Here is a 112,943-nt window from a genome sequence, read left to right on the forward strand (position 1 = left end):
GCCGAGCCGGCCGAACCGCCCTTCGCGCAGCCCTCTCCACCCCAAACCGATGTCGAATTGTGGAAGGCCTTCATCGGTCCGAATGCCGACCACTACTTGGCGACTTTCAAGAAGTTCACCGACCCGGCCGGACCTCGCTTCGCTTTGACGTGGCATTGGCCGGCCTTCGTGTTTGAGCCGTTCCTCTGGTTCCTCTACCGTAAGATGTACGTCTACGCTCTGATCTATGCAATCGGTCCGGCGATCGCCTTCTACATCACCCAAGACCTGTCCGCCGACATTGTCTGGCGAGTCATGGCCGGGGCCAGCGCCAACTACATCTATTTCTGGCACATCAAGGAACAACTCGCGAAGATCAAGGGCGAACGAGGGGCCGGCGGCGAATCAAGGCAACAGCTGTTGGGCGAATTGGGCGGAGTCCAACCTTATGTGGTGTGGGTCGGTGTCGGCCTGCTCGTGCTCAAGATCGGCCTGGTGGTCGCCATGTTTAAAGAGGGACCGCCGGACGGGCCAAAGGGTACTCCCGGCAAGTCCCGCCCCGCCGGGATGACGAGTGTATAGCGGCGCCTGAGGCCCGAACGGGCTCCTACAGCACTCGATTCCGCTGCCACGCAATCCACGAGACGAACCAGTCAAAATCCTGCTGGTAGGCGGCGCCGCTCAGGTCCGGCGTGGTTTGCGTCTGCTCCAACTGCGTGTACGTGCGCGGCCAATTCTTCTGCCACCACGACTTGAGTTCGTCGGGGCCGTAAGGCTGGCCGTTAGGATTGGTGATGCCGGCTGCGGCGCACAGCCCGGCCACGAGCGGCCAGTAGCGGTCCTTGCCGAGTCCCAAGCTGCGGAAATGTTCCCGCAGTAGGAACACCACCCAGAGTTCGGCGCTGTTCTTCTTGTTGTGCTTGAAGGGCTGGGTCTGCCGGAGCGGGACGGGATCGAACATCTTGATGACCGACGTGTAATCCGGCCCCCCATAGGTACCAGCAGCTTCCGCAATTCCTTGCAGCATGTTCGCCAACTCGACCTCAACGACCGGCGCGGCAGGGGCAGCCTGATCCGGGACGGCGGCCAAGGGATTCACCGATGTCAGAAGTTCGATCAAGGGTTTGAGTTCGCGGAGACGGCCTGCGGCCGCTTTCAAGATCTGCTCGGATTCCAGCCAGTAGTCGGGATCTCCCTTCGTGAGGCGCTCTCGTCCCGCCGGCGGCAAGACCACGGGGATCCAATACCGCACGAGCACGAACAGCACATACTCGACCTGCCCGCCCACCTGAGTCACGCCGACCAACGCCTGACCAGGCCCCAGCGCCCGCTTGAAGAAGGCCTCCACTCGATCCTCGACCTGCAGGCGACGGCCCATGGCCTGCCACCACTGTTGGAGAGGCAGCCAATCTGAGAGTGGGGCATCGCTCATCGTCGAGAATTCCGCAGGAGCCGAGAAGTCGGCGGCATGGTACTGGCTGCGTCCCTCGATTGCAACCGGTGTGGGCGCCCGGCGGACGACGCCGCCCAGCCTCCGGCTTGACAGGGCGACCGCGAATCCGCATAACCTGTCTCACAGCGTGGCATCCTCTCGGAGAAGGAGACAAGGTCCCATGAGCAAACTGGTGTTGATCCGTCACGGCGAGTCGCAATGGAACCTGGAGAATCGTTTCACCGGCTGGGTGGATGTCCCGCTCTCGCCGAAGGGAATCGAAGAAGCCAAGGCAGCAGGCAAAAAATTGACCGGGTACACCTTCGATCGCGCGTTTTCATCCGTCCTGGCCCGAGCCAACGAAACGCTGCGCCTCATTCTGGAAACGATCGGGCAGACGGCCATTCCGGTGGAAAAGGACAAGGCCTTGAACGAACGCATGTACGGCGAGCTACAGGGCTTGAACAAGGCCGAGACGGCCAAGAAGTACGGTGATGATCAAGTGAAGATCTGGCGGCGCAGCTACGATGTACGCCCTCCGGGAGGTGAAAGCCTACAAGACACGGCGGAGCGGGTCTTGCCGTACTACGAAAGCCGCATCAAGCCCCATGTGCTCAAGGGCGAGACCATCTTGATCGCCGCCCACGGCAACAGCCTGCGGGCTCTCGTGATGCAACTCGACCAGTTGACGAAGGAGCAGGTGCTGGAACTGAACATTCCCACCGGCGCCCCGCTGCTCTACGAACTCGACGACAACGGGAAGGTCCTCTCGCACCGCTATCTCTGACGGATCGGCTGAGACGTCAAAGCAGCTCCGCCCTGCATCAAGCGCATTCACTCAGGAGCGCTTGGTATCTGTCCAGCGGCACTAGGTCGGGCAACAACACGAGCAATTTCGACCGATCCGCTGGTTGGATCAGGCCCTCGTCTTCGAGAAGATCGGAAATGGCCTCCGAAGCGGCAATCGCCCCACCTTCACAATCGCCCACCGGCGCATAGAGGGTTCGGCGTTCTTCCATCTCGGCCAAGTAAGTCTCCCAGGGCACTGCGCCCAAGCCGAATGCGCTCTCCCAGTCGGTCCTGATCAGTTCGAGAACCCGTTGCCACAGCACCTCGCGGTACTGTTTGGGAATGTGGGCATTCACGGCCGCCGAAACCCAGTACAGGGCGAAGGACAGCACCTCACGCGTGATCTGAATGGCTTGATCCTCGCTGCCCTCGATGCCATAGTCACTGAGCATCTCGGTGGTGATCCGTCGTGGGATCAGCTTGTACAGCGCCGCTGCAACCTCAGCCGGGGTCATTGATGATTGAGCCATCCTGTTCCTCCTGCGAAGGACCTAAGATACTCAAAGCCCGCCGGCCCTGACAACTGTGGGCGGGCGAGGCCTTCGAGATCCTTCCCTCCTTGTCCCATGCCATCGCCTATGGTACAGTCCGCCGCCTGCGCGGACTCCGGACCATGACAGCTCGACTCTTCATTCGCCCACTTTTCATCACCCTCACTTGGCTCTGCCTCTGGTGGCCGGTCGCGGTCGACGCCGCCCCTACCCAGTCGGTTGACGGGGGTTCGAACCGTTGGGGCTTTGCGACCGATGTGGGGCTCTGGAGCGGCACGACCAACGACACGACCTTCGCACTCGGATTCGGACTCGACTATTACATGGACCGAAATTTTTCCTTCGGCGGCATGGCCCTCTTCACACCGGTGGGAGACCTGACGCAAATCGGCGTCGCCGGTGTGGCGAAGTACCACCTTCGCCTCGACCACGGGATGAACATCGTCCCATTCGCCGGGATAGGTCTCTTGCACGCGGATCTGAACCGTGGGAGCGGTCCCTCGAAGGTGGATCGAAACGACACCAGCCACTTCATTCCGCTGGGACTGTCGCTGGAGTACCAGGTGGGCCCGAACATCGCCTTTTCCACGACCCTCATGGTGAACCTGCACCACATCACGCTCTCGTCCCCGGTCTCCGACGACAACAGCAGCGTCGCTCTGCTCTTCGGTATTCGTTGGGGGCCGTAACTCAGCGATTGCTCAAGCGGCTTGAGCCGGACGCCAGCGCAAGCCGACTTGCAGCAATTCCTGGATCAAATCCATGTAAGGGAGGTTGGCTTTTTCCGCTGAATCGGCGAAGTCTTCGCCGCAGGCGATGTGAGGGTTGGGGTTGGCTTCGAGCACATAGACCTTGCCGTCGCAGTCCATCCGCATGTCGATCCGCGCATACCCGCTCAGGCCAAGTGCACGATAGACCCGCTTGGCGAGATGCTGGATCTCTTCCACGCGTTCGATCGGGAGCTGTCGGGCCTCGCAAGAGCGGATCCCATACTTCTCCTGATACTTACGGCTCCATTTTACCCGCTGCGTCGCAATGCGCCTGGCTTCGTCCGGCATCTTGTCCATCACCAATTCCCAAATGGGAAAGACCTGCAGGTGGGCATTGCCCATGACGCCGACATACAATTCCCGACCTTCGATGTAGCGTTCGACCAACGCGCCCGTACCGACGTGAGCATGAATGAAGGCGACGCGCTCGCGCAGCTTATCGTCGTCCTCCACGATCGAAGCCTGAGAGATTCCCAGCGACGCCTCCTCCGTCACCGACTTCACGATCAACGGAAAGGTCAAGGACTTCGGCCGCCGCACCATCCGATGCCGCGGCACCACCATAAATTCGGGATACGGAATCCGATGGTAAGACATGACCTGCTTTGCCAAGGCTTTGTCTCTGGCCAACATGAGACCTCGCGGATTGCAGCCGGTGTACGGGATGTGCATCAACTCCAGATAAGACACGACGTTCTGATCGTAGACCGCGACGCCGTCGAATTCCTCCAATAGATTGAAAGCAATGTGCGGCCTCCACCCCTCGACCGCCGCGCGGATGACCTCGAGATCACTCTTCACACCCAACGCCCGCACGTCGTGCCCAAGCGTATGGAGCGCGGACAGCACATCGTACTCCGTCTTCCAGTCCGCATTGTCCGGAACTGGGCCGGTCAACCGCTCCGGCGGCACCAAGTCCTGATGCATCAACACGAGAATACGCAGTCGCCTCATAAGGCGACCTTATGCCGGCCATGATGCAGATAGTTCATCGTCTGCACCGTGAGGAGAATCGCGAAGTCGAGTTTGGTCTGTTCTTTCTGGAGCGTCAGATGCAACTTCAGCGCGCGTGACCGTTCGATCATGCCGGAGAGAACTTGATCGATGATATATTGATACTCGCCCGTCCAGCCGGCCACCTTGCGGCACAGTTCCTTCCGAGCGCGACGCAGGAATCCGGCCGCCACAGGATTCCCCCCATAGGCCGGAGCATCGGAGAATAACTTCCGCAGATCGCTGTCATACGATGCCGTCTGGCCGAACCCATAATGCGCACGCTTCTCGTCATAATGGTCTCGGAGCGTCTTATAGAGCCGAGGGAGCGGATCGACCTGCTGTCGCTCCGTCACCAGGGGCTTTTCACCCACCAGCTCCCCCATCAATCGATCCATAAATTCGAGCTTCCTCATCGCCGGCCATCCGCGATAGCGCTCGCGCCAATCGGAGTCCGGATCCAGCCATACGGCGAAGGTTTCGGCGAAATCCTCATCGGGGTGACTTTGGGCGTACCACACCTCTAGATGACGGACAAAACTTCGGCTGTAGGGGCGCGGGGTGTAGTACTCGGGATAGGGGTCCGACGAACGGCCGAACAGGCGTTGACGTCGACGGCGGCGACGCAATAGGTAGGCGTTCTCGATGGCATGGCCGGTCTCATGCCGCAGAATCCGCATGCACCACTCTTTCGTGCCGCCCTCCACCTCCAACACCTGATTCGCTTCCAGTCGTGTCAGTCGGGGGTGCGCCAGATAAAACGGAACGGCGATCCCCGGCACACCATCCGGGCTGAACCATTCGTCCGAGAGCCAGACATGGGGGCGGAAGCAAAGGCCTCGCAAATTCAGCTCGCGGTACAGCTGTGCGATCGGCGCCTCATAGAAACTGCCGTCCAGGTCGAGACGTAGATCACAGAAGCGCAGGTCAAGCAGCTGTTCGTCGCTCCATAAACTCCAGGCCGGGCGGACGTTTTTCCGCCGCCGCGCTTTCCTCATATGCTCATGTCGTCTAGGCTGCCGCATCATCTATTCGCCAAAAAGTCTCGTCAGGCGTCGATTTGCTCTTCTCCCACTATAGCATCCTGTGGAAAACCCGCCGGTCCGATCACTCCCCCATCCCATTCCACCTATTCCTTGGGCTACAATGCCGACCATGTCGCAACACACCCTTGGTCCCATCACCACCGATCGAACATCCCCCGACTCCGCCGCCGAGCGCGAAAAACTCGAAACGCGCCTCTGCCGATTGGTCGGACAGGCCATCGCCGATTACCGCATGATTGAAGAGGGCGACAAGATCATGGTGTGTCTTTCTGGGGGCAAGGACAGTTATGGCCTCCTGGAGATCCTGCTGTCGTTGCGCAGTCGAGCGCCGATCCATTTCGACCTCATCGCAGTGAACCTCGATCAGAAACAACCGGGCTTCCCCGCCCATGTGCTCCCGGAATACCTGGCGCGTCGCAGCGTCCCCTTTCACATCGAAGAGCGCGACACCTACTCCGTCGTCAAACGTCTCATCCCCGAAGGGCAAACGACCTGTTCGCTCTGCTCACGCCTGCGTCGAGGACATTTGTATCGGCTGGCCGCCGAGTTGGGGGCTACCAAACTCGCGCTGGGACACCATCGCGACGACATCCTCGAAACATTGCTGCTCAATCTCTTGTTTACGGGGAAGATGAAGGCCATGCCGCCCAAGTTGCGATCCAAAGACGGACGCCACTTGGTGATCCGGCCCTTAGCCTATGTGAAGGAAGTCGACTTGGCCCGCTATGCTGCGCTCATGGAGTTTCCCATCATTCCCTGCGACCTCTGCGGCTCGCAGGAAGATCTGAAGCGCAAGCAGGTCAAGGCGCTGCTCCAAGACTGGAACGAACGGTATCCTGGCTCAAACGACAGTATGTTCGCCGCCCTATCCAATATAGCCCCTTCATTGTTGTTGGATCGACGGCTGTTCGATTTCGCCGGCCTTCGGAGCGAGAGAGACCAAACCATGGTCGAGGAGTCCGAATCGGACGACGACTTGTCATAACCCCCGATTACGGGGAGACAGGCACGTCGGTCTTGCCGAAGACGGTCGGAGCGGAAAGTAGACGTCAGGCGCGCTGACGCTGGTGTGTTCGACGGCCGCAACGCATGCAGCGATAGGGGAAATAGCCGATCAGGAAGAAGAGGAAATCGAGAATCCCCTGACGACGAGAACGTTTTGTATACCCGGAGCACTTGCCACAAAACAACATGACGCAGGCTCACCCTTCTCGTTCTGCAGGATATATGTAGAACCGGCTGTTCGGAATAGAGGAGGTTATCCTACGCAACTCTCGCAGGCGGTTGCAAGCCTGGTTGGCTCGATCTCGATGTGGCGCGTAATAGACGGGGCGTTGTCCTCGTCGACACGTCGCATCCCGTCGAAAATGGACGGTGTTTGCTCCTTTGACCTTGCCGCGAAACCTTCTTCCTCGTTATGTTCGACGCCGAAGCCGGAAGCGGTAGTGACAGATCGTACATCGGAACGGATAAAACCCGATCAAATGCAGGAAGAAGTCCCGCCACCCATGGCGGGCCACCCGCTTGGCACCGGCTGAACACATCGGGCAATAGACCATGGGACCGTCAACACGCCCCCTTCTCCGCAATCGAGGAGGTCTTCCCCCCCTCTCGCGGGGATGGGAGTGTGCAGGAGTTCCGCGGCGGACGCAAGTCCCTCACGTGGGAAGATGGCCTGCGGCATGAACAACTTCGACCCTCCAACTCGACGAGGCGCCGCCCCCCCCTTCTGGTCCATCGCGCTGGCCGCCGCCGTCATTATCCTCACCCCCATGATCCTGTATTCGGTCGCACCCGAGGGTCCGATTCGTGAGGGTGATACGGTGTTTTCCAACGGCGCCCATAAGGTGCCGCTCTACCAGTCGGATCGGTATCAAGAGGCAGGGTATGCGTCCACTTGCCTGCTGGACCCCAAGGACCCCCTGATCGTGACCCATTCTCCCGAGAACGGCGCCGATGACACCCTCATTGCTCAAGTCCAGGGCAAAAGCACCATCGAATGGCCCTTCTGTCCGCCGCAAGCCGAACTCCTCCTCAAACGCCACCATGTCACCCAACAGCCGAGCCTCCTCCAAGACATGAAGGACGGCCTTCAACGGTTGTTGAGACGCTCCTGACCTAGGAAAAAAATTCCTGCTGCCTCACCCCTTGAGGAAGGACGCACAGTGCTGGCGAAACTTGGCGACCTTGGGGCCCACGACATAAGCGCAGTAGCCTTGGAGGGGATTCCGCACGAAGTATTCCTGGTGATAGGGCTCCGCCTCATACCACTGCGTGGCCGGCACCACTTCGGTGACGATCGGATTCGGATACAGCCCCTCGTCAGTGACGGCGGCGATCACTTCCTTGGCGATCCGCTGTTGCTCGGGCGAATGGTAAAAAATCCCTGATCGGTATTGCGTCCCGATGTCGTTTCCCTGCCGATTCAGCGTGGTGGGATCGTGGATCGCGAAGAAGATCTTCAAGAGGTCGCCAAAACCGACGACCTGCGGATCGAACGTAATGCGAACCGCCTCCGCATGCCCCGTTCGCCCGCTACAGACCTGCTCATAGGTCGGCATCTCCACCTGCCCGCCGATGTATCCCGACTCGACGGATTGCACACCCTTGACCTGGTCGAAGACCGCCTCAAGACACCAGAAACATCCACCCGCCAGCGTCGCGACCTCAGTTGTTGCCTGCTCCATTCCTCACCTCTCTCCCCTCCGGCTACCCCCCACCCCCGCCGACTCACTCAGTCCACCGTTCCACCATTCCCGCCCCTCGCGTGTGAGCAAGGCATCCGCCTCGGATGGTCCCCAGGTTCCGCTGTCGTAATTGGGAAAAGCCGCCTCTTCGGGAAGCGATTTCCAGACATCTAGAATCATCTGCACGACCGCCCAGCCCAACTCGATATTGTCGGCGCGCTGGAACAACGTGGCATCGCCGGCCATGACATCGTGGAGCAGCGTCTCATAGCCGGTCTGGGGAGCGTTCCCGAAATAGTCGGCATACTGGAAATCCATGTCGACGGTCCCGATTTGAACGGCGGGACCCGGGACCTTGGCGTCGAAGCGCAAGGAAATCCCCTCATCCGGCTGAATGCGGATCACCAGGACGTTGGGCGCCAGCCGGTCGACCTTGGTCTTACGAAACAACATGAACGGCGCGCACTTGAACTGCACGACGATCTCCGTCAGACGACGCGTCATCCGCTTGCCCGTCCGCAGATAAAACGGCACGCCGGCCCAGCGCCAATTGTCGATGAATAGTTTCATCGCCACGAAGGTTTCGGTCATCGAGGTCGGCGACACGTGCGGCTCCTCCCGATAGCCCACCACCGACCTCTCGCCCACGGTACCGGGTCCGTATTGGCCGAACACGACAAACCGCAATACATCGAGTGAACTCATGGGCATCACGCCGCGCAGCACCTTGGCCTTCTCGTCCCGCACGGCATCGGCTGCGAAAGAGTTCGGCGGCTCCATCGCCAGAAAACACAGGAGCTGGAGCAGATGATTCGACACCATGTCCCGCAACGCCCCGGCCTGTTCGTAGTAACGCCCTCGATGTTCAATCCCCAAACTTTCGGCCACCGTAATTTGGACATGGTCGATATACCGTCGATTCCACACCGGCTCGAAAATCCCGTTGGCAAAACGGAAGACCAGAATGTTCTGGACGGTCTCTTTGCCGAGATAGTGGTCGATGCGATAGATCTGGCGTTCCTGCAACACCCGTTGCAGGTCGTGATTCAACTCACGGGCCGACTGCAGATCATGGCCGAAGGGTTTCTCGATCACCACACGGCGCCAAGTTCCGTTGCGTTCGACCGTGAGGCCGTATTCTCCCAGGTGCGTGACGATTCGACAGAACAAGGCAGGAATGGTCGCCAAATAGAACACGTAGTTGCCGCGGGTGTCGTGCGCGGTATCGACTTCCTGCAACCGCTCGTTCAGTCGACGGTACACGGCCCCCTCCTGAAAATCGCCCGCCACGTAATGGAGTCGCTTCAGCAGGGCACGCCACACCGTGCGGTCAACGGGGTGGGGCATGTAGTCATCGATAACCCGGTCGAGCTTGTCTCGCAATTCGTCCGCCGTCATTTCCGGACGATCCAGACCCACCACGGCAAACCCTTCAGGGAGAAACTGACCGGCCATGAGGTTATAAAGGGCCGGGATCAACTTGCGCTTCGCGAGGTCCCCGTCGATCCCGAAGATGACCATGACGCAGGGCGTGGGTGCAGGGGGCTGGTCTGCAGTCGTTTGAGCTGCCATCCCGAACTCCTTTCGTCGGACTGGGTCATCCTGCCTGATCGCTTATGGAACCGCAACCTCACCCGCCGCGTACGGCGATTTACGCATTTGGTTAGGCCGGCCGCCCACCCCATGATACTGATGAACCATGGGCGTACCATACAAACGCTTCTCACGAATCATCGACGACCGGAACATTTCGCAACCGGCACTGAGAATGCCTGCACGATTCCGGGCCGCTGCAATCGGATGGTGGATGGGGGTCATCGCTTGCGTCTTGTTGGCAACCGTTCCGGGGCAGATCGAATGGGTCGAGGGTGCTGCGCCGCGCCTGGCGCCACGCGACATCCACATCGAGATGCCGTCCGATAGTCTGTTCGGCTCACTTCCGAGCAACCGACGGCTCACCCTGTCCGTCTCCGTTCCGCAACAGCCCTCGCCCCACGGAGAACCCGACGTGGCCATTTTTCAAAGTCCCGCCGCGGCTCCGTTTATCGCACCCCTAGAGATCGACCCAGATCGGCATCGTCAGGTAGCCACCGTAGATCTCGGTCATTTGTCCTCGACGCTTGGAGACCCACCCAAAGCGACGCCGCTAGAAATCGTGATCGCCCGCCGACAGGGGCTCCATTGGGAGGAACTCGTCCGCCGCCGAGTAGTCGTCACCATCGCCATCCCCGGTTACACCGATCGCAGTACGGCCGCTGCCGTGAGAAACCTCTCAGCGCACCTGTCCGACGCCTCCCGGCAAGCCTCCGACCACCACGAAGTGGCGCTGCTGGACGGCCCCCTGGAAGAACAGGATCTCCTGGGGTCGAGAAGACCCTTTTCGGAGGATGGTTATTGGAAAATGCTGCAAGGCTTGATTCGGCAACGGGTCCAGCGGGACACCCCTGTCCGGTCTGGGAATGTACCCGGCAAGATGCCGAGCATCGGGTTCCGCCTCTATGCGAACGGTGAAGCGCAGTTGATCGAAGTCGAGCGCAGCTCAGGAGACCACAACCTGGATCAAGCCACCCTCCTGGCCGTCGTGAACGCCCATCCGTTTCCCCCCTTCCCGCCCGGCAGTCGGACCTCGCACGTCGACGTCCATGTGGACCTTGCCTCGTCCTTTCCCTAGCCCCAGACTTCGGCCACAATCCCGGCTCTAGTTGTTTTGAGCGCGTTTGAGCCAGTCGATGAAACGCTGGAGCCGGGCATGCTCCTGGGCATGGACATGGACGAAAGCCAGACCAAATCCGGCACTGTCCTTCCAACGCACTTCGGCCACCTCGACGGTGCAGGGCTCATGGGGGGCCGGAAGCTCGACCTGGAGAGCAACACAGGCCTTGACGGGAACCGAGTCATCGCTGCGGACGTGGCAGCCCTCGCTGGACAGGCTGGTGACAACTCCTTGCCCGACGATGGCCTGGCCTGAAAAGGTGAGCGGCACGTTGATTTCATACCGCGGACTATCGCGTCGTTCCATAGTTACCTTCTTAGATCCTGAGCATGCAGGGGGACCGTCATGCCGGTGCATGGATACGCCGTTCCGCGATCGAAATCAATCTGCCTGCCTATGCAGTCGACCAAACAGGCAGAGAACGTCATCTGACCATGCGCGCCGGCGCCAGACTCACATTATCGAGAAAGATACAGTGCCGTATCCTTTTGAATGAGCACAACCCCCTGCCCTGCCTTCTCCTCACGCCCCGCGCCCGCGAGAAACCGGCCCAAACCACCGAATAAGGTTCGCAATTACACTCACCTTACCGAACCAAACCTGGCACGTCCGTTGCTCTACCTCAAGATAGAGTCGCCAACAAGACGGCTCACGGCTAGGCGGCATGAAAGGAGACACCCATGGACCAGGCAGCAGGTTTACTTATTACGCTGGTGGTGTTCACGGCACTGATCGGCCGGTGGGTCACAGAGTTGACGGAGACCACGCGGCAGGACCCTCCTGAATCCTGACGAGGCCTCTGTCGGCCGCCACCAGGCCAAGCACGCACCCACGACGAAAGAGGCGCCATCATGGTCTCCACAGGTCATTGGCAACGGATGCTGGCATTAGCCCTCCTGCCTCTCCCGCTTGCGCTCCCCCTGGTGTTGTGGCTCTCTCGCCGCGAACAGCCGAATGCGTGGGCAGGAAGTGGCTGGGGGCAGGGGGCTGAAGGCTCGCTGGGTTCTCAAGTTTGGAACAGGCCTTGCCGAGAAGACCAGCAGCCCCCAAGAAGTGGGGTATCGGCAGGGAGGCCTCGGCAATGGAAATGGATCTTCGTTCCTCCACACGCGTGGCCGTGACCTATCCCGTGCGCGTCTCGGGCGATTCGACCAGCGGCCGCGGCACCCTCATTAACCTGTCCGTCCCCGGTTGCGCGATCGAAACCGACCTTCCCGTTCGAGCGGGCGACTACCTCCAATTGCAGGTGATGATGCCGGACCAGGCGACGCCCCTCACAGTCGGTCTGGCGAAGGTACGCTGGGCCACGGAACGGAAGGCGGGGGTTGAATTTATTCGCGTACGCCGAGACGATCAAAGCAGGATTCAACGGCTGATCGGACAACTATCGGACACCACCGATGGAGTCAAGCACGGCAGTTGCGACCTGGCCATGGTCTGACCTTTGCCCCCGCAGGAAGATCAATGGCCTTCGTGGGTGGGATTCGCCATCCGCTTGATGATGATTTTCCGCCCCACCGTCATGAGCGTGAAGGACGTGGCAAAGGCGATCGGCACAAAGATAGCGGTCGCAACATTGGCATTCTTCACCCACCCCAATTCGTAGCAGGCCTTCAGGACATAACTTCCCAGCCCCGTCAGGTAGTAGGTGATGACGATCACGGACAGGCTTTCGACCGTGCGTTGCAGAATGGCTTGCGCGCGGGTGGTGGAATCCACGCTGGCGAGCAGTTTCATATTCTGGTCTTGCAGGCCGATATTCTGCTCCTGCAGCCGCAGTTCGATATGGGTGCGCAGAACCGCCACGGTCGCCTCGAAGTCTTTTTCCATCGCATCGATGCGCCGAAGGAGCTGTTGATAGCCCTCCGTCACCCCCGTGATTTTCCAAATCACATATTCTGAGAGCTGCCGAAGCGACGCATAGGGCCGTTCCTTCAGAGAGGCCATGTTGCTGTGCACGATCCGGTCATAGGGCACCGACGCAGAGAGACGGTAGCGCATGGATTCCGCCAATCGACTCACCTGCAGTAGATCCTGAGTCAGCACCGTGAGCCACTTTTGCATGGTCTGGGGCGTGGTACCCCCCAGCTGTTCGATTAACACTGCTCGCTGGTAGAGGTGGCGCTGCTCATAGTCGTGGATTTGATCCACCGCGCGTGAAAACGCCTTCATCGGCAGCATGACCAAGTGGTAATAGTTTTCGATCGCGACGATCGTGTCCACCATCTTGGCCACCTGCTGCCGAAGCGCCGATTCAGAAACGGCGCAGATCAAATACCGCTCTCGATCATGCTCATCGGGCGTAAAACTGGTGACCGCCACGATCTCGTCCCCCAGGATGCGGCTGCCATACACCATGGCGCCGGGCAAACGGGCGGGCAAGTCCTCCACGCTCGGCGGCTCCTGCGGCAGACACAGAATGTCGAGCGCATTGATCCGGAGACCCAGCGGCGACAAGGGCATCGCGTAATCGGGAAAGGTGATCGGGCCGAAGTCGAGTCGGGTCGACGTGTCCTGCACGACATGCCACACCTGATAGCTGTAGTACTCCGTGTGGGCTTCCCATACGACCACCAGCCGGTCACCGTTGGAGGCCGTCTTGAAACCATACCCGAATTTTTCCTCGATGGCGCCTTCCGAAATGTCGAGGGCCTGCAGCAAATGCTGAAATTCTCGGCGGCTATTGGGGCGTTCAACCGGCGGGTTCGCCATGCGATAGGCAACATGGTGAATGTGGGCCGGCACCCCAAGCCACTGCGGGAGGTACTGCTTATTGGACTGATGAATCCGGTTCAGAAAGCCTGGAGGACGACTCTCCTTCCCGGCTGTGCTGACAGAATCGGTCATGCCGTTCGCCCTTCACTGGTCTCCATGCGCCACCACTAGAGTCAGGCCGCCTTTACTCGTCTTCTTCCTCGATATCTTCGATGCCCTCATAGCTGACATCCCCTTCGTGCAGGGACGAGGCCATCTTTTCACAAGCAGACTCGATGATTTCTTCAGCCTCTTCCGGAGAGTCGGCTGAGATCATGAATTTCACGGTAATGCCAAAGCGCTGATTCACAATCGTACTCCTTTATGGACAAGAGGGCGGAACGCTGATCGCATGCTGTGGCTCAGATACCATAAGCTCCCGCACCTTGTCACCATACGGACAAGCCGTGAGGAGTTCAGGAGAGTCTACGAGAGCGATGGATGGATGTTGCGGAGAGATGGGATGGGACGATTCACTGACCGGGTTTGAGGAGCGCCCTTGTCCCCGACCCCGCTCACGGGAGGGGACCGGGGTTCTCGCCTACTTGCGCAAGAGCATGTGGCCACGCCGATTTTGCTGGTGGCAGGCCTCATCATGTTCATTACAGAAGGGACGGTCCTTGCCGTAAGAGACGATCGCTACCTGCTGTGGATTCACCCCAAGATCGACCAGGACATTCTTCGCCGCCTTGGCCCGTTTCTCCCCAAGGACGAGGTTGTAGTCGTGTGTCCCTCGCTCGTCACAGTGGCCGGATATCTTGAGTAGGGCCTTGGGATTATCTTTCAGCCAGTCGGCGTTGTCCGTCAGGGCGCTCATCCCCTCCTCGGGAACCAAGTAGCGGTCATACCCGTAGAACACATCCCTCATGCCGGCTTCCATGGCGGCGGCTTCCTCGCGCAGCAGCTCGGCGCGCCACTTTTCATGGCGATCGACTGGCATCAACATAGTGCCCATAGGGCTGCGGCTCAACCGCTCTTCTCCTGCCACCTGTCCGTTCACGAGCGGGAAGAACCCTCGCAGCCGGCCCCCTTCGTTCTCTGCCATCTCCTCCTGGGAACCCGGGAACGGCTGCCGCCCGCTCCGCCCCTCTTTTCCCATAGCCGACGCCCCCGGATAATCCTGATAATCCTGCGCCGCCCCGACCGGCGAAGAGTCGGAGCTACGATTCGATGCCAGACGATCTTCCGTTCCCGACTGCAGACCACCCATGCTGCTACAGCCGGACGCCGCAACCAACACGACCGCCATTCCGCCCAACATGAGTTGCGATGCACCACGGTACTTCATGAACCTTGCTCCTTCGCGCTGGGGTGTAACCGTTACCGACGTTACAACTATAGCACCGAGGTACTAGAGCCCTACCCCCTACGCTCTGCCGCGTGGGTTCCCCAGCATGCGCCGACAGATCCAGCCCCAAGCCTGTCCAGAAAATGCCTTTACATTTCAATGTTTAGCCAACCAACTGCGCTGGATTAAGAACGGGGAAGAAATGAGACCGGAAGGGAAATGAGAGTGAGGCAGGAACCTGGTGCGCCCGGAGGGACTTGAACCCCCAACCCTCGGATCCGAAGGCGGACAAAGTACCTTAGAGACAGACAGCGATCAAAGAGGACAGTTGGATATGTTCTCTTTATAGATCAACGGTTTTAGCATCAATCCATGAAGAACAGTGACGATTGAGACATACCCGCATTCGTGGCTAAAACCGTGACCGAACCGTGACCAGAACCGTGACCAGAAGTTTTTCTTAAAATGCACCGCGTGTGACATACGCCCCCCGGAGCATGTGGAGAGTGGAATGGACCGCCATTAAAGAAGGGATCAGAAGTTATCCAGTTAGATTGAGACTGCAAAGGGGTAAGCAACCAGAGAGGGAAGAGGCGAAAGGGCAAGAATGTTGCTACATATCTCTCGATCACTCTAAGCTGCTGGCCCAACTATCTCAAGAAGTGTATCGATTTGCCTTCGAGGACGATTCAAAGGAGCTATAACCCGACGTCGAACCTTGAAAGTCCATTTTTTCCCAACAGCAGTTTCTCCCTGAGACAAAATTGAGGTAAATTGCTCAGCCCCCTCTTTTGAAACCGAGCCATATACTGTTTGGCCATCTTCTAATTTGATTTCAAACTTCCTACGGGCCGGAAGGACGCCATCCAAAGTCCCCACCAATAAAATATCCTCCTCTTGTATTTCGGTGGCTTCAGTGCGCCGTCTACCTCTGCTGATTGCTGCCGCATCAAGAGTATAGTCTGCAATGTCCTCAACCACGCGTAGCGTGGCACCATTTGAATCTAGAGTAACGAAAAAGTTTTTCAAGGCGGTCAGGGTCCTTGAATCCAACATATCTGCCGCCTCTTCGAAGTCGAGCTCATTCGGCGATGCTGTTCTTTGTAAAAGTGTAGCGACCTCTTCCACTTGCACCTTAAGCGCAGTATCTGCAATTTCTATCTGGTCAGATAGTTCTTTCAAAACAAATCCAAATGACCCTCGAGCAACCTCCGTAACCATTAAATGGGATGAATTCTTTAAAGGGACAGGCCCCCTTTCGCCTAAAGAGCCCCATTCAGTTTTGGCGAAGGTCTTAGACACCAAGTCCTGAAACTTATCTAGGGCGTCCCCAGCAAAATCAGCTGATATTCCGCGTGAACCAACTACCGGTGACCCACCAAACAACAATGCAACGCTCGCGCCATTTTCAGGAGCACTGTCAATAGCACTAATCTCAGTTTGCAGCGCTAGCTTACGCTTAGCCCATTGGAACTTGCCCACGAAGTCACCTGACTCCGTAGCGGCCTTTAACAACGCACCCACCGCTGACAATTCAGCATATAAGCCATCTAGTTTTATCTTACGTACCATAGGGGCTTAGGCGCTCAAGAGTGCAGCGACATCGGAGTCATCATTGGTTAACGGAATTTCCAGCATTCCTTTCCACACAGAAGAGACTCTTTGGTGCGAGAACAGCCCGAACCAGTACTTCGTTTGATCAATCAAGTATCCGGGCATCCCGAGGGACAAATCAACGAAGTACGCATCACAGTGGAATTTATCTCGGGCTACTTCCGGATCGAATAAATCGGGCCTCGATTCAATCAATCCAACCCACTGGCCCTCATCTTTATATTGCTCAGGACGATAGGAAAAAGTGACGATATCGATGTCAGCGGGTGGACGGCATTGTGTTACTTCGACATTTTCAACAAAGCTACCATCCAACCACTGAAAACCGTTCAAAAACCCAACCTTTCTCAATTCGTCCCTGTACGCTATGAAGCCTGAAAGAATTTTTATCCGTTCAGGAGTTGTACCAAATCTACTTACAACCTCAAGCAATGATACACGGTACGGAGCCATGGCTGCTTGAGCCGCGGGGTTATTCCCGAGAAATGGTGGCAACACCCCTGACTCGTTATGCGACGGAATCACCGAGAACAACTTTCGTCAAGAAGCCTCTTGGACTCCAGATTGATATATGCATTTGTATAGCATGCCTTCCTCATAAGTTGACTATGAGAACGGATTCTATTTATTTGATCTAACTAGCATTCGTGTTGCCCTTACATATTGCCCCAAACATACGCTCACGCTAAAACTCAAGATCCAAGCGATACTTGGGAATCGAATAATGAATTGTTGTATCAGTCGCGGGAGCCCAGTCTAGACGAATCTAACCTGTAAAGGGGACTCTCATACAGGCCAAAACCTCGTCCGAAAATAATCGGAAGTTTTTCTCTTGCCTTCGAACACTTCAGTCGCAAATCTTCGATGCTCTTAGCCGACAATGGCCGGAGCAGCTGTAGAGCGTATTTTTTTCGACTTGCCTCTAAAAGGAACTGGGGCATCTCGTCAGCCAAAAAAACAACAGACCAGGGCAACCAATCAAGTTTCTGGTCGGGACGTTCTTTCTCAAATTCGCTTCTCAGGTAAAGAAACAGATCCGCATCTCTAATGCCCCTAAAAGGACTTACGTCTGCGAGATCCCCTTTAGAATGTCGTTCCCACAATAAATCAGCCTCGACTGAAATTCTGTTCAGACTTAATCGCTCGTTCCTTTCAACGTTTAACAATCGGACAAATTTAGAGAAATAGAGGTAGGACACAGGCCCCTGCGACCCGCCCATAACATTATTGATGTAAATTTCCTCCTGGAGTATTTCAGCAACTAAATCCCACCTTCGCTGTTCGATTAGAAGTGACAGGAAGATTATAAATAATTCATGCCCCATAAAGGCGAAGTAATCAAAATCTGTAGGATAATAGCTCCCTGAAAATCCTCTCGGAGTATCATATTTTTCAAGCAATGCTCCGAAACCTTTGAAGATTGCCAGCGCGGCGCTTTCAGAATTATTTTCTGAAACTACACTTGCAACCTTTGCAAATTCGACGGCGAGGGGAATTGTTTTCGCGATTGACTGAACAAGCAGCTCATCTCTATCACCCTCCATCGAAAAGTCGGGCGCGACTGCCACTAGCTCTCTGTTGAGAGACTGCATGAACTTTTGGACTTGCGTGAGGAGATCACCCCGCCCGCCCAAAATTGCGTCTTGAATTTTGTTCACAGCACTATGGGAACTTGTTGCGTTTTGTTCTAACTCTCCCAATTTGCTGTAAGTGTCGAGTAATCTTTTCAGAAATTCTGCAGCACCTTGGCATTCAACATATTCAAACACGCTACCGGTGAACGCTTCCCGAACTTCAGGTTTCGGCGGCTCCAAGTTTATCCAAAATGTGGGAAAGTGCCCCCGTCTACTTCGCCGAAAACAGTTTATAATCCCGGCATCTCTACCTGCATATCCTAGAATTAATAATCCGTGGTCCGAAATTACTCGCACAAGTTCCTCATCCATGTTGGATGCAAGTAATTCAAGATCAAATGGAGTATTTCGGATCTGGCCCACCCCCAATGTTCCATGAGGTTTATAGACCCTAAAATCTCGACAATGTATTAACGGCTCAGAATGTTCTAAATCCTCCGCGTTCGATATCACTTGGACCCTAAGTCCGGCCCTTTCAATAGCTTGCTCAAGCAATTTATCGAAATTTGTGGTTATAACGCAGCGAATGACGCCAAGCTGTGCGAGCTTAGCCACAAGCTGATGTGCATCACCTGGTCTCTCCGCATGCAAATGTTTTCGCATAAATTCCTGCTGCAAGACAGCTGTAGAAAAGAGTCCACCGATCAATTCTCCATATGACAATTTTGAGTACCGACTGTTTTGGAACCAATCTTCCAAACTCAACGACTCATCTTGGTCGCTTTCGCCAGCCCTTAGAAGTTTGGCCGTAGCCATCATTAAATCCCAGCCCGTAGGCAGCCCAGCATCCTTAGAAATTCCGGCCCCCGCGAAAAGCACATACTTTTTCTCGCCGACGAGCCCCGCTGCCGCTAATTTGACAAGTGGATACATTATGCGTAATTGCCCCTTAAATTTGGATGGTCAGCAACAAACCTTACAGCATTAGCGGCTTCCAATCCTACGTGACTACTAGAGATTGTCAAAGCAATCAGCTTCTAGAATAACATCCCTGATGATGTGTTGGCGGTTAAATACCATGCACCGCATCAACCCGAGCAGCCATGCGATGCTACTTTGACCATATGAATCAAGTGAAGCGGGGGCTGCGCCCCCGATCCCCCCGGCCGTCCGGTCCAGTGGTCCGGAACGGCCGGGCGGCCTCGTTGGGCGGAATCTTCGCGTGACCACTCTCCCCATGTTTTCAGTATCCCTGCTGTCTTCCCTGCGTCTGCAAGCAACGATCCAACAGAGCGGCGGCCAAGCTGACGCATCGCCGCCTTGAATAAGGATGGAGCATCGCTCCCTCTCACCCGTGAGGGATAGTGGACGGGTGACAGGGAGAAATTGATTAGAGCGTGTCACCGTCGCCCCGTGAGTCCCGCACAGTCCACACAGAGCCAGATTTCGCACGTCACATCCTTCTCCGCATAACAGAACCGCACCAACGCTCGTTCGTATTGGCAGAACTCACAGAGTCGTTCCTTCGTATGTTCAGGACAAAGCCAGGCTTTCCGCGCACGATCATACGTGGTCGCTTCCCGTCCGCAACAAGCTGGACCAAAAAGACTTGGCAGCTTCAGATCACATCGATGCCAGATCATGCTCACACCTCCTGATAGACGAGTCCCTTCCCCAACACCAGTTGCAGAATCGTGCCGCTAAACCATATGGCATGGCCCGAGAGCAGATCCTCCCAGGTCTTGATGAAGACGATCCGAGGGATTTCGATCTCACCCCTAATTCGTCGGTAGGCATTCCTGGTAGACCATTGGTGCCGCATTTCTTCCCACAGTCGACTAATGGGAAAGCCAAGAGACCGTTTCCAGGACCAGCACATATTCACGTAGCCGCATTGATCCTGGACGTACTGGCTGATGACGTAGCGGCTCAGCCGGTTTCGGGAACGATGACTAGGCTGATAGGCCTTGATCCAGACGACCGGAGCCCCGTGGAGGGCTTGCCATTGCGACGACAACCATTCCTGAGAGATCCAAAATCGCCGGGCGCGTTCCCCATCCGGCACCCGCCAGGCCCAAAAGATATGGAGGACGCCATGCCCTTCTTCTGTCCGGACCTGGTAATACTCCAACTCCTGAAACCCGAGCTGGCGTTCAATCCTCTGGCGCAGTTGCTTGTGATGGTAGGTCAACTTCTCCGCATCCCCGCCTTCCGCCGTGGACAGGGTGACCCAGAGCACTTGGAACTGATGACATTCCCAGAACCACAGCAGCGACCGCACCCGGTGATAACCGCGTTTCTGCTTTCTGGTCCATTCCCCGGCGACGGGCTCCCGCCGGAACTCCTTCCAGCGGCTCATCGGGCACCTTCCGGCTGGGGAATTACCGGCCTGAGGCCGGCAGCCAGAATCCGTTCCAATTCCTCAATGGGAATCCGCACCGCTCGCACCGACGGCTTCACATAGGCAATCTGCCGCTTCAGGATGTACTTCCTGATTGTGCTTTCCTTGAGCCCTAACCGGTTCGCGGCTTCTCGAATGGTGATCAATTTTGTACTGGGGACCATCGGGCACCTCCTTAAAGAATGGTTCAAAAATGATCACGGCTGATATTGTTGAGCCGTGATTCTTCTTGACACCCATTACCAATGCAGAGGTACACTTGCCAAACACATTCCGGTGAAATCGGCCCTTTCGCACGACACATTTTCCGGTGGTGTTGGGATCAAGAAACTCAGGAGGGGTCGGCGTGAAAAAGGAGCCGAAGGCATGAGCGCACAGGGGCACGCGGAACAGGACTTCCAAGTTGAGTATGAGAAGGCGATGGAGCGGATCCAGACGATGCCGGATGGCGCCGTGGGGTGGGTGCTCCGGTTTTTACAGACCGATCTGGAGGCTTTGACGCCCACGGAATGGACGCTGGTAGCGTTTGAGGTCGCGGCCTTTGTCGATGAGACGGGGGAGCGCTATGGCGGGATGGTGGCCCCGGAGAGTGGCTGGAGCGTGGAGGGCGTGCCTCACGCGAAGAACTATCAGACGATACCCAGTCGCAAAGAAGCCCTGGACATTCAGGCTGCCGTCCTGGAGCACTTGGAGCTCTATTGGCACGAAGGCTACACCGAGTTCACGTTTCCGCAGATGACGCTGGTCGTGGTGTCGCCGGGTGAGGGCTCTGACGAGGCGGGTACGGTCATCGTGAGTGCGAAACGCAAGGCGAAGGAGTTTGAATACCGGTTTGTCCACCTCCTGGCCCACACGGGGGACTACATCCGGCGTTGTCCGGAATGCGCCACGATCTTTTTCGCGATCAGACGCGACCAGCTGTACTGTCAGCCCCGCTGTCAAAACCGCGTCGCGGCGAGAAAGTGGCGCGAGGCTCAGAAGACCGGAGAGCGAAAGGAGAGCCGCCGTGGCAAGAAAAGCGGGAAAGGATAGAGGGATTACCCAGAGGAAGGGCCGCAAAGGCTGGTGGGTACGTCTGTATGACAACGGGCGGGAGCGCTGGCACCGCTGTGATACCAAATCACAGGCCAAGGCATTGTACGGACGGCTGAAGGCCGATATTCGGGAAGGGACCTATTTCCCTGAAAAATTCGCCCCTCGAAAAGACATCACGCTCCGGGCTTGGATCAAACGCTACCTCGAAGGAACTGTGAACCGAAACAAAGCTGGCGAAGTACTCTACGGGCGGCGCTGGTCCCTGCTTATCGGGAGTCGCCTAGTCACCCAGATTACGGTCGATGATCTTCGACGAATTCAAGCCAGAATGCGCGCCAAGATGAAGGTGAATACGAAGGAACCGCAACGGCTCTGGGCGGATGCCACGATCAACAGACATTTTGCCTTCCTTCGCCATGTGCTGATGCTAGCCGTCAAAGATGACAAACTGACCAAGAACCCGGTCTCCAGCCTTAAGTTCTTTCCTGAAGCCAACAGAACGCGGTTCCTGACGAGCGAGGAACTTGACCGACTGAAGGGCGTAATGCCCCCGGATGACTGGAAATTGGTCGCCTTCGCCGTCGAGACCGGGTTGAGACGTGGCGAGCAGTTCTCGCTTCGCTGGAACCAGATTGATCTGGAAAACGAGATCTTGACCCTGCCCATGCCAAAGGGAGGCAAAACCCGGCATGTGCCCTTAAGTGAAGGAGCCAAGACCATTCTGAGGTCATTTGACTCCTTTCTTCGGTCGGCTTGGGTGTTCCCAGGCTTAAAGGATGTTGCCCACCCCATGGACAGCCGGGCTTTCCTTCGGCGTTCCTTTGAACCTGGCCTGAGGCGAGCGGGGATCACCGGTGCCTGTTGGCATTCACTCCGACACACCGCAGCCAGCCGACGTGTCATGGCAGGCGTCGATCTCGTATCGGTGAAGGAGATCCTCGGGCACCGTGACATTGAGACGACTATGCGGTACGCACACCTAGCCCCAGGACATCTTCGAGAAGCCGTGAATCGAGGCAGTCTGAGTGGAACCGTGACCAAAACCGTGACCGAGGAAGAGGAAGAACCTGAGGAAGAGATACAACCTGTTGATTCTATGGTGCGCCCGGAGGGACTTGAACCCCCAACCCTCGGATCCGAAGTCCGATGCTCTATCCAATTGAGCTACGGGCGCACGGCGGTATAAGAATCACGTTGGAGGGAGGTTGTCAAGGATCGGCCTTCTTCGACAGCCGGTCGAGGATTTGCTCCGCGACATCGGCCGTCGAGAGCCCGTCGGTCTGTATCACGATATCGGCCGCCGCCTGGTACTTGGGCGTACGCTCGGCCAGTACGTCACGGATTTCCTCGGTGAAAGACTTGGTACCCGTGAGGGAGGGCCGCTGGGTATCGCCACCGATCCGCTGGATGATGGTCTCCACGGAGGCGGTCAACCATACGAGGGTCCCGCCATGCCGTAGCGCCTCCACATTTTCAGGGCGCAAAATGGCCCCGCCACCGGTATCGATGATCAGCCCGTCACGTGCGGCCACCTCGCGACACACAGCCGTTTCAAGGTCTCGAAAGTGAGACCAGCCAAACTGTCTGACGAGGTCAGGGACAGAGAGCCCCGCGTGCTTGATGATTTCGGCATCGGTCGAAACGACCTGACGGTGGAGGCGACGGGCCAAGGCCTTGCCGACCGTGCTCTTTCCGGTTCCGCGATAGCCGATCAATACGATGTTCATGGCATTCCCGCGGACAGCATCGATCCTGTCATGGCTGGAAACGCGACTCCAATACCTGCCGCATCACCTCGACCGGGGCAGGCTGCTTCGTCCAGAGTTCAAACTGCAGCACAGCCTGGTTGAGAAACATCTCCAATCCCGGAATCGTACGGCAGCCTGCCCCTTTGGCTTCCCGCAGCAACTTCGTTTCGCGGGGGTTATATACGATATCCATGACCGTCAACTCGGGACGAAACAGGTTGGTCGGGATGCAGGACTCGTCCATATGCGGGTACATACCCACCGGCGTACAGTGAATGACCGTGCGCACATGCGGCACCCAGTTGCGGAGCGTGTCGAGGGTCAGCGGCCCCTCTTCCACCGGCACGGAAGTCTTCTCGCGCAAATCCTTCACCAGCTTCTGCCGTTCGGATTCGTCGATTCCAAGGAGGGTCAAGCCGGCGATCCCGGCCCCCGTCGCCAACGCAAAGGCGATGGCCCTGGCTGCGCCCCCAGACCCCAGAATCAAGACCCGGTGCCCGTCCAGGAAGGCGCCTCCCTCTTTGAGCGCTCGTAAGGCGCCGGAGGCATCGGTGTTATACCCCTTCAACTTTCCGTCTTCGACCACAATGGTGTTGATGGCCCCGATGTGTTTGGCCGTCGGCTCCACCTCATCCAGAAAGGGAATAGCGGCCACCTTGTGCGGAATCGTCACGCTGAAGCCGCGTGCATTCCCCAATGCGCGCACGCCCTTCAACGCCTCACCGATGGACTCCACACGAAATGCCAAGTAGACCAGGTTCAGGCCGGCTTTTTGAAAAGCCGCGTTATGAATGGCCGGCGAGAGTGAATGCTCCACCGGATTGCCGAGAATACCGCACCATTGGGTCTGAGGCGTGATCTCCATACTCTCCACACTCGTTTCTGACGACCACTCGCCACCTGACAACACTCCGGCCCACCACGAGCCGAACTTCACCCTTTAAAAATCGTCATGCCGCCGTCGATCGGAAAGGTCGCACCAGTGACCCAGGTGGCATCGTCGGAAGCCAGATAGAGCACCAACTTCGCAACCTCCTCAGGTTTCCCGGGACGTCGAATGGCGTAATGGGCGAGAATCGGCTCCAAGCTGGTAGGATCGGCCATCAAGGGTGCCGCCATGGGGGTATCGATCAAGCCGGGGTTCACCACGTTGCAGCGAATGTTGTCCGGGGCGTAATCCACCGCCATCGCCCTGGTCAAGGCGTCCAAGCCCCCCTTCGACGCGGCATACGCCGGTAACCCGCGAATTCCGACAAGGCTGGCCACGGTGGAGATGTTAATGATCGCACCGCCTCCCGCCTTCATGATTTCGGGGACGGCCGCACGGCTCATCCGAAAGACGCCTGTCAAGTTGATGTCCACCACGTTCATCCAGGTCGCGTCGTCGGTCTCATGGACGCGCTTGCCGAAATCGCCGATCCCGGCATTGTTCACCAGGATGTGCAGCTTCCCGAAGGTCCGAACGGTTTGCGCGACCACCTCGCGGACATGAGCCTCGTCCGTCACTGAACCGGCCACTGCCCAGGCCCGCCCGCCGTTCACGCCGATGCCCTTCACCACTCGATCCAACTCGTCTTGACGACGCCCTGTGACCACGACCGAAGCGCCCTCCTCGGCAAACAGCTTCGCGATGGCCTCGCCGATGCCCGCATTGCCCCCCGTAATGATCGCGACTTTTCCCTGCAACCGATTCATGCCTCGCACACTCCCTCTTCACCTGGTTCCAACCCAGCTTCCTCCGCGGATTCCTTGACCGCTGCAACGGCTTTTCCAGATGACGACCACCACCCAGCCTCGACTTTTCTCGCCACGGTGATAAATCCGGAGTGTGCCACCATCCGGTGGTCGGGACGGACACTTCGGCCCTGGATCGACCAGGTTCGCAGCAGGGTTTCAAAGGTTTCGATCATGCCGAACATCGAGGTGCGCTCCAGCGCCTCTACCGTCTGCACCACCTGCGGCACGGTCGGCACAAAGCTCAGATAGATGCCCCCGGAGCGCAACACCGTCGCGGCATGCGGTACCACTTGCCAAGGCTCTGGGAGGTCCAGCACCAGGCGATCGAATAGCCGCCCGTCTTCAAGAGGATCGATGCCCTCATACACGTTTTTGCGGAATGGCCTAAGGGTGGGCACGGGGCCCATATAGCGCTCGATATTGGTTAAAGCCGTACGGGCGAAGTCTTCCCGGGCCTCATAGGTCACCACCAATCCGGTCGGACCGACCGCGCGCAACAGTGCCATCGTCAAGGCCCCGGAACCGGTGCCGGCCTCAAAAACTCTCGCGCCGGGATAGACATCGGCCCACATCGGAATCAGAGAGAGGTCTTTGGGGTACAGGACCTGCGCCCCACGGGGCATCTTGAGGACGTATTCGCCGAAGGTGGGACGCAAGGCCAGAAAGCGTTTCCCTTTGGAGAGGGTGACGACGGACCCGTCTGGCTTGCCGATCAACTCATCATGCGGGATCGTCTCCCCGCTGAAATGATAGATGTCGCCCGCCTTTAACGTCAGGGCATACTGGCGCCCCTTCTTATCGACCAAGTGGACCCGCTCGCCGTTTTTCAATTCAGACATGGTCCGGCATTCTAGGAGACTGCCTGCCTGTTTTCAACCAAACCGGCAGGCCGCATGATACCGCCGGTGGCCTTTCGCGCAGGCGCCCCTTGATCGATCACAGACCGGTCCTATCTCTATCCAAAGCAAGCCGACGTGACGGGGTGAGCGGACCGAATCCTTTCCCCAAGAGTTGGCATCTAATAAAAAGGACGGGTGCGGGCGTTTTTGCTGGGCACAATACAGCTCCCCCCTCGGGGGAAAAGGGGTATGACCATGAACGATTCTCTGTTGAGTCAGGATGATACAGAACCAACGGCGACCGTAGCGGTTGACCTCGATGCCGATGATGCCGAAGCCAGCGATTTGCTGGATTCCATCGCCCAGGACGATCACGAGGAAACCAAGGCGGAAGACCCAGCGCCGGAAAGGGTAGCGCGGTCGGCTTCGGCGCCGTTCTTGCTGGAGTCGTTATATTTCCGTTCATTCGGCGAGCGACGTCTCTTGGAGCGCGACGAAGAAATCGCCCTGGCGAAACAAATCGATCTGGGTACGCGCCAAATCCGCCAGGTGTTGCAACAGATCACAAAGGCCTGCGCCTCGTTCAAGGGCACGGAGGCCACGGATGCAAGCTTGCTGACCCTGAAAACCGTACGACGGCTCAGCGGGCTGTCCGCCACCGCGCTCAATCAGGCGGAACAGGCCATCGCACAGTTGCAGAGCGTGGCCGAGCGAGGCGGCAAGGCTGGGGCCTCGATGAGAAAGGAACTCGACGCCGGACTCACCCGGTTGCAGGCGTCTCGATCCATTCTCGAAACCGCGAAGGACGAGCTGGTGCGCTGCAACCTGCGCCTGGTGGTGGATGTGGCCAAGCACTACACCGGCCGAGGGCTGACGCTGCTCGACTTGGTGCAGGAAGGCAACATCGGGTTGATGAAAGCGGCTGAGCGGTATCAATACCGTAAGGGATTCAAATTCAGCACCTACGCGACCTGGTGGATTCGCCAGGGGATTACTCGTTCCTTGGCCGACCAATCCAGGACCATCAGGATTCCCGTCCACCAGACGGAAGCCTCCAACCGCATTCTGCGGGCATCCCGACGCCTCGTTCAACAATTGGGTCGCCAGCCCCGTTTGGAAGAAGTGGCCTTCAGCATGCGGATGCGACCGGATCGGCTGCATGAAACGATTCAGGCATTTCAAGAGCCGGTGGCCTTGGAGCACCGAGTGGGTGACGGCGGCACGGAATTGGGCGAATTGCTCCCGGACCAACAGGCAGTCCCACCGGATGCCCACGTGAACCGAACGGAGCTGACACGCGAGATGAATCGAATTCTCAGCACCCTGACCCCTCGTGAGCAGACGGTCATTCGGCTTCGATTCGGGATCGGCGAGGATTATGCCCGCACATTGGAGCAGGTCGGTCAACACCTGTCGGTCACGAGGGAACGGATTCGGCAGATCGAGGCCAAGGCGCTCAAGAAGCTGAAAACACCGATGGTGAAGGAGATGTTCGCCGCCATCAAGTAATCGATTCGGTTGTTCGTTCCGACACACGGGGGAGGCTCAACCTCCCCCGTGTTGTTTCCTGCGCTTTCGCCTTGTGGGCCATTGTGAGAGAATGCGCCAACGAGGACTCTGCTCACATGCTGTTCCGCTCCACGGACCATAACGCCGCCATTGAATCCCGGTCACAGTTAGGGCGTTGCTGGCTCGGGACCATGACGATTGCCCTCCTTCTCCTGACCGTTCCACGCGCCGGTTCGTGCGAGACGCCCATGGGCGAGGAGGCCCTGAAGGAGTTGTCCGTCCCCGCGGTGGTAGCCAAAGTTAGACCCTCCGTCGTCACGGTGCTCACCCGCGGGATTCCGCCCGGCGGTTCCCAACATGGCGCTCCATCCGGTTCCGGCTCGGGAGTCATCATCGATGTCGGCGGGTACATTCTCACGAACAATCATTTGGTACAGGGCATGACCAGCGTTGTCGTGGGACTCTCCACCGGCCGGCTGACACCTGGACGCGTCGTCGCCCGCGACTTCCTGCTCGACCTTGCGTTGATCAGAATCACCGCACCGGACCTGGTGCCGGCTGAATTTTCACGACGGACGACGTTTGACATCGGGGAAACGGCCATCGCGATCGGCAATCCGCTCGCCTTGAAAGGCGGCTCGACCGTGACGGTTGGGGTCATCAGCGCGCTCGACCGATCGGTGCTGACGCCGGAGGGAGAAACTCTGTACGATCTTCTCCAGACCGATGCAGCCATCAATCCTGGCAATAGCGGCGGCCCGCTGGTCGATCGGTTCGGGCAGGTCATCGGCATCAACGTGGCCATCGCGCCCTCCGCCCAGGCCATCAGTTATGCCATCGCCATGGACGCCATCACCCCACACATTCAATCGATGATCGACCGGGGAGCCGTGTCTCGCCCGGACTTGGGCCTGGTTCCGGTGACCGTGACGCCCAGCGTTGCTGCTAGTTTCGATTTGGAAAGCGATCGCGGCATCCTGGCACTCCAGGTCGACGCCGGGAAACCGGCCGGACAAGCCGGACTGCAATCCGGCGACGTCGTCAGCGCAATCGACGGGCGTCAAATTTTTAATATCGGTGATTTCTGGCACGCGGTGGCGCGCGCCGGCGAGCAGATGACGTTTCAGATTGCCGCGCAGGGGAAGACCGGCACCAATACCATCACCGTTCCGCGTCCTCCGTCCTCACGGCCCTAAACCATGGGACAGGAGCACTTCGCACAGGATCAGCTCTTGGCCGTTCGACGGGGCACGGTCTGTTTCTGCGGCTGCCTCCACTATGAGGATGCGTGGAACCTCCAGCGCGCCTGGCAGGTCGAGCGAGCCGCCGACCGTTGCCCCGACCTCTTGTTGCTGCTCGAACATTTTCCGGTCTATACGGCCGGCCGCACCACCAAGCCGCACCACTGGGCCGGCGATGAAAGGCTCGCACGACAAACCGGCATTCCCGTCTTACGCACCGAACGTGGAGGATCGATCACCTACCATGGACCAGGCCAGCTCGTGGGCTATCCCATTCTCCGGCTGACCGACCATTGTGCCGGCCCCAAAGCCTATGTGCGTCGACTGGAAGAGGTCCTCATCACTACCCTGGCTGAATGGGGCATCCTTGCGCACCGATGCGAGGGGTTACCGGGGGTCTGGGTCGGAGTCGAGCCCTCGGCCAAGATTGCGTCGATCGGCGTGCGCATTTCCCATGGCGTCACCACCCATGGGTTTGCCCTGAATGTCTCTCTGGACCTGACTCCGTTCTCTCACATTGTGCCCTGTGGCATTGCCGACTGTCGGGTAACGTCGATGGCCATGCTCCTGGATGAGGCTCCCGATTACGCCGCCGTCCAGGAACGCCTCGCAGCCAACTTTGCCGATCGATTCCATCTGACGTGGTCGGAGCGGCTGACTCCCCAGACCCTCGTCGCCTCCCGTTCGGCCCCGACACCGCCTCTCGCATTGGCCTCTCACACCGACGATCAGTCGCAAGGAGCTTCCCAATGAACGAACTTGATACCCACACGTTCCGGCTTGCCGTCGCCCAATTCAACCAGGCGGCCGACGCCATGCACCTCGACGACAACTTGCGGCAACGCCTCACCTTGCCGCAGCGATCGTTGCTGGTCAGCGTACCGGTCCGCATGGACGACGGGCGCGTGGAGGTGTTCACCGGTTACCGCGTTCAACACGATACGGCGCGCGGCCCCTCGAAGGGCGGGATCCGATACCACCCGGCCGTCACCCTCGGAGAAGTCGCCGCGCTCGCCATGTGGATGACCTGGAAGTGCGCACTGGCCGACCTCCCCTACGGCGGCGCCAAGGGCGGGGTGAAGGTCGACCCTAAACAGCTCACCCGCGGCGAATTGCAGCGCCTGACCAGGCGCTATGCCGCGGAGATCTTTCCCCTGATCGGTCCGGATAAGGATGTCCCGGCCCCCGATGTGGGAACCGATCAGCAGGTGATGGCTTGGATCATGGACACGTACAGTCAACAGGTGGGATATGCCGTGCAGGGCGTGGTGACGGGCAAACCCTTGTCGATCGGTGGCAGTCTCGGGCGCGAGGAGGCGACGGGACGCGGGGTGGTGTATGTCACGCTGGAAGCACTTCGTCACCTGAAGGTGGATATCGCGAACGCGACGGTCGCCATTCAAGGATTTGGAAACGTCGGGTCTCACACGGCCTTGATCATGCATCAGGCCGGAGCGCGTGTCGTGGCGGTCAGCGACGTCACGGGCGGCCTCTACAACCCAAAGGGTCTGGACGTGCCGGAGTTGCTTCGGCGCTATCGAGAGCACCGTCGGCCACTCCGTGAGATCCCATTAGGTGAGTCTCTGACCAACGAAGAACTCCTCCGGTTGGACTGCACAGTCCTCGTTCCCGCGGCACTGTCCGAGCAAATCACGCAAGCGAACGCCGCCGCGCTACGCTGCCGTATCCTTGCGGAAGGCGCCAATGGTCCGACCACCCTCGAAGCCGACCGCATCTTGACCGACAAGGGTGTGTTCATCATTCCCGACATTTTGGCGAATTCGGGAGGGGTCATCGTGTCTTATTTCGAGTGGGTCCAAGACGTCCAGCGGTTCTTCTGGAAGGCCAAAGACATTCAAGACCGCCTGCAAGACCTGATTACCAACGCCTTCCACCGCACCCTGCAGTTCTCTATCGAGAAACGGACCACCATGCGGATGGCGGCCTTGATGTCCGGTATCGACAAGGTGGCGCAGGCACACTTGCAGCGGGGCTTGTATCCGTGACAGCAGGCTGCAGCTTTTTCGCACTGTGGGGAGACATGCTTGCTGTTCTCCATCTGCATGCGTTAGGGTTGGCGGGCTGACCGAATACCCAGCACATCCGCATCAAGGCCGATTTCATGTTGCATGTCTCCGTTGCGTCATTGTGGGAAGCCCATTGCCGAGAGGGGTGGCCCCAGTTCTCCAGTCCCCATGAAGGGGAGCTGATGACCCTGGATACGGTCATCGGCGGCTGTGCGGTCTTTTATTTGGATGGAGAGACGCGTTTGGACGGTCAGCGCATCGGTATTCTTGAAGACTGTATCGCCGATCTCGACAACTTGCTCGACGATATGGCGGATGAACACAAAGCGTATTTCCAACGCCTTCGACAGTTGGCCATGGCGTTGCTCGATTGCAGCCGACCCGCTTGAGACTGCCGGTTCTTTTTTGTGGACGGTGGGGCGAGGGACAACAACGTCATCCCTCGCCACAATCCTCCTTACGGAACCTCGGCGATATCCGCCTTCATCGGCCCAAGGAGCCCCAGGAGTTCATTTTTCTCCGCGGCAGGCACCTTGAAATGATCGAGCGCGGCGACAAGGTCTTGGACCAACGACTCGAAATCCGCTGAGCTGATGTGCATACCGGCATGCGTTTGCTTCATATCGCGCCCGGTGTAGATGCAAGGCCCCCCGGTCGCCGAACAAACCTGATCGACCAGGTGGCCCTTCAGCTTCGGAATGTCCGTGGTGGCAAACCGCGCGTTGATCCGGCTATCGGCAGCCACATTGGCTACGAATTGATCGATCACTGCCGTGATGGCCGGTTTTCCTCCCAGCCGCGCATAGAGCGACTTCGTCGCAGCATGGCCGACAACTGATGCCTCTTTGCCGGCTTGTCCTCCTGTGTCTGCACAGCCGACCGCCGTCACCAAGACGGCCATCCCGATCATACCGACGCCCCAATACTTCCTCACCATCGCAACCTCCTCGCGTTACATCAGACGATTGATGGCCACATCCCCTGGCCAAAGAACTGCATGAACAGGTATGTGCCTGTTGTCCCTGCACAGTAGGCGAGTTATGATGCATCGGTCTAATATATTGTTTTCATGCTAGCTATAGGATAATCCTATCGCTTAATGATTCTTCTCGCTGAGGCAGGCATGGAATTGCGGCAAATCCAGTATTTCATGGCGGTGGCGGTGCATCAAAATTTTACGCGCGCGGCCGAGCAGGTCCATGTCTCCCAACCATCGCTGTCCGTGCAGGTCGCAGGACTCGAACGAGAATTAGGCACTCGTCTGTTCGACCGGCTCGGGCGAACGGTCGTCCTCACCCAGGCCGGTGAGTTGTTCCGCCCCCATGCAGAGCGCATTTTACGGGAGGTGGACCAGGCGACCCAGGCCGTACAGGAGCTGACTGGTTCTCAACGCGGTCGATTGGTTATCGGGACGCTCTCTACCGTGAACTCTTACTTAATCCCACCGCTTGTGTCCCGGTTCAAACGACAGTTTCCGTTCGTGCACCTTCAAGTGCACGCCCAGCCGTCATCGGACATCGTCAACGGCCTCTTCGCCAACCGGTTGGACATGGGAATCTGCCTATTACCCCTCGATGATCCCCGACTGACCGTCATTCCGCTCTTCGAGGAACGACTCGCCCTTGTCGCTCCGCCCCACATGGCCATTGGGAGGCCGCGCACTCGGATGCAAGATCTGACACAACTTCCCCTCGTGCTGATGCCCGTGGACTATTGCCTGCGGAAGATGGTGGAAGCCGAATGTGCGAAGGTAGGAGTGCTGCCGAACGTGGTACTCGAAATGAGTTCGCCCGAAGGAATTCTGCAGGCGGTGGCAGAGGGGACCGGCGCGACGATCTTACCCGAACTGTACGTTCGCGCGCGACTCTCCGGAACGGCCCTTCAATTGATCGAACTGTACGACCCGACTCCGCGCCACGTCGTGGGTCTCGCTTACCTGTCAAAACGACACCGCAGCCAGGCGGCTGAATCTTTCGCCCAACTCTGCCAAGACACCATGAAGGAGTTACAAGCGCATCCCCCTCGCGCCCGAACAACGCCCCTTCGTGCTCGATAAGGACCAGCCGACAGCCAAGCAGTACCTTGCAACTGGGTTCCCCGCTTGGATAGAATGCCCTGATGTATGGTTCACCCTGCCGACACTCGGCATCCCACCTCATCACGACACCGGTTGAGAACCGATCCCAAGGAGGCGTTCATGGTGTACAGTTGGCGAGCATTCCTCGGATTGATGGCCACGGTTGGCTCGCTCCTCCTCGCCGCCCACGTGAGCGCCGAGCCTTATGAACTCAGCAAGAATGATCTGACCGACCCGAAGGGGTTCTCCAGCCAAGATATCTCGCTCTTCGGCATCAAGTTAGGCGATGATGAAGCGAAGGCTCTTGACGTCCTCGTCAATGAAAAAATTCCTGGCATCAAGGCAGAACAGGAGGCCACGTTCATTTTCCTGCTTGATCAAAGAAAGCCTACCGGACCGATGGCCGGTGTTCGCGTCCAGGACGGCAAAGTTGACCTGATTTTCATCAACAATCGCTTTACCTACAAAACACGCGGTATTTTCCGGAATGTGCTCAACAGCGAGAGCCCCGATGATGTCAGGAAAATTCTCGGCAAAGAGGATTATGGGGATGAAAACGTCATGGGGGCCGTGCTGGCCTACGACAAGCAAGGCTTCCAGGTGAACTACCTGGGGAAAGATGTGAACGTCGAATTCTCGCTTCCCCGATAAATGCTCTCTCTCAGGCGCCGCCCCTGCCGCCCCGTGTTGCTTGGCACGCTTCTCCGCCTCGACCGGATCGACCATAACGTTCTCATCGGCCAAGCCACATCAGGGCCTGTGGTGAAGGGGAATGCTTATGGTCTGTGAATGCGGCTACTGGGGCCGCGTCGTGATTGGACGGCACATCAACGGGGCATGCCGGTACGGCTGTAACTAAGCCGAAGGCCGTAATTGATCAGGCTGGTCGCGGTATTCCACCGTCGTTTGGAGTTGAGAATGACAAGGAGCAGATCGCTCCCGTCCTGGGAGACCTTGGCAATCAGACAACGGCCGGCCTTGGAAGTAAACCCGGTTTTGACTCCTTGCACACCCGGGATTCGACCCAGCAGGCGGTTCGTGGTACGCAACACATAGGCGCGGTGCTCGTTGATCGGCATGATGATTTCTCGTTCTTCGCGGACCAGATCCTTGAAGACGGGGTCGTGCAAGGCAACTTCGCTCAGCTTAGCCAGATCCTCGGCCGTTGAATAGTGCTCGGGCGCATCAAACCCGCAGGCGTTGCTGAAATGCGTATTATGCAACCCCAACGCGGCGGCTTTGGCGTTCATGAGATCGACGAATCGCTCCTCATCACCCCCCACATGTTCACTGGCCGCTAGACAGGCGTCGTTCGCAGACATGATCAACATGGCTTTCAAGAGGTCTTCCAGTCGAAAAATCTGCCCTGTCCGCAAACGCAGATGCGTCTTATGCGCCCGTGCCGCCTTGGGACTGATCGTCACTTCGTCATCAAGATGACCATATTCCAAAATCACCAAGGCGGACATGATTTTGGTCAAGCTGGCAGGCGACAGGCGCTTTTCACTCTCAAATCGATAGAGGGTTTCTCCCGTTTTTAGTTCTTTGAGCAGAATGCTGTGCGCAGGGACCCGCCGCCACCGGAGGCTATGATGAGCTTGCTTGTTTGACGGAAGGGGCTTTGGGTCGAACGGAACGGTGATGACTTCATCATCGGCGTCGGTGTCCACCGCACTCGCCGGACCGCACCAGATGGACGAAAGGAACACAAGCAGCGCGGCGGTACAGAGTGACAGGAACCGGTGCCGGTCGTTCATCGCGTGCATACCACTTCGTGTCCTCGCTGAAATCGGTGTTCAGAGGGTATAGGTTTCGCGAACCTTGGAGCCGCGCAGGCTGCTATCAATCACCTTATGAAAGAATCGCAGCAAATCTGCAAGATCTATCCAAAATCCGCAATTCAAACATCGCGCGTAGAGGCGACGATTCATGAGCGTGTAGTGTCGCTCGAACATCATGCAGCCTTTGCATTTGAGACAATGCATCGAGAACCAGCCTCCTCCGCGCTCCATGCACAGCTCTTCGTACGGGTCCGGCCCTTCGAGGAGTGCGTCACAATTTCTACCGAAGACGATTGAGGATAAGGGCGAGACAGCCGGCCAACAAGCCCCCACCGATGATCGTGGTGCCGAAGGAGAGGAAGGCTCCAGTGCCGCCCATCGGGCTGGCCCCGGAAACCAGGTCGCGTACCCCGCCTTGAACCATCAAGACTGCCAAGGTCGTCAGGCAGCCCATGGAAAACCACCACAAGAACGATCGCACAAAACCCTACGCCTCGATGCCTAACACGTGTTAGGTCCCTCTCTCCATAAGTCGCTTCGAACTCTAGCCGACCCCTCCGGAGGTGTCAAGGAAGCTGCCTCCTTCATCGGCACAATCCAGCCACACTTGATGCAGCCGTCACTCGTCGGTCTTCCGTACCGGAGATGACGCCGGCGCCTGCCCCTTCCATCCGCGATGGAGAAACACCGAGACGCTGCCCGCGCCGTTGTCCGCCGTAACAAGCCCGGGCTCTTCGACGTTGTCTGCCGACACTCGATAACTGGCGACAGCGAACGGCCCCGGCTTCGTACGGTAATTTCTCGGAGGATAATTGAAGGTGCCGTCCCCCTTTCCAAAGATAATGGAGAGATCGGTAGACTGGAGGTTAACGATGGCGACATCCGGAATCTTGTCCCCGTCAAAATCGCGGGCCATCCCGAAATTAGGACTAGCATCGGCACCGGCGTCTCTTCCCGGTTGAAAGGTGCCGTCCCCATTCCCCAATAGCGTCGTAAAACTATCTCCCTCTCCGTTGATCACGAGCAAATCGAGTTTGCCATCGCTGTTGAAGTCGGCAAAGCTCACCCCAAGAGGGCGCCTCCCGGTCTTATAGTCCTTGGGATCCCGGAAGGTGCCGTCCCCATTACCCATCCATACCGACACGGCACTCAGCATCGGTCCGCCATTCGTCACGATCAGATCCGGCTTTCCGTCTCCGTTGAAATCCTTGATTCCGATGGAGGTCGGTGTGTCGCCGTGCTCGTATTGCATACTGGGGCGAAAGTTGCCGGTCGCGTTGCCGAGGAATATTTTGATCTTGTCGTTGCGCAACGCGACCGCTAAATCCGGATGGCCGTCTCCATTCAAATCTTCACTAGCCACAGAAACCGGCGCGCGGTGCACGGGATACTGCGGCCCCTCCTCGAACTTGCCGTTGTCGCGACCGAACAGTATCGAGATTTGATCGCTCCCCGAACAGGCCAACACAATATCGAGCCGGTCATCGTGGTTGAAATCATTCAGCGCCAAGGCCCGCGGCTCTTGGCACACCCTGACCTGCATTTGGTCTCGAAAGGTGCCATCGCCGTTGCCATAGAGGATTGAAATCGTGTTGCTGGATATATTGGTCGTAATGAGATCCGTCATCTGGTCGCGGTTGAAGTCCGCCGTCGTGACGGTCGTTGGGTTTTTCCCGACAGGATAACTGGCGAAATAATAGAAGGGATCAGGGGGAACGTACGGATCAGACTTTGAGCAGGCCGCCACAGCAACCCAACCGCCCATAACCAGGAGCCAGACGGCCATTCTCACGGCTGCGCTGCCGCTCCGGAACACGCGTATCATCTCGATTTCGACGAACAAGGCATGCAATTCCGGCCAAGTCCATGCTTCGCCGCTCCGCGTTCTGAGGATGGATTGTGGCGAGTATACAGAGGCCGTCGCCGCTTCGCAATCAAGCGACCGACCTTCCCCGACTCCAAACTCAGCGGCTCGTTCCCCTCCCAAACGGTCCGTGGTGGCCTAGGCCTTTCGCCCCTTTGAAAAAACGCGAGACCTTAGGCTAGAATGCGACCCCAAGTGTGGAGGAGGTACTTATGAGCAAGATGGTTCAGATCCCGATCACCATGTACGGGATCGCGGAAGTCCTAAAGTGGTGTCTCGACCGGAATAATGGACGGATCGGTGGGGTCGACACCGATGGATTCAAAAAGATGCAGGCCCTGTTGGCGGAAAAGCCGACGACGAACGATTATCTGGCACTGGATCAGTTCTGGAAAAAGCAGGTGGTCTTGGAGCTGACTGAGGAAGAAGTAGCCACGATCGATCGTTGTCTCTACGACATCCCGAACTTTGACAACGTGCCGCTGCCACAAATCCGGCACAAGTTCTGGCCCGGCGCCCTCGCCTCGCACTAAACTGCTTCGGGCAACCCGCAACCCAAAGAGATCTCCTTCGGTGGGTTGCCCGCTTTTCTCTACCTCAATCCGATCTCAAGCAGGAATCTGCTAGAGCGTCTCTTCCCCCTTGAGAAACTTCCGGAACCGCCCCATCAGTTCAGCCCCCAATGTGCCCCCCTCAGGTTTTTTTGTATTGGGATCGCTGAAGTGCGAACGGATTTCCTGCAGCCGCTTCTCCGCCTGAGCATTTCCTTGAAGCCGCTTGGTTTTCTCCATCGCGGTGTCGAAGGCATCGAAGGTGAGGTCCTTGTACCCGAATGATCGAATGCGCTTCACCGCCTTCATCATCGCCTGATTGCGGAAGGTGGTCAGGTGTTCGGAATCCACCTCCGCCAAACCCAATTTTCGGGCCCGCCGCTCCGCCGCCTTGCGAATACCGCTGCGCACAAAATCCGGAGAGGTCTGCAGCCGTTTCCAAGCCTCATCGCTCCACGGAATGCGTTCCTGCGGCGCGGCCCACAGCTGCTGAACCGTCACTTCGTCGATTCGCGACAAACCCTGTTCTCGCGCCGCTTCCTCGGTGTCGCACTTGATCATATCGCCGACAAATTCCATCGCGATCGGCGGAGAGGCTTTGATCTTCTCTTGCAAGAGGGCCAAGGCCCCTTCGGTCCATTCCAACGAGGGGAGTTGGCGCTCGCGCACCTCGCCCATGGCCTCCACGCGATCAAAGAGGTCTACATTCACTTCCATGTGGCCGCCTTCGCGCGCGATCTCTTCGGCAATCTGCCGGATCATCCCCCGCATGAACTCCGGCACGGCTTCCAGCCGTTCCTTGGCCGCAGCGGTCCATGGCAACTGCCCCTTGGCCATCTGGTCGGCGGCCGCGGCCATTCCGCTCTCGCCGCCCATGTTGCCCATCATTTGGCCCTTGAACTGCTCCAGAATTTCCTCGGTGATCTCACCGTAACCCAACTCCCGGGCTTTCTTTTCCGCCAAACGGCGCACCATACCCCGCAAAAAAATGGGTGCGCGCTCCATCCGTTTGAGCGCGCCGTCGCTCCACCGAACGTCTGGAACCATCGTCTCTGGTGATTCTGCCACGGTGTCACCCCTGTTACTTATTGAGTAATTCCTTCAATTCCTTGCCTGCCTTGAAGAACGGCACACGCTTCGCCGGGACCGCCACAGTAGCACCGGTCTTCGGATTGCGGCCTTCTTTCATTCGCCTGGCCCGCAGGCGGAAACTGCCGAACCCCCTGATTTCAGTTTTGTTCCCGTTACGCAACGAATCGCGAATGCAGTCGAAGATCGTATTGACGACGATTTCGGCCTGCCGCTTCGTCAACGTCGTGACCTGTTCAGACACCCGTTCGATAATCTGCGCTTTCGTCATAGTCCCTCTCCTCATGGGTGGAGGTATGCCGCTCAGAATGCCATCAGATATTTCAGATCCACGCCGGTCCCCCACTCAACCTTGGGAAACACCGAGGACAAACGTGACTCCAAGAGATCTCGAACCGAGAACCGCTTCCGCGGCTCCACCACCTTAGGCTCGCCTTCGATCCCGGCGATATCGGCCGCAATGTGGATGGCGTCCTCCAGATCGCCCAATTCATCCACGAGCCTGGCTTCCTTGGCCTGCCGCCCGGTGAAGATCCGGCCGTCGGCCAGCGGCTCCACTTCGGAGAGTTCCAAGGACCGGCCGTCGGCCACGGCTTGGATGAACTGACGATGGACATCGTCCATGACCGATTGCAACAACTTGCGTTCCTCATCACCCATTTTCCTGAGCGGCGAGCCGACATCTTTGAATCGTCCGCTCTTGATCACCACACCTTCGACCCCGATCTTCTTCAGGAGACCTTCGAGGTTCGCCGTTTCCATGATCACCCCAATACTCCCCGTCAGGGTACCGGGGTTGGCGATGATGCGATCGGTCGCGGCCGCGATGTAGTATCCACCCGAAGCCGCGACCGTCCCCATCGAGGCGATGATCGCCTTGTTGCTCTTGTTCTTCACGCGCTTCACGGCATCATGGATTTCCTGGGACGGCACCACCCCGCCGCCCGGGCTGTCGATCCGCAAGACGATCGCTTTGACAAGCGGATTCTCGCTGTACTGCTTCAGATCCCCGACCGTCGTCTGCGCGTCGAGAATCACGCCCTCGATCCGGATCACCGCGACCTTCTCCTGGCTCGATAGATCCAGATCGGGGAACAGAACGTTAAACAACAGCAAGAGGCCGAGCCCGATGCCGAGCCATTTCAGGACCCGCCGCAGAGGATTCCGCTTCTGCCGGGATGCGGGGTCTCCGTTCGGATCCATCGTGCCTCCCTGACGTTAGGCTTCTTCGCCCTGGTTTCGCTTGCGGCTCTGCTTCGCCGCGCGCCCCAAGCTCTGATCCAAGCCTCCCTGCGAGGCGTGGAACTCATCCACCTGCCGACGCTCCGTATCGAGCTGATGGTCGCGCAAACTCAGCGCAATCTTCCGCTCCTCACGGTCGACCTTGATGATTTTGGCCGTCACCTCGTCCTGCAGCTTAAACTTGTCTTCCATCCGCACGTTCGGATCCAAGCCGATCTCGCTGATGTGAATGAGGCCTTCCACGTCCCCGTCCAGTTCGATGAACAGACCGAAGTCGGCAATCTTGCTGACCTTGCCCGTAATGCTGTCACCCACGCGATACCGACCCGGGATCTGATCCTCCCATGGATCACGCGACAACTGCTTGTAGCCCAACGACAGCCGCTCCTTGTCCTTATCGATCCGAATGACGACCGCATCCACCTTTTGGCCCTTCTTGAACAATTCCGACGGATGCTTGATGTGCTTCGTCCAGGACATATCCGAGATATGAATCAAGCCGTCGATGCCCTCCTCCAGGCCGACAAACGCACCGAAATCCGTCAGGCTTTTGACCTTGCCTTCGATCCGCGTACCGGCGGGGTATTTGGCCTCGATCATGTCCCACGGATTGGGGGCCGTTTGCTTCATGCCCAACGAGATCTTTCGGCTCGCCGGATCGATGTTCAGCACGGCCGCTTCCACCTGGTCGCCGACCGACACGACGCGCGACGGGTGCCGCACCTCGTGCGTCCAGGACATCTCGGACACGTGTACCAAGCCCTCCACGCCGGGCTCCAATTCGACGAAGGCGCCGTAATCGGTCAAACTCACCACTCGCCCACGCACGCGCGTGCCGATCGGGTATTTGGCCGCGACGCCGGTCCAAGGATCGGCCGTCTTCTGCTTGAGCCCCAGCGAGATACGCCCGGTCTCCCGGTCGTACTTCAGCACGGTGACTTCCACCTTGTCGCCGACCTGGAACAGCTCGGATGGATGGCCCACCCGCCCCCACGACATGTCGGTGATGTGGAGCAAGCCGTCGATGCCGCCAAGGTCGATGAAGGCGCCGTAATCGGTGATATTCTTCACCATCCCCTGGATGAGCTGGCCTTCCTTGAGCGTGGCCAAGGTGGTCTGACGACGACGATCCCGCGTCTCCTCCAGCAACACGCGGCGCGAGACGACGACGTTGCCGCGGCGATGGTTGATCTTGATGATCTTGAGGGGGAAGGTCTTGCCCACGAGGCCGTCCAGATCGCGGACCGGATGCAGATCGATTTGGGAGCCGGGCAAAAAGGCCTTGACGCCGATGTCCACCATCATGCCGCCCTTGATCCGGGAAATGATCTTCCCTTCGATGCTCTTCTCCTCCTTGTGCAGCCGCTCCAGTTCCTCCCAGATTTTCATCTTGTCGGCTTTTTCCTTGGAGAGCACCAGATTGCCGTCTGCGTCTTCACACTCTTCGAGATACACCTGCAGGCGATCGCCCACCTTCAGCTGCTGCAACTCCTCCTGCGAAAACTGATCGGCGGGAATCATTCCCTCGGACTTGTAGCCGATATCGACCACCACTTTGTCTTTGCCGATGGCGACGACGACGCCCTCGGTAATCGTGCCTTCCTCGAAATTGCGGAAGGTCTCCTCATACATGGCCGCCAAGGCGTCGCGGTCGAGTTTGGGTTCGCTCTGCGGGCTGACTGTACTCATGACAAAATCCTCGTCCTCCGGCTCGCGCCGGGTGCTGAATGTGACTGGCGCCAAGCCTTACTCAGCGTTGCAAGACTTGGCCTGGTGTGTCGCAGCAAGATCGCGGGGCGGCTCCGTCGGCACCGGCCGATCTCCCGGTACCGGAACCTGCCCGAGTTCCGCGATCTTTGCCATGACCGTTTGACTGACATGTTGATAAAACGCTTTGCCGTCCATCTGGGCCGCGGCGGCCGCAAAGTCGATCGGCTCCCCGTAGGACACCGTCACGCGACGGAACCGAGGCCAGGTCGCTCCCGGCGGCAACACCTCGAAGGTTCCGTCAATATGCGCGGGGACTACGCGGCACCCGGTCTGCGAGACGATCACCCCGATCCCGGGTTTCCCCGGTTTCAACGAGCCCGTGACCGTCCGCCCTCCCTCAGGAAAGATCGCCACGGCTTTGCCCGCTTGAATTAAACGCACGGCTTTGCTGAAGGCATCCCGATCCAACCGTCCGACGCGTAACGGAATCCAACCCACTCCCTGCAAGAGCCCGTTCAGCAGGGGAATCGGGAACAGGTCATGACGCCCCATGTACCAGACCCGCCTGGGAACCCCGCATCCCAACAGGGGAATATCGAGATAACTGGCGTGATTCGACGCGATCAGCACCCCGCCATCCCGCGGAACCGTTCCCACCGTGCGGTACCGAAAACAGATCCAGCCGATGACGCGCGACAGGACCCACAGGAATCCGTACAGGACGGACATCACGATCTCGCCGTGATCGCAGCCAACATCAAGTCGACGACCGCGTCCGCGGGCATGCTGGAGGTATCAATCCGCTCGGCGTCCGGCGCTGGAACCAACGGAGCCACGGCACGTGACCGGTCGCGATCGTCGCGCCCGGCCAGATCCCGTTTGGTCTGATCAAAGGCCACATTGTGCCCGGCGGCCACCAACTCGCGATGCCGGCGCGACGCGCGGACCTCCGCATCGGCCTCCAAAAAGAACTTTATGTCGGCTCTCGGAAAGACCCTGGTTCCGATATCGCGCCCCTCCGCGACCACGGAGCCGCGTGCGGCGATTTCCCGCTGAACCGGCAACAACCATTCGCGCACCGCAGGAATGGCCGACACCACTGACGCCAGAGCCGTAATGTCAGGGCTACGCAACTCACCGGTCACCTCGCAGCCATCCACAAACACATGCGCCTGTTCCACCCCGCATTCCATATGCAATCGCGTGGACGAGAGCAGGTCGGCGACGGCGGCGGGGTCATCAGGGTCGACGCTTGCCGTCCGCACTTTCCAGGCCAATGCCCGATAGAGGGCGCCCGTATCCAGGTAGAGGTATCCCAGCCGCGATGCCAGCAACCGAGCGACCGTGCTTTTCCCCGCCCCGGCCGGCCCGTCGATGGCGATGATCAAGCCCTGCTCCTCCCGTAAACGCTCCTGATGCATGCCAACACAGTCCCCGAACTATAGAGGTTTTTCCGCCCCAGTCAACAGACCCGCCAGCGTCCTCTCGAATCCCGGGAACGACGTTTCGATGCAGGCCGTATCCTGTATCAAGGTCGGTTTGCCGGCCGTCAAGGCGCCGATCGCCACAGACATGGCCACCCGATGATCCCCGTGGCTCGTGCAGGTCGCGCCCTTCAACGCCCCGTTCGCACCGGGGCGGCCCAGGCCGCGAATCACCATACCGTCCGGCCGTTCCTCGATCTGTGCCCCCATGGCCCGGAGTTCCGTCGCCATGGTGGCAATGCGATCGCTCTCCTTCACCCGCAATTCTTCGGCGCCGCTGATCACCGTTTCCCCCTCCGCGACAGCGGCAGCCACGCACAGGATGGGAAACTCGTCGATGGTTTGAGGAATCTGCTCCGGCCCGATCTGGACGCCTCGGAGCGGCGCCGACCGCACCCGCAGATCCGCCACCGGTTCACCCGCTTCTTCACGCGGGTTGAGAAGATCGATCTGCGCGCCCATGGCCCGCAATACATCCAAGAGACCCGTCCTCGTGGGATTGATTCCGACCGTCCGCACCGTCACGTCGGAATCGGGCACAATCGTCGCCCCGACCAAGAAAAATGCCGCCGCCGACAGATCACCAGGCACGACGACCGGTTTCCCGCCCCACCGGACCGAGGGGCGTCCGTCGAGCCGGAGCGTCAGACCGTCCCGCTGGAACGGAATCCTGAAATAGGCGAACATGCGCTCCGTGTGATCTCGAGAGAGGCGCGGCTCGCTGAGGGTAGTCACGCCGTCCGCATAGAGGGCGGCAAACAACAGCGACGACTTGATCTGCGCGCTCGCGACGGGTGACGCATAGGCTATGCCCTTGAGCCTGGTTCCGGTGATCGCCAAGGGCGCAAGTTCGCCTCCTTTTCGCCCCGCAATCACCGCCCCCATAGTCCGGAGCGGTTTCACCACCCGACCCATCGGGCGTCTGCGAATCGAGTCGTCGCCGGTGAGCACGGTGAAGAAATCCTGGCCCGCGAGCAATCCGGCCATCAGGCGGATTCCCGTCCCGGAGTTGCCGCAATCGATCGGGCCGAACGGCTCACTCAAGCCCCACATGCCCTTCCCGTGCACCTGCAGGCAGTCCGGGGTCTCATCGATTCGCACCCCCAGGGATCGGAATGCGCGCATGGTGTTCAGGCAATCTTCGCCGCGGCAGTACCCACTCACAGTACTCAGCCCTTCGGCCAAGGCGGTGAGTATGATGGCGCGGTGCGTCACGGACTTGTCGCCGGGGATCGTGACCGTCCCCCTCAGCGGGCGGCCCGGCGTGATGGTGAAGGATGCCATAGGGACTATCCCTTCCCTGCAACGCGGGGCGTCAGTTGCTCCCGTTCATGCTTGGCCTGGTCCAATTGTTTTTCGATCCCGGCCGCATCACCGGCTATGATCAGCCGCTTCAATTCGTCCAAGTGTCGCTGGTACGTCTCGATCAAGGAGACCAGGTTGTCGCGGTTCCAGAGGAAAATGTCGCGCCACATCTCCGGCGAGCTGGCGGCGATCCGCGTCGTATCCCGAAGGCCCCCTCCGGAATGACCGGCCAAATCCAGCTCCGGCACCCCGTGGTCGCGCACATCAGCCAATGCCGTCATGAGCGCAAAGGCCGCCACGTGCGGCAGGTGGCTCACGGCACCAAGGATCCTGTCGTGCAGGAACGGATCCATTTCCAACACAATGGAACCGGCCAGTTCCCATATCGCGCGCACGGTCTGAAGCGCCTCGGCATCCGTCTTGGTCGTGGGTGTCAGGATGCAGCGCGCACCGGTAAAGAGGGTTTCGGAACCAGCCGCCACACCGGTCTTTTCTTTCCCGGCGATCGGATGCGCCCCGACGAATCGAACGCCCTGCGGCATCAAGGCTTCGGACCTCGTCACCAACTCGCCCTTCACACTGCCCACATCGCTCACGATCGCGCCGGGCGTCAAGCACCCGGCCCACTCCCGCAGATGCCGTTCATACGTATCCACCGGCGTCGCGAGCAAGACGAAATCCGCCCCCTCCACGCCTTCGCGCGGGTCGGACACGTACCGATCGATGGCCCCGAGTTCCACGGCTGTTTTCAGGTTTTCCACCCGCCGTCCGATGCCCACGATGGAGTCTGCGATCTTCTGCCGGCGAAGAATCATACCGAGTGAGCCGCCGATGAGTCCCACCCCGACGATCGCCACCTGTTTGAAATGCGGTGTCATCATGTCTTCGACCACCCAGCCTCTCGGCTCAGAGCGTCCGCCCCACGGCTTCCGCAATCTTGCGCAAATCCCCCATCAGTTCTTTGAACATAGACGGCCTGATGGATTCCTCACCGTCACAGAGCGCGCATTCCGGATTGGAATGGACTTCGATCAACAGCCCATCGGCACCAGCCGCGATGGCAGCCTTGGACATGGGTGCCACCAAGTCCCACTTGCCCGTGGCATGGCTCGGGTCGACGATGACCGGAAGGTGCGACAGCTCCTTGAGAGTCGGGATGGCGGCCAGATCCAGGGTGTTACGGTATTGGGTTTCGAAGGTCCGGATCCCTCGCTCGCACAACATGACGTTGCGGTTCCCACGCGACATGATGTACTCCGCCGACAACAGAAACTCCTTGATCGTGGCCGACAGGCCGCGTTTCAGCAAAACGGGCTTATCGTACGCCCCGACTTCCTTGAGCAGTTCGAAGTTCTGCATGTTGCGGGCGCCGATCTGAATGATGTCGGCTTTCTCCAGGAACAACTCGATGTCCCTGGTATCCAGGATTTCGCTCACCACAGGCAAACCGGTCTGTTTCTTCGCTTCCACCAGATAGTCCAAGCCTTCCCGCCCCAAACCCTGGAAGGAATAGGGCGAAGTCCGCGGCTTATACGCGCCGCCCCGGAGCACCGTCGCGCCGGCCGACTTCACTTCGTGGGCGATGCCGACCGTCAGTTCCAACCGCTCCACGGCGCAGGGGCCGGCCATGACGACCACCTTCTTGTCACCGATCTTGACCCCGTTCACATCGATGATCGTGTTCTCTTTTTTGAACTCGCGGCTGACCAGCTTCCAGGGGGCCAGAATCGGCAGCACGCTTTCCACGCCGGGAAGGGCCGTCAAAGGCTGATTGTGTAGGATGCGGTCGTCTCCGATGACGCCGATGATGGTCCGTTCCTGGCCGGTCGAAATATGCGATTTCAATCCCAACTCCCGGAGCCGATCGATGATGTGATCGACCTCCCGTTCCGAGGCATCGGGCTTTAAGACAATAATCATGGTTGTCTCTCACTTTCCTTGTCGTAGCGCGCGCGTCACCGTGGCGAGCGCACTCAGGAACAATTCATTTTCCTCGGGGAGCCCAATCGTCACACGCAGCATGCGCCCTTCGATATGCCGCACAATGATGCCTTCCCGTAGCAGCGCGTCGAACACCTGGCGGCCGTCCCCCCCCACATCGAAATAGAGGAAATTGGTCTCGCTCGGGAGCGCCTCATACCCCAGCGCCCGTAAGCCCTCCCGCACCTTGTCCATCTCGGCGTGATTCAACGCCCGACTGGCGCTCACATGCGCCTCATCGTCGAGCGCCGCCAACGCCGCCCGTTGCGCCATGCTGTTGGCGTTGAACGGCGGTCGCAACCGGTTCAAATAGTTCGTGATTTCCGGAGTGGTGAGCCCATACCCGATGCGCAACCCCGCCAGGCCGTAAATTTTGGAAAAGGTCCGCAGCACGATGACGGGGCGACCGGCTCGTACATACCCGATCGTATCCGGGAACTCCGGATGCCGGACATATTCGTAATAGGCCTCATCAAACACCACGACGACATGGTCGGGCACGCGCGCCATGAGCGCGGCGACTTCGGCCTTGGTCGACATGGTGCCGGTGGGATTGTTGGGATTGCACACGAAGAGGAGGCGTGTCCTATCGGTGATCGCCTCGACCATTGCCGGCAAATCGTGGTGCCAGTCGTGCTGCGGCACTTCCACCGCGACGCCATGCGCGGCCGTCACCTCCATCTTGTAGATCACGAAGGTATGTTGCGCCATGACGGCTTCGTCGCCGGGCGACAGAAACGTGCGTGCCAACAGGCCCAGAATTTCATCCGACCCGTTCCCGAGGATCACCTGATCCGGTCCGACCTTCCATCGCTCAGCCAAGGCCCCGCGCAAACGAAAGGCCCCGCCGTCCGGATACCGATGGAGCGTCGACGCCGTCTCCCCCAGTACCGACAAGGCCTTGGGCGAGGGTCCGATCGGATTTTCGTTCGAGGCGAGCTTGATCGCACGAGGTAGCCCCAACTCACGCTGCAGTTCTTCGATGGGCTTGCCGGGAACGTACGGAACGAGGGCCGCGATATCAGGATGCACCTTCAGTGGCATGGCGTGACTCAATCCTTACGAGTAGGCGGGATAGGAGCCGAGGATCTTCATGAAGAGACAACGGCTCTTGACCTCTTCCGCCGCTTTCTTCACTCGCTCCTCATCGATATGTCCCTCGATGTCGACAAAGAAAATATATTCCCAGGCCTTGCGTCGGGACGGGCGCGACTCGATTTTGGTCATGTTCAAGCCGTGGGATGCGAAGGGCCGCAACAGGTCATACAAGGCGCCGACCTTGTCCTTGATCGACAACATCAGGGAGGTCTTGTCACGCCCGGTCCGCTCGGGCGCTTTTTGCGACAAGACCAGGAAGCGAGTGAAGTTATTGATGTTGTCCTCGATCCTGGCCGTCACCACCTTGAGACCGTACAACTGCGAGGCCAGTTCGGACGCAATGGCGGCGGCCGACGGATCATCGACACAGAGTTCGGCCGCGCGCGCGGTACTGGCGACTTCGGAAACCGGCACATGCGGAAGATTCGTCTCCAGCCAGTTGCGGCATTGCGCGATGGCATGGGGATGGGAGTAGATCCGGTTGATGTCCCCGACCGCGCCGCTCTTGGACATGAGATGGTGCGCGACCTCCTGGAGCACTTCTCCATAAATCAACAGGCTGGAGTCGATGAACATGTCCAGGGTATGGTTCACCACTCCCTCGGTCGTGTTCTCAATCGGCACCACGCCGAAATGCGCGCGCCCTCGCTCGACCTCACTGAACACATCCTTGATACTGTTGACGGGAATGTACTGGGCGGAAGAGCCGAACTTCTGCATGCAGGCCATGTGTGTGAACGTCGCTCGAGGTCCGAGGTAGGCCACTTTCTGCGGCCCCTCCAACGACAGGGAGGCCGACATGATCTCCCGATACACGGCCCGAATGGCTTCCGTCGGAAACGGACCGGTATTCTGCTTGCTCAGCCGGTCAAAAATCGCTGCTTCACGGGCCGGCGTGTGTAGATGGGCGTCGGCGTCTTTGAGCTTCTTCAAACGACCGATTTCGATGACGGATTTCGACCGCTCATTGAGCAGACGCAAAATCTGGTCGTCGATGCGATCGATTTCTTGGCGATAGCCTTGTAGGTCGTCCGACATGACGGGGGGATGTCCTCCTCGCGGAGCCTGCTAGTAAATCAGGAAGTCCGTGATAACAGGCTCGGGCTTGTCTCGAGAACTTGGCCAAGTGGGTATCCTACAGGACCCAACAAGGCCATTGCAAGGATAGGCGTGAGGATTCAACGAGTTGCAGTCGATCCGGCCTCGTCGGAAAACGACAGCAGATCCTGCCGCTTCTTGAAGTGCTCGAAGGCCTGTCTCGTGGCTTGGCGCCCGCGGCCGGTACGTTCGAGCAATCCGGCCTGGATGAGGTAAGGCTCGTAGACATCCTCCAGAGTCCCCTTGTCTTCTTGCACCGCCGCCGCCAGGGATTCGACGCCCACCGGCCCCCCGTTGAACTTCTCGATCACGGTCAACAGAATCTTCCGGTCCATCTCGTCCAGACCCGCAACATCCACGGCAAGCCAGAGCAGGGCCTCCTCGGCAACCTGCTTGGTGATTCGCCCCTCCGCCTTAATTTCCGCGTAATCACGAATGCGCTTGATGAGTCGGTTGACGATGCGCGGGGTTCCGCGGGCCCGCCCGGCAATTTCCGCAGCTCCGGCCTCATCGATCGGCACCTGCAGGAGATTGGCCGACCGTAGGACGATCGTCGTGAGGTCCTCCGGCGAGTAGAACTCCAGTCGATGCACCAATCCGAAGCGATCACGCAGCGGCGAGGTCAGGGCGCCCGCGCGCGTGGTGGCCCCGACCAGCGTAAACCGGGGCAGGTCCAACTTGATCGTTCTCGTCGATGCACCCTGCCCGACAACCAAATCGAGCTGGTAGTCTTCCATCGCGGGGTAGAGGGCCTCTTCCACGGAGGCCGGCAGCCGGTGGATTTCGTCGATGAAGAGGACGTCTCCCTCCTGCAGGTTGGTCAGAATTGCGGCCAAGTCGCCGGCATGGTTCAACACCAGGCCGGAGGTCGACCGGATAGCCGATCCCATTTCGCGCGCGATGATATGAGCGATCGTGGTCTTGCCTAAGCCGGGCGGGCCGTAAAAGATCGCGTGGTCGAGCGCTTCCCCGCGGCGCTTGGCTGCTTCGATACAGACGGCCAACGCATCCTTCATGCGGGACTGGCCGACATAGTCTTGCAGAGATTGCGGACGCAGCGCGGCCTCGATGCCCCGCTCGTCTTCGCTCACGCGATTGGTCATGGTACGATCCGACATCCTGTCTCCCGATGGTTAGTTGCCGCCGGCTTCGTGGGACTCCGGCGTCGGCCTAAACTTCGGCAGGGGCGGCGTAGCCCCTTGACCTGGTGCGGCAGTCGCCCCGCAATCCGGAGGACAGCGCACTCCGCCTTGATTGGGATCCGGCAGGGTCGTCCCCATCTGTTGCAGTTGGCACTGCGAGACCAGCCCCCCGTCCAGGTTGCCGCAACGCGCCGGCACATTCGACCGCCCGATCTCGGCATAACCATCCGGGCAGGGACCACAGACCGACAGCATGTTCGCACCCAAGGGGACACATTGCACGAGGGTGGGCTCTCCATCCTTGCAGAGATCCGGCGCTTCAGTCACTCCAGTGGTGGCATAGCCCTCCGGACAACGGCCACAGGTTTTACGGATACTTTTGGTTTCCTCAGCTGCCTCGACCGCAGGGAGCATGGTTATCAGTCCCAGGCCTGCCATGCAGACTCCTACGATCAGGCCGATGCCCCTTCCCACCCGTTGCCGTCGGTGCAATCGCTCCATGCTCCTCACCCCTTCGCCAAATCTTTCAGCGCTTCACGAATGATCCCCTTTAAGCCCTGCGCAGGCACATCGGCCTCAGCCTGCCGTTTGAGCGCCTCCTTCACGTCCGATGCTCGATAGCCCAGATTCACCAGGGCCGAGAGTGCATCCTCGTAAAGGGGATCGGCTCCTACGTCCCCCCCTCCTTTCACGCCCGTTCCACCTGTATCGAGTCCCGACACCTTATCTTTGAGCTCCAACGCAATCCGCGCGGCGGACTTTTTCCCGATGCCCGACACCGTCCCGAGCTTGTCTGTATCTCCGGTCTGGATCGCCCGATACAACTCTGGCACCGAGAGCGTGGAGAGGACGCTCAGCCCCAATTTCGGCCCGATCCCCGAGATACCCGTCAGAAGCAGAAACGCTTCTTTCTCCGCTGCGGTGAGGAAACCATAGAGCTGAATGGCGTCTTCTCGGACGTGGGTATGGATGCTCAGAGTAACGACCTCGCGCTGCTCCGGCAAGGCATAATAGGTACTGAGGGGAATTAGAACTTCGTACCCGACGCCGTGAACGTCGAGGGTGACATGGGAGGGAGACTTAACAATCGGGAGGCCCGTCAATAGGGCGATCATGCAACCAGCAGTCGGACGCTCCTCCTGCCCTAAGCGGTGGCGGCGGCGACTTTCTCCATCACCTCGTCCGAGATGTCGAAATTCGCGTAGACCTTCTGAACGTCGTCGTGCTCGTCCAGGATTTCCATGAGTTTTAACATCTGCTCCGCGGCCTTTTCTTCCAAGGCGATCGTATTTTGCGGAATAAAGTTCAATTCGGCGAGCGTGCACTCGATCTTGGCATCACTGAGCGCCTTCTTGACGGCTTCGAAGTCTTGCGGGCTGGTTTGAATTTCAAACGCCTTCTCGGTGACCTTCACGTCTTCCGCACCGGCGTCCAACGCAAGGGTCAGCAAGGCGTCTTCTTCCACCTTGCCCTTATCCACCACCAAGACACCTTTCTTGTGGAACTGCCAGGACACGGCCCCGGCCTCCGCCATGTTGCCGCCGTTCTTGGTGAGCAAGCTGCGGATCTCGGCGACCGTACGGTTCCGGTTGTCGGACGTAATTTCCAGCAACAGCGCCGTGCCCCCGGGCCCATACCCTTCGAGGGCAAATTCTTCATAGGTCACGCCGGGCAATTCACCGGTCCCGCGCTGAATGGCCTTTTTCATGGTGTCGCCGGGCATGTTGGCTTCTTTCGCCTTGGCGATAGCCAACCGTAGCCGAGGATTTCCGTCAGGATCGCCGCCGGACCGCGCTGCAATCGTCAGCTCACGGATAATGCGGGTGAAGATTTTCCCACGCTTGGCATCCTGAGCCGACTTATGCCGTTTGATTGTTGCCCAATGGCTATGGCCACCCATGGCGACTCCTCTATAAAACCCGGTTCTGAATGAGGCATGAGATCGGTAGCTGATGCCCTGAAGCGGTAGAGCTAACACAGTCCGTACAGGGGTGTCAACGCAAGGGCGACTGGACCCGAGTGGGCTTCTCCGACCGCCACAGCTATTCCGAATAGACCAGCAATTGCAGGCCGATCACGAGGACCAGCCCCGCCCAGGCCAGATCCCAATAGAAACGACCGATGAGAAGGCGGGCCCCACCCCAGCCGGAGAGCAGTTTGAGCGCGCCGGCCGTAATGGCCAAGGTGCCCATGATGGCATGGTCCACGGCAATCTTGTGGGCGGAGGGGTGGTCGCCATGCGAATGGAGAAACAACATTAAGCCGCCCACGATCGCGAACAGCGGCAGCGGAACAGCCCATGTCGAGCGAGTGACGAGACCGAGCCGTCGACACCATTCGATGGCTCCAATCCCTAGGGCCAGGATGCCGTAGGTCTTGTGCTGAAGAATCTCGGGATCGTGACCGAAGAAGGTCTGCACAAAGGAGAGGGACCCGATCGGCCAGGCGTCATGGTCGCTCCAGATGAGGAGGAAGCAGCCGCCCAACATGAGCGCACCGGGCAAGAGGAAGCGCGTCCACACCAAGGCCGACCAACCTATCGCTTCGCGCGCCTCGCTGAATCCTACCAACAAGAGAAACAAGCCCGCCAAGTGATGATTGAATTCCGAATAGGCGATGCCTTCTGCGGAGCCTTCCCACGCAACCGCGCCATCGGCCTGGCCATGGACATGCTCGACGGAGGAGCCGGTGTGGTTATGTTCGGCATGTTGCCCGCCGGCGGACGACGCCCCACACAGGGCCATGGCCAGACAGACCAGGAGCGCGAGCCGAAGGGGCGAGCCCGGAAACCTCAGACGAGACAGCAGTCGAGAGGGGAACGCTGGCAGAAAAGGAACAGCCCATCCGTTTCGTCGGATGGGCCCCAGACTCATCTCACGCATGCAGTGGCGGTTACATGAATTTCATGAACTTTTCTTTGGCCTCGTCCATGACCTGGGCGGTGATCTCGGTCAACCCACGCTCCTTGGCAATGCGTTCGATCTCGCGACGGGCCATCGGGCGAATGAAGTCCGGAATATTGTCCATCCGCTGTTCGGCGTCCTTGGTCCAGGCCAAGCCGTTGGGCGAATCGTTCTTGGAGTCGTCCATGACCTGCAGCGTAATGTTCTGATACCCCTGTTTGCGGGCATAGGCCTCGACGCTGCTTTGCACCATCGGCTTCACGAACGAAGGCAGACGCTCCAGTTTTTCCTTCGCGTCCGGCGTCCAGGTAAATTCGCTCGTGCCGTTTCCGTTTTGCGGCTTGCCGCCGGAGGTGAGCCCCATCTCGGCCACCATCGCCGAGAATGGACACCCGCCCGAAGCCTTCTCTCCACCGGCCGGCGCCTCAGCCTTGGCCGATGCGGCGGCGGGTTGTCCGGCCTGAATTTTCTCGTTGAGGTACGCGGCCATCTGTCCGGCACCGGCCTGCGCCTCGGCCTTGAGGGTCCCGCGCGTCATTTCAAAGGGCTCGGCCGTTTCCGTTCGCCCCCCCAACTTCACGCCGAGCGACGCCACCATCTGAGTTTCTCCGGGGTTCGTCACCATGGAAAACTTGGCGTTGCACGACGGGCAGCCAAAGAAGACACCGAGGGAGCCTTCACCAGGCTTTTCGACCTTTTGAAACGTCATGTAGGTCTCGCAGTTCAGGCAAACGAACTTCATAAATTCCCCCCTCCGGGTCGGTGGACTTACAGTTTTTCCGCCAGGACTTTCTTGTAATCGAGCAAGGCTTGGATGCGGCCGACGATGTCCTGATATTTCTGGATCGTCGGATAATTGGGATCGAGCAGCGGGTCCCCCTTGTCGAAGGTTTTGGCAAACGTGCGATCGAAGGGAATGCGTCCGAGCAGCGGCAGGTCCAAAACCTCGCACATCGCCTCGGTGTTACCCTCGAACAACTCGTTCTCGGCCCCGCAGGACGGGCAGCGGTATTCGCTCATATTTTCGACGATGCCCAAGACGCGGATGCCCATATCCCGAGCATAGGTGACGGACTTTTGTACGACATCCGATGCCACTTCCGACGGTGTCGTGACGACGATCGCACCGGCCAAATCCGGAATAAAGCCGGCGATGACCGGCGGCTTATCGGCGGCTGCGCCGGGTGGCAAATCCGCCAGCAGATAATCCAATTCGCCCCAGACGACATCGGCCAAAAACTCGCGGATGACATTCATCTCCATGAGCCCCAACCATACGGGGCTCAAGTCCATCGGCCCCTTCCACCGCACCGGTGACGCGCTATCGAGGAAAAAATCCATCGATGCCACCTTGATTCCCAGCGGGCCGACAGGAGGCTGGGCCCCCTCTGGGGTCAGGGTCAAGGAGCGGCCATGCAGGCCCAACATTCTCGGGACGCAAGGACCGTTGAGGTCCACATCGAGCAAGCCGACCTTGGCCCCTTGTCGGGCGAAGGCCAAGGCCAGGTTAACGGTGGTCATGCTCTTCCCGACACCGCCCTTCCCGCTCATCACGACCAGCTTTTGCTTGATGCCGGCCATGCGAGCCTGCACTTGCTTCATCTGGGCCGTGATCTGCTGGACGACTTTGGCGTCGTCGGAGTACTGGAGCTTCGTGAGAATGGACTTGAGATCCTTGTCTGCAGCCATAGTCATGAGAACCCCGCGAAATGGTTGATCGGGAACGCTACCACAGGGATTTCCACGGAGTCAAACGGCTCCGACGCCGGGTCAAATCGAATACTGAATGGTCGTCTTGGCTCCGGTCGATTGAACGAGCACCCCTCGGCGCTTCAACTCCTCGATGACTTGGCGAGCCGCAGCGTCAAAATCCTGCGGCCCGACGAAGTGCAGGTCGGTATTCGGCGGCGGCTCTTCTTCGGCCTTGCTCATATGCACCGCAATGACCGGCGCCGGTTGCACCAACGTGCGGATCATCTCGGCCATGCGGTGATAGTTGATCCCGAAAGTTTTGCTGGTAGACACGACGATCAACCCGGCATCGATCAACAGGCGCGCAACCTCGCCGTACCGCCGCACCCGTTCCGCTCCATAAGAGGGATCCGCGGCGGACAGGTCGGCATCCAGCCCCTGCAGCAAGTTCTCTCCCTCCAGCAGGTAGGCATGGCGGCTATCCGCCACAAGCAGCGCCTCGACCCGGCGAGCCAAGAAGGTCTTTCCGGTTTGAGCTGATCCGGTGAACAACACGATGGCGGCACGGTGGCCATATTGAGCGGCGCGATCCTCGGCCCGCACGTCGCCCGTGAGCCAGGCGAACTCGCGCTGCCGCGCCTCTTCGCGCAACCCCTCCTGCTCATCATGCACCAACTCGGTGATGATGCCGCCGCCGGCAATGTCATACTCATCAACCAGCACGAACCGCCCGGTCGACTCGAAGGACGAGGACAGGTCGAAGGCCAGCGGCGCCTTGGTCCGCATGGTCAGTTCGGCCACCTGATTTCTCGCCACGGACTGACTCTCCTGAAGCTGAGCCAGATCCGCCGTATCGATAATCCGGTGGATGGCGGCCACTTCACACGCCATCTCGCGCGTGGCCAGGCGGAGCAGATACTTTCGCCCCTTTTCCAGCGGTCGCTTCCCCATCCAGAACAGGTTGACGCGAATCGCCGTCGAGACGAGCGGAATGGAGTCGCGGTGTGACGCGATTTCTCCCCGCTCCACGAAAATCTGCTCGTCGAGCGTGATTCCAACCGATTGCCCGGCCTGCACTTCGCTGGAGGGAGGATCGACGTTAAACCCTTCGATGGACTGCACCACCGCCGTCTTGTTCGACGGCGAAAACACGAGCTGGTCGCCGACCTTCAGCCGTCCCGCTGTAATGCGGCCAGCCAAGATCCGGCGCGCGTCGAATTTGTACACGTCCTGCAAGGGAAACCGCAGCGGCTGCTCGGCTCGTGCCTGTTCCTTCCCGAAGAACGACAACGTCTCCAACACCGTCGGCCCCTTGTACCAGCCCATGTGCGGGCTGCGGATGACGATATTGTCGCCCATTTTGGCGCTGACCGGAATCATCTGTTGCGGCACCGCCTTGAACTGCCCGAGAAAGTCCCGATATTCCTTCTCGATCCCGTCGAACACGTCCTGCCGATACCCCACCAAATCCATCTTGTTCACGACGACCGCAAACTGCCGCACGCCCAACAGGGACAGCAGGTACCCGTGCTTCTTGGATTGCTCCCGCACCCCTTCCAAAGCATCGATCAGCAGCAGGGCCGCCTCCGCCCGCGCGGCACCTGAAATCATGTTCTTCAGAAATTCCTTGTGTCCAGGCGCATCGATGATGATGTACTGGCGCCCGTTCCAGATGAAGAAGGTGCGGGCGGTATCGATCGTGATGCCCTGCTCCTGCTCCTCGAGAAACGCGTCGAAGAGAAAGGCGTATTCGAACTCCTTGCCTTGCTGACGACAGATGGCCTGCACCTTTTCCAGCTTGCCCACGGGAAGCGACCCCGTATCGGCGTAGAGCCGGCCGACCAAGGTAGACTTTCCATGGTCCACATGGCCGACGATGACGATGTTGAGACTTTCCTGAGGTTTCTTCTGGTCCTGCTGTGTCATGTGTTCATCACTCGCTTCCGGAATCTGAGGTCGTCGCCAGGGCCATCGGCCCGCTCGGTTGGCTCACATGTAACCCTTCTTCCGCAGCATCTCCATACCGCGGCCCGCATCCTGCGCCCGTCCGGCTCGCTCCGCAATGTTGGTTCCGCGGAGTTCCTCGATGATCTCGTCGACGGTCTTGGCGGTGGACTTGATGGGCGTCGTGCAGGGCGCGCAGCCCAAACTGCGGTAGCGCGTGCCGTCGCCCTTGTCGAGATACAGATCCATGAACGGAATGTTCTCGTGCTTGATGTATTCCCAGATGTTGATTTCGGTCCAATCCAGCAGCGGATGGATACGAATGTGCGTACCCGGCGGAAAGGTCGTTTTGAACTGGTCCCATAACTCGGGCGGCTGATCGCGAAAATCCCAATCGCCGTGCTTGTCACGCGGAGAAAAATACCGCTCCTTCGCCCTCGTGCTGTCCTCATCCGCGCGGACCCCGAGGATGATGCCGGTGTAGCCCTTTTCTTCGACCAGGTTTTTCATGGCCGTGGTCTTGAGGGCCGTGCAACAGACATCCCGCCCAAGCGTATGGTTCATGCCCGCGGCGAGGGCCGCCTTGTTTTGACCGACCACCAGATTGAGGCGCCACTCGCGGGCGATGCGGTCCCGATATTCGATCATGGCCGGAATCTTGTAGCTCGTATCCACGTGTAGGAGAGGAAAGGGGACGTGGCCGAAGAAGGCCTTTCTGGCCAGCCACAACAACACCGTTGAATCCTTGCCCATCGACCACAGCATGGCGAGGTGGTCGAAATGCTTATAGGCTTCGCGAAGAATGTAGACGCTCTGATCTTCGAGCTGACGTAAATGTTTCATGGTTCCACGTTTCCAGTTAGGCTTAGGCCGACAGGCCGATTTTCGACGCAGCCCCGGCTTCCGCCGACGGGGTCGCGGCCAGCTCCGCCAGTTTGGCAGCGGCTTGTCCCGATTCCAAAGCGCGGCGCGCCGCCGTGAGACTTCCCGCAATCGACGGACCCTTGCCTGAGACATAGAGCAGCATGGCCGCATTGAGCAACACCCAATCGCGCTGACCGCCCTCCACCTTGTTGGCCAGCAAACGCGCAATGAACTCCGCTTCTCGCTCCCGCTGTTCCGGCGGAAATCCCGCCATCTCTCGGAAGGTCGCCATCGTCAGGCCCGCTTCCTTCGGATGGAAGGTGTAGGGGGTAATCCGCTCGTCTCTCAATTCCAAGAGCCTGGTCACGTTGCCGATCGACAGCTCCGGGTCCCCCTCGACGCCGCGTATGACCAGAGCACGGGGACAGCTCAGCATCCGCAACGCTTCGACCGTCTTTTCAAAATAGGGAGGATGCGAGAGGCCGATGACCTGCGCCTGGGCACGAGCCGGATTCAGCAGGCGCGCCACGGGGTGAAAGACATTCCGCACGCCCAGTTCCTGCCGCATCTCCAAGAATCGGAAGACCGGCGGATGGTAGAGCGCCAAGTCCAGATAGGCGAACCCCTTCCGCTCAAGTTCGGCTCCGACCGCCTTGGCCGTCAGATCCACGGGAATCCCGAGCGGCTTCAGCACCGATGACACCCCGCGCCGATCCGGCGGACCGTCGACGCCGTGCAGCAACACTACCGCGCCGGCCGCCACCGCAATAATGGCCGCCGGTACGAGCGCATGGAAAGTCTCGCGCTTGCCCGCGTAGGTCGGAACGTCCAGCACACCCAGCCCTGAGCGCACCGGCACCGGAGGCACATATTGCCGCGCTGCCGCTGTGAAGGCGGCCAGCTCCGTCACGGATTCGCTCTTGAAGCGCATGGCCACGAGAAAGGCTCCGACCTGCGCAGGGGTCGCCGTCCCTTCGATCATCAGACGCATGGCCTGCTTGGCCTCCTCCCAGGTGAGATCCTTGGATGTTTTCTGCCCCTTGGCGACTTTTGCGAGGAGATGCTGCATGGGTGGTGAAGACTTTCTCTGGTTGCAGGGTGACGACTCAGTTACTTATGGAGCCCGCACTCGGTCTTGCCGAAATTTTTCCACCGGCCGGAGCGCGGATCGTCTCCCGGTAGGACGGGCGCCGTACAATGCGTACAGCCGATGCTCGGATAGTTGCGGTCGTGCAACGTGTTATAGGGCACTTCGTGCAGTCGGATGTACATCCACACCTGGTCGCTGGTCCACGCAGCCAGCGGGTTGATCTTGACCAATCCGAATTTCTTATCCCACTCGATCATGCCGGCATTGGCCCGCGTGGGAGCTTGGTCCCGCCTGATGCCGGTGATCCAGGCGGCGTAGTTCCCGAGCACGCGCGTCAGGGGCTCGATCTTCCTCAGCTGACAACAGTGATCCGGGTTGCCGGCCCAGAGCGCGGCGCCATGCTGGGCTGCCTGTTGGTCCGGGGTCAACAACGACGTCATTCGAATGACTTGCGTCGGCTGCAAGCCATACCGGTCGATGATGCGGTCGCGCACCTCAAGCGTCTCCGGGAACAGGAAGTCGGTATCGAGGTAAAACAGCGGAGCTTGGGGATCGATACGGTGCACCATGTCGACCAACGCCACATCCTCCGCGCCGAAGCTGCAGGCCAACACGATTCGTCCGGCATAGGCCTTGAGCGCATACTCCAGAACCTCCCACGGTTGCTTTCCTTCAAAGGAATCGCTCAGCGATTTCAGGTCCGCATCCGATGGGCCCACAGCAGTCTGTCCGGGCTCTGCCACGATCGTTATCCCTCCGCCTTCTCGACGAGAATCTTGAAGTGTCGGGCGTCCGCCTCCAGCGGCCCCTCCTCCAGGATCTTGTGGCCGTCGTTTCGCAAACTCATCGGCACATTGCGGATGGGCTCTCCGGCGTCCAGCCACACTTCAAGCCGTTCGCCGTCCTCCATCATTTCGAGTTTCAATTTGGTCTTCACATAATTCATCGGGCAGGCCACGCCGCGCAGATCATAGACCGGCGCCTTGGGGGCCTCTGGCACAGCCTCAGGTGCGGCAGCCTTCGGCGTCGCGGGCGGGAGGGCCTCCTCCTTGACCTGCGTCAGCTTGAGATCCTTGCCCATTTGCTCCGTTGCGGCCCGGCAGACCTCGAGGAATCGCTTCGCGAAACTCATCCGTTCCGTCGCCTCGCCGACCGTCGCGTCCTTGGAGCCGAGATCGCCGACTTGCTGTCCGAGGTTCATGTAGGTCGCCGGCACGATGCCCTTGCTCGCGAGGCGCAGATCGAACTCCTGGAATGTCTCAGCATCTGTCGCCGGATCGAGGCCTTCCGTCACCAAGAGGGCCTTGGCCGCCGCCAGCACGGCGCGATAGGACTTATTCACGGAGAGGGCGTACTGATGCTTCTCAACGAGGAGCTTGGCTTGGTATAGCTCTTGATCCGCTTCCAACATGCGGTCGTCGATCATTTCCAGCGCCCCGCCCGCGCATTCACCAGGACCCAAGTCTTCTAACACGAACTCTGCCTCGCCCTCCCAGTCGTAGTAGTAAGTCGGATCCTGCTCGTACGCGGGCACGATGGTATAGGGAATGAGTTCGTCCTTGAGTGCGCCTTTCCCCACGCGAGTCACAAACGTCTGCAGCGACTCGCCCTGCTTTCGGTCCCGCCGATAGACCTCAACGAGATGGCGAATCGCCGCGGGGACGCTCTTGGCGGGCAGCTTGACGGTCAATTGCCCGATCTTGGGCGTGCCGTCCACATGCCCCCCCAGATGCAGTTCGTAATGCGGCGCCGTATGTTCGCCGAGCCGTTTCCCCACACCGTGCAGCCCGATCGTCGCGATATGGTGCTGGGCGCAGGAATTGTGACAACCACTGATCTTGACGCTGACGTCCCGCAGGTCTTCCGGCACCTGGCCGGCGGGAAAGACTTCCGCCAAGGCCCGCGCCATGCCCTTGGACGAGGTGATGCCGAGACCGCAGGTATCGGTCCCGGGACAGGCGATAATATCCTCCACCAGCTCGGCGCCCGGATCTCCCAGGCCATGCGTCACGAGTTCGTCATAGAACTCCTTCAGGCGCTCTTCCGGGATCCAGCGAATCACCACGTTCTGGTTGATCGTCGTGCGGATGTTGCCGTTGGAGTACCGCTCGGCGAGGTCAGCCACCACCCACATCTGGTCGGTCGTGAGATCACCCATCGGGAGCTTGATGGCTGCCGTCGCAAACCCCGCCTGGCGTTGCGGTACGACGTTGGTGCGCTTCCAGGCCTGAAAGGCCGGCGCTTCCCCGCTCAACAGGGCTGCGCCATTTCCGTTGCCCTGGCCGTTACCCTGTTCGTTCCCCATGGAAGACAGGGTGGCCTTGATCGGCATGAGCAACGGCGGGTCGTCGGCATAGTCCAACAATTTGATCGGCTCATGAGTCGGCACTGCATACCCCATGGCTGCATAGGCCGCTTCCCATCGCCGTTTGAATTCGTCGAAGCCGAGCTTCTCGATGACGAACTTCATGCGCGCCTTGTTCCGATTTTTCCGATTCCCCAAGGTGTCGAACACTTTGATCACGGCCTCGATGGACGGCAACAATTCATCCATGGGGGTGAATTCTCGAAGCACCTGCGCCATGCGCGGCGTGGAACCCAATCCCCCGCCGGCCACCATCCGAAATCCAATCACACCATCACCACGCTTCACGGCAAGTAGGCCGATGTCGTGGATGGGCGTCAAGGCACAGTCCTGGCGGCAGCCTGAGAGGGCGATCTTGAATTTCCTCGGCAGGCTCTGGTTGAGCGGGTTGCGCAGGAGGTGATAAGCCACCGTCTTGGCATAGGGCGTCACGTCAAAGACTTCGCCGTGGCAGACACCGGCCAAGTGACAGGCTGTCACATTGCGCACCGTATTCGCGCAGGCCTCCCGGGTCGTAAGTCCGACGGAGGCCAACTGACGCATCATCTCGGGCACATGTTTCAGCTCGACGAAATGCAGTTGAATATCCTGCCGCGTGGTCACATGGCCGACCCCGGTCGCATACTGTTCGGCCAATTCGGCTACCCGCCGCAGTTGATTGGCGGTCAACCCTCCAAACGGAATCTTGATGCGAAACATCTGCACCCCCGGCTGGCGCTGGCCGTAGATACCATATTGAAGCCGGAACGGCTTGAAGATATCCGGAGACAATTCGCCCGACAGGACGCGCCGGGCTTCTGTTTCAAAGGTCTCTATCTCTTCGACGATGTTCGACGGAATGGGCGCCGCCTTGATCGCCGGGCGGAGGGCCACAGGGTTGGGGCTCATGATCATAACCTCGTCGGTTTGAGGGTAATGTGCGCTCCTGACGCAAGCAGCCGCGTCAGATGTGGTACATCAATGTATGTTGGGCCTCAAGCGCACGCTGACGCGTAGCCAACTCTTCGACCGTCACTTCGGACAACACACCCAGCTCCGCTTGCTTGACCCGGTCCCAGAGATGGGCTAGCAACATATCCCGCTTGGCACCTCGGGAACTGGAGCCTTTCGGCCCGGAGGCGCCGTTGGTCTGCATGAGCGGACCTTCCAGCGCGTGCAAAATATCGGCGACCGACACTTCGGATGGCTTGCGGCTTAAAACGTAGCCACCCTGTGCCCCTCGCTGGCTCGCCACCACCCCGGCCTTTTTCATAGCGTGCAGCACCTGCTCAAGAAATCTGGCTGGAATGGCCTGCCGTTTGGCGATCGACTTGGCGCAGACCGGCTGCTCTCCATGGTGCAAAGCAAGGTCGATCGCAGCGATAATCCCGTAGGTCGCTCGTAGACTGACCTTCATACGTGGCAATTCCCCATTTATGAGTATTCCGATGGGAATTTAGGCTGGTTATACAGACCGATCCGTGCGGCTGTCAAGGGCCCCGGTGTGGCAGCCGTCGATCTGCGAAGGACTCGCGGGCTTTTCGTCATTGACATGATAGGGGTGCTGCGCAATAATCCCGCCCTCTTCTTCGTCGGTACCTTCATGTCACTTCGTTCAACAACTCTGAAGATCCTGCTGCTCAGCGCGGACAATGAGATCCAGGCCCTGTACCAGGACCTCTTCGGCGAAAAGGCCGTGACCGTCGCCCGCGAAGGAACCCTGCCCAAAGACCTGACCAAGCAGAGTTATGACGTGGTGGTGGTAGAGCCCAACGGCCTTCCCGCGGCAGAACTGGGCAAGCTCTTCACCGCCGTTGATCCCGCGCGCACCCTCTTGCTGGCTGGCTCTCGAACCGTGCTGAAACGTACGGCCTCGATGCTACAACGCACCACGCCTGCCAAGTCCGGCAGCACAACCTCCAATGGAGCCCATTCGTCGGATTGTTTGGACTCCTATCTGGAGCACAAAGTGGGAGATTTCGTCAAAAGCATGCGCAATGGATCAGGACGAAATCTTCACCCGATGCTGATTGCCGCGGTCGAGCGCCCCTTGATCTCCCTGACCCTCCGGGAGACCAAGGGCAACCAAATCCAGGCGGCTGAGCTCTTGGGAATGAATCGCAACACCTTGAGAAAAAAAATTCTCGATTTGCACATTCCGGTTAAACGTGCGCGCGCCAATTAATTCCGCACGCGTTTACGTCCCGTCGTACCGTCGCTAACCACCAACGGAGGGAGCCCATGACCAAGGAAGAGTTAATCGCCAAAATGGCGAACAGCGCGGGAATCACCAAGGTCGCTGCCGGCACTGCACTGGAGGCCTTCACCGGAGCGGTCACCACCTCGCTCAAAAAGGGGCAACGGGTGACGCTCGTGAATTTCGGCACGTTTACGATTTCGAAACGAAAAGCCCGCATGGGGCGGAATCCCCGCACCGGCGAATCCTTGAAGATCCCTGCCGCCCGTATCCCAAAGTTTTCGGCCGGGAAGGAACTCAAGGCTGCAGTGAAGTAGGCCACGCCGCCTCGTTTCCTTGACACCTTCGTAGACGCTGTATTAGCATCGCCGGGCGTTAGGCGCGTAGCTCAGGGGGAGAGCGCTACCTTGACACGGTAGAGGTCGACGGTTCAAGACCGTCCGCGCCTACCATTTTTTATTTTGACCGCTTATTGTGTTCCGACCAGCGACGTGATCGTGGTCGGCACGATATTTTTGTTTGTAGGACAGACCGGAGTGGCCTCACAGCTCATTCAGATTACCCTTCCTGACGGAACTCGAAAACAAGTGCCAACGGGATGCACGGTCCGCGACGCCCTCGTGGCGCCGGAGGGACGGCTCGATGCCAAGGTGTTCGCCGCCAAGGTCAATGGCGAACCCGTGGACCTCTCTCGCCCTCTCAGCGGTGACGCAACGCTTGAGCCCCTGACCTTCGATTCAGCGGAAGGCCGCGAGGTCTATCGCCATAGCAGCACCCATATCATGGCCCAAGCGGTCAAAGAAGTGTTCCCGACCGCTCAGCTCACGATCGGCCCCGCGCTGGAGGACGGATTCTATTACGACTTTGCCTTCGATCGCCCCTTTACGCCGGAAGACCTCGAGAAGATCGAAACCAAGGCGAGGGAGATCATGAAGCGCGGCTTGGTCGTCACCAGGTCCGAGTTGTCGAAACAGGACGCCATCACGTTCTTCAAGGAACGGGGCGAACACTACAAGGTCGAACTGATCCAAGGCTTTGACGAGCAGGCGCCCATTTCTCTCTACCGCCAGGGCGACTTTGTCGACCTCTGTCGCGGTCCCCACCTGCCCACCACCGGCCATGTGGGCGCGTTCAAGCTCCTGTCCACCGGCGGCGCCTATTGGAGAGGTGATGAGCGGAATCCCATGCTGCAGCGGGTCTATGGCACTTCCTTCCCGACCCAGAAGGAATTGGATGCCCACCTCGCCAAGCTGGAAGAGATCAAGCGCCGGGACCATCGCAAGATCGGCAAGGAACTGGACCTGATTACGATCCAGGACGACATCGGCCCTGGCTTGGTCCTGTGGCACCCGAAGGGCTCGCTGATCCGATTGCTGATCGAAAATTTCTGGCGCGAACAGCATCTGAAGGACGGCTACGAACTGGTGTATTCGCCGCACGTCGCCAGGCTGGACCTGTGGAAGACCAGCGGCCATGTCGACTACTACCGGGAAAACATGTTTGCGGCCATGAAGGTGGAAGGCAGTGAGTACCAACTCAAGCCCATGAACTGCCCCTTCCACATCATGATCTATAAATCGCACCTGCGCAGTTATCGAGACTTGCCCATTCGCTACGGCGAATTGGGCACCGTCTATCGCTATGAACGGACCGGTGTCCTGCATGGCCTCTTGCGCGTGCGCGGTTTTACCCAAGACGATGCGCACCTCTTCTGCCGTCCCGACCAAATCGAAGCCGAAGTCAGCCGGGTATTGGACTTTACGTTCTTCATTCTGCGCACCTTTGGGTTTACCGAGTTCGAAGTGTATCTGTCGACCAGACCCGAGAAATCGGTCGGATCCGATGAGAACTGGGCGCTCGCGACCGCAGCCCTCGAATCAGCCCTCAAGGGGCGCCAAGTCGCCTATCAGCTGGATCCCGGCGAAGGGGTGTTCTACGGACCGAAGATCGACATCAAGATCAAGGACGTGCTCGGACGATCCTGGCAATGTTCGACCGTGCAGGTGGACTTCAACAACCCCGAGCGCTTCAAGTTGGCCTATACCGGCGAAGACGGCAAGCACCATCAGCCGATCATGATCCATCGTGCGCTCATGGGCTCCATCGAGCGTTTCTTCGGGATCCTCATCGAGCATTATGCCGGCGCTTTCCCCACGTGGCTCGCCCCGGTCCAAGCCGTGGTCCTCACCATCACCGACAAGCAACAGGAGTTCGCCGCGCGCGTGGTCTCCGAACTCAAGGGACAGGGCTTCCGGGTCGAAGCGGATCTGCGCAACGAAAAGATCGGGCTCAAGATTCGCGAGGCCGAAAAAAACAAGATTCCCTATATGCTCGTAGTCGGTGACAAGGAAGTGCAGAGCGGCACGGTCGCAGTCCGCGGGCGCAGCGGCGCAAACCATGGCAGCATGCCGGTCGAGGCGTTGGTCGCGTTGCTCCGCCAGGACATGAATCAATCGTTACATGAACGGTAACCCACTTACAAACGAGGTGCCCTATCGTCCCTAAATTGCGTGTAAACCGGGAAATCAGGATTCGGGAAGTTCGTGTGATCGGTCCGGAAGGCGAGCAGCTAGGAATATTGCCGACCGTCGAGGCCCTCAATAAGGCACAGGAACAGGGCTACGATCTTGTTGAAGTCGCTCCGACCTCCCAGCCGCCGGTGTGCCGCATCATGGATTATGGGAAGTACAAGTACGAGCTCAGCAAGAAAGATCATCAGAGCCGGCGCCATCAAAAATCCACCCAGGTCAAGGAGATCAAACTGCGGCCCAGGACCGACAAGCATGATCTCGAGATCAAGATCCGCCAGATCAAGGAGTTCCTGGCGGGCGGCAACAAGACCAAGGTGACCCTGACCTACCGCGGGCGAGAAATGGCGAATCAAGAGATGGGCCGGACCATGATGGCAAACGTCATACAGCAGTGTACGGAATCAGGTACGGTCGAATTCGCCCCCCGGATGGAAGGCCGCAGCCTCATTATGATTTTGGCTCCCAAGTAATGCGCGACTTGCACAAGGAAGGATTGAACCCATGAAACTCAAAACTCACAGCGGCGCGAAAAAGCGATTTCGACGGACCGGAACCGGCAAACTCGTTCGACAGAAGGCCGGGCGGCGCCATTTGTTGACCGGCAAGTCCAGAGATCACAAGAAACGGTTGAGCGGCCTGACACCGGTCCCCAAGACGTCGGTCCCTGCGCTGAACCGCTTGCTTCCGAAGTAAGAATGTTTTATCGTGCCGTGACTAAGGATCTGAAAGGAGTAGCGACCGATGCCTCGTACAAAAGGTGGATTTAAAACACGACAGCGGCGAAAGAAGCGCCTGAAACTGGCGAAAGGCCAATATGGGGCAAAGAGTCGACTGTTCCGCACGGCGACGGAGTCCGTCGATAAAGGGCAGGCCTATGCGTATGCCGGACGGAAGAGTCGCAAGCGTGATTTTCGTCGGCTCTGGATCGCCCGTATCAGCGCCGCCGTTCGAGCCCATGGCCTCGCCTATGGCCGATTCATGAATGCGCTGAAGAAAGCCAACATCCTGCTGGACAGGAAGATCCTGTCGGATATGGCGATCAAAGATATGGCGGGGTTTGAGAAGCTGATCGGAGTGGCCAAGGAACAGCTCGCGGCGCCCGCCGCGTAAGCACGGCCGTCCTCACGATTCCTCTCTGAGGCGGGAGCTCCGGAAACCTGCGAGTTCCCGTCACAGACTTTCCAGCAGTTGATCGATTTCCAGCTCCAACGCGACGACCGGCACACCGATCTGCCACTGCTCCAGCACTTCCGGGTGCACCTCTCCCAGCAATCCGATCGCGCGACCACCTGAGACGATTTTTCCCGCCCGACCGTCGAGAAACGAAGGGTGTTCGACCGGCTCCAGGGTGAACGAGCGGTCCAGATAATACATCAGGAGATCGAGACAGGAATGGATTTCAGAGAAGGCGGCTCCCGCATGGGCGATCACCGCCCCCAACGCCGTCACGGTCCTGGAACCGATCTCGCTCTGCGCGTCGGGCACCGCCACCTCCCCGACCTCGAACATGCGATGCGGATAAAAGGCTCGGCTGGAATTGGCCTCGACCTGCAACAGAGATGGGACCACCCATTGACGGAGGCAGGAATAGCTGAGCGACATGACGTTATCCACCTCGACGACCTTCGACCAGGCCGTTCCCTCCAGCCGCATCCTGCTGCAAAAATCCTGGCGCGACCCCATGATGTTGGAAATGATCTCCTGGAACTCCATTCCCACCATGAGGTGACGGACGCGGTCGGCCATCTGTTCCACACGGGATAATCCACCGACCGTGAATTGAGAAGGCATCACGGGAGCGAACCGCGCGTACCCTTCACTGATCGCCACATCTTCCACCACATCGACCGTATGCAGCAGATCATGTCGATAAGGCGGCACCTGCACCGTCACCTGCTTGCCGGCCGACTTGACCCCATACCCGTAGGACTTGAGCGACGCCGATACATCCTTCGCCCCCATCGCCTCTCCCAATGCCGACTCAATGGCCGCCAGTGGTATGGTTCGCGGTTGGCCGAAATCGAGCGGTGTGCTCCAGCGCTTCCCGAAGACCGTCTTCACCGGTGCGTGAATTTCCACCGGCGTGATGAGCGCGCCACGGTCGGCCAAGTTTGCAGCAAAGATATTCAGGGCCAACGTCACCATCGGCAGGTCCGTGCCCGTCACCTCGACAAACAGCTGGTCATCCCCAACCTGCACCTCACCCACCTCGCGGCTGTTGATGATCGGCGGGAACGACAAGACCTGTCCCGTTGCGTCACGCAGCACGGGAAGACGATCATGGCCTCCGACGATCCCGCCGTACTCGACGCCTTTCGGATGGACCATCAAAATCTCCCGCAAGGTCATCACCGTCTCCATACCCAACGGCGTGAACCGGATCTCATCCGGTTTGACCAGGTCGTAGGTCACCGGAAACTCGATACGGGCAAGGCGGTACAGGCCGATCGAGACCGTACGCCGCTTGCGGCCAAAAATATCGGCCAGTTTTTCCTGCGTCTGGATCAACTGCGCCAAACCGGCCGCCGTCACACGGTACCCCGCCACAGCACAGGCCGCGATATACGGACGCACCTCCTCCATGCCCGGCGCCACGATGACGGTTCCCGCCGTCCGTTTCGGCTTTTTGAAAAAGGGATAGTTCAGGGGAGCGCCCCGTTGTTTGATGCGGATCTGCCGCGCGATACCCTCACAACACCAAAGGTCGGGGCGGTTGCTGTCCTGCAACTCGATCCGCAACTCGCCGGTCTCGGCATTGTGCCCCTTCAACTCGCCCTTCACCAGCATCAGCCACTGTTCCAATTGATCGAGCGGAATTCGACTCGAGGGCTCGCCGTAGCCGGCAATCAAGGCTTCGAGATCATCACGTTGAAGGGAAATGGTCGGCATCGCGCGTAATCCTAAAAGTTCCCCCGCATGGTGCGGACGAAATCCAAATCGGCCGAGAAGAGGTCACGGATATCATGAATGCCGAGCGCCACCATCGCCATCCGATCCAAACCCAGCCCCCAGGCAATGACCGGCACGGACACACCGAGGGGAGTCGTCACCTCGGGACGGAACAGCCCGGCGCCGCCCAGCTCCATCCAGCCCAACTTGGGATGGCGCACGTGCATTTCGACCGAGGGTTCGGTGAAGGGGAAATAGGCCGGAAGAAACTTCACTTCCTTCGCCTGGGCCACTTCCCGCGCAAAGAGGTTCAGCAGGCCGAGGAGCGTCCGGAAGTTGATGTCGGCGCCTAACACAATGCCCTCAACTTGGAAGAAGTCGGTCGCATGGGTGGCATCGACCTGGTCATACCGAAAGCAACGGGCGATGGAGAAATATTTTCCTGGGACCGACGCGCCGCCGGCCAACGCGCGCGCCGACACGGCCGTGCCTTGACTCCGCAACACCAACCGTTTTGCGCGTTCCACATCGAATTGATAGCCCCATCCGGTCGATCCGGCTCCGGTCCCCTTCTCGTGCGCCTGCACCACCCGCGTCAAGTAGGGCTCGGCAATCGACCGCGCGTGGGTCGGTTCTTTCACGAAATACACATCGTGAATATCGCGGGCCGGATGGAACTGGGGCATGAACAACGCGTCCATGTTCCAGAATTCCGTCTCCACCAACGTACCGCGCATTTCCTGAAAGCCCATGCTGACCAACTTGAGTTTTACGAGGTCGAGGAACTCGCGGTACGGATGCCGCTTCCCCGCCGCGATTCTCGGAGCGCGCAGACTGATCGTATATTTGCGGAACCGCTTGGTGCGCCACGTACCGTCTTTCAGCAGTTCCGGCGTCAACTGCGAGACCTCTTCCGCCACCCCCACCTGCGACAGGCGTTGCGCCACTTCCTGCCCTGCCGGCGTCAGCAGGAACGTTCGGGTCACACGATCGTCGATCCGAAACGGCTCGCGGGTGTTACCGCGCTTGACCGCATGTTGTTGCAACACGCTCCGCAAGGGTTCGGCCACGCTCTGCAGCTCGCGCGCCCCTCCCCGCAACTCCTGCAAGAGGGCCCGCATGGATTCCGCCGTGGTACTGTTGCGGCCGGTACTTTCGATACAGCCGCCCTGCACGATGAGGATCGCCCCTTCTTTCTTGAGCGTCCCCACCGCCTTACTGACCTCCGAGGCTTCCAACCCTTCTTGCGCCTGAATATCCTGGATCGTGAGCCGCTTGCCTGTCCGTCCCGCCTCCTTGGCGGTCGAGAGCACACGCTCGATGGGCGCGTACTTGTCGAAATACACTTCACCGGTCGGAGTAAGAGAAGCGATGGAGGCCACAGTCTCGGAATGGACCGCGATAAGCGACTTGGCCAGCAGCCACTCGATCGCCATGCTCAGCTGGGAAGGCTCCAAGCCGGTCGCCGGCACCAGATGATCGAGCGTCGCAGGCCGATCCTGCTGCGGCAGCATCGCCAGCAACACTTTGCTTTCGAGGGGATGAAGGTTATCCATGAACAAGGGGATCGTCCGGCGGCTCGCTTACCGTCGAGCGCCAACACTCCTAGTGGTACGCTCGCCCGGTTGGGCCCCGGCCCGTAAGGCCGTAATCGCCGCGGCATAGTCCGGCGTTGAAAACACGGCAGAGCCTGCCACCAACACATCCGCTCCGGCAGCCACGACGGCCCCTGCGTTCTCCGGCTTCACCCCTCCGTCCACCTCAAGGAGGGCGCTGCTGCCGCTGCGATCAATCATCGCCCGGACCTCAGCGATCTTCTGCAGCGAGGAGGGGATGAACTGTTGGCCGCCGAATCCCGGATTCACCGACATGATGAGGATAAGGTCGGCATCGCGCACGATCTCCGACAACCACACCGCTGGCGTAGCGGGATTCAGTGTGACGCCCGCCTTGACGCCGCGCTCCTTGATGGATTGCACCGTCCGATGCAAATGCGGGCAGGCCTCCACATGCACGGTCAAGTAATCCGCTCCCGCTTCCGCAAATTCCTGAATGAAGGCGTCGGGGTTCGCCATCATGAGGTGGACATCGAGCGGCAACGTGGTCACTTTCCGCAGCGACTCGACGATCGGCGGGCCGACGGTCAGGTTCGGCACGAAGTGCCCGTCCATCACGTCGACATGCAGCCAGTCGGCGCCATCTTGCTCCACCCGCGCGACTTCCTCGGCCAAGCGGGCGAAGTCGGCAGAGAGAATGGACGGAGCGATGCGGACGGTTTTCGCGGTCACTCTACACTCCTCCGCAACCGTGCGGCAAAAAACGCATCCATGCTGTTCATATTGGCCATCGTGGACAGGTCACCGCGGGGGGTCACGAACGGCAGACCGGTTGGAGGCACCCACGGCGCGACCGACTCGCGCTGAAAGTCGCGATGCGACTGACAAAATTCGTCGATGATCGATTCGGTTTCTTCCGGTTCGACCGAGCAGGTACTATAGACCAACACCCCATCAGGCCGCAATAGACGGCTCGTCGCCTCCAACAGCCGCCGCTGCGTTTCGCGATGCCGCGCAATTGTCTCCGCCTGCTTATACCACTTCCCTTCGGGATGACGACGCAACACACCGAGTCCGCTGCAGGGCGCGTCGAGCAAGATGCGATCGAACGGTCGGCCCCGAGCGGCAATGGAACGCAGACTCGGCCACGTGCTCGTCGCTGCCGTCGAATCCCCGCCAGGCAGGTTCGCCACATCGCCGACGACCGGCCTCACGATCGTCACGCCGAGGCGGCGGCAGTTGTCCATTACCCGCGTCAGCCGCGCGGCAGCCCGGTCCACCGCGACGATCTCACCCTGATTCTTCATCAATGCCGCCAGATGCGTCGCCTTGCCGCCCGGCGCGGCGCAGGCATCCAGCACCAACTGCCCCGGCTGGACATCCAACAGCGGCGGCACCAATTGCGCCGCCTCGTCCTCCACATAAAACTGCCCGTCCGCGTACCCTGGAAGATCGGTGATCACTCCGCCACGAACCAGCTGAAGCCCGACCGGACTGATCGCCGTGGGGACGGCCTCGATCGCCTCGGCAACCCACGTCTCCAACAAGGCCGATCGGGACATCCGCAAGGTGTTGACCCGACAAGTCAGCGGCGGCGATTCAAGCGAGGCGCGGCAAAGGGCTTCTGCGGCGCTCCCCCCCCTTGCACGACACCAACGCTCGACCAACCAGGTGGGGCAGGAATACCGGACGGCCAACGCCTCGATGGGATTCTTGGCAAGGTCAGGCCACGGCGGTTCGGGCGTACGCAACAACGTCCGCAGCACCGCGTTCACGAAGCCGCTCCAATCGCGTCCCAGCCGTCGCGCCTGTCCCTTCATCAGCCCGACCGACTCATTGACGGCGGCATTGTCGGGAACCCGATCCAGGCACAACGCCTGATAGGCCCCCAAACGCAAGATCGTCTGCACCGCAAGAGGAAGGCGCGCGAAGGGCCGATCCGTCAGCAGGCCAAGCCGCCAGTCCAGCGTCCCACGATACCGTAAACACCCGCGAACCAATTCCACCATGAAGGCGCGATCACGCAGATCCAGCCCGTCCCTGGCCGCAACCTGGTCGAAAAGATCCTCAGGCAGCAATCCTGCTTTCTCAATCGCCAAGAGCGCCTTCAAGGCCGCACGCCGCCCGGAGGAGACAGACTGGCCGCGTCCATGCGGCTGTTGGTTGGAGGTCATACGTACAAACTGGATGGGCGAGAACAGGTGGTCGGACTAAGGCCCGGCGCCGAACCGCGCACCGTCGGCCAAACGGTGCCCCGTCAGGTATTGCATAGCCGTCATGCGGCGACTATTGGAAGGCTGAATCTCTATGAGGTGAAGCGTACCCTGGCCGGTCGCAACCTCAATGCGGTCCTTGGTGACCTTTGTCACAGTGCCGGGCTCCGCGACCTGAGCATTGTCGGCCACGGCAACCCGCCACAACACCCACCGGTCGCCTCCCTTCCAGGTGTAGGCCCCTGGCCAAGGCGAAAGCCCTCGAACACGATTAGCGATTTCCGTGGCGGGAAGACGCCAATCGATCAGGCCATCTTCCTTCTTGAGAATGGGCGCCATGGTGGCCTGACTGTGGTCCTGCGGCTGCGGGGTCAAGGTTCCGGCCTTCAGCCGTCGAAGCGTTTCCACCAGCAGCCGCCCACCGACCTCGGCTAACCGCGGCGCCAGAGTTCCCGCCGTGTCGTCCGAACGGATTGCCACCCGTTCCTGCAACAGCATCGCTCCGGTGTCCATGCCTTCGTCCATCAACATGGTCGTGATGCCGGTTTCCTGCTCGCCTCGGATGATCGCCCACTGAATCGGCCCCGCGCCGCGATATTTCGGCAGGAGCGAACCGTGGACATTGATGCAGCCGCGAGGAGGCAGGCTTAGGACCACAGGCGGCAAAATCCGACCAAACGCCGCCACCGCAATGACGTCCGGATTCCATTGCCGCAAGGCCTCCAGGAAGGCAGGGTCCTTCATTTTGAGCGGCTGCAACAGGGGGATGCCCTCGCGTTGGCACAGCACCTTCACGGGCGACGGCACGACGTCCTGTCCTCGCCCCTTCGGACGATCCGGTTGCGTCACCACCCCGACGACGTGGTCGTCCGATTTGAGCAGCGCCTCCAGTGACGGCACGGCGAACTCCGGCGTTCCCATGAATACGATCCGCATGGTCACGCTTTATCATTCTCCTGCCATGATTGCAATTGTGGCTCCCGCTTCCTTGACTCTCGTTTCGCATGCCTGCTACTATCCGCCCGCGGGGTGGAGCAGCCTGGTAGCTCGTTGGGCTCATAACCCAAAGGTCGTCGGTTCAAATCCGGCCCCCGCAACCAAGCCTTTTTATCCTCCTCCAATCTATACCATCCCTAACCACTCCCTAGAATCTGCGATACAAGGGCCGTAAAATTGGGCCCCTGCGACAGCTGACCAGGGGAATGTTAGAAAGTTGTGACGTGTACTTTTTGTCTGCGAGGCGGAAGTAAATGTGAAGTGGTTACAGACTGTCACGGTCTCATTGACACTGGCCCTTAGTTGCCCGGGTACCTTTGGGCAGACGGTGGGTGAAATTGGCATGGTTGGGTCTTTCCTCGGCAACGGGCCGTGGGAAGGCTGGAACGATCAGTGGCTGGCGCTGCTGGGACGAAACGGACGGTTTGAGCTACGGGAGGTCACAGTCAACGTCACGCGTGAGGAAAAGCCGATCTGTGGCGATAGAGGCTTTATTGCCAACGCTCCTCCTGCTGATTCTGACACACTGCTCCTTCGCGGATTCCCGACAATCACATCGGGTCCGGTGGTTACCGCGTTTGATGGCCGGAAGTTCCTCCTTCCTGGAGAATGGCTAGACATTCCACTTGGGGACAATGCCCACTGGCGCCTTCGCGCATTTGGGACTGTTCGACCAGACCTCAACGCCGGACTCGACGACGTCCGGTACACCAATTACCAAGTTTGGATGATGGGAGACGGTCGAAAAGTTCCTATTTTTTCACTCGATGTTCTCGATTCTGATGGACTGCCTCAGATTTTGTGGGTCGGTGATCTGGACGGGGATCGTGGCGCAGACATCTTCGCGGATATTCGGACGCATTATGCTGGACACCACTTTGTCCTATTTCTCTCTTCGCTTGCACGAACGGACCTGGTGACAGAAGCAGGATCGCTATCTACCGGTGGTTGCTGAGGATACGTGGCCTTAATTGTCCCCTGGCTACCAGATAATTTACGCCGCCAATGGGATGGTCACGGAAGCGTTAAATCGTGACAGAATCGAGTCCCCGCAACCAACCATTCGATTTTCTCTCTCCATCACCATCAGCGATACGTGTCCGGACCATCCGTGACTCCGGCGTCGATCATCGCTGGACGGCCTTCATCAGGCACCTCACATCGACATCTCGACGTTCATGTGTGTTTTGAGACAGCTCTGCGAAGTCCCCGCGGAGCAGTTTGAGGGCATACCGTTCAAGAGCGATTTCAGTGGCAGTACGAAATCCGAGTCGTCGAAATACAGGCACCGGGGGACACCATCCTTGGATGGCATGCTGCAATAAGAAACCTGCTACCATGCCTGGCAACACAAAGAAGCGGCGGTCAACAAGGGCTCCCAACCCCAACCCGAGCAATGCGACCGAAGCCGCATTGGCCTCAAGCGTCCGCTCGACATCCCACTCACGATCTAATGCTTCCAGTCGGCGCGTGATCTCGTCATGGTCTTCTTTTGCAAAATGTGCAACGTTTCGCTCCGTCTCCCGACGGATTCGGTCATTGATTTGAGCATCTGTGGACTGTTCAACTCGGCTCGCCGTAGCTGGGATCATGGCGTTCTCCTCTCTATCGTGATGAAACGCTCGAAGCGTTCACGCTTGTACCTGCCCGTTAGTGTATCGGCCATGATGATCATTTGAACTGGTAAGGTCCCCTGTGATTCTTGCTTCGCTTGTCGTCCCTCGCCATTCCGTGATACTGCTTCAACAGGCGCACCCTGCGATCGGCCACCCTGCACGTAACGAGAGCCTCGCATGATCAAGGTTCTTCTGATCGAAGACAACGCCGTCGATGCCCAGCTCACCCGCGACCTCTTGTCTACCTGGCCGCACGATCAATTCGTGATCACCCATGCCGCCACTCTGGGGGAAGGGCTCATTCGCCTGAGCCGAGACCGGTTCGATGTCTCGCTGCTCGACCTGTCCCTCCCCGATACCAATGGGCTGAGCACGGTGACGCAGGTCCTCGCCACAAGTCCCGGCGTGCCGGTGGTGGTGCTGAGCGGCCACGACGACCATCCGCTGGCATTACAAGCCCTGCAACATGGCGCGCAAGACTATCTGGTCAAGGGCCACGGCGAGGCCGACTTCCTCGCGCGCTCGATTCTGTATGCCATCGAGCGCAAACGGGCCCAAGAACGGCTGACCTACCTGGCGCAACACGATCCCTTGACCGGCCTCATCAACCGCACACTCTTTCGCGATCGACTCTTGCAGGCCATGGCCCGGAGCAAACGCAAAGACAAGCCGCTCGCGATCATGCTGCTGGATCTTGATCGATTTAAGGCCGTCAATGACACGTTGGGGCACGATGTCGGGGATCAGCTATTGAAGACCGTGGCGATGAGACTCACGGACTGTGTGCGGGGAGTCGACACCGTAGCCCGCATGGGCGGCGATGAATTTACCGCCATCCTCGAAGGAGTGTCGGGCGAGGCCGACGTGGCGGTGGTGGCGAGCCGAATCGTCGAGGCGCTCAGCAGTCCGCTCGAACTGGGCCCCCACCGGGTGACAGTCGGCGTGAGCGTCGGCATCACCCTCTATCCGTCGGATGACCAGGACTTGGATGGGTTGCTCCGCCACGCCGACAAGGCAATGTACGCCGCCAAACACGAAGGCGGCAACCGGTTTCACTTTCATTCCCCGGCCGACCGCTGATCCACTGTTTCACGCTTCGTCGCTCCCAGACTCGGCTTACCGCCCGATATCGACCAAGGGCTGGTCCGTCACCACCAAGGAGCCGCGCGGGTTGGGGAGGAACACATTGGCCGTCACCAACTCTTCGCGGCCCGGCACCGGATGGGTATCGGGCGTCATGACCAAGCCCCAATGTTGGTTGTCCCGGCAGGTGTTGTCCAGCAGCAAGGCCTCGGCATGGTGAAACAACAAGATCCCGCTGAGCATATTGCTGTGACACAGATTCCGCACGCACTCCGGATGGCTGCTCGGGTCGCGCACTGCCAGTCCGAAATGGTGGTTACCGAAGCAGACATTGTCCGCGACCCGCGGCTGCGCGCCCGCAAAGACGAAAAGGCCCGATTCGCGGTTGTAGCAGACCTCATTGTCCACGAACGTCGGACGGGCTTCCGGTCCGTAGATCACGACCCCCGACAACAGGCCTTCAGTGGCCCGGCATTGGGTAATCGTGCAGGTTGAATCCAGTACGTTCATCGCCGAATGTTGGTCGCTACCTACGTAACGAAACGTGATACCGCTGACCAGCCCGTGAGGCACACGTTGCAGATAGAACGGTCCACTGCGGCGGCTGTAGATATATACATGGTCTCGCCCGGCACCAATGAGACGTACCGGCCGGTCGGCAATGAAGACTTTATCTTCGTACACGCCGGGACGGATGAAGACCTGATCGGCTTCACCGGCATCTACTAAGGCCGCGCTGGGCCTGAGGTAGGTATGGGGATCGCGCGCGTCGACGATCAGCGTCCGCCCCCCCTTGGGATTGGGCGGAGGCTCGGCAAGCGGTTGCTGCCGGGATCCAGCCGGTCTCTGTTCGTAAGGCCGTTCCGTCACCGTACGCCTTCTCTAAACGAAAACATGAACAGGGTTACTCGGGATCAGCCAGGTCCAAGGCGACGACTAACCCCGGCACCGTGTAGACATGACGGGGACTCAGCCGGACTAACTGCACCCCCGCCGCCTGCAGCGCCGATTCAAACATCGAGTCACCTGTTCCGTCGGACACCGGCCCATCCGAACCCGATTCGACCTGCACCACCTTTTCTACCAATCGGCTTCCGGGATGCACCAGGACGAAGGTCGCCCGTTTCAAGGCCAACTCCCGCAAGGTCTCGGCAGGCGGCGTCGCGGACGGCACCCGGAGATCCAACAGGCACCAGAGCGGAATCTGCGTGAAGAGGAGATACCGCTCCTCCACCGCCAACCGCAGCAAGTTGTAAAGTTGGACTTCATGGTCGGTCAGGAGCGGTTTAGGGACGAACGTGAGGTTCGCCGGAGCCGAGGCAGCCGGCGGAACGGACCGACGCTTCCTCCCAAAGTATTCCCACGCCAGACTACCTAGGAAGACCAGGACGGCGATCCCGAGGATCGGATAGAGCAGCTCCATCATTTAGTCCCGTCGCCCTGTGCCACGCCACGGCATTCCCGCGAAGCCACGTCGACCAGGCACCACCGCTCCAAGCAGGACAGGATGGCGTGCCCCGGTCACTTGCGGAACATTGGTGCAGCGACCGTGAAACGCGTCATGCGCCATCAGGGCGAACGCCGTGGCCTCAAACGCTTTGCTGCTCCAACCATGGTCGTCGAACGTCGAGACAGACGCCGGCGCGAAGACTTGCCCAAGGGCACCCATCATGGCGCGGTTGTAGACCCCGCCGCCACCGACGATCACCTCGTCGATGTCACCCGGAACCCAGCGTCTGGCTGTCCCGATCGCCTGCGCCGTCCAGACCGCACAGGTCGCCAGGATGTCTTCGACGGGCAACCGCAGCCTGCGCTGTTTCGCCAGCAGGGTCTTCACACAGGGGAGGCCGAAGTCTTCGCGACCGGTGGATTTGGGGGGGCGTCGAGCCAGGAACGGATGGGCCATCAGCTCGTCGAGAAGCCGTCGGTGCACCTTGCCGCGCGCCGCCAGTCGTCCTCCCTGATCGTAGCCGTCCGCGCCCTTGGTCGCATGGCGCACGACCGCGTCCGACACCATGTTGCCCGGCCCCGTGTCGAAGGCCCGGATATCGGCCAGTCCGCCTCCTGGGGGAAGGTACGTGACATTGCTGATCCCGCCGATGTTCACCACCAGCCGCCCCCGACGCGCATGGCCGAACGCAACCGCGTGGGCGTACGGCGCCAGCGGCGCCCCTTCGCCGCCGGCCGCCATGTCGCGCGGCCGAAAGTTTGCAATGGTCGTGATGCCCGTCCGCTCCGCAATGACTGCCGGTTCGGCAATCTGCAGCGTGGAACGAACCAACCCGATCCCCTGCTCACGCCGTCCCTGCGGCAAGTGGTGCACGGTCTGTCCGTGAGACCCAATCAGATCGATCTGCTCGGGGCGCAACTTCGCCTTGCGTATGACCCGCAGCGCGGCCTTGGCGAACAGCTCGCCGAGATACCCATTCAAATGACAGATGTCGTCCACCAACCCATGGAGCGACAGGTCGACGATCCGTTGTTGCAGCGACTGTGGATAGGACAGGCCGGCGAAGGCGAGCGTCGCGAGTTTCAGGGACGGTCCACGGCGGACGATCTCGACGAGCACGGCGTCCACCCCATCCGCCGAAGTCCCGGACATCAACCCCACCACCTTCATTCGCGCTCCTTCCTATCGTCGACGAGTCTGCCGTCGTGACGCAAATCGTGCGCTACGCTAATGGAATCTTCCTCGATGGTCAAGCGACGGAGACACCTCGGATCATCATGCTGCGCGTTGACATTAGAGAAACCGGGTGTTACCGTCCGCCGGATGTTTCGCCTGCTGTTGTTCAGCCTTACCCTCTTCGTGCCTATGCCGTTTTCGTGGCACGCCGCTGCCGAACCGGCCTTCGCCGCCGAGCCGCTCAACATCGTCGTCACCCTGCCGGTGCTGAAGGATTGGGCTCAGCAGGTCGGCGGCCCTCACGTGCGGGTGACGTCGCTTATGACGGGCTATGAAAGTGAACATACCTATTCACCCAAGCCAAGCGATTTGGTGGCGGTCCGAAAGGCGGCATTGCTGTTCGAGGTCGGCGCCGGGTTGGAAGTCTGGGTCTCCTCGCTCGTGAAGAATGCGGGGAACGGCAAGCTGCAGGTGATCACGACTTCCCATGGGATCGAGTTGATTCAAGACCATCCCGAACCGGAGGCCATGGGGCATTCGCACGACCACGCGATGGGAAATCCCCACATGTGGCTCGATCCAGAGGCGGCAACCACCATGGTCCGACATATCTCCGACGCCATGATCGCCGCTGATCCCGCGCATGCGCAGGACTATCGGACGAACACCTCGAGTTATCTCGAATCCTTGAAGCGTGTCCAGCAGGAAACCTTCGAACGCCTCCGCCACGCGCCCAACCGCAGTGTCGTCGTGCACCATCCAGCCTGGCCCTACTTTGCACGGCGCTACGAAATTCGCATTGCCGGGACCATTCTCGCACAGCCGGGAGGAGAACCCTCGGCGCGGCACCTCCACCGACTGATCGAGACCATGAAGCGGGAACAGGTCCGCGTCGTCATTTCCGAGGTGCAGCTGAACCAGAAGGTTCCGCAGCTCCTTGCCAAGGAGACGGGAGCCCGCGTCGCCGTCCTGACCACCCTGCCCGGCGGTCTCCCGGGCACCGAGACCTACCTCGACATGCTCCGCTATAATGTGCTCCAATTGGCCCAAGCCCTTGAACGGACCTAACGACCACACACCGACCGGCTCGCGACCGACAGCACCCTCAACCGACCGACGCTCGCATGACTCAGCCCATTATCCGCTTCGACCACGCCACCTTCGGCTTTCCCGGCGTCATTGCCCTGGAAGACCTGTCGCTCTCGATCCTCGAATCCGAATTCGTCGGCGTCATCGGTCCCAACGGGTCCGGCAAGACTACCTTGTGCCGCGCGGTCCTCGGGTTGATGGCACCGCTCAGCGGGAGTCTGCGCGTGCTCGACTGCGCCTGCGAGGAACTCCGTTGTCACCATCGTGCCTTGATCGGGTACTTGCCCCAAAAGGGTATGCTCGACCGCAATTTTCCCGTGACGGTGCTGGAGGCGGTGATGATGGGCCGCTACGGGGCATTGGGGCTGTTTCGCCGCCCGGGGCGCCGGGATCGCGAGATCGCGCGCGAAGCCCTCACACACGTCGGGATGGACCACCATCGCGACTCGGCGCTCGGCGCGCTCTCCGGCGGGCAACAGCAGCGTGTTTTCATCGCCCGCGCCCTGGCGCAACAACCGCGCATCCTTCTGTTGGATGAGCCGACCACCGGGCTGGACATCACGGCGCAGCATAGTGTTGTGGAATTGATCCAACAGCTCCATCATGAATTGCGGCTGACCATCCTGATGATCACGCACGACATCAACATGATCCGGTCGCGCGTGGATCGGCTAGTGCTGCTGAAGACCAAATTGTTCGCCGCCGGCCCTCCCCAGGAGGTCCTGCAACCGGATATCCTCCGCCAGGTGTACGGCAAGGAACTCGTCATCACCGATAAGGATTTCGTCATCGTCGAGGATTACCACCACCACTGACGCCGGTCGCCGCACAGCCAACCCATGTTAGAGCTCCTGTCCTACGATTTCATGCAACGATCGCTCATCGCCGCCGCCCTGGTGGGATCGGTCTGTTCCGTCATCGGAGTGTTCGTCGTCCTGCGGGGCTTGGCCTTTGCCGGCGCCGGCACAGCCCATGCAGCCTTTGCCGGCGTCACCCTGGCCTACCTGCTTGGACTGCCGCCCTTGAGCCTCGCGATCGTGTTTGGTCTCGCCACCGTCTGGATGACCGGCTGGGTGGAAGAGAAAGGCCGCATGAAGCTGGATGTGTCCATCGGCATTCTCTATACCGCCACCATGGCGATGGCCATTCTGTTTCTGGGCTTGATGAAGACCTATAACCCTGAAGTGTACGGGTACCTGTTCGGCAGTGTCTTGTCGGTCACGACGGAAGAATTGCTGACCATCGGCGGGTTGAGCGTGGCGGTTCTCGGCACCATACTGCTGCTGTCGAAAGAACTCTACTTCATCGCCTTCGACCAAGACATGGCCGCCGCCTCAGGCGTCCCGGCCCGGCAGATTTTTTATCTCCTGCTGTCGCTGGTGGCGTTGACCGTAGTGATCTCGCTCAAAACCGTCGGCGCCATCTTGGTCTTTGCCATGATCCTGATCCCCGCCTCCACCGCCTACCAACTCACGCACAGCCTCACGCAGCTGACGCTTTATTCCGTATTGATCGGCACGTTCTGCGCCGTGGCCGGTGTTCTCCTCTCCTATGCGTTCGATTTACCGTCGGGGCCTTCGATCGTGCTCCTGGCGACCAGCCTGTTTTTCCTGGCGATCCTGTTCTCTCCGAAACGGCTCCATCGCATCCGCCCCCAGTAGCCTTCCGGTGAGAACAGGTCGCAAGGCCGATGTGTGAGCGGACGCGACGCAGAAGTTACTTTTGCGAGGCAGGTTTTTTTCTGGACCAGACCATGCCGGTCTGCTCCTTGGAACTGAAACCGAGCCGTTCGTAAAAGCCAGGGCGGCGGGTGCAGAGCCAGAACAACTCCACCTGCTGCAATCGGGGATGATCGAGAATCCGGCGCACGATTTGGGTTCCAACCTTTCGCCCCTGGTACTCACGATCGACGATCACATCCCAGATGGAGGCGCGGAAGACATAGTCGGTCAAGACGCGACCGAATCCCACCAAGCGCGGCCCATCCCAAGCTGAAATGATCACATCCGTCTGAGCCAACATGGTTCGCACCTGGTCAAGCTCACGCGTGTGGGCCCAGGGAGCTTGGTGATAGAGCCGAAGGAGCTGGGCAGCGTCGAAATCGTTGCGGTCTGAGAATGTGATCGCCTGTTGGCCGGTCTTGAGAGCGGGAGGCATCTTGTACTAAATTAACCCCTCCGATGTGGTGCGGGTGAACCGTAGTGTAAGGGGAAGACCATGGGAACGCAAGTGCGAAGCTGCCCGAAGTGTTTTCAACTCATGTGGCTCAAGGAAGATCAGTACGAAGTCCTCGACGAAGAAACGGTTCGGACAAAATGCCCCCACTGCGGCGCGACGGTCCGATTTCGCCTGGTGACTGCCGGCGCCAACGCTGCCGGTCCCAAGATGGGACACTAGGTCACATCCCCCGTCCCGCCCCCTCCAACTCCGGTTGGCTGCCAGGCAAAATCTTGATGAGGGCGGTCCGGTACTCTCCCAAGCGTTGTTCTTCCGCCGGCGTCACCTTGATTTCTTTGTCTCGCTTCATTCGGTCTAAGTGGTCCAGCACCGCCAGCAGGGGTTGCACGGCCCCCAGGACATTGCCCGCCTCGAACGCCTCCAAAGACTCAATCACATACTCCTGGAGCCCCTTGAAGGGAGTGCGCCCGCTCTGTTCCCGGAACCGCGACAGGGCTTGTTCGAACAGGTCGACGGACTCCGGTTTCGGCTTAATGCCGGTGGGGACCACCGCAAGATGCACGACCGGCGGCAGTTTCGCGGCATACCCTTTAATCTGGGCGATGAACTCTCCCAACAGATCAAGCACAGTACTGGTTTGCATGGGTCCTCTCTCCTCTCTCCCTGAACGATCGCGATCACTCACGGCGTGGATCACCGCTTTCGCACTCCTGCGTCGTGTCCAACCTCTTCGGTCGTCGAGGCCGCGAGACAATTTCGCACCTGCTCCATGTCCGGCGGACAGGGCACATCGAACTGATGATAGGTGCCGCCGACCGGGTGCTGAAATCCAAGGGTCCTCGCATGCAACATCACTCGCGGCACCTCCATTCCGGCCACGGCCATGACCTTCGCGCCCCCGTACGTTCGGTCGCCCAGAATCGGATGGTCGATCGACGCCAAGTGAACGCGTAGCTGATGGGTTCTTCCCGTTCGAGGGAACAGCCGCACGTGCGACGCAATCTTGCCGAACCGCCGATCCACCTCATATTCGGTCGCCGAAGGCTTCGGCTTCGACGAGCGGGCCGAAAATTTCTTGCGTTCCTTCGTGTCCCGCCCGATTGCCAACTCGATCACTCCATGCCCCTTCTTGGGCACACCCCAGATCAGTGCCTCATACACCCGTGTGATCGTGTGCAACTTGAATTGCGCTGCCAACGCACGATGGGCGTGATCGGTCTTGGCCACCACCATCACTCCCGAAGTTTCCTTGTCCAAACGATGCACCAGCCCGGGGCGCTCCGTGCCGCCGATCTGTGAGGGCGCACCCCCTGATGTCGCAAAGTGATGCAGCAAGGCGTTGACCAACGTTCCCGACCAATTCCCCGGCGCGGGATGTACGACTAAGCCGGCGGGCTTGTTGAGCACCAACAGCTCAGGATCCTCGTGCAGAATTTCAAAGGGGATTGCTTCGGGTTGGATATCCAGCAGCACCGGCCTGGGCACTTCCAGCCGGATGACGTCGCCCGGTTTGATTTTCTGGCTTGCGCGCACGGTGCGACCGTTGACCAGAATGCGCCCTTCCTCGATCAGTCGCTGGAGGGCGGAGCGAGAAAATGTGGGGTCGCGATTGGCGAGGAATCTATCGATCCGCTTGGATGATTCTCCTGGCGTGATGACGAACTCAACCGGCGTCGTGGTGAACGGACTCACGTGGCAATGGCCTAGGTCTCAGCTGGTGACGAGCGGTAAGCTGCCATAGGGCGCAGGCAAAAACAAGGGACGCAGTTCTCAACATCTCCTCCACAATTCATCAACAGGATCCGATAGCGACGATGACCAGATTCATCTCTCACCGTAGCTGTCAGCCGTTGGTCATTCTTGTCAATGTTGGCGTCACAGTCCTACAGGCAACGATGACGGGAAGGATGGTGTTGTTGTGATCGCTCGACTTCAAGACTAAAAAATCAAACCCTTAGGGACAATCCAACTTTGCGGCACACAGGCACTCGAATTGCTTTCCTTTAACCAGCGTTTGGCATTTCACACTGTTCGAGTTTGCGACATCGGTATGGCAGGAGACTTTATCCACAAAATCCTCAAGACGCTCTTGGGGAAAGCCTCTTCGCAGGCACCAGAGCAGAAGGTCACGATGACTCAGCAAATGGAAGCATTGTTGCCCAGTGCCGTCAGCGACCGCCGCATCGACGTCCGTTTTGCCGTCCGCACCCCATGCCATTACGAACTCGTCGAGGGCCCTGATTCCCGAACCGCCCTGGTTCGTGGCAAGGCCTATTCCCTCAACATCAGTGCCGAAGGAATTCTCCTGCTATTGGACCGCAAACCTGAACACCGGCAGCTCGTCGCGATTCACAATCCCGCGCTCCAACGACAGCAGACGGTCCCCTTGTTCGAAGTGCGTTGGACCACCCAGCTTCCCGCCGGAGCGAGCCAGGAACGTTACTTGGCCGGCTGCCACCTGACCTTCGGCCGATTCCCCTATTTTTTGCTTCAGCGCAATCACCTGGACCAAAATATTTCAGGGTTGTCCCTCTAAGCTCTTCTTCTCTCTGAACCGGGCCGCTTCAGCGGCCCTCGTTCGACGACCTGAGCGCCTGGCGCAGGATCTCAAAATCATCCGGGAGCGGCGCGACCACGGTGCAGGGCTCCCCATTGATCGGATGAGTGAATCGAATACTCGCCGCATGCAACATGACCCGCTCGGCGACGGCGGCTTCGCCCACCTTTGCTGTGCCGTCTCCATATACCCGATCACCGAGGATAGGATGGCCGAGTGCCTGGAGATGCGCCCTAATCTGATGGGTGCGCCCCGTGTGCGGACGCAACAGGAGATGAGCGGCCCTCGTTCCGAAGGCCTCAATCACGTGATAGTCTGTGATCGCCGGCTTGACGTGGTCCGCGTCGGAGGACGTTCGTCTCAGGTCGGTACGATCCTGTCCGAGCGGCAAATCGATTCGGCCTTCCGGCTGGGCTGGAAGGCCCTGCACGAAGGCGTGGTACATACGCTCTACCGTACGACACTCGATTTGATTCGCTAGGCGACGGTGCGCCTCAGCCGTTTTTGAAACCAGGAGAGCACCGGAAGTCTCCTTGTCCAACCGATGGATGATACCGGGCCTCCCTGCTCCGGACTTTCCTGCCCAGTAATCCAAGAGCGCGTTCATCAAGGTGTCCGACCAATGCCCCGGCCCAGGATGGACCACGACCCCAGCCGGCTTGTCTACCACCAGGCAGGCCTCGTCTTCGTAGAGGACCGCGAGCGCCATGGGCTTGCCATTGCGAGAGAGGGGGACGGCGGGCGGGCTATCGATGGAGATGCTGTCTCCTGGCCTGACCAGCCGAGCCGGCCTCGCGGGAGCGCCGTTCATGCGCACGCGTCCGGTGGCAATCAGCCTTTGGATCGCCGCGCGCGACAGGTTGGGTTCGCGATGGACCAGAAACCGATCTAAGCGTTTGGGTTGTTCCCCGGCCGAGATGATAAATTCCGTCTCCACGAGCAATTGCCCTCTAGGTTCGTAGCGCGCCGAGGCAGCTCCCCCGCTCGACAGATTGCCTCTTCTTCAGAATCAGCCTATGCTGGAGGATCGGAGGCCGGCGACCTTTGCGACAAGGAGGTGTTGTCATGTTGGGAAAATCCGTATTCCCCATGCTGTGCCTGCTCCTACCGGTGATCTTCGCACAGGACGCGCAGGGGGATGATCTGCCCGGTATCCCCCCGGCAACGGTGGCAGATTATCTGCACGCCGTCATTGAAGCCGATCGTACGTTTTACACGATTCACGTCGTGGAACGGATGCAGAAAGAAGGAGCGGCCACAGCGGCTGAAACGTGGCGCAGAGACAAGACTACTCTGCCGCTTCCAGCCCAATTTCTTCAGGAGGCCAACCAGTTGGGGACGTTGACCGGCACTCAAATCCGTTATCGGTTAGTGAGCCTGTGGCCCATTAATCCGCAAAACGCACCGGCGTCAGAGCCCGAACGTATACGCTTGCAAACGGTTTCGCAACACCCTGAGCAGGCAGCAACCGGTATGGTTACCATCTCGGATCGGCCTTATTTCCAGGCAGTGTATGCCGATCGGGCTGTGACCCAAGCCTGCATCGGTTGCCACAACGCTCACCCTCGCAGCCCTCGTCACGACTTCAAGATCGGCGATGTGCTCGGCGGACTATTGATCGAAATTCCCCTGAAGTGATCAGGCTCACAGCGGCAGGGATTCGTCGCCTCCCCGCGGCGTCGTGCGTCTGGATTCGGCTCTTCTTCATCGCTGCTCACACCGGCGCCCAGACAAGAGTCGATAGACAGCTCTGATCGTGCGGCGTATGATGAGACATCGTAAGGCCAGAGGGGCACACTGGCCTATCGGGTTAGGGGACTGGAGCTATGCCTTCGGTACCTTCCCACGTCCGGTGCTGCTGCCAGGAAGCCTCCGTCGGCACCTTACTCCTGCGCACTTCGTCCCTCTCCCGCTCAATCGTTCCTTACCTGCCAGCTGCTGATTTTCCGCGCAGGCTCGGGCATCGGGCTTCGAACGCGAATTCATTTCGCCAGCTCCACCATCCACCCCACGCCCATTCACTCACCCACAGGCACGGACTGATGGACCAGTCCACCTGTGCTCACAACCAGGAGGCATCATATGACATCCTCCAACAAAGTGCTCTGGGGTACTGTCCTGCTCTGCGCGACATTGGGAGGTGCCAGCCTGTTGGCGCCCGATTCCAGTGGATCCGAGGGACCCTCCGGGACGCTGCCGATTGAGACCGTGGCGAATTATCTCCATGCCATCATTGACGCAGACCGAGACGTCTACACGCGGCATGTCGTGGAACGGATGCAGGCGAAGGGCATCGTGGTCGCCTCAGAGAATTGGGAGCAAAAAAACACACTACCTCTGCCCGCCCAATTTCTCATGGAGTCCGGTCGTCACGTGGCGAAGAAAGGCATCGGCGTACAATATCGACTCATCAGTCTGTGGCCGATCAACAAACGCAATGCGGCTGCGACCGACCTGGAAAAGACCGGGCTGGGCGCCATTCTCACCCATCCGGATCGTCCACACACGGGCTTCACCAAAAACGGTGAAACACGATATTTTCATGCCGTCTATGCCGACCTGGCAGCTACGCAAGCCTGCATCGGTTGCCACAATGCCCATCCCGATAGCCCCAAGCGAGACTTTAAGCTCAATGATGTCATGGGAGCCATCGTGATCACCATCCCGGTTGGTCAATAATCGCTCCGGTTGACTCCTGCTTTCAATGACCGGCAGGCCGCAACCGGAGCCTGCCGGTCGCCTGTGAAACCGGAAGACTGTATTCACTTGCCTGGCGGGATACCGCCGAACGATCTTTGCTGTCCGGTGTTTGGTTCGCCGCCTCTACTGCCTCGGCTGGAACGTGACATACGGGCGGATGCGTGAGCGATGGGAAGAAAAGACAAGGCGGTATATATACAGACCTATGAGAAACCTGAGAACAAGGCGTTAGCCATGCACCCGGCGGGCGCGATCGGCGATCTTCTTGCGCAGACGAGCCTTTTCGAGACTGATCTGAGCGTCCTTGACCTCTGAGGGAAGGCCGCCAGCCTGCAGGCGCTGTTCCGCCTTCTCGACCGCCTTCTGCGCACGGTCAACGTCGATATCCTCTGCCTTCTCGGCAATCTCCGCCATCACCGTGACCCTAGCCGGAGTGACCTCGACATAGCCCCACAGGATCGACATGTAGCGCCAGGTTTCTTGCGTCTTATAGCGCAGCTCGCCGATGCGAAGCGTGGACAGAAAGTGACAATGCCCCGGCAAGACTCCGAAGTCCCCCTCGCTGCCGGGAGCGACCACCTCATCGACCTCCTGGCTCAGGAGCAACTTTTCCGGAGTGACGACTTCTAATAAAATCTTCCCAGCCATTGTCCTCTTCCTGACCTCTAACGAAAAGTCTGACAGGTGGGTTGCTCTGACGTGCGCTGGTCTGCGAGCACAAGAGCGTCCGCCTATTAGACCTTCACTCCCATCTTTTCCGCCTTCGCCACGGCTTCCTCGATCGGGCCGACCATGTAGAAGGCCTGTTCGGGGAGATGGTCGTATTTCCCTTCAAGGATTTCTTTGAAGCTCCGCACGGTGTCCTTGAGCTTGACGTACTTGCCGGGAGCGCCGGTAAAGGCCTCGGCGACGTGGAACGGTTGCGAGAGGAAGCGTTGAATTTTGCGGGCCCGCGCCACGACCATCTTGTCGTCTTCGGATAGTTCGTCCATACCGAGAATTGCGATGATGTCCTGCAGATCCTTGTAGCGCTGCAAGACCGATTGAACCCCGCGCGCCACCTTATAGTGTTCTTCTCCAATGATCTGGGGATCGAGAATACGAGACGTGGAATCGAGAGGATCGACCGCCGGATAAATGCCCAGCTCGGCCAATTGCCGTGACAACACGGTTGTGGCGTCCAGGTGTGCAAACGCGGTGGCCGGAGCGGGGTCAGTCAAGTCGTCGGCCGGCACGTAAATGGCCTGTACCGACGTGATGGACCCCTTCTTCGTAGATGTAATCCGCTCCTGAAGAGCTCCCATTTCGGTGGACAGATTCGGTTGATAACCCACCGCCGACGGCATGCGTCCCAACAGAGCCGAGACCTCGGAACCAGCTTGAGTAAACCGGAAGATGTTGTCGACGAACAACAACACGTCCTGGTTCTCTTCGTCGCGGAAGAATTCCGCCACGGCCAAGCCGGTGAGGGCGACACGCAGCCGAGCGCCAGGCGGCTCGTTCATCTGACCGTACACCAATGCGGCTTTGGATTTCGTGTAGTCATCGGGATCGATGACCTTGGACTCCTGCATTTCGTGCCAGAGGTCGTTGCCTTCGCGCGTCCGTTCACCGACGCCCGCAAACACGGAGAAGCCTCCATGGTGCAGCGCGATGTTGTTGATCAACTCCATGATGATAACGGTCTTCCCAACGCCTGCGCCTCCGAAGAGTCCGACCTTCCCGCCTTTGCTGTAGGGCTCCAACAGGTCGACCACCTTGATGCCGGTTTCCAGCACTTCAGTTTTTGTGTCCTGATCTTCCAATCGCGGCGCAGGCCGATGAATCGGGTAGGTTTTCTTGGCCTGGATCGGGCCCTTTTCGTCCACCGGTTCGCCCAGCACGTTGATCAGGCGTCCCAAGGTCTCCCGTCCGACCGGCACGGAAATCGGAGCACCGGTATCTTGCACATCCATTCCACGGGTCAGACCGTCGGTCGAGGACATGGCCACACCGCGCACGCGGTTTTCACCGAGGTGCTGCGCCACTTCAAGCGTGATCCGCACGGCTGGTTTGCCCGCCGCCTTATTTTCCTCCTGGATCACCTTGAGTGCATTGTAGATGTTCGGCAGCTGTCCGGGAGGGAACTCCACGTCCACCACGGGGCCGATGACTTGGATGACTTTTCCTGTGCTCATAAGACTCCTTGTGTCGCCAACTCTTACTTCAGCGCTTCCGCGCCGCCGACGATATCCATGAGTTCCTTCGTGATCGCAGCCTGCCTGGTTTTGTTGTAGTACAGCGTCACTTTTTTGATCAGCTGTCCGGCGTTGCGGGTCGCCCCGTCCATCGCGGCCATGCGCGCGCCGTGCTCGGCCGCCGCCGATTCCAGCAAGATACGGAAGGTCTGCACTTGAAAATGTTTCGGCACGAGCACGTTCAACAGTTCGGCCTCGTCCGGCTCATAGAGATAACTCCCGCCTGTGCCGTTCTGTCCGACTTCCGAGCTGGCCCCAAATTCGGCTGCGGCATCGACGGGAAACAGTTTCTCGACAATCACCCGCTGCTGGATGGCGGACTTGAATTCATTGTAGACGACGTAGAGTTCGTCGAAGGTGCCCTTGACGAAGTTTTCCGTCAAATCACCGCCGATATCCAGCGCATGCTCGAAGCTCAGCTTGTCGAACACCCCGGTCCACTCCTGCCGGATCGGCCAGGCGCGGCGCCGGAAATATTCCCGTCCCTTCCGACCCACGATGCTCAGGGTGACTTGCAGACCGCGTGCCTCGCACTGGCGGACGAATTCCGAACTCTTCCGCACAATGTTCCCGTTGAATCCGCCGCACAATCCACGGTCGCTCGTCACCACGAGAATTTCGATCTTCTTCCCCTCGCGCTTCTGCAAGAGAGGATGTGACGTGCGATTGACGCGCTGGCTGAGGTTGCTCAGCACCCCTCGCATCTTATGCGCATAGGGCCGCGCGGCCAAGATGCGGTCTTGCGAGCGCTTGAGTTTCGCCGCCGCAACCATCTTCATGGCCTTGGTGATCTTCTGGGTATTCTTGAAAGCCGCGATTTTGCGGCGCAATGACTGTAAGCTCGGCATAGGTTGCGGAAGTATCCTGTTCAGATTGGCGGCGGTTACTTCGCTCCGTATCCCATCTTCTGTTTGAAGGTGGTGATGATTTCCTTGAGTTTGCCGCCGAATTTGTCGTCAATCTTGCTGATCGACGCGACCTCTTTCCGAATGTCTTGGTGGTTCTGCGCAATGTAGTGGAGCAGATCGGCCTCGAACTGCTGCACCTTGTCGACCGGCACATCATCCAAGAACCCATTGACACCGGCGTAAATCGACAACACCTGGTCGGCCACGGGCATGGGCTTGTACTGCCCCTGCTTCAGTAGTTCGACCATGCGGACACCCCGGGCCAACTGCATCTGCGTGGCCTTGTCGAGCTCGCTGCCGAACTGGGCGAATGCTGCCATTTCACGATACTGGGCTAAATCGAGCCGCAACGTACCGGCGACCTGCTTCATGGTCTTGATCTGAGCGGATCCGCCGACGCGGGACACGGACAACCCCACGTTGATGGCGGGACGAATGCCCGAATAGAACAGGTCGCTGCCGAGATAGATCTGTCCGTCGGTGATGGAAATGACGTTGGTCGGAATATAGGCCGACACGTCACCGGCTTGCGTTTCAATGATCGGAAGCGCGGTCAAGCTGCCGCCGCCGAGCTTGTCACTGAGCTTCGCAGCCCGTTCCAACAAACGGGAGTGCAGATAGAACACGTCGCCAGGATAGGCTTCGCGGCCTGGCGGACGACGCAGAAGCAGCGAGAGTTGCCGGTAGGCCACAGCATGTTTCGACAGGTCGTCATAGACGATCAAGGCATGTTTGCCGTTATCACGGAAGTATTCGCCGATGGCGGCCCCGGCGAACGGAGCCAAGAACTGCATCGGGGCCGCGTCGCTGGCCGTGGCCGACACCACCATGCTGTATTCCATGGCGTGGTTTTCTTCGAGCGTCTTGACCACGCGCGCCACCGTTGAGCGCTTCTGGCCGATGGCGACGTAAATACAAAATACGCCCAAGCCCTTCTGGTTGATGATCGTGTCGACGGCAATGGCGGTCTTGCCGGTCTGGCGATCACCGATGATCAACTCACGCTGCCCGCGGCCGATGGGGATCATGGCGTCAATGGCCTTGATGCCGGTCTGCAGGGGCTCGCGCACGGATTGACGGGTATTGACGCCGGGGGCGACGACTTCGATACGGGATGAATGCGCCGAGGTGATCGGCCCCTTGCCGTCGATCGGCTGGCCGATGGCGTTCACGACGCGTCCGACCAGGGCTTCGCCGACGGGAATTTCTGCAATGCGGCCCGTGCGCTTGACCGGATCGCCTTCCTTGATCCCGACGTCATCACCCATCAATACGGCGCCGACATTGTCTTCTTCCAAGTTCAGGGCGATCCCGTAGAGTCCACCGGGAAATTCCAGCATCTCACCGGCCATGGCGCCATCGAGTCCGTAGACCTTGGCGATACCGTCTCCGACCTGAATGACCGAACCGGTCTGGCTGACGTCGACTTGCTGGTCGAAGCCCTTGATCTTCTCTTTAATAATGGAGCTGATCTCTTCCGCCTTGATCTGCATGTCTACTCCTTCGTCAACAAACGCTGCATGGCGCCGAGTCGGCCTCGTACCGTACTATCCACCACGGTGCTCTCCAAGCGGATATGGAGACCGGCGACATGTCCGGGATCTGCATGAAAAGTCACATCGACGTCACGCTTCAGGACGTCGCGAAGCCGGGCGGCAATCCGTTCCTGCTCCGCCATCGGCAAGGTGGTCGCGGATGAGACCGAAACCTGTTGGGTCCCTTTGGACTCGTCCACGAGCTTGGCGAAGGCCTCGGCAATATCCGGCAGAAACCCCACCCGGTTCTTCTTCACTAATTGATCGAGAAACTTATGGCCGACAGGCGGGCAGCCGAGACGGCCGGCCAACTCTGTCAGGACACTGATCTTGCTGTCTTCAGAAAAGGCAGGCGAGGCCACGGCATGACGCAACGCCGCCGACTGCGCGAAGGCGTCACCCAGTCCTTGAAGCGCCGCTTTGGCCGATTCAACTGTGGTGGTATCAAGAAGATCGAACAAAGCTTTTGCGTATCGACGTGCGACGGCTGTCTTCATCTCAGTGGGTGTCCGCTACGATAACCGTGTTTTGATCAAACAGGAAGCTTTCGTGCGGTGGGCACGACAAAAAGCGCGCAAAGTTAGCATTCAGACGCGGGTACTGTCAAGGAGGGAACGAGACGTGAGGCTTCAGCTGCGTTGAATGATCCCGCCCCCCAGCACTCGATCGCCGTCATAAAATACGGCAGACTGACCGGGACTCAAGGCGCGTTGCGGCTGATGGAACCGAATCCGTACGCCGACTCCGGGTTCCGGTAGGAGTGTCGCTGCCGAAGGCGCGCTCGCATAACGAATTTTCACGTCCGCGTCGAAGCGCTCGTGACGCACACGCTCATCCAACAGGCTGAGATCGCCGACCAGACATTCCGTTTGCACCAGCTGCTCTTCGGTGCAGAGCACCACCTGCCTGGACTCAGGAAGCACCTTTTGCACATAGAGTCGCTGTCCGGTCGCCACACCAAGCCCGCGGCGCTGACCTGGCGTGTAAAACGCGACCCCCTCATGTTGCCCGAGAGTTTGCCCGGCCGGGGTCACGAACGCTCCAGGCTGCCTGGTCTCGGGCCGCTCCTTCTCGAGAAAGGTGCGGTAATCTCCATGGCTCACGAAACAAATCTCTTGGCTTTCCTTCAGCTCATCCACGGGCAGTCCCAGCGATTCCGCCTCTTGCCAGACCTCCGTCTTTTGCAAATGCCCGACCGGAAAGAGCAGACGAGGCAGCCAGGCTGGATTGACTCGATAGAGAAAGTAGCTCTGATCTTTGCGCGGATCGAGCGCCCGGCGAAGGGACCACTGCCCGTCCGACCGGGTGAGGCGAGCGTAGTGCCCGGTCGCCACGAAGTCGATGCCCCACTCGCACGCCAATACGTAGAGCGCACGTAGCTTCACCCGCTCATTGCAGCGCACGCAGGGGTTCGGGGTCGTGCCGGCGGCATACCCGTTGACGAAATCGTCGATCACCCCTTGCCGGAAGGCCTCTCGCTGATCGACTACGTCGTACGGAATGTTCAGTCGCTGGGCCACGAAGCGGGCAATGCCGATCTTGCAGCAGCCGCGTTCCTCCCAGCGCTTGGATGCCGCCACCTCCTCATCCTCATGCTCCCACACCTGGAGCGTCACGCCCTGGACGGCGAAACCTTGGCGTACGAGCAAAGAGGCGGCGACGGAGCTATCGACTCCGCCGCTCATCCCTAGCAGCACACTTTGCCTATTCATTTGGAGACACCACGGGCGTGAGGGCGGCCGGTCACGGTTCCTGCGTCTTGACCTTTCCGCGATGGGCGACGAGGTCATGTACCCCAGGGTCCTGCGGCGACACAAGGTCCGCCCCCTCATCCTCGACCCACTTCTCGGCACCCATGCTGCTCATGCCGTGGAAATGCGCCCCTTCCTCGATTGAAATGGCGGGACTGTGAATATCGCCGATCAGGATGCCCGGCTTCTGGATCTCCACCTTTTGTTGCGCGGTCACAGTTCCTTTCACTCGACCGCTGATGGAGACTGAACCGGCTGCGATCACCCCCTTGATGATGGCGCTCTCCCCGACGATGACCGCCCCACCGGTGTGAACCTCACCTTCCACCCGTCCATCGATACGCACCGTCCCATCGAATGTGACGATACCCTTGAAACTGGTGCCCTTGCCGAGAAAGGTAAACTTGTCATCTTCCGCGACGGCCTGCTTTTTCGTTTCACCCCACATCGGTGTCCTCCTTCGCACACCCAACAATACGGATTGGCCGGGGCGCGGGCTGAATGGAAACTCCCGGTGCTCCGACGCCCCTCAAGGCTCCAGGCATCGGCCTGCTCACTCATCCTGGAAAGGGAGGGCTAACTACTGACCAATTTGACGCCCTGCCCACGGGTGCTGCCCTGTGGCTCGCGGGTCGCCGGCTGGCTCATCTCCAGGGACCCATTGAATACTACGCCCTCCTCCATCGATATGAGGGGCGCCTTGACTCCGGCATTCACGACCGCCGGTGATCGCAACTTGACCTTTTCCCGCGCACTGATGTCACCGGTTATCTTCCCCTTACAGACGACGGTACCCGCCGTGATCTTGGCCGTCAGCACGGCATCCTCGCCCACCAACAACACCCCCTCCGTGTGGATCTCTCCGTCCAGCGTCCCGTCGATACGCACCGTGCCGTTATACGAAATTACGCCCTTGAAACTGACACCCTTGCCGACAAAGGCATTGATTTCTTCATTCCCCTCACGCGGGACCGTAGCTTCGAGATTTTCCACTTCAGTTCCCTCACTTTGTACGGCCTGACGCTTTCCATCCTGCTTGTCCTTGATCCACATTCCACATCCCTCCCACGCGTTACAGCATCGTCTGGTTCAGACCGAGCAGCCTTCCCACTCAACCATGACACAAGCCGTTTCAGCCAGTAAAACGCGCCTATTCTACTCCTGCCACAAGGGGAAAATCTCCCCAGAAAACAGGATCAGTTCAGTAATCGCTCCACGATGCCGTCCAGCTCCTCGGGCGAGAAGTAATGGATGACGATTTTGCCGCTCCGCCGCCCCCTCACGACATCTACTCGCGTGCCCAGGCGCTTCTGCAGCCGCTCCTCGAGATCGCTCCGAAGCGGGGCACGGATCGGGCGCTTGCCGGCCTTCTTCGCCTCGGCATGCTCCTGCACCAGCCGTTCAGCCTCACGAACGGACAATTGCTCCACGACGATCCGCTGCGCCAAACTAATTTGAGCTGCGGGCGTGGCCAAGCCGAGAACGACCTTCGCATGCCCGGTCGAAAGCTGATCAGACTCGACCAGCTGCTGCACCTCCACGGGCAAGGTCACCAGCCGTAACATATTGGCTACGGAAGACCGTTCCCTGGCCACCTTTTGAGCGATGGCGTCTTGCGTGAGGCCGAATTCATTCAGCATCCGCTGGTAAGCCCTTGCCGTTTCCATCGGGTTGAGGTTATCCCGTTGGAGATTCTCCACCAGGGCCAAGACCATGGATTCTTGATCGGATACGTTGCGCACAAATGCAGGAATCTTCAGCATTCCCGCCATCTTAGCAGCTCTCAAACGGCGTTCTCCCGCAATCAGCTCATAGATGCCGTCCCCCTTGCGCCGCACCAAGATGGGCTGCAGGATCCCGTTCTGCTTCAACGAAGCCGTCAGTTCGGCCAATTCCACCTCAGAAAATTGCTGCCTTGGCTGAAAGCGGTTCGGCACGATCGAATCCAACCGCAGCTCCTGCACATCGCCACGTTCTGGATCCGCCACAGGTCTCCCTGTGGGCAATAGGGCATCCAGTCCTCTACCGAGGGCTTTTTTCTCCATGGACCACAAACTCCTTGGCTAATAAACGATAGGCCTGCGCGCCCGCCGAAGCCACGTTGTACAGCAACACCGGCCGGCCGTAACTAGGCGCTTCGGCGAGTGTCACGTTGCGAGGAATCATCGTCTGATAGACGGTGTCACCGAAGTGCCCACGCACCTGCTCCACCACCTGACGAGCCAGCGAATTACGTGCGTCGTACATCGTGAGCACGATTCCTTCGATCTCTAGGTCTGGATTCAACGACTGCCGCAGACGCTGAATACTCTCCATCAGGCGACCTAGACCCTCCATCGCGTAATACTCACATTGAACGGGAATCAAGACCGAATGCGCTGCCACCATTGCGTTAATCGTCAGCAGGCCGAGCGCCGGGGGACAATCCAAGAGAATCGTGTCATATCGGTCCTCCACTTCTCGCAAGGCGCTTTTCAACCGCTGTTCCCGGTCCTCCACACTGACGAGCTCTACCTCGGCACCTGCCAGATGCGAGTTCGCCGGCGCCAGGGCAAGTCCGTTTACACCCGTCGCCATCACGATCGATTCAAGGCTCTCCTTGTGGATCAACGCGTTATAGACCGTTCTTTCCAGGGACATGGGAACGATTCCCAACCCGCTGGTGGCGTTTCCTTGAGGATCGATGTCCACCAATAAAACCGATGATCCTTCGATCGCCAATGCTGCGGCAAGGTTTACGGAAGTCGTTGTTTTGCCGACTCCGCCCTTTTGGTTCGCCACTGCGATAATACGCGCCATGCCCTTCCTAGCTCCTCATAAAGAGTACGTTTAGTTCATTGTTCCACGTGGAACATCCGGTCAGCGACGAAGGCCTGGCCTTGCAAATATCGACAACACTCTATGACCATAGCCAGCAGGAAGCTCATACTCGACTTCTGAATCCAAAGCAAGGTCATTGAGCCTGAAATCGGCCTCAACCTTGGAGGATCGATACAAAATCACCTTTCCCCCATCTCTCAACAATGAGGATAAGGCATTTCCTGCATCATCTACCCTCAACGCCCTCACGACGATATAGTCAAACTTCCTCTGCGGCTGCCTGTTCGCATACTCATCCAACTTGAATGAGCAGACCCTGACCGACGAAAGTCCGAGCAGGCCGATCACATAACGCAAAAATGCGCTCCGCTTTTCGCTTGGCTCAAGCAATTCGACTACCAGCTGAGGCAGGGCGAATTTGAGTGGCAAAGCCGGAAATCCTGCCCCAGACCCGACATCCAACACACATTTCAATCCAGCATTTTCAATAACTTTCATGCCGGCGACAGAATCAACGAAGTGCTTGGCCGCGACTTCCTCCTCGCTCTCGATGGCTGTGAGATTGATGGCCCGATTCCACTCTCTGAGCGCATGATAGTACCGCTCGAAGAGGTCGAAAGAGGATTCAGGAATGGGAAGAAACAGCTCGTCAGAGAATCGTTTGAGGTGCTGCCGCAGTCGGCTTGATCGATGTTCCACGTGGAACACTTACGCGAAATGGGATGAATGGGTCAAGCGGAAGGTCGGCGGCGAGACTTTTCAATAGCTACCAGGAGGATGGAAATCGCGGCCGGCGTGACTCCTGAAATACGTGAAGCTTGCCCTACCGACCCAGGACGAACCCGCTTGAGCTTCTCCCGCACTTCACTAGAAAACCCGGCTACACCATCGTAATCGAACCCAACCGGAATCGCACGGTGCTCAAACTTCTCAGAGCGCTGAATCTGTAGCAACTGCCGCTTGATATACCCTTCGTACTTGATCTCAAGCTGAATAGCGTCAACTATTTCTTGGTCATCGACTTCCAACTCACTGAAAATTGCACGCATCTTTTCATAGGTCAGGTCCTGACGGCGGAGAATCTCGGCCAACGGCTGGTTTGGACCTATCGCTCCAATTCCTCCCTGCTCCATGAGCCGCTTCACCTCCGGCGTCAGCCTCGGCTTCGTTTCTCGCAGTCGTTGCACTTCTTTTTCGATAGTGGCACGTTTCTGCTCGAAGTTATGGTACAGCCGGTCTGACACCAGCCCGATTCGATGCCCAATAGCCGTGAGGCGTAAGTCGGCATTGTCATGCCGGAGTAATAGGCGATATTCCGCTCGCGACGTAAACATCCGATACGGCTCTCTCGTGTCCTTTGTGATCAGGTCGTCGATCAAGACTCCAATGTAGGCTTGGGAACGGTCCAGCACCAAAGGCTCCTCCCCGCGACATTTCAGGGCAGCATTGATTCCAGCCACGATCCCTTGCGCCCCAGCCTCCTCATACCCGGATGTGCCATTGATTTGCCCAGCATGGTAGAGACCCTCAACCAGTTTCGTCTCCAAGGTGTTCCGGAGTTGGCAGGGAGGGAAAAAGTCATATTCCACCGCATAACCAGGCTTAATCATCCGCGCCCGCTTCAGTCCAGGAATAGTCTTGAGGATGTCCATTTGCACGTCAACGGGTAGACTGGTAGAGATGCCGTTCGGGTAATACTCGTTCGTCTCAAGCCCTTCAGGCTCGACAAAAATCTGGTGCCGCTCCTTGTCCGCGAACCGCACGACCTTATCCTCGATCGACGGGCAATAGCGCGGCCCCACGGAATCGATCACGCCACTATAGAGCGGCGATCTATCTATATTTTTAGCAATAATTTCATTTGTTTGCGAATTCGTATGGGTCAAATGACAAGGAACTTGTGGAAGGGGAATCCGGGAGGTGCGATAGGAAAAGGGCCTAGGCGGATCATCCCCTGGCTGGAGCACCATCATGGAGAAATCGATGGTATCGCGATCGAGGCGTGGAGGCGTCCCTGTCTTCAGTCGTCCTATCTCAAACCCAAAATCGCGCATGCAGTCGGACAGGTGTTCCGCCGAGGCCTCTCCGGCACGCCCGGCGGGAAAATGGCTGAGACCGATATGGATCAGTCCCTTGAGAAAGGTGCCCGAGGTGAGAATCACGGCCCGCGCCTCAATCGGTTGGCCGCCGTCGGTAACGACGCCTGTCACCGCGCCGGCACGAGTGAGAATCCGATCCACCGTCCCAGCCCGAACGTGCAGCAACGGCTCCGCCCGAAGGGTCCGCTGCATGACCTCACGATAGATCTTCTTATCGCACTGGGCCCTCAAGGCGCGAACTGCAGGCCCCTTGCTGGTGTTGATCATGCGGAACTGAATGCCGGCCTGATCCGTATTGCGGCCCATTTCACCGCCCAGCGCATCGATCTCCTTCACCAGATGCCCCTTGGCAATGCCGCCGATCGCCGGATTGCAGGACATCTGCGCGATGCGGTCCGGGTCCATGGTGAGCAAGAGCGTACGCGAACCCAGGCGGGCTGCAGCCAGAGCGGCTTCACAGCCGGCATGCCCACCGCCCACAACGACCACATCGAACCGTTCGCTCATCGCACCACCATGGAGCCTTACTTTCCGATGCAAAATTCCGCAAAGATGCGCTGAAGAATCTCATCCGTCGTGATGACACCGGTGATCTCACCCAGCGCATCGGCGGCGATGCGGAGATCCATCGCGACTAATTCGCCGGCTCGTCCCTGTTTCACCGATTGCGTCGCTTGCTCAATTCCCTCCAATGCCCGTTTCAGCGCATCGGCATGCCGCAAATTAGTGACCATGGCGCCCTCCGCGGATTCCAATCGATGCGGAGTCAGGATGTCGCGGACCCGCTCACGCAGGTGATCGAGCCCTGCCAGCTCTTTCGCAGAAATCTCCACTATTCCGGCGCAAGCAGGACAGGCGAACCGGACCTCTTCCAGCGTAAGCCGTTGCGGCAAATCACGTTTGTTGACCACAAGCAACGCACCGAAGGCTTCAGGACTCGCCAGCACAGCGCGATCGTCGTCGGTCAGCAGCTCGGAGCCGTCAAGGAGAATGAGCGCGAGATCCGCATCCCCCCACGCCAGCCGGCTGCGCTTGATTCCTTCCGTTTCCACCGGGTCCTGCGTTGCGCGAATACCGGCGGTATCAACCAGACGAACTGGGATGCCGCCGATCTGCACGACCTCTTCCAGCAAGTCCCGAGTGGTGCCGGGAACCGGAGTGACAATCGCGCGCTCCTGCCGGAGTAAGGCGTTCATCAGACTCGATTTCCCCACATTCGGGCGACCGACGATCGCAACCAGGGCCCCCTCACGGCAGATGCGCCCTTCTTCGCTCGAGCGCAGCAATCGCCCGAGCTGACTCGAAAGGTCTGTCAGCAGTTTGGTGAGGTCCGCAGGCAGCACAAAGGCGATGTCTTCGTCGGAAAAATCGAGGGCGGCCTCGACATGAGACAGGGCAACGACCAGAGCTGATCTCAGCTCCTCGATTTCGCGCGACAGAACTCCCCGGCGCTGAGCCTGAGCGACGGCCAGGCTCCGAGCCGTTTTGGCACGGATGGTGTCCAAGACAGCCTCCGCCTGAGCCAGGTCGAGCCGACCGTTTAGAAAGGCCCGTTGCGTGAACTCCCCCGGTCGCGCCAAGCGGCAACCCGCGGCCAGCAGGGCTCTACAGATGTGGTCCAACACGACCATGCCTCCGTGACATTGCACTTCGACGACATCTTCCCCGGTAAAGGAATGGGGACCGCGCATCACCACCACTAAAGCCTCATCGATCACCTGGGAAACTCCGGTGGCTCCGCCCCGATCAGTCGGTGAAGACTCGCCCGATGGTACCACCACATCGGCCGAGACCAACCGGCGCACCGGAAGGGCATGAAGGGATTGTCTTGAACGGAGGCTGACCACGCGGGCGGCAAGGTCCAACGCACCTGGCCCGCTGACACGAACCACGCCGATACCGCCCTCACCGGGAGGAGTGGCAATCGCACAGATCGTATCGTCCAGGACAGCAGGCATGGGGAGCCTGTCGATAAATTATTCGGCGGGAACGCGCCGCTTGCCGGCTTTCTGTTCTTTTGAATCGTCGGATGCGGCACCATCCCCCTCGGGGGCGGCGGCTTGCCATTTGTTGGAGAACAGCCGTTCCGTGACCACTTGTTGGGTGATCGTGAGGACGTTGTTGGTCAACCAATACAGCACGAGGCCGGCAGGGAAATTGACGAACAGAAAGGTCATGAACACCGGCAAGAACAGCATGATCTTCGCTTGCGCGGGATCCATGGTCGTCGGGGTGATCTTCTGCTGGATCACCATCGTCGCCCCCATGATGATGGGCAGCACATAGTAGGGGTCTTGCACCGAGAGGTCCTTGATCCAGAGCAGAAAGGGGGCCTGCCGGAGATCAATGGTCATATAGAGGATATTGAACAGTGCCACGAAGACCGGCATCTGAAGCACCATCGGCAGACAGCCGCCGACCGGGTTCACCTTGTGGTCCTTGTAGAGCTTGATCAACTCCTTATTCAGCCGGTCACGATCGTCTTTGAACTTGTTCTGCAGGGCCAGCACTTTGGGCTGAATCACCTGCATCTGTTTCATGGACTTATAACTTTTGTACTGCAACGGAACGAACATCAACTTGATCATCATCGTGAGGAGGATGATCGTCACGCCATAGTTGTGCGTGAACTCATGGAGAAAACGAAGCACATAAAAAATGGGCTTGGCGACGGCCTTCACCAGCCCCCAACTACCAAATACGAACCAGCCGAAATCGATCGTATCCTCGAGCCCGACGTTCAGACGCTTGAGGGTGTCGTACTCCTTGGGGCCCGCATACAGTTGCATGGCCAGCACACTTCCCTCGGCGGGAGCGGGAAACCGAACACCGGCTGACACCAACTTGTCGCCCTCCTTTTTGGCCAGGGCGGACGACGCCTTCTGAGGCATCAACACGCTCAAGAAGTACTTGTCCTGAATGGCGGACCACTTCACATCACCCTTGCGTTCAGCCTCTCCCTCGGGAGTTTCTTTCAAGACCTTGTCATCGACCATCGACGCGGAGCCAAGGAGCCCGATAAATCCCTCCCCCCACTCGACGATCCCGAAATTCGTGCCAAGGGTGACATCGACAGGCGTATGAATCCCTGCAGTCCTAACCGCTACGTCCACGAGGTATCGATCGTAATGAAAAGTGAACTCTTTGACGACATCGACATGTGTTCGCGCGTCGTGGTAGCGGAAGGTCACATGCCCGACCGGATGGGCACTGTCGAGCTGCGCGATGTCTTGCGTCACCTGATACAGCGCATTGCCCAACTCGGCGGTCAAGGCCTGATCCCCCGTCACCAGGCTGAGGGGGCCTTTAAACTTCCCGCCGCTATAAACCAGCTGGACCGGCTGCCGGCCATTTTCCGGGGTAGTCGTATAGTGTTTCAACTCCCATGACTTTAGGACAGCCCCGCGATTGCTGAATTGGGCGCGGTATAACGCGGTCTCGACCACGATCGTCTGTTCGTCGGTCGCGCCGATGAAAGCCCTCTCGGTGGAGCTGGATCGACGAGCCTCAACGCGGCTCTCCTGAGGAGGGGGGCGCATTTCGGAAGGATCAGCCGTGGACGCCTGCTCTGCAGGAGCGTCACCACTGGGCGCCGTCGCCACCTGCACCGGCTCCGACGGGGGCAACAACCCCATGCCCTTGAGCAGAAAGTCATACCCGATGATGACGATCAACGAGATGACGAGAAATACAACGACGCGTTTTTCCATGAACTTATGCTTGAAGCCTTGAGCGAGGAGTTCGAGCCACAGCTTACCGTACCGGATCAATTCCGCCGGGATGAAACGGGTGGCATTTCAAGAGCCGGCGCCCTGCCATCGCAATGCCCTTCAGCACCCCATAGCGCCCAATTGCATCCTGTGCATAGACCGAGCAGGTCGGATGAAACCGGCATGCAGGCGCTAACAGCGGCGACAAAACCAGACGATAGGCGGACAGCAGCAGCAGACAGAGCCTCCTTAGGATGAGGGCTGCCCACGATGGACCAGCTGCTGTTTTTGCAACGTGCTCTGCCATGTGCTCCGCAGCTCTACAAAAGACTTGTTCAGGCATTCCCGTTTCGGAAACACGAGCAACCCATACCCCGGAACCAACGCCTCACGAACCGACCGCCCCAACTCTCGGAACAGGCGTTTGGCTCGGTTTCGACTCACTGCAGTCCCGAATCGGCGCCCCACCACGATCCCGAGCATGGCCCCTTCCCAGGCCATCGGACAAAACTGCAGGTTGAAGGCACCGGTCGACACGCGCCGTCCATGTTGCTTGATATATTGGATATCTCGGCCACGCTTCAGAAAAAACGGCGCCTGTCCTTGCTCGACTGCCATGTATCACCCGCTTGGCTCCAAGCAAACCGGAGCAAGGATTTGAGCCTCTGCCCAACACCCCACCTACCGGCTTGACCGTCGCCGCCCGCTCTCTAGCTGCGACTAGATCGGGCACGGAGAATCAAGCCGCTCCAAGCCCACTACGGCCTAGAATGCCGACCTACATGCGGATTAGCGAGCGGCAGGAGAAAGTCAGACGGTGAGACGGGCACGACCTTTGGCCCGGCGACGAGCGAGCACTTTCCGGCCATTCTTGGTGCTCATGCGTTTGCGGAACCCATGCTCGCGCTTGCGCTTCAGGTTTGACGGTTGCTTGAACGTAAAGGACATGGCACTCCCTCCCCCAGGAATCTGTCTTCGATGAAGAGGTCGCATTATAGGGGCGGGGCCGAAGGGTGTCAATCAAGCAGCCCACGACCGATCCTGAGGCGCTCTTGTCCTCCCCCGGCAAACATGCCACAGACTCGCGGCGACTCCCTTCTGGGGCAAGGGCACTAACTTCTTGTTGCGGATAGGAATTCCGACTCTAAACCCCACCGAGGACGATACTGGCATCTACATTGCCTTCCTTATGGCGAGGGCTTCCGCGTAGGAACCTTCGGAGCCCGTGATCGACCAGAACGAGCAGGGCAGGCCGCAATGGCTCCCACCGCGCTGAAAGCGCGAAGAACTCGCTGGGTCGAAGTCCGTGCGATAGAATGGCGACGATGACACACACTTGGTTTCAACTCAGCCGACACCTCGCCGGGATTACACTTGCCCTCGCCATGGCCATTGGGCTGAGCGGGTGTATCGAAACGGTTCCGGATGAACTGGTGGAAGCCATCGAAAGCATCGATCGAGATCTGGTCGGGCTCCGCGCGTCGGACGTCACTCCGGAAGCCTATTCCGGCTTCGTGCGCCAATGGATTGCGCTGAAAGCCAGGGTGCAGTCTGAGGAGAACATTGTTCGCTGGCCCTGGGAAGAAAATACCCTGGAGGCGGATCTAGAGGCTCTTCATGCCGAAGGCACGAAACTCGTGGCGACCGTCAACGCCCGTCTGCAGGCCCAACGCACCCTCGCCGAATCCAAACTGACACGCATTGAGCAACGCTTGCGTCTCCTCAATACGCGGGTCGGCGATATCGACAGCCGTATGGTGTTGGGGGAGCATCCGGTCGAAACGGAATTGCTCTTGAAGCAAGCGCGACTGCTTCTCGAACAAGGGCAATTTGACCAGGCGATTCAGACTTCCGAGCGGGCAGGGAAAATTCTGCTCACCCAGACAGCCCTTCTAACGAACGAACTCGGCCGTTATGCCGACGATGATCTCATCGCCGCCTGGCGGGAATCCGCTCAACGAACCATCGAGTGGTCGCGTACTCATCGTGCCCAGGCCATCATCATCAGCAAGGCCGACCGAATCCTGACCCTCTACAAGAACGGGAAAAAGGTTCGGACCTATCCGATCCGCCTCGGCTCCAGAGGCATTCGCGCCAAACAACATTATGGTGATGGAGCGACACCTGAAGGCGAGTACCGCATCCACCGCAAACGCGGCTCAGGCCAAACGCCCTATTTCCGGGCGCTGATCCTGGACTATCCCAATGCCGAGGACCGCCGCCGTTTCGAGGAGGCTCAAAAGGCCGGTCTCCTGCCGAGAAGCCAGCACCTGCCCGGATTGATTCAAATCCACGGCATGGCGCAAGGCATCACGGATCAGCCGTTCGGCAGCATCCTTCTCGACAATCCCCAGATTGCCGTCCTGTTCGATCAGGTGTCGGTCGGCACTCCGGTAACCATCGTCGGAGCACTGGAATCTCACAACTCTGTCTCGCTCGTCTTGGCCGACCTGGGAGACCAGGAAGAAGAGACCTGACCCCCTGCACCGCTCCTCGCCCCCTGGCACGTTTGCCTTTTTATCTGCCCGAACCTAAGATACCGCACAGACGGAACGCGTCGCTTCACTCGTCCACCCACGGAGGACAGCGTCTTATGCCCATTCGTCGCTCGCCCGCTTCCATCCTGACCCACGAAAACGTCTCTCGCACCCTGAACGAATTGGCTACGGCCCACACCATCGAACGGATTTGGACGAGAGACCACACGCTCTGGCACCCCGATCCGACGGAAATCGACAATCGGCTGGGTTGGCTTACGGTACTGGATCAAATGCGGGATGGGCTGACCGAGTTACGGGCATTCGCCCAAGCCGCCCGCGAAGCCCATACGAGCGACGTTGTCCTGCTGGGCATGGGAGGCAGCAGTCTCGGTCCGGAAGTGCTGCGCTGCACCTTCGGCTCGGCCCGAGGATATCCCAGGCTGTGGGTCCTGGATTCCACCGTACCCGGATGGGTGCGAGCGGTAACGAGCACGATTCAGCCAGCCCGAACGTTGTTTCTGGTGGCCAGCAAATCGGGCGGGACCGTCGAAGTGATGTCGCTCTTTGCGCATTTTTGGGAACTTGTCCAACGGACCAAAGGCAATCGCGGCGGCGCGCAGTTCGTCGCCATCACCGACCCTGGTACGGGCTTGGAAGCGCTGGCACAGCACAAGGGATTTTGGCGCACCTTCACCAATCCGCCTGACATCGGGGGACGCTATTCGGTCCTGTCCTATTTCGGCCTGGTACCGGCCGCTCTGTTGGGGATGGACGTGGGAAAACTCCTTGCACGCGCCGACGCCATGCGCGAGGCTTGCCGCCGCCGAACAGCCCCAGCCCAGGACAACCCCGGTGCCGCACTTGGCGCCGTGATGGGGGCCATGGCGAAAGCCGGGCGCGATAAGGTCACGCTTCTCACCTCCCCCGCACTCACCTCATTCGGCCTGTGGGTCGAGCAATTACTCGCAGAAAGCACCGGCAAGCAGGGCACAGGATTGATTCCCGTTGCGGGAGAGCCGATCGCCCCTCACGGAGCATACGGCCATGACCGCCTCTTCCTGTATGTGCGGCTCAAGGGTGACCGTAACGGCTCGTTGGATCAGGCCACGGCCCGGCTTCAGGCCGCAGGCCACCCGGTCCTGCGCCTCGACATGAGCGACCGCTACGATCTGGGCGGGGAGTTTTTTCGCTGGGAGTTCGCCACCGCCGTCGCCGGCCACATTCTCGGCATTCAACCGTTCGATCAACCCAACGTGCAGGAGAGCAAGAACAACACGGCCCAAGTTCTTCAGCAGGCAGAGAACAACGGCGCCCTTCCCTCGATCCCGGCTTCACCCCCCAAGGCCGCCCTCGCACAACTGCTTCAGCAGGCGGGCGGGAATCGATACCTGGCCCTGTTGGCCTACACGACACCCTCTGCGCAGGTGGAGGCCGCCTTGCGAGCCCTGCGCAAGGTCCTGGTCACCCGCTATCGGATCGCGACCACAGCGGGTTATGGGCCTCGCTACCTCCATTCGACGGGACAACTCCACAAGGGTGGCCCCAACAGCGGCCTGTTTCTGGAGTTGGTCGACAGGATGAAACCTGACCTGCCGGTGCCAGGCCAGCCCTTTACCTTCGGCACGCTGGCACAAGCCCAAGCGATCGGAGACCTCCAATCGCTCCACGCCCATCAGCGATCCGCCCTCCGCGTCGCGCTCGGGCCCAAGCCGGCCGATACTATTCGCGCACTGAGCGCCTCACTCACGCTGCAGCGGGGAACCTCCAGGCCTGCGAAGAAACGGACCGCCTCTCGATCACGGCGTCGTCATTGACATGCCAAGGTCCGCTGAAATTCACATCGTCGCCGGACCCCAGGAACTGGCGCAACAGGCCGCCGAGCGAGTGATTGCGGTAGGAACAGCCGCCATCGCCGCCCGAGGCCGATTTCTCATCGCGTTGTCCGGAGGCTCCACGCCGCGCAGCCTCTATACGAGGCTTGCCAGTCCGGACTGCGCCGACCGCTTGGATTGGAGTCGCGTGCAGGTGCTATTCGGCGATGAACGGGCCGTCCCACCCACCCATGCCGACAGCAACTTCGCCATGGCCGACCAGACACTCTTCACCCCGCTCCGACTCGCTCCGGCACAGATCCATCGAATGCGCGGGGAAGATGAGCCCGAAGCCGCCGCTGCCCAGTACGAAAACACCTTACGCCGATTCACGGCTGGGGGTGGTGGAGCCTGGCCGATCCTCGATCTGGTTCTCCTGGGCATGGGTGAAGATGGCCACACGGCCTCGCTCTTCCCGAATGGCCCTGAGTTACACGAGCGAACGCGATGGGTGACGCCGAGTTACTCGCCCCAGGGCACGCGAACACGACTCACTCTGACGCTAGGTGTGATCAATCGGGCGAGTGTGGTACTGTTCCTGGTCGCCGGAGCAAACAAGGCGACGGTCGTGCGTCACCTGCTCGAGCCGCAGACCGATGATGCCGTCCGCTACCCTGCCGCGCTGGTTCAGCCGGTCGCGGGGCAGCTGGTCTGGTACCTGGACCAGGCGGCAGCGGCGAAGTTGACGCGGTCTCAGCAGACTTGTCATCCCGAGAGGACTAAATGATTCTGGCAGGCGATATCGGAGGCACCAAAACTAACCTGGCGCTGTACGACTGGACCACGGAGCGCGCGGAACCGATCCTGGAAGACAGTTTTCACAGTCGCGACTACAAGTCGTTGGAAGACATCGTCGAGGAGTTCCTCAACAGCCCGCTGCCGACGGTGTCAGCCGAAGATCCGGGCGAGGCAACCGACCGGCCTGAGGCCGAGACCCCGGCGGCACCGGCTCTGGTTCCCCAGCCCATCCAACCGACCGCAGCCTGCTTCGGCGTGGCCGGGCCGGTCATCGACAACCGTTGCCGCACAACCAACCTGCCCTGGATCATCGACGGCGGCACCCTGTCCACGCGCTTCAACATCCCGCATGTCCGGCTCCTGAATGACTTGGAAGCCACCGCCTACGGCCTGCCCTTCCTCCGCCTGGACGAACTCGTGGTCTTGAACGCAGGCACACCGCCACAAACCAAGCAGGCCCTGGCCCTGATTGCAGCCGGAACCGGGCTCGGAGAGAGCATTCTCTACTGGGACGGCACTCGCTATCGCCCGATGCCCTCAGAGGGCGGCCATACGGACTTTGCCCCGAACAGTGACAGCGAAATCGAGTTACTCCGGCATCTGCGGGGCAGCTACCTTCACGTTAGCTACGAACGTGTCGTGTCCGGTCCCGGCCTGCACGCCGTTTACGAGTATCTGCGCGACACGAAAAAGAACGAACCGACGTGGCTGGCCGAGAAAATCAAAGCCGGGAATCCCGCCGCTGAAATCGCCGAGGCCGGACTCAAGGGCCAGGCCGACATCGCCAAACAAGCCTTGGACCTGTTCGCGTCGATCTATGGGGCGGAAGCCGGAAACTTGGCGCTCAAGGGCTTGACATTGGACGGTGTCTTTGTGGCCGGTGGCATTGCGCCGAAGATCCTCCCCAAGCTGCAAGACGGGTCGTTCATGCGCGGCTTCACTAATAAGGGACGCTATAAACGTCTGATGACCCAAATTCCAGTCAAGGTGGTCACGAACGACAAGACGGCGCTTCTTGGTGCCGCCTCCGTCGCCGCCCAGTTAATGGGATCCATGGCCCCATGACGACGACATCGGCCCTCGACAGCCAAAAACGGCAGGCCGCCTTCAGGGCCGCCGAGTATGTGCAGGACGGCATGGTCGTCGGTTTGGGCACCGGCTCGACCGCCCGGTACCTCATTCTCGCGCTCGGGGAACGAGTCCGTGCCGGGCTCAGGATTCAGGCCGTCCCCACCTCCCACGACACGGCTGCGCTGGCGAAACAATGCGGGATTCCGCTCATCGAATCGGATAATGCGTGGTCCCTGGACCTCGCCATCGACGGGGCGGACCAAGTCGATCCTCGATGGAATCTGGTCAAAGGCGGAGGCGGCGCATTGTTGAAAGAAAAGATCGTCGCCGCTGCGGCCACGCAGTTCATCGTGATGGTGGATCATACCAAGTTGGTGCCGTCCCTGGGTGGATCCTTTCCCCTTCCGATTGAAGTGGTCCCCTTCGGATGGGGCAGCACCGCCCGACATATGGAACGCATCTCGGGCGGACGGGCCATCCTGCGCGAACGGAACGGGACAGTCTTTCAGACTGAAGCCGGTCACGTGATCCTCGATCTCCACATTCCTCCCATCGAGGATCCCCGCTCGCTCGAAACGGACCTCAACCAAATTCCCGGCATCGTCGAAACGGGCCTCTTCATCGGACAAACCGGCATCCTCATCGTCGGCGATGCCCAGGGGGTCACCGTCACGCACGCGTCCGGTTCATGAGCCGTGACCGAGATGCCGCTCCGCTGACTCGCCGACAGACCATGCTGCTGGCCGCAGGATCCCTCACAGCCATCGCCGCCCGTTTGACATTCTCTTCGGGCGTAGCCGCATTGGGGCTCGTAGGTCCAGCCTGGAGTCGTCCGCACAGACCGGATATGCAGAAGCAGGTTCAACCCCACAGCAGGAGTGTCGCCGTGATGTCGCACGATCCCTATCGATTACCCGATCATGTCATCCCTTCTCACTATGATCTCCGACTCGAGCCGGACCTCTCCACCAGAACCTTCACCGGGCATGTCGTGATCACGCTGGCGATCGCCGCGCCGACCTCGGAGATCGTTCTGAATGCGGTCGACCTGGAGGTCTCCGACGCCCTGTTGTCCGGAGAACGGGCGACGCCACGTGCAGGCGCCGTCCTGCTGGAGGAAGACCTGCAGCGCTGCCGCATTACTTTCTCCTCGTCGATTCCGGCCGGCGAATGGAAGCTACACCTGACCTTTCGCGGCACGCTCAACGATAAACTGCGCGGCTTCTATCACAGCACCTACAAGGATGCGGAGGGGAACTCGCAGCACGTGGCTGCGACTCAATTTGAAGCCACCGACGCGAGACGGGCGTTCCCCTGCTGGGATGAGCCTCACTTCAAGGCGGTGTTCGCCATCACGCTGGCCATCGATCCGACGCTCACGGCCATCTCGAACTGTCGGATCGTGAATGACCGACAGGACGGAGGGAAACGGATCGTTCGCTTCGCGGAATCCATGAAGATGTCCACCTACTTGGTGGCCTTCATCGTCGGGCGCCTGGAGCCTACTGCCCCGATCATGGCAGGCAGCACACCGGTTCGCCTGTGGTCCGTCCCGGGGAAACAACCCTTGACTGCGTTCGGCCATGAAATCGCCGTATTCTCCTTGAACTTTCTCGCCGACTACTACGGGATTCCCTATCCGGGAGACAAACTAGATCTGATCGCAATTCCCGACTTCGCCTCGGGAGCCATGGAAAACCTCGGCGCGATTACGTTTCGTGAAACGGCCCTGCTTCTCGATCAGGACACGGCCACCCACGCAGAGAAAGGACGCGTAGCGGACGTGGTGGCCCACGAAAATGCCCACATGTGGTTCGGCGATTTGGTGACGATGGCCTGGTGGAACGGGCTATGGCTGAACGAAGCCTTCGCCACTTTCATGGAAATGCTGGCGGTCGATGCCTGGAAACCGGAGTGGAAGCGGTGGACGGCCTTCGGCGTCTCCCGCGCCGCCGCCTTCTCGGTGGATGGGCTGTTGAGCACGAGACCGATCGAATATCCGGTGCGGGCTCCGAAGGAGGCTGAAGCGATGTTCGACGTCCTCACGTATGAAAAGGGCGCCTCCGTTCTCCGCATGCTGGAGCAACACATCGGCCCGACCGTTTTCCGCGACGGCGTCAGGCGCTATCTGAAGACCCACGCTTATGGAAATGCCGAAACGACGGACCTATGGGTGGCACTGGGACAAGCGGCCAACCAAGATGTGCCCGCGCTGATGAACGGATGGATCTTCTCGCCCGGTCATCCGTTGCTATCGCTCACGGTAGATCACGCCGGAACGCTGACCATCGCCCAGCGGCGCTTTACCTACACGCCGACCGATCCCGGCACCCCCGACGGACCAGCCACGCAGCTCTGGCAGATCCCGCTGCAACTGCGGGTCACGACCGGCCAGGGTACCACCACTCGGTCACTGTTGGTGAGCGGCCGCGACCACCGGGTGGTCCTCCCGCCGGACTGGACCTCGGTGCTGGCCAATGCCGACGGACATGGATTCTACCGTGTCCGTTACGACTCCACACTGCTCGCCAAACTTCAACAGGTCGGGCTGCAGGAATTGGCCCCAGTCGAACGCTTTAACCTCTTGAACGACACCTGGGCCTCCACCATTGCCGGTATGGTACCGCCCGCCGAGTACCTCACCCTGACGGAACACTTCCGCATCGAACAGGACCCGCACGTATGGGCGGTGCTCCTGGGCTCCTTCTCCACGATCAACCATCTCCTCAGCGAGGACGACCGTCCGCTGTTGGCGGCCCTGGTGCGCGACCGTGTCGGGCCGGCCTTCCAGTCCTTAGGGTGGACGGCTCGCGCGGGCGAATCTGACCTGGTGAAGGAACTGCGCGGCGATATCATCCGTGCGCTGGGGACCCTCGGCCGAGACCAAGTGGTGCAAGCGGAAGCGGCAACCGCCTACGACGCCTGGCGAGAACAGCGCCGGCAGATCGATCCGAATATCGTGCCGGCGTTGGTCTCTATTCTGGCCTTTACCGGCGACGCCGTGCGTTATGACGCATTCCTCGCTCGCTTTCACAAGGCCTCGACCCCTCAGGAGGAGCGGCGGTATCTGTTTTCTCTGGCAGCCTTCCGGGTGCCGGAGTTGCTGGAGCGAACCCTGGCCAAGACCTTGACGGAGGAGATCCGGACACAGGATGCCCCCTTCCTTGTCAGCACCCTGCTCCACAACGTCTATATCCGCGAGAAGGCGTGGGCATTCGTCAAGGCCAATTGGGACCGCATGGATCGGCTCTTCCCCAAAAGCGGGCTACGGCGGATGTGCGGAGGCGTTGTCGGCCTCTCGACGCCAGAATTGGAGCGTGACGTGAAGGCCTTTTTCCGCGAGCGGAAGATCGATCTCGGCGGGAAGACACTGGAGCAGTACTTGGAACAATTGCACATCGCGGTCACCTTCCGCGAGCGCGATCGCGGGCACATTCGGGAAGCTCTGGCGCAAGCCGTCCGCTGACGGCGACAGCGCTTATTCCTGACGCAACACAGCCAAGGGCGGATACCCGAGAATTCGAAAGGTACTCAGAAATCCTACGAGGAGGGCCAGGAGGACGGTGCACAGAAACCCGCCCGCGAGTAGGGTCGGCGCCAGGGTCCACGGCAATTCGAGGACATACCGAAGAATGACCCACGAAAATGCGCTGGCCAGCACCACGCCGATGGTGCCCGCCACGCACCCGAGCAACGCGTACTCCGCCGCAAACGATCCGGCAATCACGGCGCGCGTGGCTCCCAACGCCTTCAAGATCACCGCATCGTAGAGGCGACGATACCGCGTCGCGGCAAGCGCCGCCGCCATTACCAGTGCGCCGGTCAACACGCAAAACAATGCCACCGCACGGATCGCCAGGGACAACCGATCCAGCACCCGCGCAAACGTCTCCAACACATCGCCGATGTTGATGGCGGTCACATTCGGAAAGGCAGCCACCACCGCCGATTGCAAGGCAACCTCCTCTTGCGGAGGAACGCGCACCGTGGCCACGTAAGTCATCGGCGCTCCGTCCAAGGATCCGGGCGAAAGAATCATGTAAAAATTCGTGGAGAAGTTGCCCCACTCGACCTTGCGAATGCTGCTCACCTCGGCGCGAATCACCGTTCCCTGCACATTCAACTCCACCGTCTGGCCCACCTCGATGCCCAGATTCGTTGCGGCGTCTTCTTCCAGTGACACCTGCGGGTGCATGAAGGGCTGCCCGGATTTCCACCAAGCGCCTTTGGTGATTGTGTTCCCTTTGGGAAGATCGCCTCCAAACGTCAGCACATATTCGCGGCTCAGGTACCAGTTCTTCCGTTTCTCCTCGCGCGACTGATTCGCAGGCTCCTCTTGGTCCGCCTCCTCAGTTTTGACCGGCCGGCCGTTGATGGCGTGGAGTCGAGAACGGACCAGCGGCGTCAGTTGAGGGGGCAGGTCGCCCGTTCGCCGGTGAATGAGCGACGCAACCCCCGCGACCTGATCAGGTTGGATGTCGATAAAAAAGAAGGTCGGCGAGTCATCGGGGCGGTTGTCACCCACTTGCCGCACTAGCGCCTGCTCCAGAATGCCGATGGCCAGAATGATCATCACCCCGACGCCGATCGCAACCATGACGCCCAAGGTGTGGCCCCCGGGACGCTGGATGTTTCCGAAGGCCTGCCGAACGGACAATAGCCTCGGACGAGGCAAGGCACGCATGGTCAGGAGCAACCCCTTCGCGGCAAGGACAAGCGCCGTTACCGCGACCACCAGGCCTCCGAGAAAAAGCGATCCGATGGTCAAGGAGCCGGCCTGCCACACAGACAGGACAGCCAACCCCAGCCCGATCCCGCCGACTGTCGCAGCTCGCAGAGGGTCAATGGCACCTCGATCGCGCAGCCGCCTCCACCAGGGCCCATCCCTGCGGCGCGAAGGATCGCTCCCGTGCTCGACCTCGCGTCTGAAGATCGCCGCGGGTTTGATCTCGCGAATCGACAGCAACGGCCAGAGGCTGAAGAGCAGCGTCGTCAACACGCCCAGCCCCAACCCCTTGGCAAGGGGACCCAGTGCAGCGGAAGAAAGGGCGGAAGAAAATTCCACCTGCTGCAGCAGATCGGTGGCGAGAAGCGTCGCCATTGCCTGCGGCAGAACCTGCTGCAATGCCATCCCAACCCCGACACCCAAAAAGCTTCCCACAGCTCCGAGCCCCAGGGCTTGAGCGACATAGGCGCGCATGATGGTAGGGGTTTCCGCACCCAAGGTCTTTAAGATTGCAATCGACCGTAGTTTTTCGGCGATGAAGGCCTGCACGGACAGCGCCACACCGATGCCTCCGACAAAGAGCGCCGTCAGGCCCACGAGCCCCAGATAACGCGTCAGTTGATCGAGAAATTGTTTGAGTTGCGGCTGCGCATCCCGATAGGACGAAACCCTGGCGGATTCAGACGCTAGTCTGCCACGCAGCTCATGCAGCAGCGGGGTCACGGCCATGGAAGGCGGCAGCTTCAGGAGGTGCCGCTCGCGCAGGCGGCTCCCCGGCTTC

General features: G+C 59.5%; 116 protein-coding genes, 3 tRNA genes and 2 pseudogenes (2 of these 121 running past the window's edge). 40 read left to right on the plus strand and 81 right to left on the minus strand.

The genetic code is table 11. From position 1 onward, the window contains the following. Window positions 1-561, plus strand: the 3' portion of a protein-coding gene (locus HRU82_08910) for a DUF2628 domain-containing protein (GenBank protein ID QOJ35063.1). It extends 84 nt beyond the left edge of the window; 561 of the gene's 645 nt are visible here — the last part of the coding sequence; its start codon lies beyond the left edge, outside the window; it ends in the stop codon at window positions 559-561. 25 nt (window positions 562-586) lie between these two features. On the opposite strand, the gene HRU82_08915 is transcribed toward HRU82_08910, so the two are convergent. Then, window positions 587-1,411 carry a hypothetical protein gene (locus tag HRU82_08915; protein ID QOJ35064.1) on the minus strand — a complete coding sequence of 275 codons (825 nt, stop codon included), beginning with the start codon at window positions 1,409-1,411 and terminating at the stop codon, window positions 587-589. Between the two features lie 181 nt (window positions 1,412-1,592). Here HRU82_08915 and HRU82_08920 point away from each other — a divergent pair, with 181 nt between their 5' ends. Then, window positions 1,593-2,198: a 2,3-bisphosphoglycerate-dependent phosphoglycerate mutase gene (locus HRU82_08920; protein QOJ35065.1), complete on the plus strand. Its 606-nt coding sequence runs from the start codon at window positions 1,593-1,595 to the stop codon at window positions 2,196-2,198. A gap of 37 nt (window positions 2,199-2,235) precedes the next feature. On the opposite strand, the gene HRU82_08925 is transcribed toward HRU82_08920, so the two are convergent. Beyond that, window positions 2,236-2,730, minus strand: a complete 495-nt coding sequence (locus HRU82_08925; GenBank protein QOJ35066.1) for a hypothetical protein — start codon at window positions 2,728-2,730, stop codon at window positions 2,236-2,238. A 143-nt stretch (window positions 2,731-2,873) separates the two neighbouring features. On the opposite strand from HRU82_08925, the gene HRU82_08930 reads away from it, so the two are divergent. Further along, window positions 2,874-3,440, plus strand: a complete 567-nt coding sequence (locus tag HRU82_08930) for a hypothetical protein (protein ID QOJ35067.1) — start codon at window positions 2,874-2,876, stop codon at window positions 3,438-3,440. A gap of 12 nt (window positions 3,441-3,452) precedes the next feature. Here HRU82_08930 and HRU82_08935 read toward each other — a convergent pair whose 3' ends face one another. Both HRU82_08935 and HRU82_08940 read right to left on the minus strand, forming a co-directional pair. Continuing rightward, window positions 3,453-4,475 carry an ATP-grasp domain-containing protein gene (locus tag HRU82_08935; protein QOJ35068.1) on the minus strand — a complete coding sequence of 341 codons (1,023 nt, stop codon included), beginning with the start codon at window positions 4,473-4,475 and terminating at the stop codon, window positions 3,453-3,455. Continuing rightward, window positions 4,472-5,512: a putative zinc-binding metallopeptidase gene (locus HRU82_08940; protein ID QOJ35069.1), complete on the minus strand. Its 1,041-nt coding sequence runs from the start codon at window positions 5,510-5,512 to the stop codon at window positions 4,472-4,474. Before HRU82_08940 ends, HRU82_08935 begins: the two co-directional genes overlap by 4 nt. A gap of 148 nt (window positions 5,513-5,660) precedes the next feature. Here HRU82_08940 and ttcA point away from each other — a divergent pair, with 148 nt between their 5' ends. Both ttcA and HRU82_08950 read left to right on the plus strand, forming a co-directional pair. Beyond that, entirely contained in the window at window positions 5,661-6,545 is an 885-nt protein-coding gene (gene ttcA, locus HRU82_08945) for a tRNA 2-thiocytidine(32) synthetase TtcA (protein ID QOJ35070.1), read from the plus strand. Between the two features lie 697 nt (window positions 6,546-7,242). Continuing rightward, window positions 7,243-7,677 carry a hypothetical protein gene (locus HRU82_08950; protein QOJ35071.1) on the plus strand — a complete coding sequence of 145 codons (435 nt, stop codon included), beginning with the start codon at window positions 7,243-7,245 and terminating at the stop codon, window positions 7,675-7,677. Window positions 7,678-7,701: 24 nt separating this feature from the next. Here HRU82_08950 and msrA read toward each other — a convergent pair whose 3' ends face one another. Together msrA and HRU82_08960 are read right to left on the minus strand one after the other, a co-directional pair. Beyond that, complete coding sequence (gene msrA, locus HRU82_08955; protein ID QOJ35072.1) at window positions 7,702-8,247, minus strand: peptide-methionine (S)-S-oxide reductase MsrA; 546 nt, start codon at window positions 8,245-8,247, stop codon at window positions 7,702-7,704. A 3-nt stretch (window positions 8,248-8,250) separates the two neighbouring features. Further along, on the minus strand, window positions 8,251-9,819 hold the full coding sequence (locus HRU82_08960; GenBank protein QOJ35073.1) for a glucose-6-phosphate dehydrogenase: 1,569 nt from the start codon (window positions 9,817-9,819) through the stop codon (window positions 8,251-8,253). A 196-nt stretch (window positions 9,820-10,015) separates the two neighbouring features. Here HRU82_08960 and HRU82_08965 point away from each other — a divergent pair, with 196 nt between their 5' ends. Next, on the plus strand, window positions 10,016-10,918 hold the full coding sequence (locus HRU82_08965; GenBank protein QOJ35074.1) for a cell envelope integrity protein TolA: 903 nt from the start codon (window positions 10,016-10,018) through the stop codon (window positions 10,916-10,918). Window positions 10,919-10,945: 27 nt separating this feature from the next. Here HRU82_08965 and HRU82_08970 read toward each other — a convergent pair whose 3' ends face one another. Then, entirely contained in the window at window positions 10,946-11,266 is a 321-nt protein-coding gene (locus tag HRU82_08970) for a PilZ domain-containing protein (GenBank protein ID QOJ35075.1), read from the minus strand. Between the two features lie 775 nt (window positions 11,267-12,041). Here HRU82_08970 and HRU82_08975 point away from each other — a divergent pair. Then, complete coding sequence (locus HRU82_08975) at window positions 12,042-12,401, plus strand: PilZ domain-containing protein (GenBank protein ID QOJ35076.1); 360 nt, start codon at window positions 12,042-12,044, stop codon at window positions 12,399-12,401. 20 nt (window positions 12,402-12,421) lie between these two features. On the opposite strand, the gene HRU82_08980 is transcribed toward HRU82_08975, so the two are convergent. The 9 genes from HRU82_08980 to HRU82_09020 all read right to left on the minus strand — a co-directional run bounded on the left by HRU82_08980 (window position 12,422) and on the right by HRU82_09020 (window position 20,755). Continuing rightward, window positions 12,422-13,807 (minus strand): DUF3422 family protein, encoded by a 1,386-nt coding sequence (locus HRU82_08980; GenBank protein ID QOJ35077.1) that lies wholly within the window; start codon window positions 13,805-13,807, stop codon window positions 12,422-12,424. A 52-nt stretch (window positions 13,808-13,859) separates the two neighbouring features. Further along, entirely contained in the window at window positions 13,860-14,024 is a 165-nt protein-coding gene (locus HRU82_08985) for a hypothetical protein (protein QOJ35078.1), read from the minus strand. Between the two features lie 231 nt (window positions 14,025-14,255). Further along, on the minus strand, window positions 14,256-15,002 hold the full coding sequence (locus HRU82_08990; GenBank protein QOJ35079.1) for an OmpA family protein: 747 nt from the start codon (window positions 15,000-15,002) through the stop codon (window positions 14,256-14,258). A 633-nt stretch (window positions 15,003-15,635) separates the two neighbouring features. Beyond that, window positions 15,636-16,574, minus strand: a complete 939-nt coding sequence (locus tag HRU82_08995) for a hypothetical protein (GenBank protein QOJ35080.1) — start codon at window positions 16,572-16,574, stop codon at window positions 15,636-15,638. Window positions 16,575-16,580: 6 nt separating this feature from the next. Next, on the minus strand, window positions 16,581-17,141 hold the full coding sequence (locus HRU82_09000; GenBank protein ID QOJ35081.1) for a hypothetical protein: 561 nt from the start codon (window positions 17,139-17,141) through the stop codon (window positions 16,581-16,583). Between the two features lie 212 nt (window positions 17,142-17,353). After that, window positions 17,354-19,123 (minus strand): SIR2 family protein, encoded by a 1,770-nt coding sequence (locus tag HRU82_09005; GenBank protein QOJ35082.1) that lies wholly within the window; start codon window positions 19,121-19,123, stop codon window positions 17,354-17,356. Between the two features lie 467 nt (window positions 19,124-19,590). Next, window positions 19,591-19,833, minus strand: a complete 243-nt coding sequence (locus HRU82_09010) for a hypothetical protein (protein ID QOJ35083.1) — start codon at window positions 19,831-19,833, stop codon at window positions 19,591-19,593. Window positions 19,834-19,835: 2 nt separating this feature from the next. Continuing rightward, window positions 19,836-20,549 carry a hypothetical protein gene (locus HRU82_09015; GenBank protein ID QOJ35084.1) on the minus strand — a complete coding sequence of 238 codons (714 nt, stop codon included), beginning with the start codon at window positions 20,547-20,549 and terminating at the stop codon, window positions 19,836-19,838. Next, window positions 20,546-20,755 carry a helix-turn-helix domain-containing protein gene (locus tag HRU82_09020; GenBank protein ID QOJ35085.1) on the minus strand — a complete coding sequence of 70 codons (210 nt, stop codon included), beginning with the start codon at window positions 20,753-20,755 and terminating at the stop codon, window positions 20,546-20,548. The genes HRU82_09015 and HRU82_09020 overlap by 4 nt, the downstream gene beginning before the upstream one ends. 202 nt (window positions 20,756-20,957) lie before the next feature. On the opposite strand from HRU82_09020, the gene HRU82_09025 reads away from it, so the two are divergent. Beyond that, window positions 20,958-21,623: a hypothetical protein gene (locus HRU82_09025; protein QOJ35086.1), complete on the plus strand. Its 666-nt coding sequence runs from the start codon at window positions 20,958-20,960 to the stop codon at window positions 21,621-21,623. A 331-nt stretch (window positions 21,624-21,954) separates the two neighbouring features. Next, window positions 21,955-22,611, plus strand: a pseudogene (locus HRU82_09030) (site-specific integrase). A 112-nt stretch (window positions 22,612-22,723) separates the two neighbouring features. Here HRU82_09030 and HRU82_09035 read toward each other — a convergent pair. The 5 genes and pseudogenes from HRU82_09035 to HRU82_09055 form a co-directional block, all read right to left on the minus strand. Then, window positions 22,724-22,800, minus strand: a tRNA-Arg gene (locus HRU82_09035). 34 nt (window positions 22,801-22,834) lie between these two features. Next, a complete protein-coding gene (locus HRU82_09040; GenBank protein QOJ35087.1) occupies window positions 22,835-23,353 on the minus strand; it encodes a shikimate kinase in 519 nt (172 codons plus the stop codon). 28 nt (window positions 23,354-23,381) lie between these two features. Next, complete coding sequence (locus HRU82_09045) at window positions 23,382-24,239, minus strand: shikimate dehydrogenase (GenBank protein QOJ35088.1); 858 nt, start codon at window positions 24,237-24,239, stop codon at window positions 23,382-23,384. A gap of 68 nt (window positions 24,240-24,307) precedes the next feature. After that, window positions 24,308-25,069, minus strand: coding sequence for an SDR family oxidoreductase (locus HRU82_09050; protein QOJ35089.1), 762 nt, complete (start codon window positions 25,067-25,069; stop codon window positions 24,308-24,310). 83 nt (window positions 25,070-25,152) lie between these two features. Further along, a pseudogene (locus HRU82_09055) lies at window positions 25,153-25,950 on the minus strand (tRNA (adenine-N1)-methyltransferase). 255 nt (window positions 25,951-26,205) lie between these two features. On the opposite strand from HRU82_09055, the gene HRU82_09060 reads away from it, so the two are divergent. From HRU82_09060 to HRU82_09080, 5 genes are all read left to right on the plus strand, one after another. Beyond that, complete coding sequence (locus HRU82_09060) at window positions 26,206-27,459, plus strand: sigma-70 family RNA polymerase sigma factor (protein ID QOJ35090.1); 1,254 nt, start codon at window positions 26,206-26,208, stop codon at window positions 27,457-27,459. Between the two features lie 191 nt (window positions 27,460-27,650). Continuing rightward, window positions 27,651-28,655 carry a trypsin-like peptidase domain-containing protein gene (locus HRU82_09065; protein QOJ35091.1) on the plus strand — a complete coding sequence of 335 codons (1,005 nt, stop codon included), beginning with the start codon at window positions 27,651-27,653 and terminating at the stop codon, window positions 28,653-28,655. Window positions 28,656-28,658: 3 nt separating this feature from the next. Then, complete coding sequence (lipB, locus tag HRU82_09070; protein QOJ35092.1) at window positions 28,659-29,453, plus strand: lipoyl(octanoyl) transferase LipB; 795 nt, start codon at window positions 28,659-28,661, stop codon at window positions 29,451-29,453. After that, window positions 29,450-30,706 (plus strand): Glu/Leu/Phe/Val dehydrogenase, encoded by a 1,257-nt coding sequence (locus HRU82_09075; protein ID QOJ35093.1) that lies wholly within the window; start codon window positions 29,450-29,452, stop codon window positions 30,704-30,706. The genes lipB and HRU82_09075 overlap by 4 nt, the downstream gene beginning before the upstream one ends. Window positions 30,707-30,822: 116 nt before the next feature. Beyond that, window positions 30,823-31,116: a hypothetical protein gene (locus tag HRU82_09080; protein ID QOJ35094.1), complete on the plus strand. Its 294-nt coding sequence runs from the start codon at window positions 30,823-30,825 to the stop codon at window positions 31,114-31,116. 68 nt (window positions 31,117-31,184) lie between these two features. Here the strand turns inward: HRU82_09080 and HRU82_09085 are convergent, their stop codons facing one another. Next, on the minus strand, window positions 31,185-31,664 hold the full coding sequence (locus HRU82_09085) for a group 1 truncated hemoglobin (GenBank protein ID QOJ35095.1): 480 nt from the start codon (window positions 31,662-31,664) through the stop codon (window positions 31,185-31,187). Between the two features lie 162 nt (window positions 31,665-31,826). Between HRU82_09085 and HRU82_09090 the strand changes: the two genes are divergently transcribed. Both HRU82_09090 and HRU82_09095 read left to right on the plus strand, forming a co-directional pair. Then, window positions 31,827-32,783, plus strand: coding sequence for a LysR family transcriptional regulator (locus tag HRU82_09090; protein QOJ35096.1), 957 nt, complete (start codon window positions 31,827-31,829; stop codon window positions 32,781-32,783). Between the two features lie 141 nt (window positions 32,784-32,924). Beyond that, window positions 32,925-33,455 (plus strand): hypothetical protein, encoded by a 531-nt coding sequence (locus HRU82_09095; GenBank protein QOJ35097.1) that lies wholly within the window; start codon window positions 32,925-32,927, stop codon window positions 33,453-33,455. A gap of 176 nt (window positions 33,456-33,631) precedes the next feature. Here HRU82_09095 and HRU82_09100 read toward each other — a convergent pair whose 3' ends face one another. From HRU82_09100 to HRU82_09115, 4 genes are all read right to left on the minus strand, one after another. Beyond that, window positions 33,632-34,570 carry a D-alanyl-D-alanine carboxypeptidase gene (locus tag HRU82_09100; protein ID QOJ35098.1) on the minus strand — a complete coding sequence of 313 codons (939 nt, stop codon included), beginning with the start codon at window positions 34,568-34,570 and terminating at the stop codon, window positions 33,632-33,634. Between the two features lie 30 nt (window positions 34,571-34,600). Continuing rightward, the gene (locus HRU82_09105; protein QOJ35099.1) at window positions 34,601-34,789 is read right to left on the minus strand and encodes a hypothetical protein; all 189 of its coding nucleotides are present in this window, start codon (window positions 34,787-34,789) and stop codon (window positions 34,601-34,603) included. A 76-nt stretch (window positions 34,790-34,865) separates the two neighbouring features. Beyond that, on the minus strand, window positions 34,866-35,066 hold the full coding sequence (locus HRU82_09110) for a hypothetical protein (protein QOJ35100.1): 201 nt from the start codon (window positions 35,064-35,066) through the stop codon (window positions 34,866-34,868). Window positions 35,067-35,204: 138 nt separating this feature from the next. After that, window positions 35,205-36,410, minus strand: coding sequence for a VCBS repeat-containing protein (locus HRU82_09115; protein ID QOJ35101.1), 1,206 nt, complete (start codon window positions 36,408-36,410; stop codon window positions 35,205-35,207). A 251-nt stretch (window positions 36,411-36,661) separates the two neighbouring features. Between HRU82_09115 and HRU82_09120 the strand changes: the two genes are divergently transcribed. After that, window positions 36,662-36,982, plus strand: coding sequence for a hypothetical protein (locus HRU82_09120; GenBank protein ID QOJ35102.1), 321 nt, complete (start codon window positions 36,662-36,664; stop codon window positions 36,980-36,982). Window positions 36,983-37,072: 90 nt separating this feature from the next. Here HRU82_09120 and HRU82_09125 read toward each other — a convergent pair whose 3' ends face one another. The 24 genes from HRU82_09125 to HRU82_09240 form a co-directional block, all read right to left on the minus strand. Beyond that, on the minus strand, window positions 37,073-38,047 hold the full coding sequence (locus HRU82_09125) for a PCP reductase family protein (protein ID QOJ35103.1): 975 nt from the start codon (window positions 38,045-38,047) through the stop codon (window positions 37,073-37,075). Between the two features lie 34 nt (window positions 38,048-38,081). Then, complete coding sequence (locus HRU82_09130) at window positions 38,082-38,375, minus strand: integration host factor subunit beta (protein ID QOJ35104.1); 294 nt, start codon at window positions 38,373-38,375, stop codon at window positions 38,082-38,084. Window positions 38,376-38,392: 17 nt separating this feature from the next. After that, a complete protein-coding gene (gene sppA / locus HRU82_09135; protein ID QOJ35105.1) occupies window positions 38,393-39,292 on the minus strand; it encodes a signal peptide peptidase SppA in 900 nt (299 codons plus the stop codon). Window positions 39,293-39,307: 15 nt separating this feature from the next. Further along, a complete protein-coding gene (locus HRU82_09140) occupies window positions 39,308-41,020 on the minus strand; it encodes a 30S ribosomal protein S1 (protein QOJ35106.1) in 1,713 nt (570 codons plus the stop codon). Between the two features lie 57 nt (window positions 41,021-41,077). Further along, a complete protein-coding gene (locus HRU82_09145) occupies window positions 41,078-41,770 on the minus strand; it encodes a 1-acyl-sn-glycerol-3-phosphate acyltransferase (protein QOJ35107.1) in 693 nt (230 codons plus the stop codon). Beyond that, window positions 41,770-42,462 carry a (d)CMP kinase gene (locus tag HRU82_09150; GenBank protein QOJ35108.1) on the minus strand — a complete coding sequence of 231 codons (693 nt, stop codon included), beginning with the start codon at window positions 42,460-42,462 and terminating at the stop codon, window positions 41,770-41,772. The genes HRU82_09145 and HRU82_09150 overlap by 1 nt, the downstream gene beginning before the upstream one ends. A gap of 18 nt (window positions 42,463-42,480) precedes the next feature. Continuing rightward, window positions 42,481-43,809: a 3-phosphoshikimate 1-carboxyvinyltransferase gene (aroA, locus tag HRU82_09155; protein ID QOJ35109.1), complete on the minus strand. Its 1,329-nt coding sequence runs from the start codon at window positions 43,807-43,809 to the stop codon at window positions 42,481-42,483. Between the two features lie 5 nt (window positions 43,810-43,814). Further along, window positions 43,815-44,708, minus strand: a complete 894-nt coding sequence (locus HRU82_09160) for a prephenate dehydrogenase/arogenate dehydrogenase family protein (GenBank protein QOJ37156.1) — start codon at window positions 44,706-44,708, stop codon at window positions 43,815-43,817. Between the two features lie 28 nt (window positions 44,709-44,736). Continuing rightward, window positions 44,737-45,750 carry a 3-deoxy-7-phosphoheptulonate synthase gene (gene aroF, locus HRU82_09165; protein ID QOJ35110.1) on the minus strand — a complete coding sequence of 338 codons (1,014 nt, stop codon included), beginning with the start codon at window positions 45,748-45,750 and terminating at the stop codon, window positions 44,737-44,739. A 9-nt stretch (window positions 45,751-45,759) separates the two neighbouring features. Then, the gene (locus HRU82_09170; protein ID QOJ35111.1) at window positions 45,760-46,854 is read right to left on the minus strand and encodes a histidinol-phosphate transaminase; all 1,095 of its coding nucleotides are present in this window, start codon (window positions 46,852-46,854) and stop codon (window positions 45,760-45,762) included. Between the two features lie 15 nt (window positions 46,855-46,869). After that, entirely contained in the window at window positions 46,870-47,946 is a 1,077-nt protein-coding gene (gene pheA, locus HRU82_09175) for a prephenate dehydratase (GenBank protein QOJ35112.1), read from the minus strand. Window positions 47,947-48,086: 140 nt separating this feature from the next. Then, window positions 48,087-49,124, minus strand: coding sequence for a Holliday junction branch migration DNA helicase RuvB (gene ruvB / locus HRU82_09180; GenBank protein QOJ35113.1), 1,038 nt, complete (start codon window positions 49,122-49,124; stop codon window positions 48,087-48,089). A gap of 15 nt (window positions 49,125-49,139) precedes the next feature. After that, complete coding sequence (locus HRU82_09185) at window positions 49,140-49,649, minus strand: hypothetical protein (protein QOJ35114.1); 510 nt, start codon at window positions 49,647-49,649, stop codon at window positions 49,140-49,142. 5 nt (window positions 49,650-49,654) lie between these two features. After that, on the minus strand, window positions 49,655-50,263 hold the full coding sequence (ruvA, locus tag HRU82_09190; protein ID QOJ35115.1) for a Holliday junction branch migration protein RuvA: 609 nt from the start codon (window positions 50,261-50,263) through the stop codon (window positions 49,655-49,657). A gap of 29 nt (window positions 50,264-50,292) precedes the next feature. After that, the gene (locus tag HRU82_09195) at window positions 50,293-51,048 is read right to left on the minus strand and encodes a YebC/PmpR family DNA-binding transcriptional regulator (protein ID QOJ35116.1); all 756 of its coding nucleotides are present in this window, start codon (window positions 51,046-51,048) and stop codon (window positions 50,293-50,295) included. Window positions 51,049-51,190: 142 nt separating this feature from the next. Further along, complete coding sequence (locus HRU82_09200; GenBank protein ID QOJ35117.1) at window positions 51,191-52,030, minus strand: hypothetical protein; 840 nt, start codon at window positions 52,028-52,030, stop codon at window positions 51,191-51,193. 10 nt (window positions 52,031-52,040) lie between these two features. Beyond that, window positions 52,041-52,793 (minus strand): PCP reductase family protein, encoded by a 753-nt coding sequence (locus tag HRU82_09205; protein ID QOJ35118.1) that lies wholly within the window; start codon window positions 52,791-52,793, stop codon window positions 52,041-52,043. 26 nt (window positions 52,794-52,819) lie between these two features. Further along, window positions 52,820-53,746 carry an Mrp/NBP35 family ATP-binding protein gene (locus tag HRU82_09210; GenBank protein QOJ35119.1) on the minus strand — a complete coding sequence of 309 codons (927 nt, stop codon included), beginning with the start codon at window positions 53,744-53,746 and terminating at the stop codon, window positions 52,820-52,822. 75 nt (window positions 53,747-53,821) lie between these two features. Then, window positions 53,822-55,669 carry an adenylyl-sulfate kinase gene (locus HRU82_09215; protein ID QOJ35120.1) on the minus strand — a complete coding sequence of 616 codons (1,848 nt, stop codon included), beginning with the start codon at window positions 55,667-55,669 and terminating at the stop codon, window positions 53,822-53,824. Between the two features lie 63 nt (window positions 55,670-55,732). Continuing rightward, on the minus strand, window positions 55,733-56,530 hold the full coding sequence (locus HRU82_09220; protein QOJ35121.1) for a sulfate adenylyltransferase subunit 2: 798 nt from the start codon (window positions 56,528-56,530) through the stop codon (window positions 55,733-55,735). A gap of 22 nt (window positions 56,531-56,552) precedes the next feature. Continuing rightward, entirely contained in the window at window positions 56,553-57,620 is a 1,068-nt protein-coding gene (trpD, locus tag HRU82_09225) for an anthranilate phosphoribosyltransferase (GenBank protein ID QOJ35122.1), read from the minus strand. A gap of 41 nt (window positions 57,621-57,661) precedes the next feature. Beyond that, window positions 57,662-58,360: a phosphoadenylyl-sulfate reductase gene (locus HRU82_09230; protein ID QOJ37157.1), complete on the minus strand. Its 699-nt coding sequence runs from the start codon at window positions 58,358-58,360 to the stop codon at window positions 57,662-57,664. A gap of 29 nt (window positions 58,361-58,389) precedes the next feature. Then, window positions 58,390-60,894 (minus strand): sulfurtransferase TusA family protein, encoded by a 2,505-nt coding sequence (locus tag HRU82_09235; protein ID QOJ35123.1) that lies wholly within the window; start codon window positions 60,892-60,894, stop codon window positions 58,390-58,392. Window positions 60,895-60,949: 55 nt separating this feature from the next. Then, window positions 60,950-61,402: an Rrf2 family transcriptional regulator gene (locus HRU82_09240; protein QOJ35124.1), complete on the minus strand. Its 453-nt coding sequence runs from the start codon at window positions 61,400-61,402 to the stop codon at window positions 60,950-60,952. Window positions 61,403-61,537: 135 nt separating this feature from the next. On the opposite strand from HRU82_09240, the gene HRU82_09245 reads away from it, so the two are divergent. The 7 genes from HRU82_09245 to rplT all read left to right on the plus strand — a co-directional run bounded on the left by HRU82_09245 (window position 61,538) and on the right by rplT (window position 65,823). Then, on the plus strand, window positions 61,538-62,170 hold the full coding sequence (locus tag HRU82_09245) for a hypothetical protein (GenBank protein ID QOJ37158.1): 633 nt from the start codon (window positions 61,538-61,540) through the stop codon (window positions 62,168-62,170). A 56-nt stretch (window positions 62,171-62,226) separates the two neighbouring features. After that, window positions 62,227-62,499, plus strand: a complete 273-nt coding sequence (locus tag HRU82_09250; GenBank protein QOJ35125.1) for an HU family DNA-binding protein — start codon at window positions 62,227-62,229, stop codon at window positions 62,497-62,499. A 60-nt stretch (window positions 62,500-62,559) separates the two neighbouring features. Then, a tRNA-Val gene (locus HRU82_09255) sits at window positions 62,560-62,634 on the plus strand. A 99-nt stretch (window positions 62,635-62,733) separates the two neighbouring features. Then, on the plus strand, window positions 62,734-64,653 hold the full coding sequence (gene thrS / locus HRU82_09260) for a threonine--tRNA ligase (protein ID QOJ37159.1): 1,920 nt from the start codon (window positions 62,734-62,736) through the stop codon (window positions 64,651-64,653). A 23-nt stretch (window positions 64,654-64,676) separates the two neighbouring features. Further along, on the plus strand, window positions 64,677-65,183 hold the full coding sequence (infC, locus tag HRU82_09265) for a translation initiation factor IF-3 (GenBank protein QOJ37160.1): 507 nt from the start codon (window positions 64,677-64,679) through the stop codon (window positions 65,181-65,183). A gap of 31 nt (window positions 65,184-65,214) precedes the next feature. Next, complete coding sequence (gene rpmI / locus HRU82_09270; GenBank protein ID QOJ35126.1) at window positions 65,215-65,406, plus strand: 50S ribosomal protein L35; 192 nt, start codon at window positions 65,215-65,217, stop codon at window positions 65,404-65,406. A 48-nt stretch (window positions 65,407-65,454) separates the two neighbouring features. Next, complete coding sequence (gene rplT, locus HRU82_09275) at window positions 65,455-65,823, plus strand: 50S ribosomal protein L20 (GenBank protein ID QOJ35127.1); 369 nt, start codon at window positions 65,455-65,457, stop codon at window positions 65,821-65,823. 60 nt (window positions 65,824-65,883) lie between these two features. On the opposite strand, the gene HRU82_09280 is transcribed toward rplT, so the two are convergent. Genes HRU82_09280 through HRU82_09300 form a run of 5 tightly spaced genes read right to left on the minus strand, consistent with a single transcriptional unit; the run spans window position 65,884 to window position 72,307 of the window. Continuing rightward, complete coding sequence (locus HRU82_09280) at window positions 65,884-67,602, minus strand: phenylalanine--tRNA ligase subunit beta (GenBank protein QOJ35128.1); 1,719 nt, start codon at window positions 67,600-67,602, stop codon at window positions 65,884-65,886. Between the two features lie 11 nt (window positions 67,603-67,613). Continuing rightward, window positions 67,614-69,158, minus strand: coding sequence for a phenylalanine--tRNA ligase subunit alpha (locus HRU82_09285; GenBank protein ID QOJ35129.1), 1,545 nt, complete (start codon window positions 69,156-69,158; stop codon window positions 67,614-67,616). Between the two features lie 27 nt (window positions 69,159-69,185). Then, a complete protein-coding gene (locus HRU82_09290; GenBank protein ID QOJ35130.1) occupies window positions 69,186-69,890 on the minus strand; it encodes a ribulose-phosphate 3-epimerase in 705 nt (234 codons plus the stop codon). After that, window positions 69,887-71,332 carry a 16S rRNA (cytosine(967)-C(5))-methyltransferase RsmB gene (rsmB, locus tag HRU82_09295; GenBank protein ID QOJ35131.1) on the minus strand — a complete coding sequence of 482 codons (1,446 nt, stop codon included), beginning with the start codon at window positions 71,330-71,332 and terminating at the stop codon, window positions 69,887-69,889. Before rsmB ends, HRU82_09290 begins: the two co-directional genes overlap by 4 nt. A 36-nt stretch (window positions 71,333-71,368) precedes the next feature. Beyond that, entirely contained in the window at window positions 71,369-72,307 is a 939-nt protein-coding gene (locus tag HRU82_09300) for a methionyl-tRNA formyltransferase (protein ID QOJ37161.1), read from the minus strand. 87 nt (window positions 72,308-72,394) lie between these two features. On the opposite strand from HRU82_09300, the gene HRU82_09305 reads away from it, so the two are divergent. Further along, a tRNA-Met gene (locus tag HRU82_09305) sits at window positions 72,395-72,471 on the plus strand. A gap of 152 nt (window positions 72,472-72,623) precedes the next feature. Next, the gene (locus HRU82_09310; protein QOJ35132.1) at window positions 72,624-73,322 is read left to right on the plus strand and encodes a hypothetical protein; all 699 of its coding nucleotides are present in this window, start codon (window positions 72,624-72,626) and stop codon (window positions 73,320-73,322) included. Between the two features lie 172 nt (window positions 73,323-73,494). On the opposite strand, the gene HRU82_09315 is transcribed toward HRU82_09310, so the two are convergent. After that, a complete protein-coding gene (locus HRU82_09315) occupies window positions 73,495-73,959 on the minus strand; it encodes a hypothetical protein (GenBank protein QOJ35133.1) in 465 nt (154 codons plus the stop codon). 201 nt (window positions 73,960-74,160) lie between these two features. On the opposite strand from HRU82_09315, the gene HRU82_09320 reads away from it, so the two are divergent. Beyond that, window positions 74,161-75,063: a GGDEF domain-containing response regulator gene (locus tag HRU82_09320; GenBank protein ID QOJ35134.1), complete on the plus strand. Its 903-nt coding sequence runs from the start codon at window positions 74,161-74,163 to the stop codon at window positions 75,061-75,063. A gap of 36 nt (window positions 75,064-75,099) precedes the next feature. Here HRU82_09320 and HRU82_09325 read toward each other — a convergent pair whose 3' ends face one another. Genes HRU82_09325 through HRU82_09335 form a run of 3 tightly spaced genes read right to left on the minus strand, consistent with a single transcriptional unit; the run spans window position 75,100 to window position 77,686 of the window. Beyond that, window positions 75,100-75,936, minus strand: coding sequence for a right-handed parallel beta-helix repeat-containing protein (locus tag HRU82_09325; GenBank protein ID QOJ35135.1), 837 nt, complete (start codon window positions 75,934-75,936; stop codon window positions 75,100-75,102). Between the two features lie 34 nt (window positions 75,937-75,970). Further along, entirely contained in the window at window positions 75,971-76,492 is a 522-nt protein-coding gene (locus HRU82_09330) for a DUF2726 domain-containing protein (GenBank protein ID QOJ35136.1), read from the minus strand. Beyond that, on the minus strand, window positions 76,493-77,686 hold the full coding sequence (locus HRU82_09335) for an anhydro-N-acetylmuramic acid kinase (GenBank protein QOJ35137.1): 1,194 nt from the start codon (window positions 77,684-77,686) through the stop codon (window positions 76,493-76,495). It lies immediately after the preceding gene. Window positions 77,687-77,839: 153 nt separating this feature from the next. On the opposite strand from HRU82_09335, the gene HRU82_09340 reads away from it, so the two are divergent. From HRU82_09340 to HRU82_09350, 3 genes are read left to right on the plus strand one after another with little or no spacing between them, the layout of a single operon-like run. Beyond that, window positions 77,840-78,760 carry a zinc ABC transporter substrate-binding protein gene (locus HRU82_09340; GenBank protein QOJ35138.1) on the plus strand — a complete coding sequence of 307 codons (921 nt, stop codon included), beginning with the start codon at window positions 77,840-77,842 and terminating at the stop codon, window positions 78,758-78,760. 56 nt (window positions 78,761-78,816) lie between these two features. Continuing rightward, a complete protein-coding gene (locus HRU82_09345) occupies window positions 78,817-79,596 on the plus strand; it encodes a metal ABC transporter ATP-binding protein (GenBank protein QOJ35139.1) in 780 nt (259 codons plus the stop codon). A 24-nt stretch (window positions 79,597-79,620) separates the two neighbouring features. After that, window positions 79,621-80,442 (plus strand): metal ABC transporter permease, encoded by an 822-nt coding sequence (locus HRU82_09350; GenBank protein QOJ35140.1) that lies wholly within the window; start codon window positions 79,621-79,623, stop codon window positions 80,440-80,442. 55 nt (window positions 80,443-80,497) lie between these two features. Here HRU82_09350 and HRU82_09355 read toward each other — a convergent pair whose 3' ends face one another. Further along, window positions 80,498-80,938: a GNAT family N-acetyltransferase gene (locus tag HRU82_09355; GenBank protein ID QOJ35141.1), complete on the minus strand. Its 441-nt coding sequence runs from the start codon at window positions 80,936-80,938 to the stop codon at window positions 80,498-80,500. 60 nt (window positions 80,939-80,998) lie between these two features. Here HRU82_09355 and HRU82_09360 point away from each other — a divergent pair, with 60 nt between their 5' ends. After that, complete coding sequence (locus HRU82_09360; protein QOJ35142.1) at window positions 80,999-81,178, plus strand: hypothetical protein; 180 nt, start codon at window positions 80,999-81,001, stop codon at window positions 81,176-81,178. Window position 81,179: 1 nt separating this feature from the next. Here HRU82_09360 and HRU82_09365 read toward each other — a convergent pair whose 3' ends face one another. Further along, window positions 81,180-81,602, minus strand: a complete 423-nt coding sequence (locus tag HRU82_09365) for a hypothetical protein (protein ID QOJ35143.1) — start codon at window positions 81,600-81,602, stop codon at window positions 81,180-81,182. 50 nt (window positions 81,603-81,652) lie between these two features. Further along, the gene (locus tag HRU82_09370) at window positions 81,653-82,651 is read right to left on the minus strand and encodes an RluA family pseudouridine synthase (GenBank protein QOJ35144.1); all 999 of its coding nucleotides are present in this window, start codon (window positions 82,649-82,651) and stop codon (window positions 81,653-81,655) included. Between the two features lie 451 nt (window positions 82,652-83,102). On the opposite strand from HRU82_09370, the gene HRU82_09375 reads away from it, so the two are divergent. Continuing rightward, a complete protein-coding gene (locus HRU82_09375; GenBank protein ID QOJ35145.1) occupies window positions 83,103-83,495 on the plus strand; it encodes a hypothetical protein in 393 nt (130 codons plus the stop codon). Between the two features lie 28 nt (window positions 83,496-83,523). On the opposite strand, the gene HRU82_09380 is transcribed toward HRU82_09375, so the two are convergent. Further along, the gene (locus HRU82_09380; protein ID QOJ35146.1) at window positions 83,524-84,453 is read right to left on the minus strand and encodes an RluA family pseudouridine synthase; all 930 of its coding nucleotides are present in this window, start codon (window positions 84,451-84,453) and stop codon (window positions 83,524-83,526) included. A 128-nt stretch (window positions 84,454-84,581) separates the two neighbouring features. Between HRU82_09380 and HRU82_09385 the strand changes: the two genes are divergently transcribed. Both HRU82_09385 and HRU82_09390 read left to right on the plus strand, forming a co-directional pair. Continuing rightward, window positions 84,582-85,154 (plus strand): DUF3365 domain-containing protein, encoded by a 573-nt coding sequence (locus HRU82_09385; protein QOJ35147.1) that lies wholly within the window; start codon window positions 84,582-84,584, stop codon window positions 85,152-85,154. 444 nt (window positions 85,155-85,598) lie between these two features. Continuing rightward, window positions 85,599-86,195, plus strand: coding sequence for a DUF3365 domain-containing protein (locus HRU82_09390; protein ID QOJ35148.1), 597 nt, complete (start codon window positions 85,599-85,601; stop codon window positions 86,193-86,195). 249 nt (window positions 86,196-86,444) lie between these two features. Here HRU82_09390 and HRU82_09395 read toward each other — a convergent pair whose 3' ends face one another. From HRU82_09395 to rpmH, 17 genes are all read right to left on the minus strand, one after another. After that, a complete protein-coding gene (locus tag HRU82_09395) occupies window positions 86,445-86,864 on the minus strand; it encodes a F0F1 ATP synthase subunit epsilon (protein QOJ35149.1) in 420 nt (139 codons plus the stop codon). An 86-nt stretch (window positions 86,865-86,950) separates the two neighbouring features. Beyond that, the gene (atpD, locus tag HRU82_09400) at window positions 86,951-88,393 is read right to left on the minus strand and encodes a F0F1 ATP synthase subunit beta (GenBank protein QOJ35150.1); all 1,443 of its coding nucleotides are present in this window, start codon (window positions 88,391-88,393) and stop codon (window positions 86,951-86,953) included. A gap of 23 nt (window positions 88,394-88,416) precedes the next feature. After that, complete coding sequence (gene atpG / locus HRU82_09405) at window positions 88,417-89,301, minus strand: ATP synthase F1 subunit gamma (protein QOJ35151.1); 885 nt, start codon at window positions 89,299-89,301, stop codon at window positions 88,417-88,419. A gap of 35 nt (window positions 89,302-89,336) precedes the next feature. Then, complete coding sequence (locus HRU82_09410) at window positions 89,337-90,854, minus strand: F0F1 ATP synthase subunit alpha (GenBank protein ID QOJ35152.1); 1,518 nt, start codon at window positions 90,852-90,854, stop codon at window positions 89,337-89,339. 2 nt (window positions 90,855-90,856) lie between these two features. Further along, a complete protein-coding gene (gene atpH / locus HRU82_09415) occupies window positions 90,857-91,393 on the minus strand; it encodes an ATP synthase F1 subunit delta (GenBank protein ID QOJ35153.1) in 537 nt (178 codons plus the stop codon). Between the two features lie 132 nt (window positions 91,394-91,525). Then, the gene (gene mnmA / locus HRU82_09420) at window positions 91,526-92,608 is read right to left on the minus strand and encodes a tRNA 2-thiouridine(34) synthase MnmA (GenBank protein ID QOJ35154.1); all 1,083 of its coding nucleotides are present in this window, start codon (window positions 92,606-92,608) and stop codon (window positions 91,526-91,528) included. Between the two features lie 31 nt (window positions 92,609-92,639). Then, entirely contained in the window at window positions 92,640-93,095 is a 456-nt protein-coding gene (locus tag HRU82_09425) for a polymer-forming cytoskeletal protein (protein QOJ35155.1), read from the minus strand. A 128-nt stretch (window positions 93,096-93,223) separates the two neighbouring features. Further along, window positions 93,224-93,700 (minus strand): polymer-forming cytoskeletal protein, encoded by a 477-nt coding sequence (locus HRU82_09430; protein QOJ35156.1) that lies wholly within the window; start codon window positions 93,698-93,700, stop codon window positions 93,224-93,226. A 143-nt stretch (window positions 93,701-93,843) separates the two neighbouring features. Then, window positions 93,844-94,635 (minus strand): ParB/RepB/Spo0J family partition protein, encoded by a 792-nt coding sequence (locus tag HRU82_09435; protein QOJ35157.1) that lies wholly within the window; start codon window positions 94,633-94,635, stop codon window positions 93,844-93,846. Window positions 94,636-94,669: 34 nt separating this feature from the next. Then, window positions 94,670-95,446 (minus strand): ParA family protein, encoded by a 777-nt coding sequence (locus HRU82_09440; protein QOJ35158.1) that lies wholly within the window; start codon window positions 95,444-95,446, stop codon window positions 94,670-94,672. Window positions 95,447-95,506: 60 nt separating this feature from the next. Continuing rightward, window positions 95,507-96,166, minus strand: a complete 660-nt coding sequence (gene rsmG / locus HRU82_09445) for a 16S rRNA (guanine(527)-N(7))-methyltransferase RsmG (protein ID QOJ35159.1) — start codon at window positions 96,164-96,166, stop codon at window positions 95,507-95,509. A gap of 32 nt (window positions 96,167-96,198) precedes the next feature. Next, window positions 96,199-98,073, minus strand: coding sequence for a tRNA uridine-5-carboxymethylaminomethyl(34) synthesis enzyme MnmG (gene mnmG / locus HRU82_09450; GenBank protein ID QOJ35160.1), 1,875 nt, complete (start codon window positions 98,071-98,073; stop codon window positions 96,199-96,201). 17 nt (window positions 98,074-98,090) lie between these two features. Further along, window positions 98,091-99,524, minus strand: coding sequence for a tRNA uridine-5-carboxymethylaminomethyl(34) synthesis GTPase MnmE (gene mnmE / locus HRU82_09455; protein QOJ35161.1), 1,434 nt, complete (start codon window positions 99,522-99,524; stop codon window positions 98,091-98,093). Between the two features lie 18 nt (window positions 99,525-99,542). Further along, window positions 99,543-101,276: a membrane protein insertase YidC gene (yidC, locus tag HRU82_09460; protein ID QOJ35162.1), complete on the minus strand. Its 1,734-nt coding sequence runs from the start codon at window positions 101,274-101,276 to the stop codon at window positions 99,543-99,545. Between the two features lie 43 nt (window positions 101,277-101,319). Further along, window positions 101,320-101,583 (minus strand): membrane protein insertion efficiency factor YidD, encoded by a 264-nt coding sequence (gene yidD, locus HRU82_09465; GenBank protein ID QOJ35163.1) that lies wholly within the window; start codon window positions 101,581-101,583, stop codon window positions 101,320-101,322. Further along, window positions 101,526-101,894 carry a ribonuclease P protein component gene (gene rnpA / locus HRU82_09470; protein ID QOJ35164.1) on the minus strand — a complete coding sequence of 123 codons (369 nt, stop codon included), beginning with the start codon at window positions 101,892-101,894 and terminating at the stop codon, window positions 101,526-101,528. The genes yidD and rnpA overlap by 58 nt, the downstream gene beginning before the upstream one ends. Before the next feature lie 192 nt (window positions 101,895-102,086). After that, window positions 102,087-102,224, minus strand: a complete 138-nt coding sequence (gene rpmH, locus HRU82_09475) for a 50S ribosomal protein L34 (protein ID QOJ35165.1) — start codon at window positions 102,222-102,224, stop codon at window positions 102,087-102,089. A gap of 377 nt (window positions 102,225-102,601) precedes the next feature. Between rpmH and HRU82_09480 the strand changes: the two genes are divergently transcribed. The 6 genes from HRU82_09480 (at window position 102,602) to HRU82_09505 (ending at window position 110,902) form a co-directional block, all read left to right on the plus strand. Continuing rightward, window positions 102,602-103,753 (plus strand): L,D-transpeptidase, encoded by a 1,152-nt coding sequence (locus HRU82_09480; GenBank protein QOJ35166.1) that lies wholly within the window; start codon window positions 102,602-102,604, stop codon window positions 103,751-103,753. Window positions 103,754-103,869: 116 nt separating this feature from the next. Continuing rightward, window positions 103,870-105,570: a glucose-6-phosphate isomerase gene (locus tag HRU82_09485; protein ID QOJ35167.1), complete on the plus strand. Its 1,701-nt coding sequence runs from the start codon at window positions 103,870-103,872 to the stop codon at window positions 105,568-105,570. 1 nt (window position 105,571) lies between these two features. After that, a complete protein-coding gene (pgl, locus tag HRU82_09490) occupies window positions 105,572-106,354 on the plus strand; it encodes a 6-phosphogluconolactonase (protein QOJ35168.1) in 783 nt (260 codons plus the stop codon). Then, on the plus strand, window positions 106,351-107,430 hold the full coding sequence (gene glk, locus HRU82_09495) for a glucokinase (protein ID QOJ35169.1): 1,080 nt from the start codon (window positions 106,351-106,353) through the stop codon (window positions 107,428-107,430). Before pgl ends, glk begins: the two co-directional genes overlap by 4 nt. Next, window positions 107,427-108,128 (plus strand): ribose-5-phosphate isomerase RpiA, encoded by a 702-nt coding sequence (gene rpiA, locus HRU82_09500; GenBank protein ID QOJ35170.1) that lies wholly within the window; start codon window positions 107,427-107,429, stop codon window positions 108,126-108,128. The genes glk and rpiA overlap by 4 nt, the downstream gene beginning before the upstream one ends. Before the next feature lie 194 nt (window positions 108,129-108,322). Continuing rightward, window positions 108,323-110,902 carry a M1 family metallopeptidase gene (locus HRU82_09505; GenBank protein QOJ35171.1) on the plus strand — a complete coding sequence of 860 codons (2,580 nt, stop codon included), beginning with the start codon at window positions 108,323-108,325 and terminating at the stop codon, window positions 110,900-110,902. A gap of 12 nt (window positions 110,903-110,914) precedes the next feature. Here HRU82_09505 and HRU82_09510 read toward each other — a convergent pair whose 3' ends face one another. Continuing rightward, on the minus strand, window positions 110,915-112,943 hold the 3' portion of the coding sequence (locus HRU82_09510; protein ID QOJ35172.1) for an FtsX-like permease family protein. It continues 638 nt past the right edge of the window; only the last 2,029 of its 2,667 coding nucleotides appear in the window; its start codon lies beyond the right edge, outside the window; its stop codon occupies window positions 110,915-110,917.

This window comes from Nitrospira sp. (assembly GCA_015709715.1).
Taxonomy (GTDB): domain Bacteria; phylum Nitrospirota; class Nitrospiria; order Nitrospirales; family Nitrospiraceae; genus Nitrospira_A.

Excerpts from the sequence above, each read along its gene's own strand:
- HRU82_08915 (QOJ35064.1), bottom strand. The coding sequence starts at position 1,411 with ATGAGCGATGCCCCACTCTCAGATTGGCTGCCTCTCCAACAGTGGTGG.
- HRU82_08920 (QOJ35065.1), top strand. The coding sequence starts at position 1,593 with ATGAGCAAACTGGTGTTGATCCGTCACGGCGAGTCGCAATGGAACCTG.
- HRU82_08925 (QOJ35066.1), bottom strand. The coding sequence starts at position 2,730 with ATGGCTCAATCATCAATGACCCCGGCTGAGGTTGCAGCGGCGCTGTAC.
- HRU82_08930 (QOJ35067.1), top strand. The coding sequence starts at position 2,874 with ATGACAGCTCGACTCTTCATTCGCCCACTTTTCATCACCCTCACTTGG.
- HRU82_08935 (QOJ35068.1), bottom strand. The coding sequence starts at position 4,475 with ATGAGGCGACTGCGTATTCTCGTGTTGATGCATCAGGACTTGGTGCCG.
- HRU82_08940 (QOJ35069.1), bottom strand. The coding sequence starts at position 5,512 with ATGAGGAAAGCGCGGCGGCGGAAAAACGTCCGCCCGGCCTGGAGTTTA.
- ttcA (QOJ35070.1), top strand. The coding sequence starts at position 5,661 with ATGCCGACCATGTCGCAACACACCCTTGGTCCCATCACCACCGATCGA.
- HRU82_08950 (QOJ35071.1), top strand. The coding sequence starts at position 7,243 with ATGAACAACTTCGACCCTCCAACTCGACGAGGCGCCGCCCCCCCCTTC.
- msrA (QOJ35072.1), bottom strand. The coding sequence starts at position 8,247 with ATGGAGCAGGCAACAACTGAGGTCGCGACGCTGGCGGGTGGATGTTTC.
- HRU82_08960 (QOJ35073.1), bottom strand. The coding sequence starts at position 9,819 with ATGGCAGCTCAAACGACTGCAGACCAGCCCCCTGCACCCACGCCCTGC.
- HRU82_08965 (QOJ35074.1), top strand. The coding sequence starts at position 10,016 with ATGCCTGCACGATTCCGGGCCGCTGCAATCGGATGGTGGATGGGGGTC.
- HRU82_08970 (QOJ35075.1), bottom strand. The coding sequence starts at position 11,266 with ATGGAACGACGCGATAGTCCGCGGTATGAAATCAACGTGCCGCTCACC.
- HRU82_08975 (QOJ35076.1), top strand. The coding sequence starts at position 12,042 with ATGGAAATGGATCTTCGTTCCTCCACACGCGTGGCCGTGACCTATCCC.
- HRU82_08980 (QOJ35077.1), bottom strand. The coding sequence starts at position 13,807 with ATGACCGATTCTGTCAGCACAGCCGGGAAGGAGAGTCGTCCTCCAGGC.
- HRU82_08990 (QOJ35079.1), bottom strand. The coding sequence starts at position 15,002 with ATGAAGTACCGTGGTGCATCGCAACTCATGTTGGGCGGAATGGCGGTC.
- HRU82_08995 (QOJ35080.1), bottom strand. The coding sequence starts at position 16,574 with ATGGTACGTAAGATAAAACTAGATGGCTTATATGCTGAATTGTCAGCG.
- HRU82_09005 (QOJ35082.1), bottom strand. The coding sequence starts at position 19,123 with ATGTATCCACTTGTCAAATTAGCGGCAGCGGGGCTCGTCGGCGAGAAA.
- HRU82_09010 (QOJ35083.1), bottom strand. The coding sequence starts at position 19,833 with ATGATCTGGCATCGATGTGATCTGAAGCTGCCAAGTCTTTTTGGTCCA.
- HRU82_09015 (QOJ35084.1), bottom strand. The coding sequence starts at position 20,549 with ATGAGCCGCTGGAAGGAGTTCCGGCGGGAGCCCGTCGCCGGGGAATGG.
- HRU82_09020 (QOJ35085.1), bottom strand. The coding sequence starts at position 20,755 with ATGGTCCCCAGTACAAAATTGATCACCATTCGAGAAGCCGCGAACCGG.
- HRU82_09025 (QOJ35086.1), top strand. The coding sequence starts at position 20,958 with ATGAGCGCACAGGGGCACGCGGAACAGGACTTCCAAGTTGAGTATGAG.
- HRU82_09040 (QOJ35087.1), bottom strand. The coding sequence starts at position 23,353 with ATGAACATCGTATTGATCGGCTATCGCGGAACCGGAAAGAGCACGGTC.
- HRU82_09045 (QOJ35088.1), bottom strand. The coding sequence starts at position 24,239 with ATGGAGATCACGCCTCAGACCCAATGGTGCGGTATTCTCGGCAATCCG.
- HRU82_09050 (QOJ35089.1), bottom strand. The coding sequence starts at position 25,069 with ATGAATCGGTTGCAGGGAAAAGTCGCGATCATTACGGGGGGCAATGCG.
- HRU82_09060 (QOJ35090.1), top strand. The coding sequence starts at position 26,206 with ATGAACGATTCTCTGTTGAGTCAGGATGATACAGAACCAACGGCGACC.
- HRU82_09065 (QOJ35091.1), top strand. The coding sequence starts at position 27,651 with ATGACGATTGCCCTCCTTCTCCTGACCGTTCCACGCGCCGGTTCGTGC.
- lipB (QOJ35092.1), top strand. The coding sequence starts at position 28,659 with ATGGGACAGGAGCACTTCGCACAGGATCAGCTCTTGGCCGTTCGACGG.
- HRU82_09075 (QOJ35093.1), top strand. The coding sequence starts at position 29,450 with ATGAACGAACTTGATACCCACACGTTCCGGCTTGCCGTCGCCCAATTC.
- HRU82_09080 (QOJ35094.1), top strand. The coding sequence starts at position 30,823 with ATGTTGCATGTCTCCGTTGCGTCATTGTGGGAAGCCCATTGCCGAGAG.
- HRU82_09085 (QOJ35095.1), bottom strand. The coding sequence starts at position 31,664 with ATGGTGAGGAAGTATTGGGGCGTCGGTATGATCGGGATGGCCGTCTTG.
- HRU82_09090 (QOJ35096.1), top strand. The coding sequence starts at position 31,827 with ATGATTCTTCTCGCTGAGGCAGGCATGGAATTGCGGCAAATCCAGTAT.
- HRU82_09095 (QOJ35097.1), top strand. The coding sequence starts at position 32,925 with ATGGTGTACAGTTGGCGAGCATTCCTCGGATTGATGGCCACGGTTGGC.
- HRU82_09100 (QOJ35098.1), bottom strand. The coding sequence starts at position 34,570 with ATGCACGCGATGAACGACCGGCACCGGTTCCTGTCACTCTGTACCGCC.
- HRU82_09105 (QOJ35099.1), bottom strand. The coding sequence starts at position 34,789 with ATGCATTGTCTCAAATGCAAAGGCTGCATGATGTTCGAGCGACACTAC.
- HRU82_09115 (QOJ35101.1), bottom strand. The coding sequence starts at position 36,410 with ATGATACGCGTGTTCCGGAGCGGCAGCGCAGCCGTGAGAATGGCCGTC.
- HRU82_09120 (QOJ35102.1), top strand. The coding sequence starts at position 36,662 with ATGAGCAAGATGGTTCAGATCCCGATCACCATGTACGGGATCGCGGAA.
- HRU82_09125 (QOJ35103.1), bottom strand. The coding sequence starts at position 38,047 with ATGGTTCCAGACGTTCGGTGGAGCGACGGCGCGCTCAAACGGATGGAG.
- HRU82_09130 (QOJ35104.1), bottom strand. The coding sequence starts at position 38,375 with ATGAGGAGAGGGACTATGACGAAAGCGCAGATTATCGAACGGGTGTCT.
- sppA (QOJ35105.1), bottom strand. The coding sequence starts at position 39,292 with ATGGATCCGAACGGAGACCCCGCATCCCGGCAGAAGCGGAATCCTCTG.
- HRU82_09140 (QOJ35106.1), bottom strand. The coding sequence starts at position 41,020 with ATGAGTACAGTCAGCCCGCAGAGCGAACCCAAACTCGACCGCGACGCC.
- HRU82_09145 (QOJ35107.1), bottom strand. The coding sequence starts at position 41,770 with ATGTCCGTCCTGTACGGATTCCTGTGGGTCCTGTCGCGCGTCATCGGC.
- HRU82_09150 (QOJ35108.1), bottom strand. The coding sequence starts at position 42,462 with ATGCATCAGGAGCGTTTACGGGAGGAGCAGGGCTTGATCATCGCCATC.
- aroA (QOJ35109.1), bottom strand. The coding sequence starts at position 43,809 with ATGGCATCCTTCACCATCACGCCGGGCCGCCCGCTGAGGGGGACGGTC.
- HRU82_09160 (QOJ37156.1), bottom strand. The coding sequence starts at position 44,708 with ATGACACCGCATTTCAAACAGGTGGCGATCGTCGGGGTGGGACTCATC.
- aroF (QOJ35110.1), bottom strand. The coding sequence starts at position 45,750 with ATGATTATTGTCTTAAAGCCCGATGCCTCGGAACGGGAGGTCGATCAC.
- HRU82_09170 (QOJ35111.1), bottom strand. The coding sequence starts at position 46,854 with ATGCCACTGAAGGTGCATCCTGATATCGCGGCCCTCGTTCCGTACGTT.
- pheA (QOJ35112.1), bottom strand. The coding sequence starts at position 47,946 with ATGTCGGACGACCTACAAGGCTATCGCCAAGAAATCGATCGCATCGAC.
- ruvB (QOJ35113.1), bottom strand. The coding sequence starts at position 49,124 with ATGTCGGATCGTACCATGACCAATCGCGTGAGCGAAGACGAGCGGGGC.
- HRU82_09185 (QOJ35114.1), bottom strand. The coding sequence starts at position 49,649 with ATGGAGCGATTGCACCGACGGCAACGGGTGGGAAGGGGCATCGGCCTG.
- ruvA (QOJ35115.1), bottom strand. The coding sequence starts at position 50,263 with ATGATCGCCCTATTGACGGGCCTCCCGATTGTTAAGTCTCCCTCCCAT.
- HRU82_09195 (QOJ35116.1), bottom strand. The coding sequence starts at position 51,048 with ATGGGTGGCCATAGCCATTGGGCAACAATCAAACGGCATAAGTCGGCT.
- HRU82_09200 (QOJ35117.1), bottom strand. The coding sequence starts at position 52,030 with ATGCGTGAGATGAGTCTGGGGCCCATCCGACGAAACGGATGGGCTGTT.
- HRU82_09205 (QOJ35118.1), bottom strand. The coding sequence starts at position 52,793 with ATGAAGTTCGTTTGCCTGAACTGCGAGACCTACATGACGTTTCAAAAG.
- HRU82_09210 (QOJ35119.1), bottom strand. The coding sequence starts at position 53,746 with ATGACTATGGCTGCAGACAAGGATCTCAAGTCCATTCTCACGAAGCTC.
- HRU82_09215 (QOJ35120.1), bottom strand. The coding sequence starts at position 55,669 with ATGACACAGCAGGACCAGAAGAAACCTCAGGAAAGTCTCAACATCGTC.
- HRU82_09220 (QOJ35121.1), bottom strand. The coding sequence starts at position 56,530 with ATGAAACATTTACGTCAGCTCGAAGATCAGAGCGTCTACATTCTTCGC.
- trpD (QOJ35122.1), bottom strand. The coding sequence starts at position 57,620 with ATGCAGCATCTCCTCGCAAAAGTCGCCAAGGGGCAGAAAACATCCAAG.
- HRU82_09235 (QOJ35123.1), bottom strand. The coding sequence starts at position 60,894 with ATGAGCCCCAACCCTGTGGCCCTCCGCCCGGCGATCAAGGCGGCGCCC.
- HRU82_09240 (QOJ35124.1), bottom strand. The coding sequence starts at position 61,402 with ATGAAGGTCAGTCTACGAGCGACCTACGGGATTATCGCTGCGATCGAC.
- HRU82_09245 (QOJ37158.1), top strand. The coding sequence starts at position 61,538 with ATGATAGGGGTGCTGCGCAATAATCCCGCCCTCTTCTTCGTCGGTACC.
- HRU82_09250 (QOJ35125.1), top strand. The coding sequence starts at position 62,227 with ATGACCAAGGAAGAGTTAATCGCCAAAATGGCGAACAGCGCGGGAATC.
- rpmI (QOJ35126.1), top strand. The coding sequence starts at position 65,215 with ATGAAACTCAAAACTCACAGCGGCGCGAAAAAGCGATTTCGACGGACC.
- rplT (QOJ35127.1), top strand. The coding sequence starts at position 65,455 with ATGCCTCGTACAAAAGGTGGATTTAAAACACGACAGCGGCGAAAGAAG.
- HRU82_09280 (QOJ35128.1), bottom strand. The coding sequence starts at position 67,602 with ATGCCGACCATTTCCCTTCAACGTGATGATCTCGAAGCCTTGATTGCC.
- HRU82_09285 (QOJ35129.1), bottom strand. The coding sequence starts at position 69,158 with ATGGATAACCTTCATCCCCTCGAAAGCAAAGTGTTGCTGGCGATGCTG.
- rsmB (QOJ35131.1), bottom strand. The coding sequence starts at position 71,332 with ATGACCTCCAACCAACAGCCGCATGGACGCGGCCAGTCTGTCTCCTCC.
- HRU82_09300 (QOJ37161.1), bottom strand. The coding sequence starts at position 72,307 with ATGCGGATCGTATTCATGGGAACGCCGGAGTTCGCCGTGCCGTCACTG.
- HRU82_09315 (QOJ35133.1), bottom strand. The coding sequence starts at position 73,959 with ATGATCCCAGCTACGGCGAGCCGAGTTGAACAGTCCACAGATGCTCAA.
- HRU82_09320 (QOJ35134.1), top strand. The coding sequence starts at position 74,161 with ATGATCAAGGTTCTTCTGATCGAAGACAACGCCGTCGATGCCCAGCTC.
- HRU82_09330 (QOJ35136.1), bottom strand. The coding sequence starts at position 76,492 with ATGATGGAGCTGCTCTATCCGATCCTCGGGATCGCCGTCCTGGTCTTC.
- HRU82_09335 (QOJ35137.1), bottom strand. The coding sequence starts at position 77,686 with ATGAAGGTGGTGGGGTTGATGTCCGGGACTTCGGCGGATGGGGTGGAC.
- HRU82_09340 (QOJ35138.1), top strand. The coding sequence starts at position 77,840 with ATGTTTCGCCTGCTGTTGTTCAGCCTTACCCTCTTCGTGCCTATGCCG.
- HRU82_09345 (QOJ35139.1), top strand. The coding sequence starts at position 78,817 with ATGACTCAGCCCATTATCCGCTTCGACCACGCCACCTTCGGCTTTCCC.
- HRU82_09350 (QOJ35140.1), top strand. The coding sequence starts at position 79,621 with ATGTTAGAGCTCCTGTCCTACGATTTCATGCAACGATCGCTCATCGCC.
- HRU82_09355 (QOJ35141.1), bottom strand. The coding sequence starts at position 80,938 with ATGCCTCCCGCTCTCAAGACCGGCCAACAGGCGATCACATTCTCAGAC.
- HRU82_09360 (QOJ35142.1), top strand. The coding sequence starts at position 80,999 with ATGGGAACGCAAGTGCGAAGCTGCCCGAAGTGTTTTCAACTCATGTGG.
- HRU82_09365 (QOJ35143.1), bottom strand. The coding sequence starts at position 81,602 with ATGCAAACCAGTACTGTGCTTGATCTGTTGGGAGAGTTCATCGCCCAG.
- HRU82_09375 (QOJ35145.1), top strand. The coding sequence starts at position 83,103 with ATGGAAGCATTGTTGCCCAGTGCCGTCAGCGACCGCCGCATCGACGTC.
- HRU82_09385 (QOJ35147.1), top strand. The coding sequence starts at position 84,582 with ATGTTGGGAAAATCCGTATTCCCCATGCTGTGCCTGCTCCTACCGGTG.
- HRU82_09390 (QOJ35148.1), top strand. The coding sequence starts at position 85,599 with ATGACATCCTCCAACAAAGTGCTCTGGGGTACTGTCCTGCTCTGCGCG.
- HRU82_09395 (QOJ35149.1), bottom strand. The coding sequence starts at position 86,864 with ATGGCTGGGAAGATTTTATTAGAAGTCGTCACTCCGGAAAAGTTGCTC.
- atpD (QOJ35150.1), bottom strand. The coding sequence starts at position 88,393 with ATGAGCACAGGAAAAGTCATCCAAGTCATCGGCCCCGTGGTGGACGTG.
- atpG (QOJ35151.1), bottom strand. The coding sequence starts at position 89,301 with ATGCCGAGCTTACAGTCATTGCGCCGCAAAATCGCGGCTTTCAAGAAT.
- HRU82_09410 (QOJ35152.1), bottom strand. The coding sequence starts at position 90,854 with ATGCAGATCAAGGCGGAAGAGATCAGCTCCATTATTAAAGAGAAGATC.
- atpH (QOJ35153.1), bottom strand. The coding sequence starts at position 91,393 with ATGAAGACAGCCGTCGCACGTCGATACGCAAAAGCTTTGTTCGATCTT.
- mnmA (QOJ35154.1), bottom strand. The coding sequence starts at position 92,608 with ATGAATAGGCAAAGTGTGCTGCTAGGGATGAGCGGCGGAGTCGATAGC.
- HRU82_09425 (QOJ35155.1), bottom strand. The coding sequence starts at position 93,095 with ATGTGGGGTGAAACGAAAAAGCAGGCCGTCGCGGAAGATGACAAGTTT.
- HRU82_09430 (QOJ35156.1), bottom strand. The coding sequence starts at position 93,700 with ATGTGGATCAAGGACAAGCAGGATGGAAAGCGTCAGGCCGTACAAAGT.
- HRU82_09440 (QOJ35158.1), bottom strand. The coding sequence starts at position 95,446 with ATGGCGCGTATTATCGCAGTGGCGAACCAAAAGGGCGGAGTCGGCAAA.
- mnmG (QOJ35160.1), bottom strand. The coding sequence starts at position 98,073 with ATGAGCGAACGGTTCGATGTGGTCGTTGTGGGCGGTGGGCATGCCGGC.
- mnmE (QOJ35161.1), bottom strand. The coding sequence starts at position 99,524 with ATGCCTGCTGTCCTGGACGATACGATCTGTGCGATTGCCACTCCTCCC.
- yidC (QOJ35162.1), bottom strand. The coding sequence starts at position 101,276 with ATGGAAAAACGCGTCGTTGTATTTCTCGTCATCTCGTTGATCGTCATC.
- yidD (QOJ35163.1), bottom strand. The coding sequence starts at position 101,583 with ATGGCAGAGCACGTTGCAAAAACAGCAGCTGGTCCATCGTGGGCAGCC.
- rnpA (QOJ35164.1), bottom strand. The coding sequence starts at position 101,894 with ATGGCAGTCGAGCAAGGACAGGCGCCGTTTTTTCTGAAGCGTGGCCGA.
- rpmH (QOJ35165.1), bottom strand. The coding sequence starts at position 102,224 with ATGTCCTTTACGTTCAAGCAACCGTCAAACCTGAAGCGCAAGCGCGAG.
- HRU82_09480 (QOJ35166.1), top strand. The coding sequence starts at position 102,602 with ATGACACACACTTGGTTTCAACTCAGCCGACACCTCGCCGGGATTACA.
- HRU82_09485 (QOJ35167.1), top strand. The coding sequence starts at position 103,870 with ATGCCCATTCGTCGCTCGCCCGCTTCCATCCTGACCCACGAAAACGTC.
- pgl (QOJ35168.1), top strand. The coding sequence starts at position 105,572 with ATGCCAAGGTCCGCTGAAATTCACATCGTCGCCGGACCCCAGGAACTG.
- glk (QOJ35169.1), top strand. The coding sequence starts at position 106,351 with ATGATTCTGGCAGGCGATATCGGAGGCACCAAAACTAACCTGGCGCTG.
- rpiA (QOJ35170.1), top strand. The coding sequence starts at position 107,427 with ATGACGACGACATCGGCCCTCGACAGCCAAAAACGGCAGGCCGCCTTC.